Below are 115,343 nucleotides of genomic sequence, written 5' to 3' on the forward strand. Positions count from 1 at the left end.
GATTACAAGGGATTTTTTACCCTAATGAATGGTGTAGTAGCAAATTATGAATATTCTGATCCAGACAGTAATATATTTTACCAAATTTTAAAAGCATCCTCTGAAGAAATAATAGAAGAAAAATTAAAATTAGGAGAGCAGGAGCAAGAGATAATTTTTGAAAAAAAACAAGTAGTAAGTGAAAAAAAAGAGGAGTTAGAAATAATATCTGATCAGTCCCAGAAGCTAGAATTAATAGATACTTCAGAAAAAGTAGATGTAATAGAAATTATCGAAAAGCCAAAGCAATTTTTTATCGAAGAAGAAACTAAAGAATTAGTCATCAAGCAACCAATGAAGCAAGAAGAGGTAGAGTTTGATTTTGGTGCGGTAATGGCAACCAAAGCTTTACTTCAGCAGTTAAATGGTGCAAATACTATAATGTTAGTTGAACAATTCATTAAAGAAAATCAGTTTTTAGATTTAACTTTACCAGGAGAACAGGACCGTCACGCTATCTTTGACTTGTTAAATAAAACTTTAATGCCAGAGATTGCCCAACTTATTGAAATATTAACTTCTAACCCAAATATCAAAATATATTGGGGGCTACAAGACATGTTGGGAAATTCAGCGTTAATGAAACTATATCAAAAAGCATGTGAAGCAAATACAGTAGAAGCTTTTGATAGTATAGCATATATCTTAACTATTAATGCTGATATTGCAAATCAGTTATTAAATATCCATAACAATGAAGGTAAGACTTTATTTGATATTTTAAATCAAGGACATCAAATCGCTTATAAGGAAATGTTAACGTCTGGCTTAATAACTCAAGAAGTATTTGACTCTTTCTTAATTGAACAAGATCAAATAAAGCTAAAAGATATTTCACAAAGTGGTACTGGTGCATTAAACATTGTTGATAATCGTCAGAATTTGGAAGAATTAAAGATAATGGTATTTGAGCAACCAAAGCAAGACCCAACCATTGAACTGATCAAGCAATTAAATGTTGGGACCGCAGTTATGCAACTTGAGCAGTTTATTGTACAAAACGGAGTACTAGATTTAACTTCAGTTGGAGAACAAGGAGTTTCTGTAGTTTTCGATTTATTTAATAAAATTCAGGGGCCAGAAATTGCGCAAGTCACTGATATGTTAATTACCAACCCTAATGTTAAAATACACTGGCAACAACAAGATTTACAGGGCAATACAACATTAATGCAATTATATCAGAAACTATCGCTAGTAAATCAACATGAAGCACTTGACCCCATTGCCTTAGTCTTATTTCAAAATCAAGATCATATGCAAGAGATTATTGCTCCTCACAATGATATCGGTCAGAGTTTATTAGATATGCTAACCATAGGAGGGCACCGCGATCTATATAATGAAATGTTTGTAGATATATCAGGTCAACTGAATATTATGGAACAACTCTAATAATTAAACTCTGTCATAATTACTTTCGCTAACCTCAAGTAAAACTTGAGGTTAGCTTCGCTCTTCACTCAATTCCTCTAAACTCCATCTTGCTCGCGGACAAAAGTCCTTACCGTTAGTTAGTCCGGCATTAAATCTTTCAAGCCCGGCATAAGCAATCATTGCAGCATTATCTGTGCATAATTTTATCGGTGGTGCTACTAGTGTATAATCTACTGTTGCAGCACTTTCTCGTAAAATATTGTTAATATACTGATTGGCAGCTACTCCACCAGCAATAACAATAGTTTTTGTAGGCGGTGAATTAGTTAGTTGTTGATAAAGAGTAATTGCTTTCATTAATTTAATAGATAAAATTTCACCGACAGTATATTGAAAACTTGCAGCTAAATCATTAATCGTTTGTTGATTTTGAAGATCAAGCGAAGATAACAACGTCCGGACTGCAGTTTTTAAACCTGAAAAGGACATATCACAATTATTCTGATTTATAATCGGTTTTGGAAAGGTATATTTATATGGATCACCCAATTTAGCCAATTTTTCAATTTCAGGACCGCCAGGAAATGGTAATCCCAACATCTTAGCCACTTTATCAAATGCTTCTCCAACAGCATCATCAATAGTCTGACCTAAAATTTTATAGTGCCCCAAAGCATGAACTGCTACAAATTGACAATGGCCTCCAGAAACCAGTAACAACAGATAAGGATATGGAATCCCATGACTTAGGCGTGCAGTCAACGCATGTCCTTCCAAATGATTAACCGCAATAAACGGTTTATTTAAACTTGAGGCTAAAGCTCGAGCAAACATTGAACCGACGATAACGCCACCAATTAAACCAGGACCAGAGGTGGCAGCAATAGCATCAATATTCTCAATATCTAATTTTGCCTCTGCCAATGCCGTTTGCACCGCATATTCCAAATTTTGTAGATGCTTTCTTGCCGCTATTTCTGGTACTACACCACAAAAAGGTGCATGTTCACTATTTTGTGAAATTACTATATTGGATAAAATTTGTTGTGGAGCAGCAACTACTGCGGCTCCAGTATCATCACAGCTGGATTCAATGCCAAGAATTTTTGTCAAATTTATGCTCCGAGAAATATATGTGATTGTCAGAATATAGACGAAGGTCAAAATTGCAGAAGTGCTAGGAGTATCAAATTCGAGCACCGCAGCATACTTTAGTATGTGAGGAGCGCAGATATTTAGATACGACAACGCAATTCTCAATTTTCACTGAGTATAAATATTTGTTACCTCAAATGACCAACACTAGCAGCAAGACTCGCCGCTACAAACTTTTCCAAATCACCGTCAAGTACAGCTTGAGTATTAGAAGTCTCATAATTTGTTCGTAGATCTTTAACCATCTGGTAAGGTTGCAAAACATATGATCTAATCTGATGCCCCCACCCTATTTCAGTTTTGCTGGCATTGGTTGCATTTACTGCAACTGCTCTTTTTTGCAATTCTAACTCGTATAATTTAGCTCTAAGCATTTTAAAGGCTTCTGCTTTATTCTTATGCTGTGATCGATCACTTTGGCACTGCACGGCTATATTAGTTGGTAAATGAGTAATTCGTACTGCAGAATCGGTAGTATTAACATGCTGCCCACCAGCTCCAGAGGAACGATAAGTATCAATCCTTAAATCCTTCTCATCGATAGTAATTAAGATATCATCATCTAACTCCGGATAGACCCAGCATGAAGCAAAACTAGTCATTCTTTTTCCAGCGGCATTAAATGGTGATATACGTACTAACCTATGCACTCCTGATTCAGTCTTAAACCAACCATAAGCCTGATGACCATTAATTTTGATGGTACATGACTTGATGCCGGCTTCTTCCCCAGCAATTAAGTTAATAATATCTGTCTTAAAACCCAGGCGCTCTGCAAAACGCAAATACATTCTCATCATTATAGAAGCCCAATCATGACTTTCAGTACCGCCTGCACCGGCATTAATATCTAAAAAACAATTATTAGCATCAGCTTCTCCAGAAAATAGACAGGCTGTTTCAAGTTTTTCAGCGACAATGCTTAATTGCTCCAACTCTCGTTGTACCTGATCTAATACCGACTCATCATTTTCTTCAGTAGCCAATTGTGCTAATTCCAGATTATTGGTTAAATCCGCCTGTAATCCCTCAACAGCACCTAGTTTATCTTGCAGCTCACTTTTTTCTTTGAGAATTTTCTGCGCCTGTTCGGGAGCTTCCCATAAATTCTGATCCTCAGACAATGTTTGTAATTCAGCAAGTCTTAACTTAGCATTATCAAAGTCAAAGTGACCTCCGTAGTAAAGCTAAAGATTGCTCTATTTTATGGCAATAATTATCAATTTCTGCTCTCATTATTTACTCCACTAACTGAAAAGTAATTAGTATAAATCGGTGTTCCTTAAAACTCTACTTTTATTTTTTCTACTCTAACTGTATGATCATCATATTTAAATTAATAATCACGATGACTAATCAGAATTATATTAGAAATTTTTCAATTATTGCCCATATTGATCATGGCAAGTCAACCTTAGCTGACAGATTAATTGAGTATTGCGGCGGTTTATCACAAAGAGAAATGAGTCAACAAGTACTCGACTCTATGGATATTGAAAAAGAACGCGGCATTACTATTAAAGCTCAAACCGTACGCCTACATTATAAAGCTAAAGATGGCAATATTTATTATCTTAACCTCATGGATACTCCTGGTCATGTTGATTTTGCGTATGAAGTTAGCAGGTCTCTAGCAGCTTGTGAAGGTTCACTATTAGTAGTTGATGCTAGTCAAGGTGTAGAAGCACAAACTCTTGCCAATGTTTATCAAGCTATCGATAATAACCATGAAATTATTCCAGTACTTAATAAAATTGATTTGCCGGCAGCTGAACCAGATCAAGTAAAACAACAAATAGAAGATGTAATTGGCATTGATGCTAGTAATGCTCTAATGATTTCTGCAAAAAGTGGTATTGGTATTGTTGAAGTACTTGAAGCCATTGTTAACAGATTACCGGCGCCTAAAGGTAATTCTGCTGGAAGTTTAAAAGCATTGCTAGTTGATAGCTGGTATGACCCCTATCTTGGAGTAGTGATTCTAGTTCGAATTGTCGATGGTGTACTACGTAAGGGTAGCCGAATTATAATGATGTCTACTAATGCAGTCTATAATCTTGAAAATGTCGGCTATTTTACTCCTAAGAAACATTTATCTGATATACTTCATGCTGGAGAAATAGGTTTTTTCACCGCTTCAATAAAAACTGTCGCTGACTGTAAGGTAGGCGACACTATTACTGATGAAAAAAATCCTTGTACTAGCGCTCTTCCTGGCTTTAAACCTAACTTGCCGGTAGTCTTTTGTGGATTATACCCAACTGATAGTTCACAATTTGAGTATCTTAAAGATTCTTTAAATAAACTACGGCTTAATGATGCAAGTTTTGAATTTGAACCAGAGACTTCTACTGCCCTTGGTTTTGGTTTTAGATGTGGTTTCTTAGGATTATTACATCTGGAAATTATCCAAGAAAGATTAGAGCGTGAATTTGATCTTGATATGATTACTACTGCTCCAAGCGTAGTATATAAAGTACATCTTCGTGATGGTAATATATTAGAGATTCATAACCCAGCTGATTTACCGCCAGTACAAAATATTGAGACTATTGAGGAACCATGGATTAAAGCAACAATTATGGTTCCTGATAGTTTTTTAGGAGCAGTCTTAGCTTTATGCACTGATAAAAGAGGTATACAGGTAGAATTAACCTATGTTGCCGCGAGAGCAATGCTCGTATATAGGCTACCATTAAATGAAATAGTATATGATTTTTATGATCGCCTAAAAAGCTGTTCCAAAGGTTACGCTAGCTTTGACTGGCATCTAGATGGTTATGCAGAGAGTGATTTGATAAAATTATCAATTTTAGTCAATAGTGAACCGGTTGATGCTCTAGCTATTATTGTTCACCGTTCACGTGCTGAGAGTCGTGGTCGTGAATTATGCAAGCGCCTTAGGGATTTAATCCCACAACAACTATTTCAGATTGCCATTCAAGCAGCAATCGGCAGCAGAATTATTGCTCGTGAGACAGTCAAAGCACTACGTAAAGATGTCTTAGCAAAATGTTATGGTGGTGATATTAGCCGTAAACGAAAATTACTTGATAAGCAAAAAGCTGGTAAAAAACGGATGCGCAATATTGGTAATATTGAAATCCCTCAGTCAGCTTTTATTGCGGCATTAAAAATTGGTGATGAATGATCAATCTCAAAAATTTTTAATAGAATTATATAAATAACAGATATATAAGTTTAATCTTGATTATTACAGCTATTTTGCTATTTTATAAACCATGGTACCTCAAAAACACCTTAAGCCAAAACTGGTTTTTCCGAACCATTGTTACGGACTCCTTAGTCGGGAGTCCTACTATTATATAATAGTGCCTTTGGCATAAAGATAGTAGGGGCGTGTGTTTTGGCATGGTTTTTGAGCTCCCGGCATCAATTCATAGATTTTAAAAAGGAGCCCGAATTATGGAACATGACTTTATTAACAATTGTATCACCATTTTTGCTAATTGCGCTGACTGGATTAAAGCTGTTATTATCATCAGTATTGGAATAACTTTCATTAGCATCTCTTATTTAATAAAACAAACTATTATTGAATCAATTAAGCTTATTAAAATCACCAGAATCAATGAATGATAAATACAAGCAATAAATTATGACATCATCAGAGAGGCAAAAAAGTATCTCTGTTTGTATTATTGGCAAACCTAACGCTGGTAAATCATCATTGCTGAATAAGATTATTGGTCATAAAATTTCTATAGTCACTCCAAAAGTTCAAACTACCCGTTCAATGATTACTGGTATTGTCACTATCAAAGATACTCAACTTATTCTGTTTGATACTCCTGGTATCTTTGAACCATCAAGACAACTTGAGCGAGCAATGGTAAGATGTGCTTGGTCTAGCCTTCACGGTGCTGATCTAGTATTGTTGATTATCGATAATTTAGCTGTATTTGATCAAAGGATGTTTGAAATCTTTGAAAAATTACGCTCACTAAACATCAAACCGATTTTTCTTCTAAATAAAATAGATGTAAAAGAGAAACAAAAATCTCAAAATGAAGATTATTTAAAAGAACATTTTGATAATCCTGAAATTTTTAAGATATCAGCTTTATCTGGAACCGGAGTACAGGAACTAATAGACCATTTATGTATGATAGCTTCCCCTTCCCCATGGTTGTACGAACAAGATGATATTACTACTCAACCTATGCGTTTCCTGGCCTCAGAAATTACTCGAGAGCAATTATTTTTAACCTTACGTGAGGAGTTGCCATATAATCTCACCGTTCAAACTGAAAGCTGGAATGAAGACAATAATACCATCACTATCCGACAAATCATCGTCGTATCACGTGAAAATTATAAAATTATGATTCTTGGAAAAAATGGTGCAAAAATTAAAGAAATTGGCACTTTAGCACGTTTAGAAATGGAAAAATCTTTTGAGACTAAAGTACATTTATTCCTATTCGTAAAAGTTAGAGAATTATGGGAAAATATGCCAGAATTTTATAATTATATGGGGCTTAAGCTTACCAAAGATAAAAAGTAATATGCGAACACTTTCTTTTAATCTTCTCGCACTACCAATACCGAAACGCTAGCATGTCTTACTATTTTAGAAGCATTGGGTCCAAGCATATAATCTCTAAGTTGAGGTCTAACTGCAGACACGATAATTAAATCAGCTTTAATTTCATTAGCATATTGAATTACTTCATCATAAACCGCTCCACGATCAACACGAAAATTTACTTTCATATCATGTGGAAGATATTGCTGGATTAATGCTTGAATTTGCTCCTCGTACTTCTTCTTTTGATCTTTACTCCAATTTTTAGGCAAATAATCTTCGATAACTTTCATGCCAAAATCTGGAATAATATGAACAAAATTTAATGTTGCATTAAAAGCTTGTACAAAATTAATTGCCACTGGCAATATAGCTTTAACCGATTGTTTATCTGCTAGATCTATAGGTATTACAATATTCCTGAACATGTATCCTCTGGTTTATGAGAAATATTTTTGTTTATCTAAAGTACCCTCACTATGATCAACAATTAAGGTAATGGTAGCATCACCGGTAATATTAATCGTAGTACGTAACATATCCAGTATTCTATCAATTCCTGCTAAAATAGCTACACCTTCTATTGGTAAATTTACTGAAGATAATACCATAGGTAACATAATCAACGATGCTCCTGGAATACCGGCTCCGCCTATAGAACCTAGCGTTGCCGTAATCACAATCACCACATAATCATGTGGCGCTAAAGCAACACCCATCATTTGAGCAAAGAATATAGTACATAAACCAAGGTTAATTGCAAACCCGTCCATATTAATCGAAGCTCCAAGTGGTAATACAAAAGATGTACTCGATTCAGACACACCCATACGCTCTCTACATACTTGCATTGTTGTTGGTAGTGTTGCTTTACTACTTGAAGTTGAAAAAGCGATAGCTTGATATTCTAGACTCTTTTTATAAAAAGGTAATGGTGAAATTCGACAACAAACATATATCAGTACCCCAAATATCAAATATTGACATACCATGGCCATACTTACAGCCATTACTAATTTTGATAGACTAATCATTACCCCTATACCTTGAGTACCGACTACCCAGGCCGTAAGTGCAAAGGCACCATATGGAGATAATAACATGATGCATGAAATCATCTTTAATACTATTTTACAAATACTGTGGCACAAATCCTTAACTTTTACAACACCAGCATTAGCCCCCATAATATTCATGGTAAAACCAGTAAATATCGCAAAAAATACTATTTGTAATGTACTACCTTCTGCAAAAGATTTAATAACATTATTAGGTACCATATTTACAAACATTTCCAGCATATTAAAGGGTTTTGCTTCTGCATTACCCACTACTCCTCCAAAATCAATATGTACCCCATCGCCAGGCTTAATCACTAAAGCTACAGTAATGCCAAATAACACTGCAAAAAAAGTTGTACTTAAGAACGCTACTACCGCTTTCATCCCTATTCTACCGAGAGAACTTGAGTCACTCATGCTGGTAATACCAGAGATCAGACTAAAAAAAATCAACGGCGCAATCACCATCGAAATCATTCGCAAAAAAATATCCCCCATTGGCTTAACGTACGAAACGTATCCAGGAGCAATCAACCCAAATACTATACCAACAATCATCCCTAAGATTACTTTATGCCAAAGCTTTAATGTCATATTAGATCTCTTTTTTAAATGCACCAGTCATCCAGTCTAAATAAGGTTGAAAACCATCAGTAATATTAAATTTTATAATTTGTGGTAATTGATAATTATGTATTGCAATAATAGCTTGTTCTATTTGTTGATAATTGCTTGCCTTGGCTTTAATCATTAATCGAAATTCTTGTTCATTATCTATCTTACCATCCCACTTAAAAACACTCTTTACTTCATCAATTTGTACGCAAGCAGCTAAATCACTAAGCACTAATTCTTGAGCTATTTGCTCAGCTATCTCCTTTAAATTAGTAGTAGTTAGAATTACACATACCTGTTCCATTTCATACCTCCACAAAACAATTTGGAGTTTCAAATAGCTTTAACTTAACTATTTGAAAACTACTATCAGTAAACAATTTAGGCATCACCTCCATTTTTAAATGCAAGGCAATATTTTCTGCTGTCGGGTTATTTGCTAAATAATAAATTTTCTGACCGGTATATTCAGCAATGGCTTGACCAAGAATTTTATCCTTACTAGATAAAATCACATTATGATCAAAATTATCATCAATCCAACCTTTGACTATATTTTTTATTAAGCTAAAATCTACCACCATCCCTAGATCATTTAACATTTCTGCCTGAGCAGTTACCTCCAATACATAACGATGACCATGCAAAAATTTACATTTACTATGATGATCCACAACTCGATGCCCAGCATCAAATTCTATCTTGCGAGTACAACTTATCATATCGTATAATATTATTAATGTTTTAGCAATAAAAATTAATCAATAATTGTTGATTTATCGATTCTCAAATACTGAAAAGCACTTAAGGTAATTACTCTACCTCTTGATGTGCGTTGCAATAGACCTATTTGCATCAAATAAGGTTCTATAGTTTCTTCAATAGCATCTCGATGTTCAGATAATGCAGCAGCAATGGTTTCAATACCTACCGGTCCGCCATCATAGTGCATAGCAATAAATTTTAAATAACGATAATCATTACTATCCAACCCAGCTTTATCTACCTCCAAACGATTTAATGCTGAATCCGCAAGTATGGCATTAACCTCAGTAACACCATCTACTATTGCAAAATCACAAATTCGTTTCAATAGTCTTAGTGCAATTCTAGGTGTTCCTCGTGCACGTTTAGCAATCTCAGTAGCTCCATCATCAACTAAATTAATATTCAATAGTGAACCACCTCTAACTACAATCTGTTTTAATTCGTTTAATTCGTAAAAATTTAACCGCAAAGGGATTCCAAATCGATCACGTAAAGGGCTACTAAGTAAACCAAGTCTTGTAGTTGCTCCCACTAAAGTAAAACGTGGCAAGTTAATTCTTACTGACCTTGCCGTTGGCCCCTCACCAATAATTATATCTAAAGCAAAATCCTCCATTGCGGAATATAATATTTCTTCGACATTAGTATTTAAGCGATGAATTTCATCAATAAACAAGACATCATTTTCTTGTAAATTAGTTAATATTGCCGCTAAATCAGCAGCTTTTGATAAAGCAGGACCAGAAACTGATTTTAAATTAACCCCCATTTCTTTAGCAATAATAGTCGCCAGCGTAGTTTTACCAAGACCTGGAGGACCATAAAATAAAGTATGATCCAATGATTCTCCACGGCTCCTGGCTGCTTGAATAAATATTGATAAATTCTCTTTAATTTTTTGTTGTCCAACAAATTCATTTAAATAACTAGGTCTTAAAGATAATTCTTGATCATTTAACTGCTTTTCTTTTGATAAAATAATATTATTAGACACTAATATGTTACTCCGTAATTCATAACAAATTTTAGTTGATATAGACCAAAATCAAAATCCGCTAATTCGGTGAGTTTAACTAGTATATTGCGCTTTAAAAGCTAATCTGATTAACTCATCTATCGAAACATCAGGCTGTGAAACTAAAACTGTACTTACTATATTTTGAGCTTCGGTTTTGTTAATTCCTAAATTTACTAAAGCTGATATCGCATCCATCGCAATATTATTTTTACCATTGTCACTTATATTCTCAAATGGTAATGGCATAGCCGGTAATTTATTCTTTAATTCAATAATAATTCTTTCGGCCATTTTTGCCCCTACTCCTGTAACGGCCTTAAATATATCTTTATCTCGCGCACTAATTGAGATACTAATTTGATAAGGAGTAAGGTGGGATAGAATAGCTAAAGCTATTCTTGGCCCTATGCCATTAACTGACAATAGCATATTAAAAGTATGTTTTTCATCTATCGATAAAAATCCGTAAAGGTTTATATGATCTTCCCTAACATGAGTCTCAATAAAAAATTGATAATATTCATTTTCAGTTAAATTAGATAAATTTTTTGTTGAACAATATACTAAATACCCTACTCCGCCTACATCTACTATTACATGATCATCAGCACATGATACTTTACCGCGCAGTCTGCCTATCATAAGTTAACTAGAAAAACTATAATTGTTATTAATGAATATATCCAGCTAATGATAATAGCAACCAATCTTACTTAAAGCAACTAAACATACAACTTTTTAAATTATATTAAAATATAAAATATACTAGCTAGCTACGTTGTAGCTTCTCAGTTAAGCTAATAGATTGCTGTATATCTATTTTATAAGTAGAGAAAATGGTAAACTAAATTCCTCAAGAATTATCAAAATCCAATTTATATAAAAATATTTGTATAATAGGAATTTATGTATTATAATATTAAATTAAAACGATTAGATTAATTATATAATAAATAGGGTTGATTATGTCTAAAGATTTAACAGATATGCTTCTTGCTATTACAAGAAATGACAGCTTAATTAAAGGAACTATAACATCACCATCCGATATATCTATCCTTATTAGAGCATTTAAAGAACAAATGTGTCGTAAAGGTATTAGTTTACCGACAGAAAGCGAAGAACAGAAACTAGATATACATTTTGAACCAGGAGCTTACGAATATACAGATATAGCGCGGTTAACAATGGTACTCGCTAGTACAAAAATCACCAAACTCAGTGTTCATTTTACAGGTACAGAACATGGTAATAAAGAAAAAGAAGTGCTAGGGACACTTATTCATTGGTTGCCAGCAACTAATATTCACACTTTAGAGTTAATAGGTACTCCATACGGCAATTCTTGTGTCAAAACTCTATCGGAATCTAAGAAAAATAGTAATATTACTAATCTTATTTTCACTTATACTGGCTTAAGTTATCCCGGTCTAAAAGCAATAAAAGATGCTCCACAAATATTCTTTAATAACCTAACTCATTTTAGCTTAGATGAACAACAACATTGCACGTTCAATGAAAACAGCGTAGCTACATTAGCTGAGTTATTGCAGCGTTCAAACATCACTCATTTAAAATTTGGTACTTGTCATTTAGATAAAGTTCATATCTTATTTGAAATTCTACCATATACAAAGATTATTGAACTTGAGTTGAGTTGTAATGAATTAGGTTCGAATATATCGGATATAGAAGCGTTGGCTAGAGCTCTACAATCTACAACAAATATCACCAAGCTTAATGTCTCAGTTAATCATCTTGGAAATCCAGGGACAGAAGCTTTAGCGAGCGCTTTACAGTTAACCAAAATAACCGACCTTGATTTGCATATGAATGGTATAAAGGATGAAGGAGCACAAGCATTAGCAGCAGTTCTGCCATCCACAAATATCACCAAACTTAATATCTCGGACAATAGATTTGGAACTCCAGGGATAGTAGCATTAGCTAATGCTTTAGCTTTACCGTCAACTCAAATAACTGATCTTGATTTGCATGCGAATTATATAATGGATGAGGGAGCACAAGCATTAGCAGCAGTTCTGTCATCTACAAATATCACCAAACTTAATATCTCGGACAATAGATTTGGAACTCCAGGGACAGAAGCATTAGCTAATGCTTTAGCTTTACCGTCAACTCAAATAACCGATCTTGATTTGAGTATGAACTATATAAAGGATCAAGGAGCAATTGCATTAGCAGCAGTTTTGCTATCCACAAATATCACTAAGCTTAATGTATCGAATAATCAACTTGGAACTCCAGGGATAGTAGCTTTAGCGGGGGTGTTACCACAAACAAAGATCACCGAGCTTATTTTGTACAATGGGGTTGAGGAAAATGATGAGTATAAGGATTTTAATATAGCAGAAGATCTCAGCATAGAAGCATTAACAGAAGCTTTGTTAAATCCAAATACTAAGCTCACCAAACTTACACTGGTTGCAAATGCTGAATCAATTAACATGGATGTAATGTCAGAGCTTTATCAGGGGATCAAAAGAAGCAATATTACAGAATTTGACTGTAAAGTACTGACACCTACGGATAATAACAATAAAGCGTCAGAATTTATTGACCAGTTAAATAAATTTATTATTAATAACAATATTACAATTAAGATCTCTATAGATGGTAGGGAAGACAATTCTAGCTCAGAGTTCATAAAGTTTAATAAATTATTGCAAGAACAAGGGATGGAAGATCACATTAAATCGTTTGGGCTTGATATTTGTCGGCGTAAAATTGATTTTAGCAAATTTACCAGTAATTATGAGTGGTTCGAAGTTTTTGTAGGACATAATATTGCTTTGTTCTCTCAATTATATGATGAGTTGGTATCATACATTGATGCTGAGTTACCGTACTCAAACGCTGCTAATAGTTCATATAATAGAGAAGAGTTGGTTGCAATGCTGAACAGGATGATTGTGGATCATCAGCATTCATCATCTGAAATTCATCATGATAATGTAGAGAATGTAGAAAACATTATGCAACTATCACCATTAGGTCAACATGATGATCTTAATGAAGATATAGCATAATGTGAAGATGCTCTAATAACAGTTATAAATTAATTAATGTCATTATGTAAAGGTCCACTAATTAGTTGTGAGCGTTCAGGGGTTTTTAAAAAAGTCGTCATTGCGAGGGCTTTGCCCGAAGCAATCCAGTTCTTTGTACTAGATTTTCTGGATTGCTTCAGAGCTAAAGCTCTTCGCAATGACGTTGGTCACCAGCTTTTTAAGTAGTATATTGATGTTTAATTTTAAAAACCGTGAATGCTCACAATTAGTTGACTTTTACATAAATTTCGTGCTACAATTTCACTGATTCATCATATAGACCTTCAATGATTAAAGAGTAATGTATTCTATATTAAGTCTTTACATATTCCTATTAATCCTCAGTATTCTATACTTTCTATACAAGCCAGAAAATCTTTATAAAAAAATTTATATTGCTATTGTAGTAAAAATAAACTTAATAACTTTATTATATTTTCTTTTCTTTTTTGGACATGATAAATATAAAAAAGAGCAGTTACATCATCATTTATTAAGCGAATCAATCAACTTTAACTTAAAAGCAGATAATGGAACATATAGTTGATCTTTCTCGGTTACAATTTGCGATAACCGCAATTTATCATTTTTTATTTGTACCACTTACCCTAGGCTTGGCTTTGCTACTTGCGGTCATGGAAAGTGTTTATGTGATGTCAGGACATCACATATGGAGAAGCATGACCAAATTCTGGGGGAAGCTTTTTGCCATTAACTTTGCCATGGGAGTAGCTACTGGCATTACCATGGAGTTTCAGTTCGGTACAAACTGGGCTTATTTCTCTCATTATGTTGGCGATATTTTTGGTGTTCCTTTAGCCATCGAGGGATTAATGGCATTTTTCCTAGAAAGTACTTTCGTCGGTTTATTTTTATTCGGCTGGGACAAAATGAGTAAGTTAGGGCATTTATTATGCACTTGGCTTATGGCTATTGGCGCTAATTTTTCAGCATTATGGATTCTTATTGCTAATGGCTGGATGCAGAATCCGGTAGGAGCTGTATTTAATCCTGAATCTATGCGCATGGAAATTGAATCCATTACTGCTGTAATCTTTAATCCTGTTGCTCAAGCTAAATTTGTGCATACCGTAAGTGCAGGTTATGTTACCGGAGCTATGTTTGTGCTTTCAATCAGCTGCTATTACCTATTAGCAGGTAAGTTCACTGAATTTGCAAAAAGATCTATCATAATTTCAAGTAGTTTTGGTTTACTATCCGCTCTATCAGTAGTAGTCTTAGGTGATGAAAGCGGTTATTTGACTGGTTTTAATCAGAAAATGAAAATGGCAGCCATAGAAGCAATATGGGAAACCGAAAAGGCTCCCGCTCCCTTCACGTTATTTGGAATTCCTAATCAGGAAAAATTATCAACTGATTATACCATAAAAATACCTTACTTAATGGGAATTATTGGCACCAGATCTTTAGACCAAGAAATCTTAGGAATTAAGGAGTTAGTTGAAATATCTAAATCTAAAATTATCGCAGGATTAGTTGAATATGAAGTGCTGTTAAGGTTAAAAAACAAAGAAAGTCAAAATAAATTAGCCGATATTCAATTTCTACGTGAAAATTACTCAAACATTGGCTACGCTTTATTACTCAAGAAATATAGAGTGGATATCTTAAACTCTACCCAAGAAGAAATAGATAAGGCAGCATGGTCTAACGTCCCTAAAGTACTACCGTTATTTTTTTCTTTCAGGATAATGGTGGCTTGTGGGGTTTATTTTATTGTCTTATTTACTCTTACTTTCTATTGGATGAACATATGTAGGAACTTTGAAAAAAAATGGTTATTAAAATTATCACTATTAAGCTTGCCCTTACCATGGCTTGCTGCTGAACTCGGATGGATTGTTGCTGAACTTGGCAGGCAACCATGGGCTATTCATGGCATTTTGCCTACATTTTTAGGAGTATCTCCGGTTAGTAATATTGAAATCATCAGCAGTATTATTGGTTTCGTAGTTCTTTACACTTTGCTATTAGTTATAGATATATTTCTCATGGTTAAGACAGCCAGAACCGGACCGGAACATTTCTTACAAGATTTAAAGAATTAATGGTGATTTTTTATGTTAGATTTTGAAACTCTAAGGATAATTTGGTGGCTTCTTCTTGGCGTACTATTGATAGGATTTGCTATTCTCGGTGGTATTGATCTCGGAGTAGCAACTCTACTACCTTATGTTTCTAAACAAGATATTGAACGAAGAATAGTTTTAAATACTATTGCTCCAACTTGGGAAGGTAACCAGGTTTGGTTTATACTAGGAGGTGGAGCAATTTTTGCCGCTTGGCCAACTGTATATGCTGTTACTTTTTCTAATTTTTACTTTGCTTTACTTTTAATTCTTATAGCTTTAATTTTAAGACCTGTAGGCTTGGATTTTCGTAGCAAAATCGAATGTCCGATTTGGCGTAAATTATGGGATATAGCCATAAATATTAGCGGCATAGTACCAAGCTTGGTTTTTGGAGTAGCGGTTGGAAACGTGCTTCAAGGTATCGATTTTGACTTGGATGAATTTATGTTCATAAAAAATTCTACAGGATTTTGGGCCTTATTTTCACCATTTACTTTATTATGCGGAGTCACCAGCCTATCAATGATAGTTTCACAGGGAGCGGCCTTTTTAGTATTAAAAACTGAAGCAGATATCCAAGATCGCGCTAAAACAATACTGAAAATAACTCCTATTTTAACTTTATTATTATTTATTATTGGTGGGTGGTGTATATCTAAAATGAATGGATTTTCAATTATTGGAGATCTAGCTCATGACGCATCGAGTGATCCTCACGGCAAATTAGTTAAAATGTGTCCTGGTGCCTGGCTAGAAAATTATAGTAAAACACCTTGGTTTCTGACTGCTCCGATATTAGGAGCAAGCGGCGCAATAATGACCTGGATATTGGCTCTCTTAAGAAAATATAGCCTAGTGATTATCACTAATTCATTATCAATTCTAGGAATTATTTCCACTGTCGGTTTATCGATGTTTCCTTTTATTCTACCGTCAAAAATTAATTATACAGCAAGTTTAACCGTATGGGATGCTTCCAGCAGTCAAACCTCACTATTTATAATGTTGCTTGCAGTTATTATATTCATGCCTATAATATTATTCTACACATCTTGGGCTTATAAAATAATGTTTGGCAAGGTAACAGAAAAACATGTTAAATCTAAACCTCACGAGGTATATTAATGTGGTATTTTTCTTGGATTCTAGGTATAGGTTTAGCTTGTACTTTTAGTATTTTAAATGCTCTTTGGTTTGAATTAAATTCTTTCACTGAAGCTGATAAATCTGAGGATGCTCAATAAAGTACTTAGGCATTGCATACAAAATTTTAATGAGCTTATTTAAGTATTTTTTGTCTGCAAAATAACAAAGATTCTTTGAAATAGATAAACTATTCCTGCAAAATCTTTGTTATTTTTCAACTAAAAACCATTATAAATAATCTGAAGTAAAATTTTGTTCACAGAGCCTAATTAATGAAAATTTCTGCACTTATTATTGCTTTTCTGGCAACTCTTATTCAATGTTATGATTACGCACTTTTTGGCCTTTCTGCAGCACAACTTGCCAAAAACTTTATGCCTCATCATCATGAAACTGAACAATTACTACATTTCTTCACAATATTTAGTATAGCAGTAATAGCTCGCCCACTAGGATCAATAATCTTTGGTATGATTGGAGATAATTATGGCCGAGTTAATTCAGTCAAAATAGCAGCTGGCATCGCTGCTATTTCTACTGGTTGCATTGGTCTTATGCCAGGTTTTGAAATTATTGGCTGGTGCGCCACTATTTTGCTTACTATCTGTCGAATGACTTTCTTAATGAGCCTTGCTGGAGAAATTGATGCAACCAGGATTTATGTTGCAGAAAAAATAGGAGTTAAACATCGTAATCTTGCCAATGGCATTGTCTCTTTCTATAGCCAGATAGGAGCTCTACTTGCAGCTACCAGCTACCATATGACAGCTAACGCTGAAATAACAGATTTATGGCGAATCAATTTCATTATTGGTGGAGTAGCCGGAGCTCTTATTATCTTGATGAGACGCTATTTTCAAGAAAGCGATGAATTCTTAAACTTTAAGGCTAAAACACAAGACCATAGAGGTCTGGATTCAGAAATTATTACTCTAATTAAGGCTCACAAACTACAATTTTTCTTAAGCATCCTTATTAATGGTTGTAATGGTGGTATCTATCATTTTTTAATAATTTTCTTTGCTACTTTTGCTTCAAAAATAGCATATATAATAAATAGCACCCAAGCACAATTTGCTAATATTTGCTTTATTGCTACTTATGCTATTGCTTCAGTACTATCTGGATTTATCGCCGATAAATTCAGTGCTAAAAAACAAATTATTACTGCTTTAACTGTTTCTATAATCATTATCACCATTATCATTATATTGTCTGGCTTTGGAATAACTGACTCTACCTTATATATAATAATGCTATTAGTAGGCTTATTGCCTTTTTATGTAGTGCCACTGCAAATTATCATTCAATCAATGTTTAGTATCGGGATCAAGATGCGCATGTGCAGTCTTTCACATTCTATAGGCAGTATGTTATTATCAAGTACTACGCCATTTTTTTGTATGTTATTATGGAAATATACCGGCTCTATAACTATTATATTTAGTTTTTTATTAACATTGATTGCTATTCTATTAGGCGCTGTAACTTTCTGCTACTCAACTGCATTAATTGCCGCTAACAAGTCACCATAAAATACAAGTGATGGCAACATGATTCCTTGCGGCACTTTTGGTCCGTATACTTTATTAAAAGGTATACCATAAGACTGGTTGCTTGATAAATAATCCTGAATATTCTGATCAAAATTAGTATAGTCAGCACGCATAGCAATAATCTTTTTAGTCCTAAATAGCTTAACTGTTTTATCGCGATCCCAAACAATTAATTTATTAAATTTACAAGTACCACACCAGGCTGCAGTAATATCTATTACTACTATTCTCCCTTGATCGACTAATTTAGTAATTTCTTTCTGATCAAATGGCTGCCAAACACTATTTACCGCAATATTATGCTGTAAATCCTCGTTATAAGCCATATTAGGCAGATATAGGGCACAAGCCACTATCATAATAGCTATCGGTAATTTTGCTATAGGTCTTGCAATTTGACCTTTATTATTTTCAAGCACAAATTTTAATAACAGCAATAATAATGCTAAACCTATTACCGCTCGCAAATCCATTTGTTCATATAATATATTACATAACCATACTAAAGTAGCGATTAGTAAGATTGCGATAATTTTTTTAATTAAAACCATCCATTTACCAGGCTTAGGTAGCCAAATTATCAATTTTGGACAGAATATTAATAACCAATACGGAGTACCGAAACCAAAACCGGCAACCATAAATATTATAATAACCGATATATTATTATTGCAACTCAAAGCAAAAGCCATTGCCGTTCCTAAAAAAGGTGCAGTACATGGGGTAGATAATATACTAGCAACTATTCCACCAAAAAAATCACCGAAATAATTATTCTTAATGTGATATTTACTAAGCATATTTCTTAATCCTGACGGTAGATCAATATTTACTCGATCCAGGCAAGAACTAATAAATATTGTAAGGATTATAGTCAAAAATATAATGAACACTGGACTCTGAAAATGTATACCCAGACCAAATTGCTTGCCAGAAGCCTTCAATGCAATAGTAATTAAAGCTAACGAAAAGAAGCTGCAAAGAATTCCTAATAAAGATAAAGCCAATGATCTTTTTTTGTTAGCAGAACTTCTAGTAAAAGATAATAATTTTAACGATAGTACTGGTAGTACACAAGGCATAAAATTTAAAATCAAACCACCAATAAAAGCACTAAATAACGCTATCCAAAAATTTAAGTCAAATAATAACATCGTTTTAATCCCTGGTATTATAATGTTGGTAGCAAGATCAGTTTTATTTGAGTATACTTCAAACTTCTGACCTTCGATATTATTATACTGTTTATGGTCAATAAAAAACCTTACTAAAAAATCACGATCAGTTTTTTTAACTACCTTGGTATGTTTAATAAAATTGAGATCTAATTGATTGACCACAAAATCTGGAATATCATCTATTGGTTCAGAAAAACTGGCAACAAAGCTCATATTCTGACCATTATTCGACACTTCACTAATGCTAAAAGTCTTTAACTCTGAAAAATCAGAATTAATATTTATCAACTGTTCTAATTTCTCCGTAATCGGTATACACTGGTCTTTGCATAACAAATAGCTGATAGTTGCTTTCAATAAAATCGGTGAATTCTTATCAATTGCTCTTACATATACCGGTATTGATACTTTCCCAGTGTAATAATAATCTTCTATACTACCAGAATTCACTGATATATTAGGAAATGGCCAGATAATTTTATATTGTAACAAATTATGTGATTCAGAAAAATCAATGTTGGTCGGCAAACCATTTACGCCAGCATATAACCAGTAAATCTTACTATTATCCAAGTTTATGTGGAATAAAACTTTACCAACTCCTTTTTCCATTTTAAAATGCAAAGTAGTAGCATTAACTTGTAATGCAGTTATTAATACTATGATAAAATAATAAATTTTTTTTGCCATCAGCTTAGTAAGTGCCATTGAATGTTAATCAATATATTATTATATTTCTGGCTATAGCAATTTGTATCTACATATTGAGCAGATTTTTTTAATTTTTTAAAATAAAATTTATGGAAGACCAAACCTTTAACAATTTATCTGGCAAAGTGCTTATTGCTAGTCCATATACACTTTACAGTGATGTATTTCATAAATCATTAATTTATATATTATCTCATACTCCTGACGGTGGTGCATCAGGACTTATTGTTAACCATTTAATGAGCCGCATGCCTTTAAAATCACTGTTTCATTCGGTAAATGACACTGATCCTAATATAAACAACATGATTTTGTCCATCTATCTCGGTGGACCAATAGAACTTGAGAAAGGTTTTTTTCTGCATTCTGACGAGTATGATAAAAATCTATTATTTAAATCACAAAATAACATCGCTATAAGTTCGAATACCGATATTCTTAAAGATATTGCAGCAGGTGTCGGCCCTAAACATAGTTTATTTATTGTTGGTTATACTGCCTGGAAAGCAGGACAATTAGAGCTTGAACTTGAAAATAATTTCTGGATCGTATCAGAGTGTAACCCAGAATTAATTTTTTCAGAAGCTAATGATCAAAAATGGCATGTAGCTCTAAAAAACCTTGGCATCGATGATGCACATTTTTCTGCGAAATTAGGTCATTGTTAGAATTGCTTTGATTTCTGACGAGAAATTTCCTAGTGTTAAGGGTTTTCTGCGATTAACCCAGTAATCTGTGACTGCCATAATTTTTTATATAGCTCACCTTGATCTAAGAGTTCTTTATGAGTCCCTTCTTCAACGATAATACCGTCATTAAATACTAAAATCTTATCCATGTGTAACAAAGTTGCTAATCGATGAGCGATAATAATCACAGTTTTATTATGCATCAAATATTTTAAAGAATCCTGAATCAGGTTTTCAGTGGCACTATCTAAACTACTAGTAGCTTCATCAAGAATTAGTATTGGGGCATTCTTTAAAATTGCTCGAGCAATTATCACTCTCTGTCTTTGTCCACCCGATAAATTATTGCCTCGTTCTCCACATAATGTATTATATCCATCAGGCAATTTCGCAATAAATTCATGAATATAAGCAGCTCTGGCCGCTTCAATTACTTCTTCATCAGTTGCATTTCTTTTGCCATAACGAATATTTTCCATAATAGTACGATGAAATAAAATTGGTTCTTGCGGAATAATACTTACACTTGCTCGTAATGAATCTTGAGTTACATCTTTAATATTTTGTCCGTCAATAAGAATAGAACCATCTTTTATATCATATAATCTAGTGATTAAATTAACAAAAGTTGTTTTACCAGAACCAGAAAACCCCACTAAACCAACTTTCTGTTTAGCACTAATGAGCATTGACTTGTTACTAAATATTTTATTATTCTGATAGTAGAAAGTAACATTTCTAAACTCAATTTCCCCTTTTAAAGCTTGTAATATTTTAGCTTGCTCGCTATCTATAACAATATAAGGCTGAATTAAAGTCATGCTTTGATGGAAAGCACCGAATTCTTCAAATAAATCTCCTACTTCCTCAGTTAGCTCCCAAATATCATCAGCCACTGCCATACATAAAGTTAAAACCAATACACAATCACCAATAGTTATAATCAATTGACCTCTAAGTATTGATATACGGTAGATAATTGTAAAAATCATTATTGAGCATGATAACCCTAATACATAACGTAGTTTTAACATAAACCACTGCATTACTTGATCACTCTTCACTGCCTCATTAATATAATGATTTAAATAACGACGTTCAAATTTATGAGAAGTAAACATTCTAATTGCACTGATATTGGCTACGGCGTCAACAATTTTACCGGCTACTTGTGATTTATGTTTGGCGTAATTAGTAGAATATCTATTGATTATTCGAGAGAAACCTATACTTAGACCAATAAATACACAAACCCAGATAAAAAAAATCGTTGCTATTTGATAATGCACACTATACATCGCAATTAGTGCAAAAATAATCACCGCAAATTTACGAATAAGTTTTTCACTTAATATGGCAAATACCATTTCTAAGGATCTTGATCCCTCTGTTATTCTATTAGTAATATGACCAGCTAAATTATCTTGGAAAAATTTATGGTGATAATATTGAGTATAATTATATAACTCATCTACTATCTTTCCTTTGACTATTGGCATAGTTTTTAACCATAAATAATCATAGACACGCCCCATTAAATTTATGCTTTCCCACCACACTCCATACATAATAGCCCAAAAAAGCATTAAAGTAGGAAGCGCAGCAGCTTCAAGATCACCAGCTTCCTCTATCAAATCTGTGATATTTTTAAGTAATATGCTATCAATTGCTGGAATAATGCCAAATAATACACATAATAACATTATGCATATTACTGGTATCTTGCTTAGACCAAGAAAAAAAATACTTAACTTAATCGAAGAATTTGATAAAGATGTTCTCAGCAACATAAATCTACAACTACATGACAAAAGGGTCATTATAACAGATGTTACATTGTATGGATAGATACTTGCTTATTAATTTCATAAATTTACCATTACTTGGTCTTGCTACATATGATAACTTTTCACTTCTTTATTACTACCCAACCGTAAGAGATATTAAGATTAATAATAGCATTAAACTAAAATTCTCAGTATAGATGAGTTTTTAACTTTTTAATATCATCATTATTTTTCAATAATAATCATGACCTATAACAGTTATCTATTGCTAAATTTAACGATCTATAGTTAAATAATTAAATAAACTACCTTGATTATGGTAAGTAAAAATGATACAAATTGGATCAAATCCTAGATCTTAATAAATATACATGTTTGGCACTTATGCAAAAAGGAAAAGATATTATCAAAATCAAAGACGATATATTACAATCTACAGTTCAAAATAATAATGAAGAACAATGGGTATTTTCTGATCTCAAATATATTTGTAGTTCTACTGGACTTATTACAGAATCTTTACAAAAAGGTTTTGATATTGCACAACTACCAAATGGAGATGTTATTGTAACAGAGGTTAAAACAGTAAATATACGCTATAGTTGGGATAAGAAAAAACAAAAAATGATTAAGATAAATCAAGAGTAGCTATATTCTCTTATACTTAATTTATAACTACTTATAGAAATATTTATAGAACTTACATTCTAATAAACTCTAGAAACGGTCCAAGGATAACCAATGGTAAGAATGCTATTGCTCCAACTAGCAATACAATAATTATCAGAAAAATACTTAGCTCACCACCAAACTGGCTTTCTTCTTGTCGCAGATTAACAATCTTTTTTTTGTTAGCAAAAGATCCACTTAATGCTAAAGAATAATATATTACTGGATAACGTCCAATTAACATCGCTATTGTCGTAGTATAATTAAAATAATCATTGGTAATATTAATGCCAGTCAGTACAGAACCGTTATTAGTAAAAGTAGAAGCAAAATTATAAGTAATATCTGTTACTGCTTGCGAAGCAGGGTAGGTAATTAAAGCTTTACTTATAGGTAACAATAATGTGATACCAGTAAAAAATAATATACCGACCGGAACTAATAAGAATACGACTACCACATAATTTATTTCACGAATACTAATTTTCTTGCCAAAAAAATTAGCGGTATTACCGGTAATTAATCCGCGTAAAAATATTGCCACTACTAAATAAGCAAGCATTGCAAAAAAACCAGAACCCACTCCTTCCAAAACAAATTTACTCAATACCAGGCTAGCAAACATTACTAATGTACTTAATGGAGAATAATTCTCCAAACAAGCATTAGCTGATCCTGAAGAACTGGTAGTAATTGATAATATCCACATTAAAGACGGAAATTTGTCATAGATTAATTCTTTACCAGTATAATTAAAAGTATCTTGCAAACTTTCATTTGATAAAACTAGTGGTACACCATATTCATTTTCTCCAAGATTAATTAGCCATAAAGAAATACCCATGATAAATAGTACTACTGCATATAATGACCAACTTAACTTAGGTTCTTTTAAAAGATAACCATAGGTAAATATTAAAGCTACAGGCAACCATAACACTAAAAATAGAGAGAATATGACCACCACTCGATTTGGCGCTTCAAAAGGATGTGCTGAGGCACTGGCAAACAAAGAACCGCCATTAGCAACCAAATTTTTAATGGCAACCTGTCCAGCTACCGGTCCAATAAATAACTGCTGCTGATTACCAGTTAAATCTGTATAATTTAACTGACCTACAAAATCAAAAGGGACTGACTGACTAACTAAAAATAACGATATTACTAAAGAGATTGGTAATAATATTAAAAATATTGATTTAAAAAAATCTTCATAAAAATTTCCAAGTAATGGGTTGTTATTATTAATAATTCCTCTGGTAAAAGCTATAAACACAGCAATACCAGTGCCACCTGATAAAAAATTCTGTAAGGTCAACGCAAATAATTGGCTAAACATACTTAACTGAGTTTCAGGATTATGGCTTTGCCAAAAGGTTCCGCTAGTAAATGAAACTGCTGCATTTAAACTTGCAGCTAACCCTAATCCTTCTTGTAAATTACTATTTAATGGTAGATATTCTTGAAAATAGATGATGATAAAAGTAACCACAATACATATGATATTAAAACACATTAAACTTCTAAAATACTGATCCCAAGTTTGTGGCTCTATGTTAAATAGTGGAATTTTTAAATTATTAATTAGAGAATTAGCTTTATCTCTATAAACATAAGCCACATATTTACCTAGCAGAATAGCCAACCCTGTTAATATAATAAAAAAAATTATAGCGGCCATTAACATTCACATTTCCTTGTAAACTTTATCAATTAATGTACAAGCTAAACCTTCAACAGATCTACTGGCTATATTTGGGACTTCCAGAGGTTTTTTGATACCGCATCCACAAATTATAAAACCTAGTAACCATATCAATAATTTTTGCTGCATATGTATCAATTTATTTATTAACAATCACAATTTGTCATTATATTCTATAATTATGCCAGGCTTTGTTGTTTTAATATAGATTATCTTATATAAAAAAGCCCTTGTGTAAAACAAACTAATTTATAATATATAGATTTGCAATCATTGCTTTATAGTCGTTAAATTATGCTCAATCAATACCTTATCAAATTCTTACTAATCTTGCTGCTACTATCTGCTGAATCAAGTTTTGCTGCGAAAATCACCGAAATCGAAAGATTAAACGCCCCAGATGATGTTGCATTTTTTGATGAAAATGGCCAACAGCATTTTATTACTGAATTTGACGGTAAAACATTATTACTTACTTTTTGGGCTACCTGGTGCGCTGCATGTACTAAAGAAATGCCTGATCTTGATATGTTACAAAAAGATTTTCGTAAATTACCGTTCGCAATAATAGCCGTATCTCAAGATTTTCAAGGGATACCAGTTATCAAAAAATATTTTGAAAAAAATGAAATAAGATATTTAAATATTTACCATGATTACCGCAATCAACTTTTTAATGCCTATGCTGTTGTTGGATTACCTACCAGCTTCTTAATAAATCAAGAAGGTAAAATAGTACTGAGCTTTGCCGGAACCATAGATTGGTATAGTGATGAGATAAGGCAGATGATACTATCTCATATTCCAGGTGATCATCCAGAACCCAAAAATAGTTATAAAGCTCCTAGCCTGAATCAAGTAATAAAACCTAACATTTCTACTCACAAAGATACGCAGCCTTTACCTCAGCCAACTGCTGCTGAACAAACAAATAATTCGGTAGATACGCTACCTGATACAAATATCCCACAACAAAATACAAAGGACAATAATGCAAAAAATTAACAATAATAGGAACCTCATTACAGTTGCTGATGACAGCATAGTCAAAACTGAACGTCAAATAGGTAAATTTGAACAAATACTTTCAATGCTGCCGTTTAAGTTTCAAAGTCAGAAACCAGTAATTGCAGTATTGTCATTAAACGGTATTATTGGCAAAGTCAGTAATTTAAAATCAGGTCTTTGTTTACATAGTCTTAATGAATTAATTGAAAAGGCTTTTGCCATCTCTAAATTACGAGCTATCTGCCTTAGTATTAATTCTCCCGGTGGTTCGCCGGTACAATCAGAGTTAATTGCAAAACGCATCACCTCGCTTGCTAAAAGCAAAAAAATCCCTGTCTATAGTTTTGTCGAAGATGTGGCAGCTTCAGGCGGATACTGGCTAGCTTGTGCTGGTGATGAAATATATGCTTCCAAGAGCTCAATAATTGGTAGTATCGGAGTTATTTCCAGTAGCTTTGGATTTCATGAAGCTATTAACAAACTTGGCGTTGAACGTCGGGTCTATACTGAAGGTCAAAATAAAGCTATTCTTGATCCATTTCAACCGGTTAAAGCAGCCGATATAAAAATTATTAAACAACTACAACAACAAATCCATCAACATTTTATTGATTATGTAAAAGAACGTAGAGCCGGAAAATTAACTCAAAGTGATGATATATTATTTAATGGCGAGTTCTGGGCTGGTGAATCAGCACATGATTTCGGTTTAATCGACGGTATTGCTGATATGCATAGCTTTATTAACAATAAATTTGGTGACGATATCAAAATTGAATATATTGCCAGCAAACAATCCTGGCTCAAGAAAAAACTTGGAATGGCTAACAATAATAATCTGCACGAAATAGCAGATTATTTTCTAGATGCTATTGAACATAAAGTATTATATAAAAAATTTGATTTATATTAGCTATGATGAGTTGGACAAACAGGCTTTGCAATCTATTTACAACTACAAAAGTAGAGTTTGTGAAAAAGGCTAATTGAATCAAAAGAAAAGAGTCATTTAATGCAATATACTAATTCCTGGTTAGGAGCTTCATTCCAGGCGATTTATATCAACTTTGTTAAGCAATTAGATTTTGACAGAATTTTTAGAAAAAATACAAATACCAAATCTACTTTTTGAACAACAATGGCCTAAAGCAATCATAGCCGGAGTAGATGAGGCTGGAAGAGGAGCACTTGCAGGACCTGTAGTTGCTGCCGCTGTAATTATACAACAAAATCATCTTATTGCAGGAATCAATGATTCCAAGAAGCTCTCACGTACTACTAGAGAAAGCTTGTATAATCAAATCATTCATCATTACAACTGGGCTGTAGGTATGGTTTCAGCTGCAGAAATAGATCAAACGAATATTCTTATCGCCACTAAAAAAGCTTGTGCATTGGCTATTGCTAATTTAAGCATCGTAGCTGATATTGTACTGATTGATGGTAATATGAAATTTACCGATCCCAGATATCATAGTATTATCAACGGTGATAATTTATCAATCTCAATTGCTGCCGCCTCGATTATTGCCAAAGTTACCAGGGATCATTTAATGTTTGAATTAGATCAACAGCTTCCACAATATTCATGGTATCAAAATGTTGGATATGGCACTAAACAACATGTAAGTGCAATTAAACTATACGGATTATCTTCATATCACCGAAAAAGCTTTAAATTAAAAAATAGGATCTAATTATATTGTGGATGATAATGAATTAAATAATATTTTTGCTAGAATTAAAAAATTCAAACATAATAAAAGTTCTACTAACACACCGGACACAAAATCAATAAATCCTTGGATAATTGCCATAGAGTTGGTATCAGGTGCTATTGTTGGAATAATAATTGGACATTTTTTTGATAAAATATTTGATTCCAAACCATTACTTCTTATAATCTGCTTATTACTTGGGCTCGTAGCAAGCTTTAAAACTATTTGGCAAAAGATTAATGACCGAAATCACTCATAACCCTTTATCCCAGTTTAGCATTAAAAAATTTATTAACCTTAATTTATTCGGAGTTGATATTAGCTTTACTAATTCTGCTTGTCTGATGAGTATAGCTGGAATAGTTGCTTTATCTTATTTAACTATCGCATTACGTCCAAAACAGTTAATTCCTTCAAAATTACAATTGAGTGCTGAACTATTATACAATTTAATAGCTTCAATGTTGGAACAAAATGTTGGAACTCAAGGTCGAAAATTTATACCGTTGATCTTTTCGTTATTTATGTTTATTCTACTTTGTAATTTACTGGGCATGATACCATATAGTTTTACTGTGACTAGTCATATCTCTATTACTTTTGCTTTGGCAATGATGGTCTTCTTGACTATAGTAATCATTGGTTTTGCTAATCATGGATTGAAATTTATGAAGATATTTCTGCCTCATGGTACACCGTGGTGGCTAGCACCGCTAATGATTATCATTGAATTATTTGCTTTTCTTGCACGTCCGGTAAGTCTATCTTTAAGACTTGCCGCTAACATGATCGCTGGTCATGTTTTATTAAAAGTGATAGCTGGGTTTGTTATATCTTTAGGAATATTGTTAAAGATTTTACCAATTCCATTTATTGTAGCTTTGATTGGCTTCGAGGTTTTTGTGGCAATTTTACAAGCCTATATATTTACCATTTTAACGTGTGTATATTTAAACGATGCTATTAATCTACATTGATTATATAAATGTTTTCGAAAATTTTAATTTGAAGGGAGTAACATATTTATGGAAATGATGTCTATCAAGTTTATTGGCGTAGGGTTAATGGCTTTTGGAATGCTAGGAGCTGCTATTGGTGTTGGTAATATTTTTTCTTCATTACTTAACGCAATCGCACGTAATCCTTCTGCGGCTGATCAACTACAACGCCTTGCTCTTATAGGAGCAGGTTTAGCAGAAGCTATGGGCTTATTTTCCTTTGTTATTGCGATGTTATTAATTTTTTCTTAATAAACAATATCATATGAAACTATAATTAGCTACTGAGCTAATATGACCATACCCATGCATTATCTCGAACCACATGGTCATCTGAAGACATAATGTTGTTACGGAGGGAGAGACCCACAGCTGTCGAAAGTTGATGTAAAGCTTTTAGGAATCTCATTGCGAAGAGCTTTAGCTCCGTGGCAATCCAGCCTTTTTAGCCCTGTGGATTGATTTTGGATTTCTACGCTCGCCTATGGCTCGCTCTGAATGGCGAATTGTATGCGGTTTACATCAACTTTCGACAGCTGTAAGGGATGACTTCGTATGCTCGAAATAACCGTAGCTCCGATTAGTTCAAAATGATAACCAATAACAGATTTGACAAAAGCGTGATTGATTTATTTTATGCCTCAGTTTGATATTTCTACCTATTCTTCACAAATCTTCTGGTTAGCAATCATATTTAGTTGCTTGTATCTAGTGATATCAAAAATTATTGCACCAACTTCAGAAAAGATTTTAGCAAACAGACAGCAGATTCTTGACGAATATGCCAATAGTGCTTTGACGGATGCAGAAAATGTAAAAAGAATTCAAAAGAATTACGATAATAGTTTTAAACAAATTCTACTTGCTACAGAAAACATTAAACAGGAAACTCTATCAGCTATAGATCAATTAATGATTGCACAACGCGCAACTATTGATCAAGATTTAGCTAAACAAACAGCATTAGCTAAAGATGAAATGGATCAAATAATTGCATCATTTGAATCAACTAAACATGATGCAATTATAGAATTGGCCGGCTCTATACTACAAAAAATTACCCAACAACCACCAAACTCACAATTACTACAAGAATGTTATAAAAAGATTAAATGATGTCCTTCTTTAATGAAAGCTTTTGCTTGGCTATCTGTTTTCTTATTTTTCTATATTTTGCTTATAGGCCAATAAAAGCTTCTATTGTCAAAGCATTAAATGATAGAATTGAGCTAATTAAAGCACAATTATTAGAAGCTCAATCATTAAAAAATGATGCAGAATTATTGCTAAATAAGGCTGAACAACAACTAAATCAACTTCCATCGATACGTGAAAAAATGATGCTTGAAGCAAAAGCTTCTGCAGATTTTTTATTTGATAAACAAAACCAGGAAATTGAGGCGTTACTTGAATATAAAAAATCTGAGACTATAAATGCACTTAATAATCAAAAGCTCCAAGCTTACGATCAATTAAGAACTGAATTAATTACTGATGTAAGAAAGCTAGTGACTGCATATTTCAAGGCTTCAAATAACGTATCCTTGTCTGATATAGAAATAGCAAAAAATCTTCATGGAAAAGATTGACCTCTCACGTAATGTAACTTGATTCATTCAATAACGAAGAATTTACTACATATCTTGGTCTTGCTGCAGCTATTGCTAATCACCAATAACGACCTACTATTCACGATGATTTGATTGTTGATAGCCTTAATAATTGGATCAAGCTCTGAGTGTTCAAGCATCGCACAGCTCACTAGGATTAGTAGCCACAAATTTCGTTAGAATCTTAATCCAGTAATTACTAGATTCTTGGGTAATCTTGGATAAATGCTATATGTGTATAATTTAAAAACTTTGTGACTGCAGCAAATAAAGTATTTTGCAGCGCTCTGACATGAGACAGAGCGTTGGTGTTACAAAATCGAAGAACTCTTTAGTAAAAATCTTAAAGCGCACCGCGTCATCGTTTAACATATGTTTGCTCTCCACTGGCACAAATCCTTGATTCTCGCCATCGATAGTATATATCAAAGATGCATCATGCACGCTCTCATAAACCTAGCACTTATCTTGCAGACATAAGTCTTGGAATAAACACCTTCTAAGCTGAGTTAAAACTGGGAACAACATTAAAAGATAAATCAGAATAATTATATGATCCCTTCTGCCTCTGCCGCTGTAACTATACTATCCCTAACCCCACGTACTGCATCAATTAGTTTTTGAGTATCTTCAATTATATCATCTGCTATATTTAATCTTTCCATTTCCATAGAAGCTGAAAACAAAAATCGATCAAAATATCTCATAGTTTCGTTACCATCTTCTACATCAATTCCTGTACGCACTATATCAAAAATATCCGCAGCTTTTCTCAAACTCTTATATTTTTCTCCAATATCATTTTCTTGAGCTGACTTCTTTGCTTGATATAATTTTTTTATTACTTCATCAAAAATTAAAACAACTTGCTGAGTCTTATTAACATATTTTATGGCAACAGACTTATACTGAGCATATGGATCCATAAATATTTCCTTCGTTTAATTTTTATCTATTATCTAGCAATCCTTCAAGAAAATCATTAAAAAACTCCGCTTCAATTTCTAGCATCCTTAATTGAAACACCTCTGCTGCTATTTTTTTCTGTTGATCATCTAAAGCAGTTTGAGCTTTATCTTTTTCTACGTTATATCTTTTAAGATCTTCATTCGCTTTTTGTAACGCCCTATCAACAACTCCAGTCGCCGTAGTATTTACCAATCCATTTAAACCTATAGACAACTTATCACAAACACCTTGTACCACATTCACCGTATATTCTTCTGTTCCATTCACTGCAATATTGGCTGGATTCTGAAAAAATAATCTCATTCCTGCTAGAGCTGTGTTTTCAAAAGTAATAAAACCGTTATTATAAGCTGCAGCAACAAAATTCACACCATTATCTAATGAAAACCGAACCGCAGTAACTGCTCCACCTCCATCAACATCCACTCGAATTTGAATATCCTCACCCATAATATTAGCTGGTAACACTCTGCTACTATCAAGATATATAAGAGTTGAACCAGCATTTGCTGTTGGAGTAATGACTGTATTATTTCTAAATAATTTATCCACCCCATCCAAATTATTAGTTATTGCATTAGTAAAACGTTCTTGATCTACTACAGTTAATTGTGGTATTGCAGGAGTGTTGTTTCCATCAGCTGGGATCATCTGTGACCCTATACCAATACTACCAAGACCAGTAATGTCTCCCTGGAGCCCAGGAACAATGCTGACCATATTTTTTATAATATTATCTGCAGTTTGAATTGCTCTGTTATTTGCTTTTCCTAAAACTGCATCTTTAGCATAATCTTCTCCTGTCCAATTTTGTTGAATGGCCGAGAATTTTATATAATCATTATAAGCTTTAAGTAGATCTCCAATTTGTTCTGCCGCTTGCTTAACATCATCTATAACACTTATTGTTTGCTTCTGACCAAGAGTATTAATTTTTCTTAGATTTAAATCAACACCAGGTAAAACTCCTGTTAATTTATTGGAAGAGCTAGTTATTACTACCCCATCTACTACAGCACTAGCATTTGCGCCAGGTGCCTCAACAACTGCTATACCTGCCCCAGCTGCCCCACCATTTCCAAATTCAGCACCAAAGTCAGCAGTATTACTGACAGTAATCGTTCTAAGTCCCGTCACAGTACTTCTAAGTACTAAAGCTTGCTGATTAGTAGATGCTTGCTTTACTAATATTGCTTCTACATTCTGAGCGTTTAACTGAGCATTTAATTTATTGCAAACAACTTGCAAAGTATCATTTTGTAGAACATTAACAGTAATAGGAGCTACACCAACCCCATTATTAGTAATATCTACTTGGATTGCTCTATTTGCAGTCATTGCATTATATCCTGCTACAAACAAACCTGTCCTCACACTAGCAGTAGTAGCAAGCGCAGTAACTGTTACATCTATATCTCCTTTAGCTGCGTTTTTAGAATCAATAGTGGCAGTTACATAATCTCCAGCATTACCCACATCATTAGTAATTGCATCAGTGGTTTTTTGAGAAAATGCCTGACTTCTGGAATTTAATATACCTGCCTTAAACTTACTGGAAGCAATCTGCAAAGCACTTATTGATTGTTGTAGCTTATAAACAGCTTCAATTTCTGTATTACTAAACTCAATTTTATCATCTATTTGCTTGAGTGCGTCTTGATAAAGCTTAGTCCTTCTTTCCTTCATAGCTTCCATGTCAAATATAGAGCTAAAACTTATTGGTCCGTTATTTGTTACCTTTGACATTTTAATGTACTCCTAACTTTAAATTTTATTGTAGTTATAATAACAAATTAATGCATTCATTTTCAATGAAATTAACATAATTATCTATTAATTTATCTTAATAGCAATAATCATGCCAAAATCTTAAGATAAAATAAATTGGTTAAACAATTTTCTGCAGTTTTATCGTCAATAATTGATCATGTAATTCTGCACTACTACTATACTCTGCTGATAAATCCACTGCAAATTCACTCAGAGTTTGTGTATTTATAAATTCTCCATGTATTTGCAACATCAAAGTTAAATCAACTTCACTTATAATTTCTAAATATACTCGGTCTGAAATCTCAAAACCTGCTTCTTTACGTGCTTGTTGGATAATTCGAATCAAATCCCGTGCCGTACCTTCTGCCTGTAGCTCTTCAGAAATTTCCAAATCTAAGATTACCATTCCGGAATTATCAGCTAAAGCCTTAGCACCGAAAGCAGCTTTAGGAACTAATATAATAGCAAATTCCTCTGAGTTCAACAACTCTCCTGCAACCTCGAGCTGTTTCCCCTTCACTATCCAAGCATTTGACTTACTTGCTGTAATAATATCTTTCATTTTATGCGGCAAACGCTTTCCTAACATTGGAAAATTTATCGATAATTTCTTAGTGGCATATTGATCTAGATCTTGTCTGTAAATTATTGTTTTCACATTAATTTCATCTTTAATCAACTCATCAAATTCTGTTAATGATTCCATACCATCAGTAATTATCGTTACTGATTTCAGAGGCTGTCTGGTTCTAATATTTTCTAAATTTCGAATAAATAAAGCGCTGCTGCAAATATCCTGCACTTTATCCATCTGTATCATTAAATTCTTATCAACAATTAACTGATCTAATTGTGGAAAATCAGTTAAATGAACACTCTCCCCTTTTGCTCCTCCTCCAGTTAAGCCTAAATAAATTTCTTCAGCAATCAAAGGTAATAACGATGATATTGCTCGACACATTACTTCCAAACAAGTAAACAGCGTATTATAAGCATTAATCTTATCCTGATCACACTCACTTTTCCAAAAACGATGTCGACTACGTCGAATATACCAGTTATTCAATACCTCAAAAAATTTAGCAATCACAGCATAAGCTGATTGTGTATCAAAATTATTAAGACTCTGCTCAATTGCATTTACCGCTATTTTTAATTTTGTAAAAATATAACGGTCTAATAAGTCACTGGAACTAAAATCTGATTCAGCTTTAATACGGTCAGCATTAGCATATAAAATAAAAAAATGATAAGCATTCCAGATCGGTTTAATAAACAGTCGTAAAACCTCATAAACCATCTTACCGTCTTTATCAATTAGTAACTCCTGCCCTTTTACTACCGCAGAAGATAACATTGTCACTCGCAACGCATCCGAGCCATATTTATCAAATAATTCCAGCGGATCAGCATAATTATTCAGTCGCTTTGATAATTTCTGACCACTACTATCTAAAATTACTCCATGACAAATACAGTTTAAAAATGGCGGTCGATCAAAAAGCGCTGTTGATAACACCATTAATGTATAAAACCAGCCACGAGTTTGAGCTGAATATTCAACAATAAAATCAGCGGGGAAATGAGTTTCAAACCATTCCTTATTCTCAAACGGATAATGCACCTGCGAATACGGCATCGATCCACTTTCAAACCAACAATCAAAAACATCTTCAACGCGTCGCATCATTGATTTACCAGTCGGATCATCCGGATTCACTCTTGTTAAACTATCAATAAAGGGACGATGTAAATCCTGAATCTTTACGCCAAAATCGCGTTCCAATTCAGCAATTGAACCATACACATCAATCCGTGGATAATTTAGATCATCGGATTTCCAGATCGGAATCGGCGTACCCCAAAATCTATTACGACTAATTGACCAATCTCTAGCATTTTCTAACCATTTACCAAACAAACCATCTTTAACACTAAAAGGTATCCAGTTAATTTGTTGATTAAGTTCAACCATACGCTCTTTAAAACTTGTTACCTTCACATACCAAGATGGTACCGCTTTATAGATCAGTGGTGTATCTGTACGCCAACAATGTGGGTAATTGTGGATATATTGCTCAGTTTTAATCCAATTACCCTGATTTTTTAGCTTAATAATAATAGCATCATTAGCATCAAATACCTGCATACCTGCAAAATCTGCAACTTCATTGGTAAAAATACCGGCATTATCAACCGGACACACTAACTCAATATCATGTTTGATACATAGATTATGATCATCTTCACCAAAAGCAGGAGCTATTGATACCACACCGGTACCATCAGTATCAGTAACAAAATCACCAAGCAGAATCTTAAAGCTATTAGGATGATCACTAAAATATTCAAATAACGGTTGGTACGATAAGCCTTCTAAATCACGACCGGTGATTATGTCAAAATCCTGCTCATCATTTATTGCCAATTCTTTAGCATATTTAGCCAAAGCAGACTTAGCTAAAATATAACAAATTTTATCTTTAGGTACTAATGCATACTCAATATCAGCACCCACCGCTAAAGCAAGGTTAGGTGGAAAAGTCCAAGGCATCGTTGTCCAAGCCAGTATCCGATATTCTTGACAATTACTTTGAATATTACGTGGTTTCTCTTTTAAAATAAAACTAACAGTAACTGCTTTATCTAACTTTTCTCTGTAAGCATTATCAAGCCTGGTCTCGAAATTAGATAATGGAGTTTCACATGCCCAGGAATACGGCATCACTCTCATCGCCTCATACACCAAGCCTTTCTTGTATAATTCTTTAAACGCCCAAAGTACTGATTCCATAAAATTAATATCCATAGTCTGATAAGAATTTTCGAAATCAACCCACCGCGCTTGTCTATTTACGTATTCCTGCCACTCATTAGTGTATTTCATTACTGATTTTCGACAGTGGTCATTAAATTTATCAATACCGAATTCAGTAATTGCCAAACGCCCCGTGATGCCAAGCTCCTTTTCTACCGCCATTTCTGCCGGAAGGCCATGACAGTCCCAACCAAAAACGCGTTCACATTTTTTGCCTTTACTAGTTTGATACCTTGCGTATACGTCTTTAATAAACCCGGTTAATAAATGACCATAATGAGGCAAACCATTAGCAAATGGTGGTCCATCATAAAAGATGAACTCACTGGATCCTTCTCTATTATCTATAGATTTCTGAAAAATATTATTTTGTATCCAATAAGCTAATATTTTTCGTTCTAATTCAGGAAAATTAACGTTTGAAGCCACATCATGGTATATTTTTTCAGTCATATTATTAATAATTAAAAACTTAGCACAAATTAAAAGGATGTAGACGAAGGTCAAAATTGAAGAAGTGCTAGGAGTTCTGAAGTCGAGGAGCGCAGCGTACTTTAGTTTGTTTCGCACCGCAGATTCTTCAAGAACGACAACGCAATTCTCAATTTTCACCGAGTATACTACTATGTAAACAGTCTTAATATGGGAATACTACTCAATTCCGGTAATTTAGCAAAATTTTTTAGTTTTGCTATATTGATAATATTTTCAAGAGCATCATCAATAAACTGATCAGTATCAACAGCATTTTCTGATTCATCTGCAATATAAAATAATATTGATGATAAATATACAGAAACTAACAACCCTCTTTTGCTGTAATGGTTAAAATCAGTAGCAGTATCCCCAGCATAATACCAGATCAAATTACAACTATTCCACGCCATTTTCATCGCAAAAAATATATTTTCTGGCAAGATAAAATAGGCATTATTTCTAATATGAATCAGTTTTGGAATATTTTTAATTCTAATCTGTAGAGCAAGAGCAATTTTTTCTCTGATTCTCAATTGTACGATTTGATCCTGTTCCTGTAATTGCAACATCATTTTTTGATCTTGCCAATTTTCAAAAAATTCTACTACCTCCCTAATGCCATCAGGAAAAAGTAGATAATGATAATCTTTGTCAAAACCACAATGCTGACTAATACTCTCCAGCAAAGTTTGAGACCAGCAATTAAACAATAATAATTCTTGTGCTTCTACTATAAATCGTTGTTTTTCTGCTGTATATTTTTCTTCTAGTAATGTTGTCATAATGCTTCTCAAAACTTGACACCAAATTATTATACATGTATCATACTACTAGTTCAATAGATGAAAGGAGTATATTCTAGTGATATTAGTTAACGTTCATGCCGGCAACGGTGAGCATGCCATAAAAACATTAAAACGTAAGATGCAGAGAGAACTGATATTTCGTTCAATGAAAATGTCGCGTTTTTATGAACCACCTTCCGAAGCAAAAGTACGTAAACAACAGGAAACTGAAAGAAGAAAACGCAAAGTAGTACGTAAACAAATGATGGAAAGTTAAAGTCTTAGACTTTATATTTTGTAAGTTATTAACCAGCAATATAATTTATTTTAACGAGAAAATTATAATAAAAAACCATTATATAGATTACTTTTCTGTTTTCATAACCTCATAATATTTGGAATTGCTGTTTACTACCTTCCAAAGTTATCTTTGCTATTTGTGGTTTTACGTTCTTGTACCTTGTCATTGTTTTGCTGTCCTACATTTGGAGATACAACACTTTGGCTATGACCTGTACTGTGCAATTCTTTGTTAATTTTAAGCGCATCTAATTTTAGCTTATCTTGCTTAAGTTGCGCTATTAAATTTGCTCTATCTGTTGACGTATCTTTCTGCTCAACAGAGCTTCCAGATTTAATATCTGAATCATCCATAGTGCGAGTAATTGGTTTATCCTTCTGTTTTGCACTTACCTCTAAAGCTTCATTTTCCTTTCTAACCGCATTAGTTAAGCCTGAATGCTTATTAGTTTCGATTTCATTATTAGGATTATATTTACTATTTGGATTTAAAGCATCTTTAATAGCTTGCCAAGCTCTGGAAAAAGCACTTTCTGGTTTTGGTACTTCTGGAACATCTTTATTGATCTCTTGCTGTTTACTCTGAAATGTACTTTTTATCTGCTCAGGTTTAAGTTGATAAAAATTTTCTTCACGTAACGTTGCAACCATAGCTTTATTATCAACTTGCAACTGACGAGTTTGTTCTTTTAATTCTTGTAAACTATCATAACCGACATTACCTCTCTTACGCTCAGAATTAATCAAATCTCTTAATTCTGCTTGCAAATCTGGGGACTTTGTTATTTTCTCTTTGACTGATCATATAACCCTTTAAGGTCGTCTGTTGCTCCTACTATATCGGTTACACCAGTTACAGCATTAAATGTGTTCAATGCTACACTAGCACCATCTACAAGACCTTTACCAGCGCTTATTAATTTAGTTGGATCCATAGCTATTCCTGCTACATCCAAACCAGTATTAACTACGTTAGCAATTTTTTCTGCAATATCTAATTTAGTATTAAACTTATATTGCTCTTTTGAGCTTAATTTATCATTATTATCTGGTGTGTATAGATCTTTTTCTGTTGCTTTTAATTTGGGAGCTAAATCCAATGTTTTTTGCTTAACATATAAAGCAGTTGCATAATCAATTAACGCGTCATTTTCTTTGTCTAACGCTCGGCTTTTGCTTGCTTTATAAGCATCTATACCAGTCTTAGTCAACTTAACTGCTAAGACTGTAGCTCCTATAGCAATAGCTGCAGTGGCTTTGGGAGTAAAAGTTGTTAAAACAGGGATCGATGCAGCAAAAGCCGTGAAAACACGTACTCTTGACAAGGAAAATGATGCATTAATTGATTACGCAACTGCTTTATATGTTAAACAAAAAACATTGGATTTAGCTCCTAAATTAAAAGTAGTAGAAGATAATTTGCATAAAACAGAAAGTGATAAATTAAGTAATAAAGAACAGTTAAAGCATAATCATGCTTTAGAAGTAGCCGGAAAAATAGTTGGTGTAATTAATGCTGGACTTGATATAGCTACTGTAGCTTTAAATCCAACAAAAGGAATAGAAGCTGCTCGTAATATTAAAGATGGATTGGAAACAGCTGAGAAAATAAAGAGTGGAATTGAATTTGTAGCGACTACTTCAGAAATAGCGGGAGCTGTTGGTGGTGCCAAAGAATTCAGTGAAATGATAAAAGAAGCGTTAAAAGGGAAACCAGAGATAAGAGAACAATTAGTGAATTTAATAAATTCTGAAAGAAAGATGGGGCATGTTGGTTACAATAATATTCAAGAATTAAAAGAACAAACTCGTCAGCTGCAGGTTGATAATAAAGCTATGGTCGCAACGCTACGTGAAGAGAATTTTTATCAACTTAAACCTGAGCAGATAAAAAATACATTTCAAAGTAAACAACAACAGCTAGACAAAGATGTTCCAGCAGTACCAAAACCACAGGGTGCTTTTGCTAGGGCTTGGCAAGGTATTAAAGATGCTTTAAATCCAAATAGTAAATATAATCCTAATAATGAAATCGAAACTAATAAGCATTCAGGCTTAACTAATGCAGTTAGAAAGGAAAATGAAGCTTTAGAGATAAGTGCAAAACAGAAGGATAAACCGATTACTCGTAGCATGGATGACTTAGAAATCAAACCTAAAAGCTCTGCTGAACAGAAGAATACTCTAATAGATAGAGCGCAGTTAAAAGAACAATTCAAGCAAGATCAGCTAAAATTAGATGCGCTTAAAATTAACAAAGAATTACATAGTACAGGTCACAGCCAAAGTAATACTGCAAATAATACAAATACAGAGAAGCATAAAACTCAAGATAACAACAAAGACCATGGTAGATAACAAATTCGTGAGCAAGGGTGCAGCAATAAAAATTTAAACCCAAAATATTTAAATTTTTATTGCAAACATAGTTGATTCACGGCTTTTAAAAAAGTTGTCTTGCATTGAGATATTTCCCCACTCGAACTGATTTCGAGTCACCACGCAGAGCCTAACGGCTTCTCGTGATGACACTTTGTATGCACTATATACAAAACTTGTGAACGCTTACATTTTTAAAAATTATCTTGCCAATATTATTTGTTTATCTGTTGCCAAATAAAAAGGTTCTTTTACTGAAAAATTAATATAAATAATATTTGGCAATGTTTTTACGACTACCGGCAACATCGCTAATTTCTCTTGATTATCAGGCTGAAAACGATAAATTTCACCATCACTATTTAAAATATTTAATATTGATAGATCATCTTTTTTTGTTAAAAAAGGTGGAAATAAAAATGCTGCCTTAATTTTTTTCTTATCTTGCCCCCCTAAATCAGCCACCCATTTTATTTTACCACTGACCTGACTAACAGCAGCTACTTGTTTTGCATTATTAGTAACAAACAAACTATTTCCGAACATTGCCATAGATTGTATATCACTCGCTATAGTAGTCCAAACTATGACTCCAGTGCTAGCATTTAATTTCAGTAATTTATTGGTACTACTAGCGAGATATATATATTCACCATCTACTATTGGTGCACAGGATAAAGTTACTGCCTCAAAACCAGGCAAAGCTACTTCATTACTTTGCGATAAATTTATCCCCCATCGTTCTGCTCCTGTACTTGCATCCAAAGCAAATATTTGACCAGAGCTATAGTTAACAATAACATAACCATCATATACTACCGGACTTATGTGATTATTTGACGATAATGTTTCAAACATCCCTTCATGTTGCCAAACAATATTTGTACTTACCGTATCATACGCAAATAACTGATTACTAATAGTCTGAACCAGTATTAGGTGATTATTTAGCATTACTGGTTTAGTTCTAATAATGTCAGGGAATTTCTTTCTGACAACTTCATGACCAGTAGCGCTATCTAAAATAATTAAAAATCTTGATCCATTTGCTACATATAATTTATTTTCGTTATATATTAATCCACCACCAAGATAGTATTGATCTGATGATTTATTGGTAATATCACTAAACCATAAATGTTTTTTAGCTTTTAAATCAAATGCAAAAACTGTACCCTTAGCATCAACACCATACATAACATCATCAATAAAATATGGTTGAGAAATAAGCGAGCTCTTAGTCAAAGCTATAGCTTTATTTTGTGGTAAATTATCAATAAAGTGATCAGAGAGTGATAAATTATTACTCATTATTATAGGTTCTGCTGAATCTGCAACCAACTTAGGAGTAAGCTCTACAATATTCTTGGTTTTTTTTGATCCTAAACCGTTACACGCCATAAGAGCACAAGCAATAAATAGTAATGCAAATCGTTTGATCATATTTGTTCTACCTCTATTCAATTCTGGATAACAAAGCTTTCGCCTGCTCTTTAATTATCTGCGGAGTAGCACGAAGAGCCATAACTGCTTTTAGTACATTAAGAGCTAATTCTGGTTCTTCATTTTTTATATACCATATGGCTTTAATAATACTTGCTGTACCAAAGAATTCTTTAGTTTCATTACTAAAATATTGCAAATACTTTTGCAACTTACTTTTATCTGAAGCAACTATTTTTTTCTGATCAATCACTAATCCTAACCAAACAATTCGAGCGTAAGCTGTAGTGGTTTCATAATAATTCTCATTATCAATAATTTTCTCTAACAACACCTTAGCTGAATCATAATCTTTAACTGCTATTTTTAAATTTACCTGCTTTAATGCTGCAATCTCTCTAACTCTATTATTATTTTTTATGATCAAATTATCCAATGATTGTTGAATCAACTTACTATCAACAGACTTTTCTAAAATCAAGTTATCCATTGATTTAATCAACATATCACCCATTTGCATATTATGTTTGGCACGAGTTCCCATGTACCAACTAAAAACCAACATAGCAATTACTGATAATACGGTAACCAATATAACTATAGGCAAAGCTTTTTTAAAATAATACACCTTCTTTTCGTAGCTTTGATCACGCAAAACTTCTTCTAAAATATCAGTCATAAATCATCCAGTATGAGTGAAAAACATAGGGCAGCAAAATTTTAGTACTACTTATAGTACTACAAAGCAATTAAAATTACCATAAAAGTAAGTCATCTAGAACTAGCAGATATCATCACGAACTTGTTTTGGGATCTCATGACAATAGAAAGAGATGCTGAAATAAATTCACTATGACTTCTTTAATCTAGGTGCAACACCACAATTGTTCCGCATATGCGAGTTCAAAAAATGGCTAATTTTCACTGAGTGTAGTTTCGTCTTCCTCTAATTCTTTATGGTACAATTTATAATATTCGCCTTTTGCTGCTAACAATAATTCATGAGTACCTTGCTCTATCAACTTCCCTGATTTCATTACTATTATATTATCTACAAATGTAATGCTAGATAAGCGATGAGTTATAATGATTATTGTTTTACCTTGTCCACGTAATACTGCCAACATATTCAATATTCTTTGCTCAGAACTAGGATCAAGAGCAGATGTAGCCTCATCTAACACCAAAATAGGAGCATCTTTTAATATTGCTCTGGCAATAGCAAGTCGTTGACGTTGTCCACCAGATAAGGTAGTGCCCTGAGTACCAATAACCGCATTATATCCACCCGGTAAATTAGTAATAAACTCATCAGCATCAGCAAGCTTTGCCGCTGCTATAATTTGATCTTCACTAACATTTTCCTGACCATAAGCAATATTCTCAGCAATAGTAGCGTCAAACAATATCGTTTCTTGGGTCACTAAAGCAATTTGTTTTCTTAAACAATTGATAGTTAAACCTTTAAGATCGTGTCCTCCAATTAAAATTTGACCAACATCTGGATCATAAAATCTTACTAACAGATTAGCAAGTGAAGTTTTGCCACTACCAGAACGACCGATAATTGAGGTGATTTTCGCTTGTTCTAGCTTAAGATTGAGATGACGTAAAGCAATTTTTTTATCAAATTTAAGTTGAATATTTTTAAAAATAATATCGGTATTAGTAAAATTCACCGTTTTTGCATTTATGTCATCAGCTATAGTTGGCGAAATATCCAAAATGTGAAAAACACGCTTTGCTGCAGCAATCCCTTCTTGCAGATTGATATTCAAGGACAGTAAGCTTTTAAAAGGACGATAAGCCGATACAAAGGCAGTAATAAAGGCAAACAGGGCTCCTGGGGTCGTTTTTCCTTCAATTATCATTAAACCACCATACCAAACAATACCACCAATAGATAAGCCACTTAAGATTTCCATAATTGGTGAAGTTAAAGCATCAAATTTAGCGGTTTTTTTATAGAAATTTAAAATATTATTAGTAATTTGTTGTGCTCTACTAACCTCTATAGCTTCAGTGGCAAATGATTTGATAATTCTAATTGATTGAAAAGTTTCATCCAATCTAGCAGTATAATTACCTAATTCTTCCTGTGCTGCAGTAGAAATTTTACGAATCCTGCGCCCAAGTTGTTGTACAGGATAAACTGCAATAGGGAATGCCACAAATACTATTAATGATAAAACTGGTTCTAACCTAAACATTACTATTATCAAAAATAATACTGATAAAAAATGCTTGGCGCATCCTACAAGTAAATTAGATACGGCTCCACGCATCAATGAAATATCGTTGGTAAATCTTGAAATCAATCTTCCTGAAGATTGCGACTGAATGAACGACCAATCAGCAGCAAGTAAATGACTATACATTCTCATTTGCAAATCTGTTAGAATTCTCTGTCCAACGTATTTAATCAAATAACTTTGATAGTACTCTGCTATACCCTTTAGCGAATAAACTCCTACCATAATTAATGGTAAAATTACCAGCATAACACGATCATGAGTCAAAAACACCTTGTCAATAGCAGGCTCTACTAGTTTAACTATTATCGCTGAACAACTTGCTACAATTACCATAAAAAATATAGCACACGATAGTGGCTTACTATATGGCTTAACATGCTCTCGTAACAATCTTCGCAACACTTGTATTGCATTATATTGCGTTAGTAGATGTGAGTGCATTATGATGAACTAAATTATAATTTGTTAAATTAAGGATGTTAGATAGACCACTAATGCCAAATTAATTAGTCTATTTCACCTGGCAAATTCAAACAATAGCCACTAGAGCGCACTGTTTTAATAAAAGGTATTTCATCTTTATCTAATTTCATTAAACTCCTTAATCTATTAACATGTACATCCACAGTACGTAATTCAATGATTTTATCAGAGCCCCAGACATAATCTATAATTTGTTCACGTGAATAGATTGTTTTTGGTGCCTGAATAAATAACTGTAAAATCTTAAATTCTGTCGGACCAAGATGGATTAATTTATTACGACGAAATACTTTATAAGTTGAAAGATCCATACTGGCATCTTTATATTTTATGATTTTATCCTGAAAAATAGGCTGAGACTTTCTTAATAAGGATTTAATGGCTATCATCAATTGATTAGGAGTAAATGGTCTATGAACTATTTCTACCAAATTATTATCTGCCAATTGGTAATGTTCTGCAGATTCAGATTCGTCTATTAAAAACACTAACGGTAACTTAGATAATCTAATAATTGATCTAATATTATTAGCAACTTTTAAAGCATCGTTATTTTTAATTCTAGAACTAATTACAATAATATTAGGCATAGTTATCGTAGCAATTTTGTGAGCCTCAGTAGCATCATATACTCGCTCAACATTAAACCAATATCTTTCAATAGTATTACATACAGAGGCGCTAAGATTTTCATCAGATTCTATAACCAAAACTTTTGGCGGTAATTTATCGGACATATACTTCCTTGTGATTTTGCGGCATTTTAACTCGAAATAAAGTTACGACCAAGTAAAATATGATTAACTACTATATTTTTTTGCATTGAGCTCTATGAACACACTAATTTAGCAATGATTATTTTTATGTCAAATGCAGATTATGCTTGAATTAGATAGTTTTAATTGTTATAAGTGACCTTAAATTTTAACCTATTATTATTGTTTGGAGTTTGTGTAGATGGCTTTTTATGAATCAGTTTTTATTATACGTCAAGACATCTCTTCTTCTGATGTAGACAAGATTATTGATGATTTTACAAAAATTGCAAAAGATAATGGCAGTACTATCATAAAAACCGAATATTGGGGATTAAGAACATTAGCTTATGAGATTAATAATAACACTAAAGGACATTATGTGTTCCTTGGCTTAGAAGCTAAAGCTGCTGCAATACAAGAGATGGAAAGAAAAATGAAATTAAGTGAAAACATTATCAGATTTCTAACTATCAACGTGGAATCTATAAGCAGTGAACCATCTCCAATATTAAAAAGCAAACATATTGATAGTGAAGAAATAGTAGACGTTACAATTAGTAAAGATTAATAAAAATTGAGATAATATATGTCTGATGATACTGCTGTTACGCCATCAATGCCTAGAACAGCCGACAGAACCAACAAAAAAGTTTTCTTTAGAAAGCGCAAAGGATGTCCATTATCTGTACCTGAAGCTCCAGCTATTGATTATAAAAACCCTGATTTACTAGCAAAATTTATATCAGAAGGTGGCAGAATGCTACCTAGTCGTATTACTAACGTTTGCGCAAAAAAGCAACGACAGCTAAAAAAAGCTATCAAAGTTGCTAGAATCCTAGCTTTATTGCGTTTTGTATTTCAAGGCTAAATAAATCGTTGTTATGCATTCTAATGCCATAACAATCCAGAAAATATCCAAAAGTAGTTATTAAGTTAAGGTTTGAAATATGGAAGTAATTTTAGTAAAACACATAAAAAAACTTGGTAAAATTGGTGAGATTGTAAAAGTAAAAGATGGTTTTGGCCGTAATTACCTTTTACCTCAAAAATTAGCAATACGTGCTACAACATATAACGTTAAGTTACTCGAACAGCAGCGAGAAGAGTTTGAAGAAAAGAATGCTAAAGCTAGAACTGAAGCAGAAAGTATAGCTCAACTAGTAATTGGAAAAGAGTTAGTTTTTATCAAACAGGCCGCTGATGACGGCAAATTATTTGGCTCAGTAAATAATAAAGAAATTGCCAAAGAATTATCAAAACTTATATCGCACGATATTCCATATTCAACTATAGTCTTAGGGTCTCCAATTAAGTCTTTAGGAATATCTTCGGTTGAAGTGGCATTACATGCAGAAGTAAGCACCAATATAATTATAGTGATTGCTAGATCTGACTCAGAAGCTATAGAAGCCTTGCGCTCATATAAAATTACCAAAGAACCACAAGATACTCAAGATTTGTAATATTATTTGCACCATTCTTGCATGTCAATGATATCATCTCTGCACAGGCGGATTCAGTTTTCCTTACGTAACTTAGTTTGTAAGATGTAATCACGAGGAGCCGTTAGGCTCCATAGTGATCCCAAAATCAGCTAGGGTAAAGGGAGCGTGTTCGCAAGTTTTAAAATATAGCGTTCGTATGCCGTCTGATCTGAGAAGCCGCTAGGCTTTGAACGAATCTAGAAAATAGCGAAGCTATTTATAAAAACCCTTCTGGCTACTGGATTGCCACGCCATCTATGCTGCCTCGTGATCTGATATATTCCTCACGAATTGTAGAACTCTCATTAGAGAGAGTTCAATGAATTGTATCAGAGCTTCATACGTGACAATCCAGTAAAACGAGTTCTATAACTGGATTGCTTCGGGTCGAACAAAGCTTTCAAACAAGACGAATTTTATTAACGCAATTCACTGAACCCTCTCTAATGACTCCGCAATTCGTGAGGATATATCAGCTCAAAATGACGATTTTTTAAAACTCGTGAACACTCACCTAGTAAAGAGAGCCTTACAAAGACTGGACACTCTCTAAGAGGATAGATGTAAATAAAACGTTAGGATGATTTTTAGGATATTTTTTTATATTTCAAGGCAAAGTGGTGCTATTAGAATAAAATTTGAAAAAGAAGATAAAAAAATATCCTAAAAATCATCCTAACGTTTTATTTACATCTATCCTCTAAAGCTAGAACAAAATTTTGTGGATCTGAAAAGAAAGAGCCATAATATTTGGAGTATAATGTACATCTATAGAAGCACAATTAACTAGTGCCCAAGCTCTACATTTCATTAAATCAAGTTCTTGACCATGAACATCAACATCATAACGTGAGCATACAAAATTTATACTATAAATTAGTTCATTCTGAGTTAATAACACCTGTATAATATTTCCACAATCTTTAGCATAGAGAATAGCGCTGCAGCGATTGAATTAACAATTTTCTAAAAAACATCCCAGAAAATGTTTCATATTTTAAATTATTATCTATTATAATCAATTCTGCTTCAATATTTAATTCTGAAGTTAATATTTGGATTATATCTACTGATTCTCTTGAGTTATGAGATACTTCTTGTATGGTAAGGGTCATTACCTTCATGATCTCAGTCATCTCTTCACGATTATTCAACGAAACCTGATAAATATTTCTTAATGTATCTTTATACCAATCCTGAAATTGGTCATATAAAGGATTAGCCAGCACTATGTCTTCTATATCTTCAGTTAATATTTCAGCTTTATTATTAATCTGACTGGCTATAAAACTAAAACAACCTATTACAGCAATGAATTTCTCATTATATTGTTTATACTCTAGAGATTTTTCCTGTAATAAATGATAAATAGTATTTATCTCTTGTATTTTGGCAAATATATTTTTGCTTCCTGGAATTACTAAATTATTTTGAGAAGATATTATAGGTAACAACGGTCTTAATATATAATAATTAAATAAAATCCAAGTTATTAACAATATGGCTATTAATAGAATAAAGTACACTATAAAATATCTATAAAAGAAATTTTTTCTAATTAATGATAAATCATAAGTTAACAAGACTGTGCTATCTTTAAAAACATTATCTAAAGCTACTATATAAGTTTTATCTAAATTAAATAATATTTTTGTTAAAAAAAACTGAACTGGGTGATTATACAGCTCTTCATATGTACTAATACCCTCTTTTCTAAGTTTGTTATCAACAAGATCAATATGCTGTAAATAATATTTTGAAAAAGTTTGACTCAATTGACTTAAGTGAGTCAATGGTATACTAACAATTAGTGCGCCAATAAAATTACCGGTATTTTTATCTTGTAAGCTAATAGCCAAATCAATAATAGGTTTTCTAATCAAAATACCGGCTACGCTATTAGCAATAATAATCTCTCCAGCAGAGGTCTGTATTTGTTGTTGATAATCTTTATCAAGTAGACTACCATTAGAGTATTCTAAAGGATATAAAAATTTATTAGAATAAATAACGTTAAAATTCTTATCAGTAACTGAAATGGTTGTTATATTAGCCTGATCTAATAGTAATGTTTTGTTTGACACAAAAAAAGCAGTTAATTTTTTTTCATCTAACTCTATATTCTCAATGGCATCTTTTGTAGATCGCAAGTAGTTGGAATAACGATCACGTAACTGATCCAGGTCAAGACTAATAGCTAATTTTTGATTATTTACCTGGATTAAAAATTTACCGGCACCAACACGCGTTCCAAAAAAAATTATTGCTAATATTCCTATCAGTAAGATACATATCCATGGCGCTAATATTATTAGCCGCTCTGAAAAAGATATAGTGGTAGTGGTATTTAATTTACGAAACACTCTGTTACTTTGTGAATAATTGTTTCTTTAAAAGATTATATTACAGATTAACAATATATTCTTATGTATAACTTTTATATTAACCATTGTCAATATAATTAATTAAAACACAATTTTTGGCATTTTGCAATTATAATTATAAATCAGATGAATTATTAATTTATTAATCTATAATTAATGTTTATGCATCATAATCATAGTTGAGGAAGTATAATTTTTATCTACTTTCTCAATAACCAAATTAATGAGGAAATTATGGACCCCGTCATTACAGTTGCTTTAATAACCGGTATAATCTCATTTTTAACTTCGATAACCACATGTGTATATCATGTAGTTACTGCTCAAGCCAGAACAACACATGAAGCTGGTTTAGTGATTACTAAGGAAGTAGACGTAGAACAATGTCCAAGCGTAGAACTTGATAATAAATTAAAAAATCCCGAACACAAAGATGACCACCACAAAGGAAAAGTAATGCACGACAAAACTACTATTACTTTTAATTTTTCTGATACACAAGATTTAAAATTTCAAGATTATATGAAAAAACAAGGAGGTAACGGTGAGCAAAAAACAGCGCTTACACCAACGACAAAAGACAATACTCCTAAACAAGAGTTAGAAGCAAAACAAGGTGGTAGTGGCAATGAGTTATTGATTCCAGGAATGTTTAATCAACAAACTCACATCAAAGACTTTAGTCATGATATCACAGACCCTAGAGATGTAGTGCTAGAACTAACGAAATTAGCGCTTGATGATGGTTGTCATTATCACACTGATAATTTAAAAGTTACGGGAGATCATTCAAGCTTGAATGAAGCTTAATTTACTTAGGTTCTTTCAACTAAGCATAGTATTTATAACTATGTTGAAATGAAACCTAACTAGACGAAGGTCAAAATCAAGAAGTGCTAGTAGTCATCGAACCTTCGGTGCTCATGTTCGGTGCTCATATACTTAAGTACATGAGCACCACAGATCTCTAGTTGACGACTATAATAACAATGTTTTCAGTCCAATACTGCTTTATTCCCTGCACCACTAAGTTCAACAATCCAATTCTCATGAACTAAATTATTCCATTCAGGATGAGCCCTATATAACTCCATAGCTTGTGATTGATAACAGCCGTCTTTCATCTGCGCTAGTTCACACAACGGAGTGTTATCTGTATTAGCGACAGCAAGCCAATTTATTGCTATATGTTCATTATTAACTAATAGGTTAATTAATTCTTCTGTAGCTATTTGTAATAATTCTATTATTTGTGTTGCAGAGATTAATCTGAAATCAATGATTTTATTTTCAAATTCTGGGTGCTTTTCAAATTTTTTGACAAAGTTAGCAATTATTTTGCTACATTGTTCAGGAGTGTCCTTTAATTGCTCAAACAATCTTATATTAAGCTCTTCTTTTATATAGTGTATACTTGCTCTATTAAGATCAGTATTAAGTATTAACTGTTCTAAAAATTTGTAGGCTTTTTCTCTACCAGTCTCTTGATTTTTTTGCATTTGCACATAATGATATTGTATCATTCTTGCGCTTATAAACGTAAAATCACCATAAAGCGCGTCAGCATGGTCAAATATATCTCTAAATAAATCTTCTATGTCATCAATATTAGTAACTTCTATCTTCTCAAAGAATGCTCTCACTTTCTAGGTTATGCCTTCTTTTAATACATCATGCCATTGCTGTATAATATCTAGCTGATCTTCAATCTTCACTTTCTCTGTATTTATTAGCTTTTCAATTAATGGTCTTATAATGTAATTTCTTAATCCCAAGAAATTACTACTATCAAAGTAATCTCCTGTTGCAGCAAACACTTCATTAATTATCCCTTGGATTTTTAAAGTATATCTTGTCCAATTCTCAGGAAAATGACCTCGAGATATATCTAAAAACCATTCGGTTAATGCTGATGGCGCTTGATCTCCAAGCCTGGATTTTATTTCCTCAATCATTTTATCTAAAACAGGTAAAAAGCTTGAAAATTCTTGATGTTCATAGTTGAATTGTTTTTCTTCAATAAGTAGATTTTGTACTACAGAAAGCAGATTAACTAATTTCCCAAAAGAACACAAATATAATTCACGTAAACAAATAGCCAAACAAGTGGCACCATCCTCCTCACTATTGCTATGGCGAAGCACGTATATTATTGCAGCTAGTACTTTTTTGAAGTCCCAATGCACAGCTATGAATTGGCTCACATCCCTCATCTCTGATAATTTCTCTATTATATCTCTCAGATATAATATTTTGGTTGTATCCCATAACCTATTTATCCAAGTGCGAAACTCTTTATCTGTGCACAAATATTTATCTTTAAAATATTTTATTTGTTCATCTATCTCAGCCTCAGCTTGATCTTTATCTACAGAGAAAGGACATTTCTGGTATAATAACTGTAATATGAGATACGTATTGACCTTATTAGCTGGTGATTCAAAGCCATGTTCAGCGAGATCTAATTTATTAACTTCTCCAGTTGAAATAATATTTCTTGGCTCATCCGAACCAAAAGTACGTAAAGCTTTAATCAGCGCAATAGTACGACTATGTAATAGAACCGTATTATGATCGAGTCTCGGTAACTCACTAGTATATTCCTCCGCCACTAGGTCCATAACCGTTTCCCCTAGCCGATTTTTATAGTTAATATGCCATATTAGATGGCGTATGTCCTGCTCATGTACAAATTTAAATAATTCTCCTACCATACTCCTAATACCACATTTAACTAGAATAAACGGCAAAGTATTTTGGTCTTTATCTAACGGCTGCATCAAAGTCTCTACCGGTAATAATTCTAGTAAATAATTGTAGTTTTTGTTCATATTAACTTTGTTTTGCAGTATCTTTGCTAATAAAGATACGCCATCTTTATTAGTAGATAACCAATCATCATCTTTTATTGTTATTTCAAAGTTATGTAGTATCGGCACTAATTCTCTAAGTGGTAGTGGTATTAAGCTTATGATATGATCTTCATTAATCCCAATTTTATGGTTAAGGTCAATCTTAAATCGCTCTGTTAATACAGACATTAATTCTATTAATTCTTCAGTAGTTTTTACCTGTGATAATAACCTGCCGATTAAAGTGCTGCCGTCTTCTGCTATTTTGTATATCTCTATTTCTAAATTATAAAGGTCAACATTAAATTCTGTTAATATAGACACTAATTTTATTAATTCTTCAGTAGTTTTTATCTGTGATAATAACCTGCCGATTAAAGTGCTGCCGTCTTCTGCTATTTTGTATACCTCTATTCCTAAAGTACAAAGGTCAACATTAAATTCTGTTAATACACGTATTAATTCTTTAAATTTGTTAATAGTCTTTACCTGTGATAATAACCTACCGATTAAAGTGCTGCCATCATCTGCTACTTTACACACCTCCACTTCTAACTTATGAGGATAAACCTTATGTTCTTTTAATACAGACATTAATTCTGTTAATTCTTCGATAGTTTTTATCTGTGATAATAAGCTGCCGATTAAAGAGCCGTCATTTTTTGCAACTCTGAACATGTCTACTTTATTATCCTCTAATGAATACATCAATTCTATAAAGCTCAGGTGATGCACCTGTAACAACTCATCATTGAATAACTTATAGCCAAATTTATCCCAATTTATATTATCAAATCGGGATAATACCTCTATTATCTTAGCTAGTGACACACAAGGATCTTTGTGCACAGGTTGAAAAGGAACCATTTTAGCGGTCTCTCTAAGTTGTTCTCCAAATGCTTTAGCTTCCACATATGATATCGTTAATATCCGATCCAAAGTCTTTTGATTAAAATCTAACTGGTCAATAGTATTTTGCAATTTACTGAGAGCTGATAGTACTAATACTAGCTGAGCGCTACTTGTACAATGTTCCAGTATAATATCTAAAAATCGTTTACCTTCACCGAAATCATCTTGCCATTGGTTAAAACCCAGTTTTGCTAATTTCTGAAAATTCTCTTCTATTTCGTCAACGTTCTCATAATAACCTTTTTTATTATACTTTAATGTAGTATTACCTGTTACCACAATTTGAGCTATGCATAATATATCATCAAGCTCGAATATTTTGCTAGGAAGTGCTTTAACAGGATTAAAATCAAGCAACTTTGATACTTTGTATAAAGAAAGCTTGTGCTTGTAAGCACAGACAGCAGCCATTAATCCATCATTAACTACATGTCCTACATCTTCAATATCCTTGATGACTTCAATAATACCAGTACCTAAATCACTACTTGAATTTACTGTTACTGCACGCAACAAATTAAAGCTATTTAGATGAAGCTTTATTCCATACTCTCGAGCAATAAATTGCAATGTAGTAATAATATCCTCCTGCAGGATATTATTATGATATGATACTATCTCAAGAATATTGTTACCGTTAGTGCAAGGTAATTTTTGATTCCAGTCGATATTTTCATAAGCTTTTAAGTATTGCATTACTGTTAATAATTGATCTTTATTATTAACATATCCAAATATATGTTGTAATAATGTATTATTACCTAAATCTGGCAATGGAGTATTAAAATCCATTACTTGCTCCACATAAGTCGACAACGTCTTATAAAGTACTTCCCCGTTATCCTCAAATGCAGCACATAATGCTTCAAGACTGATGCTTGCTTCTACTATTTTATTCTTTATATCAGCTGCATCTAGTATTTTTTTGTGTTTAATAAAATTTATTAATACTCCATATTTTTTTAACTCAATTAACTTATAGCATATCTTCGCAATTTGCGTTGTTTGCTGATTTTGCTCTGATAGGTGAAAAGAGCGTATCCTTGATCCCAAAAGGCTAGTAGAATCAAGTGTAGTGCTCGAAGTTTTTTCATTAGCTGAAAGAAATACAGCTAATGATGCAAAATATCCATGCTCGATTAAACCATTACAAATGTCTTCAAGAACTTTATCCCTTGGCACCTCATCAAAATCAGCTATATCAAAATCAGCTATTTTTTTTAAAATGCTAGCATATGTTTGATTACACTGATCGTCAGTCTTGAAACGAATCGCGGCTCTAAGATTTTGTGCAGTATTAGGATTTTTTGCGGCATGTGAAATAGCTAATCTATATATTTGATCAGTTTTATCACTAAATTCTTGAAGCTCACCAGCTGCTATTGCTTTTAACAACTTCTTTTGCCTATTTATATCAATTTCATTGATATCATCTAACCGCAGACTAGTAAGTTCCGGAAGCGTTTTAGCACGTAGAATGCTAATTAATTCTTTTATCTCTTCATTAGTATGTTGATGATCGACAAAATTTAGACTCTTAATTGTTTTAGGTAAGTTAGCGATTAAAAGCTTTATCTCCCGCGACGATAGTTGTTGCGGTGATAAAGATAACTCTTCTATCTTGAGAGTCCGCAATAGATCACATAACTTTTCCGAAATTCCCGAGCTATTATCATCATACTGTAAATCTAAATGTAATTTGTCCACATGTAATTTTTCTATTATTGCTTTTCTTACCTCTCTCTTGGTGGAATAAACACCACGCAGCATGACCATCAACTGGGACAGCTCTGTCATATTGCTTATTCTATATACATTGCTTATTTTGTATACAAGTTCATCATATATGGTCTCTTTCATATTATTAGCCTTAATATTACTATATAATTTCTTAATATTACTATATAATTATATAATAATATGAATTATTAAAAGCAACAAGAACTATTATATATTCACATATAAATTGCGAGTAAATGAAAAGTTGGTAGATGAAGTTTTACTTGAAGACTCCTTCGGCACTGCAAGGCTGCTAACCGCAGGCACATAGAAGTTTGTTTCGGATTGATCTGTGCGCAGCAACGACACCAATTTTTTAAGGAAAACGAGTATACTACTCATAAATGACAAGGAGTCATGACAACTTTTCATTTACTCGCAGTATATATATGAGGACTAAGAGCCTGTCAGATCAGTAGATATAAGAGGCTCTAACTAGACGAAGGTCAAAATTGGAGAAGTGCTAGGAGTATCAAAGTCGAGGAGCGCAAGCAGTCAAATAGTACGTGAGCACCGCAGATCTTTAAGGAGACGACGCAATTCTCCAATTTTCACCGAGTATAGATGAAGTCTCTAATTTCTGGTACTATAAATTGCCTAAATTTACTACCGCTAAATACTCCATAATGACCGACTCCTTTTTGCAGATGATATTTTTTCATATCTTGTGGTATATTGGTGCATAAATTAAGCGCCGCTTTAGTTTGTCCGACTGCAGCAATATCATCCTTTTCACCTTCAATTCCAAGTAAAGAACAAGTAGTGATAGATTTTAGATCTACCTTACGACCTCTAGAAACTAGCTCACCCTTAGCTAAAGAAAATTCCTGAAATACTTCTTTTATAGTCTGTAAATAAAATTCTGCCGGCAGATCCATTACTGATAAATATTCATCATAAAATTTCTTTTGCACATCAGCTTTATCATCCTCTTCAATTAATAAGTTCTTAAACATATCAAAATGAGAATCCACGTGACGTTGTAAGTTAAGACTCATAAATCCCGCTAACTGTAAAAATCCTGGATAAACATGACGCATATATCCTGGATAATTGGGTGGAACAATAGTAATTACCATATTTTCAAACCACTCGATACTTCTGCCAGTAGCAAATACATTGACTTGGGTTGGGTTTTTTCTGGCATCAATGGGTCCACCCATTAGAATCATCGATTTTGGAACTAATGGATCCTGTTCTGCAGACATAATCGCAGTAGCAGCAAGTAGCGGAACCGTTGGCTGACATACTGCCATTACATGTAAATCGGGGCCAAGAATTTTCATAAAATCTATGATGTAATCAATAAAATCATCCATATCAAAACTACCAAGACTTAAAGGTACTTGACTAGCATCAATCCAATCGGTAATAAAGACATCACAGTATGGTAATGTATCTTGCACTGTGCCACGTAACAAAGTCGCATGATGTCCAGCCATAGGTGCAATAATTAATAATTTTGGCTGTGGCTGTTTTAAACCAAGCTTAACAAAATGTTGAAGATTGCAAAAAGCTTTACCTAATATTGTTTGTTTCTCAACTTTGTAAAGTTCATCAGTTACTTTACATTCGGTAATATCAAAATCAGGCTTCTGATATTTTCTAGTCATACGCTCCACAATTTCTAGACACGCTCTGGTAGTTCTAGCAAATTCAGTATTATATATGGGATTATGGCTATTCTCAAACCATTGTAATGACGACATCGCACCGAGTCGCATTGGAGACATTTGCATTCTTGATGCTTCAACCATATAATACAAATAATTAAAGTTATCGGAAACATACTTATGCATATATTTAGCTCTCCTTGTGAAACGTGTTAGTATGACAATTTTTGTTATAGCATAGAAAAGGTTTAATATTTATTAAATAACTATAGTTTATACAATTTTATTATATAAACTGGTAATTCATTCGCAATACCTAAACTGATCACTTATTTAAATTAGTAATATTCTGAGGAATAAACAATGAAGAAAAAAATTATTGCTTTAGTTGGCAGACCAAATGTTGGGAAATCTACCTTATTCAACCGTTTAAGCATCAATAATAAAGCAATAGTACATAACCAACCGGGAGTAACTCGTGACCGTAAATATGCTGAGGCTCGTATTGGTCCTTTTGAATTTACGGTAATCGACACACCAGGCTTAGAAGAATCTGAAGATGGCAAGCTTGAACACCGCATGATGCAGCAAACTATTGCTGCCCTTCAGGAAGCAGATATTACTTGCTTAATGTTGAGTGGTAGAGAGCAAATTACTCCCATTGATCAATTTTTTATAAATTTTGTTAGAAAATATACCGATAATTCTATATTAATAATAAATAAATGTGAGAAGCAATCTAATATTGATCCAGAATATTATACTTTAGGTTTTAGTACTCTAGTCGCAATCTCTGCCGAACATGCTATCGGCATGATGGATTTATATGACGCTATCCAACACCATATTACTATTCAAGAAACAAAGGAACCAAAAAAAAACTACTTAGAAACAGCTATAGAAGATCCTCTAAAATCTGATACCTTACAAATCGTAATAAGTGGCAGACCAAACGCAGGTAAATCAACTCTTATTAATGCAATTATAGGACAGGAACGCATGCTTACCGGTAGTGAAGCCGGTATTACCAGAGAGTCCATAGCCATTGATTGGCACTATCAAGACACCAAACTCAAACTAATTGATACAGCTGGCTTAAGAAAACGTGCTGTGATCAAAAATAACTTAGAAAAACTATCGGCTAGCGATGCTATAACCAGTATTAACTTTGCTAACACAGTTATATTAATGCTCGACGCTAGAAATCCTCTTGAACAACAGGATTTAAAAATTGCATCATATGTAATAGATCAAGGCAGAGGACTGATAATTGCAGTAAATAAATGGGATCTCATTAAAGATAAGGTACTTTTTAAAGAAGAATTACATTATCAATTAGAACAGAGTTTACCTCAAGCAAAAGGAGTGCCGACAGTATTTATTTCTGCTCTTAATAAACAGAATATTGATTTATTATTAACTGAATGTATAAAAATATATAAGCTTTGGAATAGCAAAATTTCTACTGGTAAACTTAATGTATGGTTAAATCAAGCGACTGAGAAACACCAGTTGCCATTAATAGGTAACAGACGTCTCAGATTAAAATATATGACCCAGATCAAAACTAGACCCCCTACTTTTAAAATATTTGCTAATAATCCTGAACAAATTACTGATAGTTATAAAAAATATCTAATTAATGACTTGCGTGAATATTGTTCACTTCCTGGGATACCTATTCGTTTTGTTTTTACTAAAACTAAAAATCCTTATACTTAGACAAAAAACATGTTATAGCACAAATCTCGGTAAAAGCCTAAGTAGACACGTCATTGCGAGACCTCGCCAGAGAGGTCGTGGCAATCTAGTTATTAGCTATCATTTTTTCTGGATTGCTTCGTTACACTCGCAATTGACGAATTTTGTTACAATGACGATTAATATTAACCATTTTTTCTTTTACAGCTCCATTTTACAACTATTCAATGCTATTTAATTTACCATATGTCTACTTCTCCATATAAATCAAGAGTCTTATTAACAAGAAGTGTAGATGAGAATCATAAACTAAAAGAACAACTTAAGCCATATGGTTTCAACTGTGTTTCATGTCCTTTAATTACATATAAAAATTTGCCGGTTGATTATGTTGCTATTTTTGACCATTATTCCAATATAATTATTACCAGCAAATATGCGGCTAAACTAATATATTCTGCATTAAATAATTTATCAGCCAATTATAGAAAAAATATTGAATTATGGGTTGTCGGTCACACATCTGCAACCATTTTAAAATCAATAGCTTTTATCAAGACTCAATATATCGCCAATGATGTTAGAGATTTAATTAATAATTTACCTGAAACTATATATAATGAAGCTGTTTATCTATCTGCTAACGAAATCACTAGCTTGTTACCAAGTGCAATTACAAGACAAGTAATTTATGAAGTTACCTATAAAGAGACATTAGAAGCTCAAGATTTTACTGAGATAATGGCAGGGATTGATTATATACTACTCTACTCTCAAAACTGTGCAAAAACCCTAATTAAACTATTAACTAAATATAATTTGATAAATACATTAAAAAATACGATAGTAATTACTATTAGTGCTAAAGTAGCTAATATTGTGAATATATACTTCAGCAACGTTGTGTATGTAGAACAAGCAGAGCACCAGCAAATGATCAATTTATTAATTAATTATGATAAAAACTAAATATTATCTTTGGCTTATATTATTATCAATAATCATTATTGCATTATTTGCTTTCTATAATTATCAGCAAATCACTTTAGGTTTGGGTAAAAGCACCTCTTTTTTAAAATTCAAGTCTAATAGTGAAATACCAGAAAAGAGTGGTTTTCTTACACAAGTTAGAAGTATTTTGCATATAGGCGAGGATAGGAATATAACACCAACACAAGATATCACCGCAGAAATTGAACAGTCTCCGACAGTTGCCAGTGAACCAAAGTCAATAATTTCATCAATAATCGATAATATTCCAGGATATGCAGCTGCTGCCCCTACTCCTGAGCTGAATTCAAACCCAATACTGGACTCAGCAATAAATATATCTCATTCAAAAGAGCTTAGTAATTACAGACGCCACTTAGCTGATGCTCAGTACTTGGTAATAAATTTTTTACAAGACAAATCTTATCTAAAACAATTAAATCAACTTAACATGCAAGAATTTCCACCAGAAATCAAAGCCATTATCGAAGACTTTACCGAATACGACAAAAATTATTTATTTGTCGATAACAACACTAACTATGAAAAAATCTTTCCAGTTAAACCAAATTTAGTAGAACGAGTAATTAAAATTACCAAAAAAAGCGACAAGCTTAAAAATAAAGAAGCCCTTAAAACAAAAATAATTTCTAACCTGGAGATATTTATTAATTTTATTTATTCAGAAGAGTCACAAAATATTTTAATGAATAAAGGTAAATAAACATATGATAAGACTTCTAGGATTTTGTACCATATTATTTTTATTATATTTATCTTTTATATTACTTGAACAACTAGATTCTCGTATTCTTATTACCGCTTATGACGATTATATTATTGAAACTACAATTTTTGTTAGTCTAGGACTAATAGCAATTACAGTATGCCTAATAATAATAATCTTAAAAATAATTTCGTTATTCTTTGAAATACCATACTTAATTAATAAACAGCTAGATAAAAATAATGCACAAAAGACAGTGGCTATACTAATGCAGGCTATGACTTATCTGATGCTCGGAGATAAACAAAGTAGCTTGCTAATCATTAAAAAATTACCGGCTAAAATAAAACCGGAATATCAAGAATTATATGACATTATTAATGCTGAAACTGAAAAAGATTTTGAAAAGCAAATACAGTATTTTAAACAGTTAACTTCATCAAAAAAATATAATTACTTTTCATTGAAGAGACTCGCTCAGATTTTTCATCAACGTGAATTATTTGAACAAGCAGAAAAATACGCTACTCTAGCGTTTAATTTAGTTGAGGTTGATAGTGATATATTAGAGATCTTAATTGATTGTTATGCTAATCTTGGTTTATGGAATAAATTTGTAGTTACAGTTGCTAAATTTAGCAGAGTTAATCCTATAAGATTAACAACACTCGCTAATAAAATTGCTAAACATTATTTAACAACCGCCAAATATTATTTAGAACTTGGCGAAGATAAAGAAGCCATTCATTGCTTAGAATCCGCGCTTGAACTATATCCTACATATTTAGAAGCACTAGACCTATATTTTACAATAAATGCAAGCTTATCTAAAACAACAAATCGACTTTCAATTCTAAAATCGGCATTTACAGCCGAGCCCTCTTTTGCCATAGCAGAGATTTATATAAAATTTGCTAATATGCCAGCTAATGCCATATATGAAGAATTATCAAATCAAATTGACCGTAAACTATACTGGCATTTATTAATAGCAATTGCCACTTATCTTAACTTACCAGAACAAATCCAAGCTCTTAGCGTCCAATATCATTCCGATACCCCAATGTCATCCCGTGCTAAAGCTGGGATCTAGTTAAACTTACTGAATCTCTACATATAGATGATGACATTATGGCACAAAATACTACCACTTCAGGACGTTAATCAGTATGAGTATCCAAGATTTCTTACCACCAGATTTTGATTTAGACACAGTTCAATTAACTCTTATTGACAAAATAGAAGCAATTACAAACTCTTTAACTCAGCAATCCACGTGGATACCACAATTCTTTAAACCAAAAAAATATACTAAGAGCGGAATATATTTATATGGTGGAGTTGGGCGTGGTAAAACCATGTTAATGCAAGCATTTTATAATAACCTTAAACTAACCAAAACAATGCTCCATTATCAAGATTTTATGTTATCTATCCATAAAAATCTTCATAATTTGCAAGGAACAACAACCAGCAAAATTATCGCTGACTTGGCCGCCAACTATGCCAGAGAATGGCAGATATTATGTTTAGATGAATTTGAAATCAAAGACATTACCGATGCGATGATTATTGGTAAATTATTTGTTGAATTGAATAAACGTAATGTCTTCATTTTTATCACCAGCAATACTAAGCCAGAAGAATTATATAAAGATGGTTTACAACGAGATTCTTTTTTACCTTTTATTGATTATCTACAATATCAATTTGAGATATTGCATCTTGATAACCATCATGATTACCGGTTAGATAAATTCATTACTGCAGGTGATCGTGTTTTATATCCCTTAACTCAAGATACACAGGATAAAATTCAACATATTATTACCGCTCTTACACATAATAATAGCTTAACCTCAATTACACTTGAAGTATTTGGGCGTCCAATAACATTTCAGCATGCTTATCAAAATATTTTAGTAACCAATTTTCAGGAATTATGTATGCAAGCATATGGTTATGCTGATTATGTCAATATTTGTCAGCGATTTAAAGTAGTAGTACTTAAAAACGTTATCCCAATTTCTGCTAATAATAACGATCTTATTACCAGATTCATCAATTTTATTGATAACGCTTATTTTTACAAAGTATTATTATTTATTACTTTACAAGATACACCAGGGAAAATATATCCAGAAGGTCGACGAGCTGAAGATTTTAAACGTACAATCTCAAGGTTATATGAAATGAATAGCGACTCATATCCACCATAAATAAATAATTAAACAACCAACTCTTGATAAAATTTTGGCCAAATGTAATAGCTAGGATAAAATTGACAAAGTTTAACCAATATGTTCAAAAAACAATATTTTTAAATTAGAAACTATATTATGGAATGGATAACAACTCCCACTATGTTGGCAGGATTATTTACGTTAATTATTTTAGAAATCATTCTAGGTATTGATAATCTGATCTTCATTGCTATCCTAGCGAATAAGTTGCCTCAAAAACAACAAAAATCAGCAAGAGTAATAGGACTCGGGTTTGCACTTATCCTACGCATTATTATGCTGACTGGTGTTTCCTGGATAGCTACTCTTACTGACCCATATATCCATATCCTGGAGAAAGCCTTGTCAGGACGAGATTTAATTCTACTAACTGGTGGGGTATTTTTATTATTTAAAGCTACCATGGAATTGCATGAGCGACTAGAAGGCTACCATAATGAAGATTCTAAGATTAGTGGATCTGCAAGTTTCTGGAATATTGTAGTTCAAATTATTGTTATTGACGCAGTGTTTTCTATAGATTCAGTTATTACTGCAGTTGGTATGGTTAGTGAACTATCAGTAATGATTGCTTCAGTAGTAATTTCGGTAATCTTGATGCTTATTGCTAGTACTCCACTGACAAATTTTATCAATCGACATCCTACTCTGATTATATTATGTTTAGGATTTTTACTAATGATAGGATTTAGCTTAGTAACTGAAGGATTAGGGTATCATGTACCAAAAGGATATGTCTATGCTGCTATTGCTTTCTCGGTGTTTATTGAATTATTTAATCAGTGTTCCATGTCTAAACGCAGAAAGACACTGACCAAAGCTCGCTTAAGAGCAAAAACAGCTGCAGTAATACATCGTTTGCTGGGAGGAAAAATAAATCTAAATAATGAGGATCTTATAGCAATTGCCGGAGTCAAAACCGAAGCTGTTACCTTTAACGCTGATGAACGTAACATGATTGGCGGAATCTTAAGTCTTGCTGAGCTTCCGACAAAATCCATTATGACCACATGCGATAAATTATATACTATAAGTATACAAGCTGATATTAACACTATTAAGGCAAAACTACTTGATTCTCCTTTCTCAAAGATTATAGTTGTCCAGGATACTTCCATTGAACCAATTGGTATTATAGACAAAAAAACTATTCTAAATACTTTAATTAGTAATAATGAAATATCAATATCATCAGTCCTTAAGCAATCAGCGCTTACTGTCAAAGAAAATACCCCAGTGTTAGATATGCTGAACGCTTTAAAAAAAGCAAAAACTTCTATCGCTTTTGTTACAAATGCAGCCGGTAATTTTGTTGGCATTGTAACTATAACTGATATAATAGAAACTATAGCTGGTGACATTCCAGAATAATAAGTTTAGAAAGATGCAATGATAGATTATAATAACCCAAAGTTCGTTACTTTTGAAGGCGTTGTTGGTTGTGGTAAAACTACTCAAAGTAAAATGCTTCATGAACATTTATTGAGCAAAGGTTTAGAAGCACGCAGAACCAGAGAAATCGGCGGCACAAGAGTAGCAGAACTGATACGCGATATAGTAATTTATGAACATATGTTACCATATTCAGAATTATTACTCATAATGGCCGCAAGATATGAACATATCCATAAAATTATTATTCCTGCTTTAACTTTAAATCAATGGGTGATTTGTGATCGCTTTGTAGATTCTACCGCCTGTTATCAAGGCTTATCTGATATAGGATCAGATAAAGTTTACCAATTACACGACGAGATATTTAATAATCTAATGCCGGATATTACCTTCTTTATTGATGTACCACCAACTGAAGCATTAGATAGAATATCAAATAATCTTGATTGTAATAAGTTCGAGAATGAGGGTTTAGAATTCCACAACAAAATTTACCAAGGATTTCAAGCCATAACTAAACAATTTTCAAATAGGATAGTCAGAATTGAGGCTGCACAATTAAACCCTGAGCAAGTCCATATGAAAATATTGCAAGCTTTATCCTAAAAATTGATGACTGATAAAAATACTTTATTAATTATAGATGGCTATGGTTTTGTCTTTAGAGCATACCATGTACAACCACCATTAACTGCACCAGATGGCTCTCCTGTTGGTGCGGTGTATGGGTTTACTAGCATGCTAATGAAAATTTTACATGATTTTAAACCCACCTTTGCAGTTATAGTATTTGACTCTGGTGATAAAAATTTTCGTCATCAAATTTATGATCAATATAAAGCTCATCGGCCACCAATAGCTGAAGAATTAATCACACAATTACCAATAATGCGCACTGCAGCGCGAAGTCTTAATTTTTCCGTAATTGAAAAATCAGGCTATGAAGCAGACGATGTTATCGCAACTATAGCTACTAAAGCAACAGAACAGCAACAGAATGCAGTAATTATTTCTTCAGACAAGGATTTGCTACAATTGATGAGTGATCATATTAAAATATATGACCCCATAAAGAATAAATATATATCATCAAATGATGTAGTAGAAAAATTTGGAGTTACTCCTGATCGTTTAAGAGAAGTAATGGCTTTAATTGGCGATAAATCAGATAATATACCTGGAATTCCGGGTATTGGTCCTAAAACTGCAGCTACCTTAATTCAACAATTTGGCTCATGCGCTGCAATGCTCAACTCTACTGAGCAAATTAATAATATAAAACAACGAGCGGTAATTGAAGCATCAAAAGCTAAGGCTTTAATCTCGTGGCAATTAGTTGGTTTAGATCATAATGTTGATATTGCAATTGATTCAGAGAAATTTAAATGGAGTCCACCTAATGTTAATCAGTTATCTGATTTTTTGGTAAGCTATGGTTTTAAATCATTATATAAAAGAGCTGAGGGGCTATTTCAGATTAAAATCAACGATAATAAATTAGTTGATGTAGATACAGTAGTAATCCAGGAAATTTTTACTAAAGAGGAATTAGTACCAATACTGCATTCAGCAGAAGATACTGGTTTTTTATCAATCTATGTTATAGAATACCAGAATCAGCCAGCAGCATTAGTTTTATCAATAAAATCTGATAAAAGTTATATAATTTCTTTATATCATGGTAGCAAAGCTGAAAATTTATTTGAACCGATTGCAGATAATGATTGGTTTGTACCAATAATAGCTCCCTATTTAGAAAATAAAGCAATTAAAAAAATTACAGTAAATATAAAATTATTATATAGTCTATTTACAGTAATAAATTCTTATGAAGATATAGAATTAATGCAATATGTATTATCTGCGGGCGCTGTCAAGCAAGATATATTTGAGACAGCAAAACAACATTTAAAGCTGACTGATATTATTAATGATTCAGCAAAAATAGTAACAAAATTTCATGATAATTATCAACAATTAATTAATGAATTAAGAAATAATCATATTTTACAATTATATAATAACATCGATCTACCGCTAAGTAAAATTATCTATCAAATGGAACGTAATGGCATTAAGGTAGACTTAAGTTATCTACAACAATTATCAAGTGAGTTTGCTACTGAAATCTCATCACTAGAACAAGAAATTTTTAATTTGTCTGGAGTTAAGTTTAATATTTCTTCTACTAAGCAATTAGGAACAGTTTTATTTGAGAAAATGCAGCTACCATTCAGTAAAATATCAGCTAAATCCAAAAATTACGTAACTGATGTCGAAGTACTAGAAGTTTTAAGTGAACATGGTTACGTGATCGCAGATCTACTATTAAGATGGCGGCTTTTAAGTAAACTAAAAAATACCTATACTGATGGATTGCAATCGCATATTAATCCAGTCAATCATCGAATACATACAACTTTCTTACAAACATCTACTACTACTGCTAGATTAAGCTCTCAGAATCCTAATTTGCAAAATATTCCTATTCGCTCCAAAGAAGGAAATAAAATTAGAACAGTGTTTATAGCTGAACCAGAACATAAACTGATTTCTGCTGATTATTCTCAAATTGAACTACGTATCTTAAGTCATGTTGCTAACGTAGCAAAATTAAAACAAGCTTTTATGAATGGTTTAGATATACATAGTTTAACTGCTTGTAATATTTTCAAACTTAATCAATCACAGTTAACAAGCGAACATCGACGTAAAGCTAAGGCAATTAATTTTGGTATAATTTATGGAATTAGTGCTTTTGGTCTAGCAAAACAACTTAACATTACTTCTAAAGAAGCAACCGAATATATGCATAGCTATTTTGCAGAATATACCGAAATTCAAGAATATATGGAAAATACCAAGATTTATGCAAGAAAATATGGATATGTCAAAAACTTATTTGATAGAAAATGTTTTATCCCATCAATTAATGATAAAAATAGTAATATCAGACAATTTTCTGAGAGAGCAGCGATTAATGCACCTATTCAAGGTACAAGCGCAGATATTATTAGAATTGCAATGATTAATATCAACAAAGAAATATCACGGCAGCGATTACAGGCTAAATTAATTTTACAAATTCATGATGAATTATTATTTGAGGTACCACAACATGAAGTCGCAATAGTCTTGCCAACATTGAAAAATATCATGGAACAAGCTTCACCTTTAAGTGTCCCGACAATTGTAGAAGTAAAAGCAGGAGATAATTGGATGGAAATCCATTAGAGCACTAGGCGCTGTATTGACAGGCTCTAATAAACTGGGAGCAGCTTTCTCATATACCTCACACTACATTAATGGTAAGGGCGGTCATATCAGTAAAGTGGCTGTTCACATATTTTGAAAAATAGTCATTGCGAACGAACATCGTTCGCGTGACAATCCAGATCAATTAAAGCACTTCGGACTTTTCTGGATCACCACGTTTTGCAAATGCAAAACTGTATCTATTCATGTCCCCGGCAAACCTTTACTGTATCAGGTATACAGATGGTGAGTTTGACTACAAACTGTTTACACGATGTCATTTCCAGCAACGGCGTGAATCCAGCGTAACATCTTAAGCATTTGAGGCTTTATATTCCTAGATTCCCGCCGTTCTGGGAATGACATCGAGTGCGTTAAGACTAGTGTATATATCTACATCTGCGGTTTGCCAGACCCCTGAATAGATACGCAAAACTCACTATGATGCCTTGTATATTGCATAGTCATGTTGATTTTAAAACCTGTGAACGGCCACTTAGTAAAGATAGAGTAAGGAACTATATTGGTACTATTTATAGGTTATACGATTATCAATTAGATAATTTTATTATGGTTATAAAATATACTAATATAATCATAATAACTAGTATGCATAGTACAACTAGATTTTTTTGTTTTTGCTTATTGTTTTCCGACGAAGTCATTTTAGGAATAGCATTGGTTTTTAATATCATTAAATTCTGCTTTAAAATAAGTATATTGAATTAAGAGCTGTAAAAAGTACATCTAAGATGTAATCTTACATTAAGACTTGTCTCTGCTCTTCACTTAAGTCAGTTAGGCGATGACAATTAAATTTTAAGAGAAGATCAGTACAAGCATACTTAAACTTGTTGTACAACTGAATCTTGATAAATTCGTTGACTATGCTATCATCTATCTACCTAACTGATAAAACCCTACACCCTTCATGCTGCAAGAATTAGTTTTTTTCTCTCTAAATTTTTATGTCTACTTTCAAAGACAGGCTCTAAGATGTTTTTAAAGCGAAATTATCTAGTGTTTGATATAATTTACAAATAATAATTTCAGTATTATCTAATTTTTCAGCAACCATTTTTAATATTTTTTCAGATGATTTTTCTGGCAGTTGTACTGATGAACGTAATTGTTCAGCAATTTTATTAAGAGATTCTTGAGCATCAGCAAAAGATTTCTTTAACTGATTTTTTACACAAATAGAAGAATTTTCTAATTCATTTAATTTAACATACAGATGCTCTAATAATTGATCTACCTTATTTTGTAGTACACTTGCTTGTTGTTTTCTCCATTCAATATAATACTTATTAGTTTCATTCAATTTAGCTTGAATTCTTACTTCTGGAGTACGATCTAAGTCCCATGCTAATCCAACTTTGCTCATTAAAAAAATAATCCACTTATGAACATCAAAATGATACCACTTAGCCCCATTGCGATAATCAGAAGGAAAGGCGTGATGAAAATTATGCCAATTTTCGCCTAACAAAAATAGTGCCATCCACCAAATATCACCTGCGGTGCCTTTGTAATATTCTTTAGTACCGACAAAGTGACATAAAGAATTTACACAAAAAGTTGCCTGTTGCTGTAAAGCGCGACCAATACCAATAAATAGAAAAGCAGTATAACAAGATAATAAGCTACCGCCTATGCAATAGCCTATTAACATCGGCAATATAACGTTCATAAATACTGCAATTTGCCAATAATATTTTAATTGCCACTTAAGTAAGTTATTTTTACCAAGTTTAACCATAGTAAGACGATCAATGGATTTATAACTACCTTCTCCTGAAAGCATCCACCCAATGTGAGCCCAAAGAAATCCGATAACCTGATTCCTAAATTTAAGAGGACTATGCGGATCCTCTTCCTTGTCAGTATAAGTATGGTGCTTATAATGATTTGATGCCCAAGATAACGCTGGTCCTTGCAAAGTACCAGCTGACAGCATAACTAAAATAAATTCTACAAACTTATTTATTTTGAAAGCATTATGTGACCACAAACGGTGCAATCCAACACCAACCGATATATTTGCACCATAGTAACTGACAATTATTAAAGTTATTTCTATAACGCCGACCTGATAATTGGCTGCGTAATGAATAAAAAGAGTTATAAGAATTATAGGATAAATAATTAAAGTGAAAAACGCCGGCAAATTAATATTTTTAAATATATTAAACATGGCTATACCTTATTTAAATCTACGACATGAATACCCAATAAAGTATAGCATGACTTTAATAAAAAGACGAAGCAAAACTTTATTTGTTATCAAAATTAATATATAAATCTAATTAGATAAGATTTGTATATTAAACTAAATTTACTACAAAACAATAATGGAGCGGGCGAAGGGATTCGAACCCTCGACTTCGACCTTGGCAAGGTAGCGCTCTACCCCTGAGCTACGCCCGCTTTATAGTTATAGATCATTGCTTTCTAGACAATTAACACTAGCAAAGATACATTATAGCAGCAAAAGATCAAGGATAAATTGATAAATAATACTCATAATTTAGAGAAAGATAATTATGTTAACGCAAGTTGCCAATTAAAATGTGAGCATTGTTCACGAGTTTTTAAGCTTGAACATTAGTTATAGAGAGTGTTTGCGGAAACCTACGTGTCAAGTTAAAGAAATGAAGTGAAGCCCGCCACGTCATTGCGAGGCATTACCGAAGCAATCCAGTTAAAACATGTTCAGTTCATTTTCTGGATTGCTTCGGTAATGCCTCGTAATGACGAAGAATGATGACTAGAACTGACCTCTATTTACCAATACAAAAATTACTAAATATTTCTCCTAATATTTCTTCGACAGTAATATTACCAGTAATATTACTTAAAGTACGAATAGCCATTCGAATATCTTCGGTTGCTAATACTAAATCACCTAGCGGATCACAGCTTGCCAAATGTATCAAAACTTCTTCCAGTTGATGCCGATGACGGGCTCTAGTAATTGGTGGTTCTTCAGTAAGGCCAGAAATATTGCTTGCTATTGACTCAATTTCTTTGAGTAAGTTATCTAGCCCTAAATGCTCGGTTATTGAAATAGGTATAAACTTTTGATTATTATAACTCTCATGCTCCATATCGTTGATCAGATCAATTTTATTGACTACAATTATAGTATGATTATCAATTACGTTAATCAGGATATCTGGGATATTCTGATTTCGCACTTCTATCATCAATATTTTGATGTCAGCAGTTTTAGCTGCTGCTAGTGCTCGATTCATACCTTCCTGCTCAATAACATCATCACACGATAACCTGATTCCGGCAGTATCCTGCAAGATAATTGGATATCCACCAATATCTAAGTGCGTTTCAATAATATCACGGGTGGTACCAGCAATATTGGAAACAATTGCTACTTCTCTTTGTGTCAGAAAGTTTATTAGACTTGACTTACCAACATTGGGAGCTCCAATAATAGCAAGCTTGATGCCATTACGTAGTAATTCTCCACGTCTATTATCATTGAGGTATTTTGTGATCGTATATTGCAATTTTTCTAGATTCACCTGCACTTGCTCTAATATAATTGGTGGAACTTCTTCATCAGGAAAATCAATATAAGCTTCTAACAAACTAATGATAGTTAACAAATCTTGTCGCCACTGACTAAAAAGCCGATGCAGACTACCACCCATTTGTTGGATTGCTTGCTTATGTTGTAAAATAGTTTCAGCTTCAATCAAATCAGCTAACCCCTCAGCGCTAGTTAAGTCTAGTTTATTATTAAGAAAAGCTCTGCGAGTAAATTCCCCAGGTTCGGCACAGCTTAAACCTTCTATTTTTAATAAAGCTGTATAAAGCATATTGGTAATTGCAATGCTGCCATGTGTGTGTACTTCAACTATATCTTCTCCAGTGAAACTTGCTGGAGATTTAAAATATACAACCATTGCAGTATCAATTAATTCAAGACTTATTGGATCGTAAATCTTTTGATAATACATATATCTTGGAATAATTTTGTCTATAGGATTATTATACAATAGTTGCTGTAGTGCATATAAACTCTGGGTTCCAGAAATTCTAAATACTGCAACACCTGCCTTACCAGGTTTTGAGCTTTGTGCAAAAATGGTTGGTCTCATTTAGGTCCTTACTTGCGTGTAATAATGATTTGAGATAGTATTTAACGCGAGTTGCCAATTAAAATTTCTAGAAGCTCCTGTTTTCACGTCTGAACCAATGGGAGCTTTGATTCAAACGTGAAAACAAGTTTCTAGCAATTTTAATTGGCAACTCGCGTTATTTAGACTTCTTAATCTTAACTTAATTAGCTAAGCTCTGAAAGCCTGGATAAAGTAAAAAATTTATTTAATTATAAATAGGATCCAATGATATGTCTGTTACTTCTTCTTTAGCTCTAAGTCGTCTTACTTGTCAGATCCCCGATTATCAAGCAGAAATTCTTAAATTAATCCAAGCTAAAGGTGATGATCCACTTTATGTCGAATTTATTCGTCAGTTTTTTATATATCTACCAGTTGACTACCAAATACGAGAACAATTCGAGCTATTTACCAATTTCTCTGACAAAGCGTTTCTATTTTTTAAAAACAGAAAAATTGGCCAAAGAAAAATTACTATTACTCAATCCAACTTGCATTCCGATCCCGCAATTACTATTTTATTAATCAACGATAACAAGCCTTTTATTGTTGATTCACTAAGCTGTTTATTTACAAAGCTTGCGCTCCAACCAAGATTTATACTACACCCGGTGATTTATTGCACTAGAGATGGTAATGGCGAATTACAAAAAATAGTCAATAAGCAACACAACCAGCCAGCCGAATCTTTATTATACATAAAAATACTTGGTAATTTTGATCAAGCAATGATTTCTTTGTTGGATAAAGAAATCAATTATACCTTAGACCAAGTAGATGCTACTTATAACAGCTGGCCAGTTTTATTACAAAAAGTACAAAGTTTGGCAAAAGGAATAAAAGATAATAAAATAATTTATGAAAATATCGGTCTACACTCATACTCTGCTGAAATAGTAAGTTTTTTAGAATGGTTACAGCATAATAATTTCACTTTTTTAGGTAGTATTGATTTTGATATATCATCAAAAAACTTTATCAGTGAGCAAGGTGCTACCTCAATTTGGCAAGATAATATCGAAGAACTGCAAAATATTATTAACTTCTCAAATCAAAATATATACCAAAATACTCTACTTATACTTGGTAAAATCAACCGCTTGTCTCCTGTTCATCGCAACAACTTAGTAGATTATATTCTGGTTAAAAAGCTTGACCTACACGGCAAATATACTTCAGGCACTATAATCCTGGGGTTATATGGTTCAGCAATTTACTATCAATCTATTATTAATATTCCTATTCTTCGACAAAAATTACGTTTTGTTTTGGATAGATCAGAGTTTCCGCTAGGAGGTTATAATTCCAAAAAACTTAAAATTATTATCGAATCTTTACCCAGAGAAGCCTTAATTCAAATTGATGAAACTGATTTATATTGTATGTGCTTACATATGTTATCAGGTATGATGAGTCGCAAGCTTAAATTATTTATTCAACAGGATTGGTCTGGAGCTTTCATCAATGTGCTTATTTTTTTACCGAAAGCAAGGCTAACTCCGGAAATCCACAATAGCATTAATATATATTTAGCCGCAAAATTGAAGGGTAAAATATTATTGGATAATGTTACTGAAGTGGTGCAGAATTTTTCGCATTTGTTTGTAACTCTAGCAGTACAAGAGAATATCGAATTTAAAGTAGAAGAAATAGAAAATGACGTTGATCAATTATCCACCAGTTGGGGAGAGTCTTTTTATCATCAGTTATGTAAAAGTTTTGGTGAGTACCAAGCTAGTCTTAATTTTAAGATTTTTGAACAGACTTTTCCAGCTGATTATCGGCATAAATTTACAGCCACAATTGCCGTGCAAGATTTGATATCTTTGCAAAAAGCATCTAGCGATCGGCACGCAGTATTTAACTTGATTCCTATAAATAATATAGATTTTCAATTAAAAATTTATAGCCCAGAGAAAAAATTAATATTATCCAACATCTTACCATTTATAGAAAATTTAGGATTTAAAGCGATTGATGAACAAAGTTTTATGATTGCTGCTAGTGGTAATATTAAAGAGAGTTGGATCTATCAATTCCTTCTATCAGCAGGAGCTCCAATTTCGCGCAATCTGCAAGAGTTAGCAGTCAATGTTGAAGATGCATTAGATAAAATGGCTGGGGGCCATTTGAGTGCAGATTCTTTAAGCAAACTAGTAGTGCTATGTGGCTTTAACTGGCATCGTATTAAGCTACTTAGAGCTTTAACCAGATACTTGCATCAAACAGGTTTTGCTTATGGCAAAGGATATGTACAGTTAACTTTAATCAAGCATTATAATTTTACTGAACTGTTAATTACTTTATTTGAAGCAAAATTTAATCCATTCACTGCTAATGTAGACGTAGCAAATCAGATAACAGACCAGATAATTGCTTACTTAGATACAGTAACTAATAGTACTGAAGATAAAGTATTACGTAGCATGCTCAATTTATTGGAGGCAATGGTTAGAACTAATTATTATCAATTTATTGATGGTACTATTAAAAGTTATTTATCATTTAAATTTAGTTCTAAAAAGATCAAAGGGCTACCATTGCCATTGCCTCATGCTGAGATTTTCGTTTATTCCAATGATTTTGAAGCTATCCACTTACGCGGTGGTAAGGTAGCACGTGGCGGCATTAGATGGTCTGATCGTGGCGAAGATTATAGAATTGAAGTACTTGGATTAATGAAAGCACAAATGACTAAAAACGCTGTCATTGTTCCAGTCGGTTCAAAAGGCGGCTTTGTGGTATTTTTTAGTCAAGATGATCTTAGTTACCAAGATTATATGACCAAGATTATTGAATGTTATAAGAATTTTTTACGAGGTTTATTAGATATCACAGATAATATTATCGACAGTAAGATCATACATCCTAAAAACACAATAATTTATGACGACCAGGATCCATATTTAGTGGTTGCTGCCGATAAAGGTACAGCAACATTTTCTGATTACGCTAATGAAGTTTCTGCAGAATATGGTTTCTGGCTCAGAGATGCTTTTGCTTCAGGCGGTTCTAGTGGCTATGATCATAAAAAAATGGCGATTACCGCAAAAGGAGCTTGGATTTCCGTACAACGACATTTTCAAGAAATAGCAATTAATGTCCAAACAGATCCAATCACGGTCGTAGGTATTGGTGACATGTCCGGCGATGTTTTCGGCAATGGGCTGTTAAGCTCAAAATCAATAAAATTGGTAGCTGCCTTTAATCATCAACATATTTTTATTGACCCAGATCCTGACATGGACACAAGTTTTAAAGAAAGATTGCGATTGTTTAATTTACCAAGATCAAAATGGTCAGATTATAACGTTAAATTAATTTCAAAAGGTGGTGGCATCTTTGAACGTGCAGCAAAATCAATTGCAATATCAACTGAAATGAAGCGATTACTGGACATTCAAACTAATGCATTGTCTCCTGAGGAGCTAATCAAAGTTATTTTACAGGCAAAAGTAGATTTAATCTGGAATGGCGGTATTGGCACCTATATCAAAGCGTCATATGAAAATAATTTTGAAATAGGTGATAAAACTAATGATAATTTACGTTGTGATGCTTTAGATATCAGAGCAACGGTAATTGCAGAAGGTGGCAATCTAGGAATTTCTCAACAAGGAAGAATTGAATATAGTAAATGCGGTGGTCGTATCAACACTGATTTTATTGATAATTCTGCCGGAGTTGATTGTTCTGATCATGAAGTAAATATTAAGATTGCTTTAAATAATGCAGTAGTCAATGGTACATTGACCATAGCAGAACGTGATGCTCTATTGGTTAATATGACTACTCAAGTTGAATCATTGGTACTTAGAGATAATTACGAACAAACGCAAGCCATAACTATTTCGCAATTATCTTCTGCTCTTAATGTAGAAATGTTCAGCCAGTTAATTAACGTATTGGAAGAAGAAAAGTTATTAGATCGTACAGTCGAGTTTTTACCAGATACTGCAGAGTTAGCCAAAAGATCAATTGCTAAAGAACACTTAACCAGACCAGAACTGGCAGTATTATTATCTTATAGTAAAATGTCAGTTTGCAATGAATTGGTTAATGCCAAATTAACTGAAGATAAGTATTTTGAGACCTATTTAATTGATTATTTTCCGCAAATTATGCGTGATAAATTTAAAACTGAAATACTATCGCATCCATTGAAGAATGAAATTATCAGAACCGTAGTTACCAATAAAATCGTTAATCAGTTAAGTGGACCGATTATTAATACTATTAAACGTGAAACAGGTGGAGTAGTCTGCGATATTGTACGGGCTTATACTATTGTTTGTTGCATCTTTGATTTAGATAATTTATGGAAATCTATAGAATCACTAGGAACTAATGTCAATAATACGATAAAAATTGACATGTTTACGGAACTTGCAAAAATTATGCGTCGAGGCAGTTCATGGTTTATCCGGAATCTGGAACATCCAATTGATATATTAAAAACAATCAATGATTTTGCTGAGCCAGCAAGACACCTAAATTCAATTATTGCGTCACTATTACTAGGTGAAGCTAAACGTAAATTTGATGATCGAGTAGAAAAATATACTGCAGCAGGAGTAGAGTTGCGTATTTCTCACGCAATTGCAACAGTAGATAGTTTGGTATCAGCTTTTGATATTATATATGTTGCCAAACAAACTAACATCAGTGATGCTGAAGTGGCTAAATTTTATTTTGCTGTTGGTAATAGATTTAATATCGATTGGTTACGTAAATCATGTGAAAAACAAATTGATGATTCTTATTGGAATAGATTATCGATTCAATCATTGAAAGATGATTTATACGATAAACAAAGGCGATTGCTAGTTAAAATTATCAATCAATCACCAGTAGGCAATATTGATCTTGACCAATGGCTTAACAATTATCAAGGAATGGCTAACATATTTTTTAATTTTGTTGAAAAAATCAAACTACAAGAGGATGTAAATCTTAATATGATGATTCTTGCTAATAAAAAATTTGAAATGTTTTTACGTAAGCTTGGATAGTACTTAATATGCCATCAAAATTAAAACAAGCTAGAATAAAAATGGGGTGCTCAACATCAGAAGCAGCGCAAGCGTTACATATTAGAGAACAATACTTAATTGCTCTTGAAGAAAATGATTTTTCTGCCATTCCAGGAAAAGTATATGTGGATGGATATCTAAAATTATATTCTAGGTACCTAGGAATTGATTTAGTAGTTAATTCTGTAAATACTCCTCATAATGGTATGTTGCAAAGCAAAATAACGGTAGAGCACAAGTTTTCTAAATATCTAGTTATTGTTTCAATTTTAATGTTAATTATTACTGTCATTAGCTACAATTCTGTGTTGCGAAGTAATGTGGATATTGATGTAATGTCTATAGTAGAAAACACAGAAAAAGTTTCTGAAACAAATTATAATATTGGTATCAAATATAATGAAAAGTAGAGCGTTTTAGCTTCTGCAAACCTAATTACGAAAGTGTTCAATTGAACTGTGTCAATAAGATTCGTCATAGCACATCGAAAGCGAAGCAATTGTAAGATAGAAATATGATCCAGTCAAATGCCCGAGTATTCAATTTTGTTATTAATAGTCCTCCCCTCCCGGTCATCTGAGTGTTCCGAAAGTCATCTCGAATAAGCTATGTCATCCCGAACTTGTTTCGGGATCTTTTCAGAATTGCACCAGATCCTGAAATAAATTCAAGATAACTCAGAAGACACTCGGATGATTTTCGGGATTTACTATTTAAAATTCAGGATGACTATTCAAAATTATGTAAGCGTTCAGGGGTTTTTAAAAAAGTCGTCATTGCGAAAAGCTTTAGCTCTTCGCAATGACGTTGGTCACCAGCTTTTTAAGTCGCATATTGATGTTCAATTTTAAAATCGTGAACAACGTCCATAATTATTATAAACTAGCTTATTATTCACCACTGACTAGATCATGTTTCTATATTACAATTGCTTCGATTTTTAACAAAATCTCGCAATCATGACTTTTTCTAAAAACCGTGAACGCTCACCACTTTTAATTACAACCAAGTTTAATTTTGATATCTTTAGCTCTTTTTATAGAAGCTGCTGGTCTGCTAGGAAATTCTGCTTCAAGTTTTGCCAGTACTCCGCAAGCCTCCTGTTTTTTATTTAGCTCACCTAGTGCAATAGCGAGTTTCAACAAAGAATCAGCAGCTTTGGTGCCTTTTGGAGAATGTTTATATCCTTTAAGATAGTTTATAGTCGCTTTATCAAAGATAGCACGTCTAAAAAAAACCTCTCCATACCAAAAATAAGCATTACTTATTAACGGGCTTTGAGGATTTTTTGTTAAAAATTCAGCAAATTTTTCTTCGGCGATTTGCAACTTATTCTCTTTTAAAGCAGCCAAAGCTAAATCATATTGTTTTTTATCATCTTCAACATTATTAGCAGCAACAGAAGGCTTAACTATCAACTCTCTAGGATTGTTATCAGAACTTAATGTTGAAATATCAAATACATCATTTCGATCACTAGAATCTTGCAACGATTTAGGCTTCACTGCAGTTTGCCCTTGGCTTACATTATTTGGTAATGATGGGTTGGCAGATTTTATTTGTTGTTCTAGGACAGATATTTTATGTTCCAATAATTCTACTCTAGACAGTAGAGCTTGAATTTCTTTTTGCTGCTGTTCAATTTGATTATAATCATTCTCAACCTCCACCTTATCAAATTTAAGCTGCTGGCTTTGTATTTGGTAATCTTGGCTTGCAAGTAGATCAACTGACAAAACACATATAAAAAATAGAAATAGAGTTTTTCTGAGCATATTATTATTCAATTAAATGCAGCTGCATTATACATATAATCCATAAGAAATCAATTATTCACTAAATTTATATAGTAATGCTATCTTCATATTTAAAAGTAAGAGTAATAGTAGTTCCTACACCGATAATGCTGGTTAAGTCGAATTTACCATGCATTAGCTCTACTAGTTTCTTGGTCAAAGGCAAACCAAGACCCGTTCCTTCATATTTTCTACTTAATTTATTATCAATTTGCCCAAATGTAGATAATGCTTTTGGTATATCCTTTTCACTCATGCCAATACCAGTATCAATTACTTGTATATATACTTCACTCATGTTAGCATCTATTGTTATTTTTAAGGTAATTTTTCCATTCTCAGGAGTAAATTTAACAGAATTTGATAATAGATTTAATAAAGCCTGTTTCAATCTTTTGGGATCAGCCTTGATAACAATATGTTCTTTTGGTAAATCTTCGATTAATTGTATTTTTGCTTCATCTGCTCTGGGTTTTACAAAACGCATGCTGGAAGAAGCCAATTTATTGAGATCAAGTTCAACATGTTCAACTTTAAGCTTATCAACCGATGCTTTTGAAAAATCCAAGATGTCATTAATAATACTAAGTAAATGTTTACCAGAATTATTTATATCTTGGACATATTCTGCGTATTGTTTATTTTCTATAGCACCGTAGGTTTCAGAGATTATGATTTCAGAAAAACCAATAATTGCATTAAGTGGCGTGCGTAACTCATGACTAACATTTGCTAAAAACTCTGTTTTTGCAGAGCTTTCAGTTTCTGCACGAATTCTTGCTTCTTCAAGCCCTCGGTTAGCTTCAAATTGTTTATTAATTATACGTTGAGCATAGTTTGTATTATATGTTACTATACTAAAAAAAATCGAAAAAATAATCAGGAAAGCGGTAAATACTTTTTGTTCAAGATATGACATATTTTTCCATTGCTCGGTAACATCCGTATCAATTTCCATTACACTATCAACTATAAAATCACCTAAGTCATCATCAATAATAGGGATATAACTACTAATAAAAGATGCTGAAGTTGATTTCTTATCTTTATTTATTATTAGAGTTTCTGGCCAAAGAGCGTGAGTTGTTTTACCATGAAAAGCAGATTCTATAGTTTGATTATTCATTAAATCACGTAAGAAATATTTATCAATTTTTGCTAAAATCAATCCATAAATACTACTATCATTATGTTTAAGATGAGCTATGTTATCCGATTGCATATTGCTGATAAATTTGTTGCCATACATATCAAATAACGAAATTTGAGCATTGATATGTCTAAAAAAAGCTATAGAATCTTTTACAAAATCTATAAAATCTTGATCTTGTAATAAGTTTTGATAGCTATTTTTTTTGAATTTTTTTATAGCTATGGGATGCATATCCCATATATGCTTTTGATAAATTTCGGCAATGCGAGAATTTTCTGTTGCTACTTGTTTTACGATTATTTCTTCAATCATAAAATAACGATATAATATTATATTCGCAACAATGTTGAGAAATAACCCAATAAATGATAGTCTGATAACGTATTTATTCTGTATCATAAAAAATCACTTAACTAAAATTATATATGACAGACATCAACTTTACTAGTGCAAAAATAGCAGCCTTAGCATTAGATACGCAAGCATCTACTAATAAAACTTTAACAGATTTATTAAATGAATTGCAAACTGGTTCAATACTAAAGGGAACAGTATCTGAGATAACCAAAGATGGTCATGCTATTTTTACTACAAAAATCGGTAAATTTATCGTAGAAAATAAAAATGATCTTAAAGGTGGTGATCGTATTGCTGTCAAAGTTCTACAGTCTGATCAACCACAATTAACTTGCAAATTAGTTTCTATTAATAATGAAAATACTAATAATAGAGCTGCTAAACTAGAATTAACACTGATTACGCGCCAAACACTTAATGCTGAACCGCCTCATGTTCATACTTATGATTCTGCTCCGGTTAACATTCAAAAACCGCTATCGACTCTTAAGTCAGTACAAGCAGTGGTAGTTTATAAAAATAATTCACAACTTAATAAAGACTCTAGCTTATATGATATTTTTAAAAATTTAGAAGTTGGTAATGTTATAGAATGTGAAGTAGTGCATAACACTAACTTAAAATCTCCATCCTATCATCAAATTACTGGAACAGTAACTAATAATGATAACCTATCCAAACAATTAATAAAAACTGTTTTTGGTATCTTGTCAATAGAAGCTCCACTAACTCTATTGCCGATAGGTAAAGAACTTCATTTTGCTATAAAAACTATTAATAATATTCCTCTAAATCTAGAGCATATTCCTATTAAATCGGATGTAGCAGATTTTTTATTTAAACTTAATCATAGCTTACCGGTTTTAGAGCAGTTGAAAGAAGTAATATTAAAGTTAACTACGATAAATCCTCCTCAACCTATAAATAATAATATTGTTGATCTCAAAGCAACTCAAACAACATATAGCGAAAATAGTCTATTACTAGATACAGAAGCTAGCAGTAATCATAAACCATCTATGACTAAAGATCATAATCGTCAACCTTATAATCAGCAGTTAAATGACTTAACTGTAATTAAAGATACTCAACAGCAAAGTTTGCAAGATATCAGAGAATTGTTTAAAATAATAAATGATAAAAATCAGGTTAAAGAACTAGCAATAGACTTTGAAAAAATCAAGTCATCTTTAATCACAGAGAGGGTAGATAGCGATAATTTACCACAATGGTGTATTTTATATTTGCCAATTATTGATAATGATCAGCTTAAGAAACATAAAATATTTTTTAAGCGTACAGCACAATTAGTAAGATTTATTGTATCAGTGAATGCAGAGAATATAGGGGAATTACAATTAGACGGTTTATTAAAAATAGCTGCAAATAATAAACAAAAGGTAGAAAGTTTTGATTTAATCATCAGGTTTAAAGATCTTGTAAATAAGCAATTACAAGAAGATATAGGTCAAATATTTTTATATGGACAAGGAGTAAGCGGCATCGCTGGTAGCTTAAACTTTGAAGCAGTGGCAGAATTAACATTTCCCGATGATTTATCAGAGCCAAGGTGAATTGTCAGTAGAAGCCATAGGCCGCAGCTCTGTAAAAAATGAGAGTGTTCACAATGAACTGTTCAAATTGTCAAGCTTTGAGGACTTTGCCTGAAGCAATCCAGAAAAGCTTGTTAACCCTTTAATAAACTGGATTGTATCTTAAACAAACCAACAAAATAGTTAGAGTAAAATAAGAGGAGTGATTGCTACAGCTGAAACGTGACCTCACAATGACGATTGAATCACTATTTATCATGTAAGTCAAAGAGTTTATAGATGAAGTTTAACTTGACTTAAATCTAGTCAATGGTAGTTTATACCCTAAAAAGGAGAAGATAAATGTTGATAACAAATGCATATGCTAGTGACGATACTATAGCGATCGAAGGGGCAGAAACTTTACCAAAAGCGCCAGATCAATTCCAGTCAAGCTGGACTAGCATAGTACCAATGGTACTTATTTTTGTAGTTTTATATTTTTTCTTGATTCGTCCGCAGGAAAAACGCCGTAAGCAACAAGAAGAATTAGTAGGGGGAGTAAAGAAAGGAGAAGAGGTGATAACATCTAGTGGTATTATGGGTACGGTGACTAAAGTTAGTGATAACAATATTGTAGAAATTGAAGTGGCAAAAGATGTGCAAATTAAAATGTTAAAGAGCGCAATTGTTGATATTACTAGCCGTAAACCAGAAGTAAAAGATAAAAAAGAGCAAGGTAAGAGTGCAAAGTCTGCCTAAATCAAAGATAATTATCTCTATATTGTGTACGCTAATTGCTTTAATATATGCGATGCCAAATTTTACTGCCATAAATTCTAAATGGCTGCCAGGTAATAAAGTAAATTTAGGCTTGGATTTAAAGGGTGGTGCGCATCTATTGTTTGATGTGGATTTTCCTAGTTATGTGGATGACGTTATGGAAGTAATAGGTGATAATTTAAGAAAACTTTTACGTGAAGAGAAAGTGGGATATAAAAATTTAGTAGTAAAACATAATTTGCTGGAATTTGATTTACGCACTGAAAATGATTTTGAGCAAGTAAAAAAAATTATTCATAAGCTTGATCCAAAAATTAACATTGAATCACAGCAGCGTCATCTGCAGTTAAAATATGATGAAGCAGAGTTAAAACAATTACTTGGTAAAGTAATAGAGCAATCCATAGAAATTATTCGAATGAGAGTGGATAGTACCGGTACTACTGAGCCTATTATCCAACGACAAGGAGATAGGCATATTTTATTACAAGTGCCAGGAGAAGAAAATCCACAACAGTTAAAAAATATCTTAGGTAAGACTGCTAAACTTACTTTCCATTTAGTAGATGAAACAGCAAATTTTACAGAAGCTCTTAAAGGACATTTACCGGCAGGCTCAATTTTGATCAAAGGTGATAATGATAATACAGCAGTAGTGATTAAGAAAAAAGCTATTATTGGTGGTGATCAATTAACTAATGCTCAAGCCAGTTTTGATCAAAATTCACGACCGGTTGTAGCTTTTTCGTTTAGTAATTTTGGTGGAAAGATTTTTGCTGAAGTAACAAAAAACAATACTGGTAAGAGATTGGCGATAGTATTAGATAATAGATTATTAAGTGCACCAGTAGTGAATGAACCAATTCTTGGCGGTAATGGTTCTATCTCTGGGAATTTTACTGTTGAATCTGCTAATGAGTTAGCATTGTTACTTAGAGCCGGAGCTTTACCAGCGCCTTTGAGCATTGTTGAAGAACGAACAATAGGAGCTACTCTTGGTGCAGATTCAGTGGCTTCAGGTAGATGTGCAGCTGTTATTGGCTTTATTGCTATTGCTATCTTTATGATTTGGTCTTATGGAGTGTTGGGTATCTTTGCTAATATAGCGTTAGCGTTAGCTTTATTATATATATTAGCGTTATTATCAATATTACAAGCTACTTTAACTTTACCTGGTATTGCTGGTATAATCTTGACTATGGGGATGGCAGTAGATGCTAATGTATTGATTTATGAGCGAATAAAAGAAGAATTACATAATGGAGCTTCTAATTTGCACGCAATTAGAGTAGGCTTTAAGTCGGCTTTTGCAACAATTATGGATTCCAATATCACGACGTTAGTAGTAGCGTTTATATTATATTTGTTTGGAATAGGAGCGGTTAAGGGTTTTGCTGTAACTTTATCAATTGGAATTATCTCTTCAATGTTTGCAGCAATTATAATTACCAAGTTATTGGTAGACGTCTGGGTGAAATATTATCAACCAAAAAGTTTAGGTTTGTAGCTTTATACTATTTTTGCTATAATTAAAACAGTGTTAAAGGCTAAGAACCATCATCTTGAACACAAAGCATCCGAACACAAAAGGTTATCTCAAACACCCAATGTCATCCCGAAACAAGTTCGGGATGACATTGAGTGTTCGGGATGACATTGGGTGTTTGATGAACTCTATATCTTGGTTCATTTTTTGTACGCAATGCCTAATAAACGGTAACTCACAATGGATATTACACCTTTATTATCGCGTAACTTAAATTCTATAACAGGCTACAGTAGTAATGGTATTAAAATTAATGACAAGCTGATTAATTATGATATCATTTTATCACCACAAAACTTATTAATATGGCAAAACCAGTCAGGGATCGATGATCCAGGTAGCTATATTCAAATCATTGAAGAAATAGAGAATCAAGCCTATAATAATATAATATTGATCATAGGTACGGGGAATAGGTATATTCCTAATTTACAATTAGTACGGGCTTTGTTTAAAAAACATAACCTAGCTCCAGAAATAATGTCTACTTCGAATGCTTGTCACACCTATAATGTATTAGTAACAGAAGGAAGAGTAGTATATGCAATGTTGGTGGTACAAGCTGAACCTTCCTTTTAAATTTACTGGTAACTAATTGATAAAAAAAATCTTAAAAGCAAAATTTATATTTTTAATATTGTTTATAACTTTATTTATAAGCATGATTAATTTTTATGCAGTATATTTATTAACCCCAGGACCGTTGTTGAATCCAAAAGTTGTAATTATTCCAAAAAAATTGTCAATTCACAAGATTAGCACTCAGCTTAAGTCGTTTGATGTTATTAGATATCCTAAACTTTTTTGGCTAATATCTACCTTATACTCGCTTAAATATCCTTTAAAAAGTGGTGAATACAAATTCACTACCAAAATATCTCCATTGCAAGTGCTAAACATTTTGTCTACTGGTAAATCTATAGTACATAAACTTATAGTTCCAGAAGGAGTAATGGTTAGTGAAGTGCTAGCAAAAGTTAATGCAGAGGAACGATTATTTGGTGAGATGATTACAAAAGTTCCAGAAGGATATTTGATGCCCTCAACTTACTTTTTTTCATATGGTGATCAAAAAGAGCAAATAATTGACCAGATGCGTAAGTTAATGTCAGCACAGCTAGATATAGCAATGAGTAAATTATCCGCTGATTCACCATTAAAAACAAGAATGGAGGTATTAATTTTAGCTTCAATTGTAGAAAAAGAAACAGCCAATGACGAAGAGCGTCCGCTTGTTGCAGCAGTGTTTTTAAATCGGCTTAAGAAAGGTATGAAGCTACAAGCTGATCCCACTACTATTTATGGAATTACTGAAGGTAAATTTAAGCTTTCTAGGCTTTTGACTAGGAAAGATTTGAGCTTACAATCACCATATAACACTTATTATATTTTTAACCTTCCTCCAGGTCCTATAGCTTGCCCTGGAATAAAGTCATTGCAGGCAGTAGTAAATCCAGCCAAAACCTCAGCCTTATATTTTGTAGTAAATGGTATGGGTGGTCATAATTTTTCTAGCACTCTTGAAGATCATAACCAGCATGTAGAAAATTATAGAAAGTTACGTGATAGCAAATAATTTTTATAGAGTGTTCAATGAACTGTGTCAATTAAGTTAAAAACGTTTCTAACTTACAACACTCACCGTTCACATCATCTTTTTCCTTAACTTGACACGTATGGTTTATTGAACATTTATCGATCTATTCGATTATTAGATTGCCTATTGTACCACCTCTATAATAAATAGTTGGTATGTACATAGATTCACCATAAATTGCTGGAATCAATACATTACCTCGATTTACTGCTTTTATTTGATATTTATACTGAGCTGCTTGCGTTGAAGCAGTGCCAAACATTATAATTCTATCTTCTCTACGATCGACATAAAAAACATTCCATGGTGAGCTTATGGTTTTTTGATCAACGACATTTTGTAATTCAAAACCTCCCGGCAACAGATCAACCACAGCAATATTACTTAAATCTCGATCACTCCCAGATCTAATGGTAACCAATACATTAACAATATCACCCAATTGCACTGTTTGCACCTCTTTACCTTGCTCGTCCAAATATTGTTTTTGCAACTCAAGACCACTCATAGATTCGTCCTTACTTAGTTCACGATCAAATCCACTAGTTAATAATTGATAAAAAAATCCTGGCATGTCAGAAGATAAGGTCAATTTAGTAGCCGATTGTAAATTAGCTGCTGTCTTTATTAAGTAATTGCTTAAATTTCGAGTTTGTTGATTACCCTGTTCATCATACATTGTTACTTTAAAACTTTCTGCAGCCTTGTCATCTACTGCATTGGTGTAAGCTACGCTTGCCATAATTGCATATGAAGATGCTATGGTATTATTTGACCCAGCAATTAAATTGGCAATACCATAAACTATCTTTTTGTCGACATTCTTCAATCTTTCACCAAAATGCTGCGATAATAAATATATATATTGCGAGTACTTTATTAGTTTATTATAAAAATTATATTCTACGCTAAGCTGGTCCATTTTTGCATCCACAGTAAATTTATCCAGTAATCCATTAGCTTCAGGTATCATTTGTAACATCCGATAACTAGCTGCAATATAGACTGCCGCTAAATCATTATGCCAACTATCCTTATATTCTGATTCCAAATAATTAATAACATTGGCTAAATAATTAGTAGTAATCTCATTATTCCTGGTTAATACATACATAGCATAAGATTTTTCTCTTGCTTCATTTAAAGAATTTATCGACCTATTAGCCATATTTTTTAAATAATTCATCCCTGATTTGAATACATCATCAGGAATTGGTAAATTTCTTGCCGCAGCTTCAGTTAAAAAATGCATTGCATATACTGAGATAAAATCATCATTATCGCCAAATCTACCCCAAACGTTAAAGCTACCATCATAATTTTGTCGTTCACGCATTAACATAAATACTTCATTTAGAGTTTTATCTAACTCTTTACGAGCATCATTGCTAATCGCTACCAAATTACTTTGGTCATATAGTAAAACATTGGGAAAATTCTTGCTAATTATCTGCTCAGTACAACCGTAAGGATAATTTGATAAATATGCCTGCAAGCCATTAATAATCCCTATAGGCAGTGACGATACAGATAAATCAACTTGACTAAATTCAGGATATATTTTTCGTGATATTGGAATATCAGCCTGTTTATCATTAACATAAGCAGTATCAACAATGGTCATTTTTGGTGATGCTGGACGTACGCTAGTACTCGTAGTAATGATAGCGCGTTTATCATTTAAGATTGCGGTAATTTGTATTGAAGCTGCTCCCAATTTATCTTTTGCTCTAACCTTAACCTTAACTGTATTATCTTTGCCTTCGTTGATCAATAGATCCGCAGGTTTTTCGATAATTTCCAGATGTTCACTAGCTTCAATCATCAGCTTAACTTTAGCGTTGCCAGAACCTGTAATATTATTGGCTATGGTTATCGGCATAATAAATTCATCTTTTGGTGCAACAAATAATGGAATATTGGGATTAATAACAAAATCCCCCTGCACGATAGAAGTAGCTTCAGTACTACCAACAGCATCATTTGCTACCGCTACTGCCATTACTCGCAAAGTGCCGTTAAAATAATCGGGAATATTAAATTTGAGCTTTTGTGGAGTCATCGATGAATCAATTATTCCAGACCAGAATACTACTGGCGGCTGATCTTTACGCTTAAACGGATTAAGATTTTTACCATCATTGATGAAACCATCACCGCCTACTGCCGCATTCATTTTTAACATTGAATATTCCGGTAGAATTAAATCTAATGTATGACTAGTATTGACTTCTAACGCTCGATTTTTGATAAAATAACTAATTGGATCTGGAGTTTTGTATTTACCAAATAATAAGATACCCTCATCTACAGCAAATACTGCTATCTTACCAGCTTTCTTGGTACTATACTCCACTATATATTCACTTCCTGGCTTAATTATTTTTGGCACATTAAGAGTGATCTTTTGCGATCTGCGATCAATATTAGCAGTAAACGGTACGCTGGCATAACTAAAAGGACTAATAAAAATCTCTTTTGATTCTAGTGAACGCATAAATTGGATATTCAAAAATCCTTTACCTTCAAAATCTTCAGGAATTTTTATTTTTTGTACACTATTAGTACTATTTGCTTTAAACCAATTAAAGCTATGAACTTTATTAGTTTCAATAGTTAATAACCCATAGCCAGTATATGGAGCGATAATGTTTACCTCTAACTCATCCCCAGCTTTATAGTCTGTTTTGTTGGTTTTAACTTTAAGAATATTATTTTTAGTTAATTTAGCAGCAACATTACCTTCTCCTACTACAGTAAAATTAGTTTGAGCTAGCTTATTTTGATCTTGATCAATAATATAGATTACATAGTCGCCAACATTACTAGTAGGTAAGTTATAACTGTACCCAGCAACCGGAATACTTATAGAATTTTGATCAACTAAACTCTCTACTAGTAATGATTGATAGGCATAGCTACCATCATTCTGTTTAGTTAAACTATTAACATAATCTATCTTTTTCAATTGCAGCATTAATTCTGCAGTAGCTATCTTTTTAGCTTCACTGTCAATCGCAATAAATTCAATTTGTCGTTTATCTTGTTGATTAATATATTCTAGATCTCCATTTGCTTTTAACCCAAGCACATATGGTAAAGACGATACCATAATCGATTTCATTGTACTTACACTACGGCCAGAATCAGTATCAAAACCTTCGGCGATAAAGTTCATCCGATAAGTTGTATCTTTATAGTTTTTTAAATCAATGACAAAATCTGCCTTCCCTTGCTCATCCGTTAAAGTGTCATTTAATTGTTGAATAAAATCCTTATCACTGCTGATGCCACTATAAAAACTGTAATCTTTAAATCCAGGGATAGTAATAGCAGTTGGAACTAAATTTATTTTGGCAGCAATTTTTTTCTTTATAGCCGGAGTACCGTACAAATTTATTAAATCTACTGTTGCTATCAAACTTTCAGGTTTCACCCATAGTTTTTGTGAATTTATAGCAAAGCTGGAAGTAATCTTCATTCGATCTGGCATAAATTCTTCCACTCGAACACTAACACTGCCTAGACAACTTCCACGATACCCATCTTTAGTAATATAAAGAAAAATATTATAATTCCCGGTCGGTGAACTATCTCGTGTTTTAAAGACATAATCAACAAAACCTTCCTGATTAAGCTTGATCTTTTGATTATCAATAATTTGTCCCCGTGGGTTTGTGACTTCTAATTCCAATGGTAATCCTGCAAAACTATTTTGTAGGTTAGCCTGCTTGATAATGATACCAATATTACCCTGCTCTCCTGGTCGATAGATTCCACGATCAGAAAATAAATAAGCTTTTAGCCCTTCTGGCGAGGTCAATATTCCTGAGACCTCAAATTTTGAATAATTAACTTCTCTATCAATTCTGCCATATGGCATAAACGACAAATCATTACCATACTTCATTACATATGCTACAGGGGCCTTTTCTTTATTAAAACCACTCAATGAAGGTAATAATAAATAGCCAGCGCTGTTGGTTTCTCCTGCTGCTATCTCTTGCCCATTTAAACCAATAACTCCTACTTTCACTCCCTTTAAAGGAGCGCCTTTACGAATAGATGAAACAAATATGTTTTGCGAACCATCTTGATTTGTTTTTGCCATAAAACCAATATCAGTAACCAGAATAAGTCTTTTATCAGATATTGTTTGTTTTGATTTAGGATCAACATAAGAAATATTGACAAAAAATAAGCCCTTATTATCAGCTGCTTTATTTTTCTCGGTTAAATATTTGCTTAGATCTAAAGTAGAATACTGAGGGAGATATTCTTCACTATTATTTAAGGTGATATCTTCTTCAAATATTTGAGCAATATTATACTCATTAAATTCCCAATTCTTAAAAACTAGATTCTCAAATTTTCCATATTTATAAGTTTGGCTAACCAAATGATTGATATTATTAGGATTGATTCTACCAATTTCTACATGTAATTTATCTATTCCTAAAGAATAAATCGATAATTTATGCTCACCAGATAATGATAATATCGAACCTTCTGACAAAATCTTAATCTCTTTAGAAAAATCTGGTAACGCTATTACCTGCTTATAATCCTTACCTAAGACAAAATCTCCATAAGAGCTCATTCCCTGTTTTAGTTTGAATAACAAGTATCGTCCTGAGATACTGGCAACTCTAAAGCTATGTACGGTAGAATACTCAGTTGCATTTGGCAAACCCTCAAACCCTACAGTTTGACTATTTTCTAAAACCTCTTTAGTAATTTCAGCGATACTCTGCCATTGATAATCTTTTTTACTAAAACCACCAACAAAAGACGCTGGCTTATCTTGCGGCAATAAAACTAATTCTAAATTCTTTTTTACTTCTGCAGATGTTGCAGGAGCATTTAATTGTATAATTAGTATTTGTTCTGGTATGTATTGATCATTTTTTATTATTTTAATCTCCGCTGCAGTAACTTTGAAATAGGAATAAATATTTGGAATCAACACTTGTTCTTTGTATAGGTAATATGGCTTACTTTCTCTAGACCAACTATATCTCTGCGCTCGCGCTTTTAATTCAGCATTAATTGCGTCATAATTAAGTGCTGTACCACCATAATTAGGTTTCAATCCTTCTTTAATCACTAAAGAAACTATTTTTTCTTCTTTTTCTAAAGCTTTTATCTCTGTTACCAAATTAACTTCAGTATTATCATTATTAAAAACCGTGGAAAATGGTAAGGTCTTTGGCCCTAAACTACTAGAAAATACTAGACTGGATTGTAAAGATTTTTGATCAATCGGATAGTTAAAGATTAATTTAGTTTGAACAAATTTTTTATTTATATCATTAGGATCCTGAAGATATTGCATTTCTGGAATCCTTGGTAATAATGGCTTGGTTTGAAAATTGATAGTATATTGGTTAAGAGATAGAAAATAAGGTAATATTCCTTTATCAATGGTAACTTTATAACTGCTACCTACCAGCCAATAATTTTTTGGTATAAAAGTAATGCCATAATTATTATCACTAAAACGCCATTCACCTTCAATTTTAGGCTCTATAGTAATACCTTTGGTGATCTTCTGACCACTTAGCTGGAGATCACGATTAGGAGTACGACAATAATTAGTAGTATTTGTTTCACACCAATTAATGTTTAAGCTATTGTTATTTTCTAGGTCAGATTCATCAATTTTAAGATATACCGGAAGCTTATCATCCAAATCAGTTGCTATAGGAGTACTGCTGGCAAAACAACAAAAGTTAATTAATAAATAAAAAATATAGATTAAGACTTGAAACATACTAATAATAATTTTCTAAAAATTTGCAGTGGTACTGAGCTGATTAAATAATTGTCCGAAAGACTCTATCATTTAAGTTGAATTAGCACTATAGTCATCCCGAACACACAACAGTTAACTCAAACGTATGTGCCACTCCAGACACATATGTCATCCCGAATACCTAACGTCATCCCTAACACACAACGTCATCCCTAACACACAACGTCATCCCGAACTTGTTTCGGGATCTCATCAGAATTTCATAAGATCCCGAAACAAGTTCGGAATGACGTTGTGTGTTAGGGATGACATTAATGTGTAAACAACTATAACCTCAATTAATTTTGCGTACATCATTATTAATATCTAAAGAAAACGCCGGAACATTAATAACAAATTCCTGTTCTGTAGCTAAGTTAACAGCAAAATATCTTCCTAACATCAAGCCTGAGCTAGAAAATAATCGTACCTGACTAGTATATTCAAATACCTCTCTTGGCTTGATTATCGGTTGTTGCCCAACCACACCAGCTCCTTTAACTTCCTCCATTTTGCCATTCGCATCAAAAATCTGCCAATGGCGCCCGACAACTTGAATAGGAATCTCACTAAGATTCTCAATTCTAATACTATATAACCAAACAAAGGAGTTCTGTTCTATTTTAGAGCCTTCAGCATAAAACTCAGGTTGCACGCTAACTCTAACATCTTCTGTACTCTCAATGAAAATCCACTGTTTCTGATTAGCACTAATACCCATCGTACTCTCTCAACTCAACTACTAAAAATAATAAATTTAAAGACTAACACCAACTAATCGGTTAAAGCACTCGAGCATACATATAATAATCTTTATGCTCACCCTCTACTACCTCGTATTTCTTAAGCAACCCTTCTCTATTAAAACCACATCTTTCTAATACTTTAATTGAACGGTCATTATCTATAATTACCGTTGCTTGCACTCTGACCAAACCTAACGCCAAATCAGCAAATCTCAAAATTGCTTTAATAGATTTTAGCATTACTCCTTTACCCCAAAAATTATAATCAAGATCGTAACTAATTTCTGCTCGCAAATTCTGAGGCGAAATAATATTAAACCCTGCCGTACCAATTAATTGGTTAGTATTTTTAAACGCAATTCCCCAATAAAAACTTCTTTTGTTACGAAATAAATTACCCCAATATCTCACTTCTTCCAAAGCTTGTTCCATAGTAGCTGGGCAATTTGCTTCAGTTAAAAAAGCCGTCATCTCTGGTCTGCTCATATAATTAAAATAATCTTTAGCATCTTCATCAGTTAATTCTCTGAGCACTATATCACCTAATTCAATTACTGGAAAAGGGCCATATAAATATTGTACAATCACAAATTACTCCGTGTTACCTATATATATTTTATTGGGTCAATCATATTATTCTCGGCAAATGCCTGTAATCTTATCAAACAAGCATGACATTCTCTACAAGATAATCCGTCAGATGTCGGCTCATAGCATGATATCGTGTTGTTATAATCTACACCTAATTTAAGACCCGCCTCTACAATTTGAGTTTTAGTCATATCAATTAATGGCGCATGAATCTTTATTTGTGACTTTTGCACTCCAATTGCCGTGGCAAAATTAGCCATTACTTCAAAACTCTTAATAAACTCTGGTCGACAATCTGGATAATTTGCATAATCAGTTGCATGCACTCCAATAAAGATATCATATCCTTTAATAATTTCAGCAAATCCCAACGCATAGCTTAAAAATATTGTATTTCTAGCTGGTACATATGTTACCGGAATATCATCAGCAAGTTCTTTAACGTCTTTATATTTTGGTACTGCAATAGTATCATCAGTTAATGCTGATCCTCCAAAGCTCCGTAAATCAATATTAATTATTTTATGTTGACTAACTTTATAGTTTTTAATTAATTTTTTTATTTTCTCAAGCTCAATATGATGGCGCTGTAAGTAATTAAAACTTAGAGCATAAATCTCATAATCCATCTGTGATACCATAGCTAATACTGTTGAAGAATCAACACCACCACTAACTAATATTACTGCTTTTTTTTTCATGTTATAACCTGTGTCTCATACTATTAATAAATTTCTTTATTTTACTAAATTTGACAACAAAATTACCTCTCAGATGAAGTAATACAAAGAAATTTATTCTATTCCCCAAATCTTGTGTAACTGCATCGACACTCTGCATCCCGTACGTAAAGCCAACTCTAAAGCCAGCTTAGTATTCTCATTATTTATTTCCAGATTCTCTTGATCTATCGGTTGGATAAAAACCGGTATATTATATTTACTTTGCCCTACTTCTGCTATGTCACTATACTCTTGAATATTTTTAGCCACCAAAAACTTAATTGCACTAATATGAGGTAATAAGTCCTCACGAATTCTAGAATATCCATTAGCTCCTGCTTTCGGTGAGCATACTATCAGCACAGATTTAGGCAATGCCCTATATAATGTGCCATTAGTTTCTATTTGCACAGTAAATCCTAAATCGATCAATTTCTGACAACATAATTCTATTGGCTGTCTTAAAGGCTCACCTCCAGTAATTACTACTAATTTAACTATAGTAGCTCCATATTCATCAACACTTAATGCCAATACCTGTTGTATAATCTGCTCTAGCTCATAGCGTTGAAAATCTTCAAAATCAGTATCACAAAATTTACAGGCAAGATTACAACCGCCAAGTCTGATAAACACCGCAGGCATACCAACAAGAGGCCCTTCTCCTTGTAAAGTTTTAAAAATACTCTTGAGCTCTAAACTACTACCATCACCAGTAACTACTGATCTCTTAGGATTTTGTCCAAACATATATGCCTCTCATAAATGAAGAGTTTGCAGACGAAGTTTTAGTTGAAGAAGAGCGAGGAGCTGTGAAATCGAGGAGCGCAGCGTAGATTATTACGAGAGCACCGCAGATCTTTGCAAGCGACAACGCCAATTCTTCAACTAAAACGAGTATACCTTATCTTAGTTTAAGCGAAGATAACCCAACAAGTGCAAATATCATCGCAACAATCCAGAATCTTACTACTATCTTTGATTCTGGCCAGCCAATTTTCTCAAAATGATGATGCAATGGTGCCATTTTAAATATTCGTTTACCGCCGGAAAACTTGAAATAATATACCTGAATTATCACCGATAACGTTTCCACGACAAATACTCCCCCTATTATCCCCAATACTATCTCATGTTTAGTAATTACCGAGATTACTCCAAGCACCCCACCAAGGCTAAGACTACCTGTATCGCCCATAAATATTTCTGCCGGTTGCGCATTAAACCATAAGAATCCTAGACTACCACCAACAATACTGGCACAAAATATACTTAATTCACTAACATTAGGAACATAAATAATTTGTAAATAATGTGCATAGAAACTATTACCAACAACATAACTGATTATTAAAAAAGAGCCGGCAGCAATCGCAATCGGCACTATAGCCAAACCATCCAATCCATCAGTAAGGTTAACGGCGTTGGAACTGCCAACAATCACAAATATCGAAAATGGTATATAAAAATATCCAAGATCAATTAACAAATTTTTAAAAAAAGGTAATGCAAGATGATGAGCATATTCTGGTTGAGATATAGTTTGGATACAAATACAAGCGATTACACTAATAGCAGTTTGCGTCAATAACTTTCCTCTACCACTAATTCCTTTATGGTTATTTTTAGTAATTTTGGCATAATCATCAATAAATCCCAACATCCCAAAACCAACAAACACCAGTAATACTACCCATATATATCGATTACTTAAATCTACCAATAACAAGGTAGAGATAATTACCGCAATAATAATCATCATTCCACCCATAGTAGGAGTACCTACTTTAGCTTGATGTGCAGCTGGTATATCTCCTCTTATTGGTTGTCCGTATTTCTGAATGGACCTTAAATATCTGATTAATATCGGCCCTACTGTAATACAGATAATTAAACTGATGAGAGCAGCCATCCCACTACGAAAAGTAATATAATGCAATAAATTAGCAATATGAAATTTACTGGCATATGGTGCAAGTAAATTATACAGCATTGCTAACTCCATCAATTAAATTATGAACTTGTTTAAAACAACTGACAATTTTTTCAAGACGCATACCACGAGACCCTTTGATTAATATTAACTCATCGCCTCCTATTAAATTAGAAAGCTCTTCACATAATAAATCAACATTATCAAAACAAACTGACTCTATAGAATCAGGTAATAAAATTTTTAACCGTTGCATAGTTGGTCCTACTAATATCACTTTTCTTACTCCAGAATCAATAAGTGCAGGAACCACGCTTTCATGTAGTTGAACAGCAGTATCTCCTAGTTCCAGCATATCACCGATTATAGCCATTTTCTTATTGCTCTCAAGCTGCTGCAAATAGCTAAAAGCAGCTTTTAATGATTCGGGATTAGCATTATAATAATCACAAAGCAATCTACATTCTTTTTCTCCAAAACGAGCTTTAATAATTTTGCCGCGCCCAACAGTAAGCTCTATTTGCGATAATTGCATGGCAGCAATGTCTAGATCAAGCTTAAGTAATGAAATTACCATAAAAGCTGCAGCAAAATTTCTAGCATAATGCTCTGGGACAAAAGGTATAGTTACTGTTACCTCAACTCCATTGACCACATATACTAGCCGCACATTTTCTCCTAATTTTTCATAGATTTTAAGTCTGGCATTGGCAGCTTGAGCTTTCCCAAAATTATAAACTGATTTTATATTTAATCGCTCAATATTTAACATCATACGACCATAATACTTGCTATCTAAATTAATTACTGCCGTTCCATTAGCAGTTAAACCCTCAAAGATCTCACATTTTGCATCAACTATATCAAGTACGGAATTAAAGAACTCCAAATGCGCTTCAGATACTGAGGTAATTACTGCAATATCTGGTTTGACTATTTTAGTAAGTTCTCGAATCTCCCCAGCATGATTCATCCCCATTTCAAAAATGGCATATTCGGCATCGTCTGGTTGTGAAGCTAAATTAATAAGTACGCCTAAATAATTATTAAAATTGCCACGACTGGCAAAAACGCATGCCATAGCCCCAAGCATGGTTTTTATCGTATCCTTAGTAGTAGTCTTGCCTACACTACCAGTTACTCCAATAAATTTAGCTTTTGAATGTTGCCGTTTATATATCGCCAATTTATAGAGCGCATCCATTGTATCATCTACCATAATAATTTTGGTTGACGACAACCCTGGTATTGTTTCACTTACGATCGCTGCCGCTGCTCCATGAGCAAAAGCATCTTCAACATAAGCATGCCCATTTCGATTACCTTTTAGCGCAATAAATAAGTCATTTTTTTGGACATCTTGCGAATTAAATTGCACCTGTCCCGTCTTAATAGAATTATCTACCATAACCCCTAAGGCCTCAGATAGCTGACTAGCTGACCAAATCATACACTCCCTCTTAAATTTGTTTTAATTGTTGCTTCTCTATTGCATGATGTTGCATTGTGATGGCTACAGTCTTTGTTCTGAAGTTTTCATATAATAAATTGATTCCTTGTTGCCCAAGCTTGATCCAATGCCCATATGTCCATAAATTGCTATCTGTGTATTCTTCCTTATGCCAACCATTTCCTCTTGCATCCAAACAGTAACCGAACATATTGTGGACAAAAGAAGAGTGTTGCCAAAATTCTAATGTTGCTCTTAAAGCTTTACGTTGAACATCATCATCCGCTTTACCAGTAGAATGAGTCGGTGTTCCACTATCTTGAGTATTAGGGTTAAAAAATACGTTCGGTTTATTAGAAGCTTTATCAATTGACGGGAAGCCAAATTCGGTGAACCATATTGGTTTCATTTCTGGTTTCCAAGAGGTTTTTTTACTTCCTACCCAATGTTCGCTACTCCACCAATGCTTTAAGTTTTTCCAAGCATTCCAAAGCTCATTCCCCCAAGAATGTTTTTGTTCATCTTCTCCAATATAATAATCATAGCCTTCTCCACTTTGCCAACCATGTTTGATCTCTTCAACGCTAATCATTGAGTTGCGTGAGTCAGTCAGGGGAAAATATGCATCGATTCCAACAAAATCTATTGCTTCGCATGCCCATAATGCATCCAGCGGACGCAAAACTCCACCAGCACTATGGTATTCAGACCAATCTGCAGCATAAGTGATCTTGACATCTGCTCCTAATATTGCTTTAACCTCACGGGCAAGTTCAATTAGTTTTTCTATAAAAGGAAATTGGTTATCCGAAGTATGAATTCTAGTAAGCCCAACTAGCTCAGAACCAATAATAAAAGCATCAACTTTACCTTGTACTAATTTAGCGTAATGGATAATAAATTTTCTATATTCTTCATAAAAAGGCTCTACATCTTCTGGAACTCCATCTACACCTATATGTCCACGCCATGGTTTACCAGGCATATCTACCATAATTGATGGATAGAACATAATCTTAAAACCATGATCTTTAGCAGTAGTTAAATAATTTACTACACTTTCATCATTAATCGACCCTCCGTAATTTACTATACTATCCCCATTATGCGAAATTTGATGAGCAGATGTGCGATCATATTCACCCACTCTCCAGTTAGGATCACCACCTTCTTCCAGCGATTTTTCTACTCCTGGACGTATGTGGCAGTTTTTTATGTTGAGAATATCTACAAACCATGCTGCGACAGGAGCAATCCACTTAGTATTAGGAAGCTCTTCTTTGATTTCGTTTAAGCTTTGTATTGCCTTACTTCGTTGTGGATCGAGGATATATTCTCCACATCCAGGAATTATTACTATACCTGGAAGTAATTTTCTAATTATCTCCTCATCTTCATTTGGCAGTCGCATAATTTTAACATTATTTGCTACATTCCCCCAAAGCTCTATATGAGGCTGATTAGTAAATATATTTAGATTCTCTACTTCTGCGCCACCAAAATACTCAATGCCTGCACAGTGCAAAGTGAGATCATTGATTTTGATTTCATGTGCTTTTTGCACAAATTTCAAACGTAACAAGTTATGTAACTTTATGATGATTTTATCAATGGTTACTGCTTGTGTATCGGCTTTTAGAAAATTTATTTCTAGATTTTCATCATTGCTACTATAAACATCAAATTCTATAGGCCCTTCTGCCACATCGATGGGTAATATAGCAACATCTCCAACACGATATTCTTCTAGATCTACAGTGAACATATATACAATATTATTATTATTTTACTTTCAGCTTTACCTTTTTGGAGACCATGAGGTTCACTACCACGTCAGGACTTCATGAGATGCTAAATAACCCTAAACACCTAAGGTATCCCGACACTCAAGGTCATCTCGAATTATCCTGAACAGATCCCGAAACAAGTTCGGGATGACTTTGGGTGTACAGGATGACCCGAGTGTACAGGATGACCTTGGCTGTCACACGATGACCTGTAATCACTGACAACCTGTGGTCACTGATGACATTTGGCTATCGGAGTGACGTTCTACAAGTCGGAATAACCACATTTTGATATAAGCTACACCTTCAATCCCAAAGCCTGTCTTGCTATTTCTACATCATCCATTGCTATTACCTGATTACCAATAATCTGATAATTCTCGTGCCCCTTACCGGCTATCAATAATATATCTTCTGCTTGCAACCATTTAACTGTATCAATTATTGCTTGTTTACGATTCGGAATCTCAATTGCTGATTTTGCCTCAGCTAAAATTTCTTGGCGAATCGCAGCAGGATCCTCGTCTCTTGGATTATCGTCAGTGATGATTACTACATCAGCAATCTCAGCTGCGATTTTTCCCATAATTGGCCGCTTTAACTGATCACGATTACCGCCACAACCAAATACTACCTTTAACTTACCGCTGCCGGTAAGTAATTTTTTTAGCTCAAGCAAAGAGTTTGCTAAAGCATCAGGAGTATGAGCATAATCAACAAATATATGGAATGAATGACTTTTATCCGTCACTCGTTCAAGCCTGCCACGCACAGCTCTTATTAGCGGCAATTTTTTGACTATATCTGCAAAAACAAAACCAGCTTGATGAACTAAAATAGCAGCAATCAGCAGATTAATTCCCTGGAAACTCCCAATGATCTCTGTATAAATATTATATATTTCACCTAAATAAGAAAATTCTATTGCTTGTCTATTAACTGTAGAATTTGCTTTAATAATTCTAACATCTCCGCTTGTTCCAACAGTAATTACTTGAATTTTTTGCTCATTTAAGTATGACTTAATAAAATCAATATTAACAATATCAGCATTAATTACCGCAATCCCATCAGGCAATAAATTTTCAGTAAATAACTTTAGCTTGGCGTTTAAATACTCATCCATAGTGAGATGATAATCCAAGTGATCTTGTGAAAAACTTGTAAAACCAGCAGCAATAACTGGAATGTCATAGATGCGTTTTTGCTGTAAACCATGACTAGATGCCTCAAATGCTACATAATTAATGTTGTTATCAGCTAGATCATTAAGGATTTTACGAAAAGTTAGCACGTCAACTGTAGTTAACCCTTTGGTATCGATGTTATTATTAATTTCTCTATTTAATTCTATTCCTAATGTGCCAATACTAGCACTACGCTGCCCAAGTAAGCCAAATAATTGGCGTATATACGCTACTACTGAAGTTTTGCCATTAGTACCAGTAACTGCAATTAAATGTTCTGGAATTTTAGGATAAAAAATACTACTAGCATAACTTAAAGCAATTCTAACATCATCAACACAGACGATTCGTTGATCCAATAATTGCTCCGGATCATCAGTAATTACTAACTGCGCTCCAGCATTAAAGGCCTGTTGAAGATAATGATTACCATTAACATGTTCTCCAACTATAGCAAAAAAAGCATCTCCAGGTTTAACGCTTCTTGAATCAAAGCTCAAGCCTATGATATTGTACTCTTTAAACAATTGTTGCAGTTTATATTTCATGGTCAATTTTATAATCTATATTTAATATATTCTGTACTTCCGAACTTTCTTCGTCAATCGCACTGAGTCCATATAAAGCCACCATCCGTTCAAAAATTTTATTCACTAACGGCGCAGCATTCCAGCCGGCGGTAGTATGTCCGGAGGTCTGTTTATTGCCCTTTGGATCATCAAGCATCACATAAACAACATATTGCGGATCTGATGCCGGCAACACCCCAAAAAATGATGAGATTCTGCTATTTTGTACATAACGCCCAGCAACAGACTTATTAGCCGTACCAGTTTTGCCGCCAACTAAATAACCTTTGACATCTGCTCTTTTTCCGGTCCCCTCTTTTACTACTAAACGTAACAATTTTCGCATTTGCCTGGAAGTTTCTTCACTAAATACCCTTTTCCCATTAATCTGATCATTTTGTTTTTTAATTAAAGTTAATGGATATAAATAACCACCATTTACCACCGGTAACATTGCTTGTACAAAATGTAGCGGACTAATAGAAATTCCATAACCATAAGACATAGTTACCAAGCTTAAATCAGTCCAACGACTATCAGCAGGAAAAAGTGGCGTCCCGCGTTCCGGCAATTCAATAGTTAATTGCTCTAGCAGACCTAAATTCTTAAGATATTTCTTAAAATTATTCTTACCAATCTCAAGAATTATCTGACTAGTACCAATATTGGAAGAGTGTAGAAAAATTTCGGCAACACTATGCCAACCGCTTCTGGGATGATAATCTTTAACCTCAAAGCGCCCTACTCGCATATAACTAATATTATAGGCATCATTGACAGTTATTGCCTCAGTATCTAGTCCAATGGCAATCGTTATAGACTTAAAACCTGAACCAATTTCATAAATTCCATGACTTGCTGTATTAAATAGTTGAGCATTAGTTGCTTTCTGTGGATGATGAGGATCAAAATCTGGTTTAGATACCATTGCCAGAATTTCTCCATTATGAGGGTTTGCAACAATTGCTGCACCGCCAACCGCATTAAATTGCTGTATAGTAGACTCCAATTCCTCGCTTAAGATCGTCTGTAACCTGACATCTACAGATAATTCTAATGCTGCATTAGCATTATTAGCACCATTTACCTGTTCAACATTTCGTAAGAATTGATCATATTTCTTTTCTAATCCTGCAAGTCCAATTAAATCCCTACCTACATAACCAATAATATGAGAAAGTACTCGACCAAACAAATAAACTCGTTTTTGTTCACGCTCAAAACCAAATCCCGGTAACCCAAGATTAGTAATCTCAGTTTGTATTGCTGGACTAAGATCACGCGCTATCCAAATGAAATTTTTATTACTAGATAATTCAAGCAATAAATTTTCTATATTTAGATTTGGAATGATTTTAGACAATTTATTTAATGACTGTCGTGGATCAGTTACCTTAGCAGGATATGCAAATAATGATGATGAAGGTACGCTTATCGTTAGTACCTTACCGTAACGATCTACTATCTCCTTTCTAAAATTAGTTTTAACCGAATATTCATTAGATTTGACATAGTTACTATTGGTTACAATTATTAAACGATAAATTAAACCGATAAAACACAGAGCAAAAACAGCAATAATTATTATAATTCTGAATCTGGCACTATTATCATATAAATCCCACGCAAAGATAATCTGATATATGCTTTTCTGGTTTGTGTCGTTTCTAAAACCTTGATTGTCATTCCAGCACTCTCTACCATTCCTGCACAAGCAAGTTTTGATCTGTAACCAATATTGATATAGCTTATTGAATACGTCCATAATTATCAATTTTGGTTGCAACAACGCGTTGTATATACTTGCTTGGAGCCTTCTTATAACGCCACTTAATATGATGCTTTGTACTTAAATTTGCTACCGCATATTGTTTCTTTGTTTTAGTATCAACTGTCTGTAGCAATGGATCTGTGATCATCTGGTGACTATGCACGTTATCTAAACCAAGATAACTAGATAGCTGACGCAGTCTATCTGGCGATGTTAAATAAGCCATTTCTGCTTTTAACATATGAGCTTTATCTCTCTCTTCTGATATTTGCTTACTTAGCTCATCAATCTGATAACAAAAACTCCTAACTTGACTCTTGATGATAAACAACCCATAAACGGTAGCACAACATATAGCAAAAACTACACAATTAAATACTCGTATGATCATTACCCGCTCCTATCCTTATTGCTGCTCTGAGTTTTGCTGATCTAGATCTTGGATTAATTAAAACTTCATCTCTTAGCGGTGAAATCGGTTTTTTAGTCAAAATTCTTAAAAATTCTGAATCTTGAGCTTCATTTATCATTAGTTTAGCATATTTTGACCTAGCTATAATTTTCACTGAATTGCTTCTCAAAAAATCTTTAACTATACGATCTTCCAAAGAATGGAATGATACAATTACTAATCTGCCGTTAGGAGCTAGCAGCTTTAACGACTGTTCCAATAAAATTTTTAATTGTTTAAGTTCATCATTGACATAAATCCTAATCGCTTGGAAAGTTTTAGTTGCCGTATCAATCTTACCTTTTTTGAAACCTACGCTACTACGCACTATCTTAGCTAATCTCGCTGTATTGGTTATTGGGTCAATCTTACGTTCATTAATAATTGACCTTGCTATCTTTCGAGCATAAGGCTCATCACCATATTGATAAATCACATCAGCAATATCAGCTTCACTGGCGTTATTAATAAAAACAGCCGCGTCTTCTCCTTTGCTACTCATTCTCATATCTAACGGCCCATCATTAGCAAATGAGAAGCCACGTGCACTCATATCAAGTTGCATACTTGATACGCCAAGATCTGCAACTATGCCATCAAACTTAACGCCAGTAAAAATACTGCCTATTTCAGCAAAACTACTATTGATAAATTTAAAACGATCTTTATATTCACGATAACAATTATCAGCATATTCCTGCACGGCAGGATCTCGATCAATAGCCGTCAACTTACATTCACAGCTATTCAAAATCGCTGTGCTGTAACCTCCGGCACCAAACGTACAATCTAAAAAATTCTCACCGACTCTTGGAGCAAGATACTTGATCATTTCGTTTAATAACACTGGTGTATGAGCTAACATATTTTATTACACATCAGACCTCTACCTCATCTGCATTTTGTCTAAAAATCTCCATTTTTAGCTTATGCAACAGGTCTATCCTTTAATGTTAAACGATTATTTTGTGCAATTTGTCTTGCAGCCACCAAATAAGCATCAAAATTTTGTGGTTGCCACATTTCAAAAACCACTCCTTTTCCAACAAAACATACCTGCTCTTCCATTTCAGCATGCTCAAGCAATGATTTCGGTAATACCACTCGCCCTTCTCCATCAAAAGCTAACTGTACCGCTTCACCAAGAATTATAGTTTCAAAAGCATCTCGCTCTTCAGAATATGGATCAAGATTTTGAATAACCTGACTAAGAGCTTCAAGTCTGGCAACACTACAAGCTTCTATGCATTTATTTCTGAATGATGGATACGCAATAATTCCATTGAAATTTTGCCCGGATAACACAAGCCTATAACTCGCAGGCACCGAGACCCTGCTCTTTTTATCAAGGTTATTAATATATTTTGATAAAAAAATATTCATTTTTTAACTATGGTCATTAGTTTTACAGAATCATACAAATTGTAGTATTTTTACACTTATCTTAATTATTTCATAAATTCTTAATCATATAATTACATAATATCCCAAAGCTGGAAGCTGGAATAACAAGGTAGAGTGTTCAAAGAACCATACGCGTCAAGTTTAAGAAAAGAGATGATATAAACCGTCATTGCGAAAGCTTTCCGAAGCAATCCAGGAAATAAGAATATTAACTGGATTGCTGCGACCACTAACGTGGTCTCAGCTCAGACACAAAGAACGGTCTCAAAGGCAGTTCATATTGTCTCTTTATCTTAAACTCAACACGTGTTGTTCATTAAACTAAACAACTTCAAAATCATTATTATCCGCATTCAAAATTGGGTATATTTGGGATTTAATGGTACTACATGGAGAATGTAATATATCTCACATTTAGTCAAGTAATTTCTTCAAGAAAATATTAAAGAATACAGCTAGTTTATTAATGTTTTACATGATATTTATGATAGTATCTTAAAATCTTGTGTAATTATTACTACAACTTCAGACTAATTTTAGTCTTGCTAAAGAGTTTGGCACGATTTATGCTGATCTTTTAGTTATAATGGCTTTTTAAGAAGCTGATGATATCACCGTTAGTTATATTGATTTAAGGAGGAGTATGTATGTCAAAATCGGATAATTATTTAAAGTTGCTAATGGACGCCAGTAAAACAGGAACCAGAAATATCCAAAACAACAGAGTTAACGCCGCCAAAGAAGATACCACTTCATTTACTCGATTTGTTACCGGAAAAGCTTCTATAGTAACTGCAAACAATAGAAGTACTATAAATGTACAAGGTGCTATAGTTAACACTGGTATTGCCACTGATATCTCAGTTCAGGGCAAAGGTATGTTAGTGGTCAAAGAGAGCGCTACATCTAATGCCAATTTATATACACGCGATGGTTCATTCAGATTAAACAATAAAGGCTACTGGCTTAATCCTAGCGGTTGTGTAATGCTTGGATGGAAATTGGATGCAACAGGAAATCTACCTACCGATAGTTCGTTATTGGAATCTTTAGAGCAAATCAATGTTAGTGGCAGCAGCTCACAGGCCACTGCTAGTGATAAGATAACAGTTGGCGCAAATTTAAATGCAAACAAAACCGTGCTAGAAGGAGCTGGAGAAATTTTTAAAGTCAATAAAAACGGCATCAATGCTTCAATCAAAATTGATGAGATTTTAATGCCTGAAATTCTTGGCACTGGTAGTCTTACTATGGGTGATAAATTTACTCTTACTGCCGACCCAAATGCTAGCAAGACTTTTGTATATGGTGGAATATCCATATCTAAAAAAATATCTGAAACTAATTTTTATGGAACTAACACTGTTGGTGGTCAATTTAGAATAGTACCAGGTGTTCCTGCTAATGCTAATGAGTTGCAGGTGGATACAGGCATTAGAGTGAGAGTGGGCGGTGGAGATTGGATTAATTTTAAAGCTATTCGTAATAATGCTAATACTGGTCAGAATGAATTTAATAGTTTGCAGTCTCTTGGAGAAAAGTTAAAATCCCTTGATCTAATTACTACAATTAAGGACGACCGACTAGTTATTGCACCAAAAGATGGAAATTCAGCTGTTGAATTTCAAAATTTTGGCAGCAACATGGTTGAAACTTTAGGTTTAGTTAATATAGCTGGAGTTGCTAACCCGGCATTAGATGGCGAAAGATTTTCAACTCTTCAAATGCTGCGCGATAAAGTTAATGCTACTAAAGACACATTTGGGCTTTTTGCTGAACTTAATTCAACATCAGGCTCAGTTAATATACATTCATTACTTGCAACCTCATCATTTGCAATTAAAGGTGAGTCATTAGGAGTAAGATCTTTTTCTAGAGCAGTTATAGGTGCTCCTTTAGCTATTGGTGGATTAGCTATTCCAGAAGAACAAAGACGAGCAACTGTAATAATTGATTCTCCTAAACATGATTTGAGAGAAGGTGACTTTGTAAAAATTATGGGATTAGGCAATCCTCAAACCCCAGACGGAATATATATGGTTACTGGCAGATCTAGCGATCAATTTACGATTAACTTAATCGATGCTGTTCCTGGAAATTTTGTAGTACAACCAGCAAATGGAACTATATTAAACGCACCACCAGGTGGCTATACTTGGCAAAAAGTAGCTGGTAGCAGTTATCCACTTAGCAATGCTGCAACAGCAAACTCTGGTGGTGGTGGTGTTGGAGATGTGACTATTACTATGCCTCCAGGCTTTGTTGGAGCTGCTGGTGGTGCTCTAATTAACGCAGGAGACATAGTCTATATCTCTGGAATTGGACTTAAGGCTACAGCAGCTGGCGATGATATTACTGTACCAGATGGCTATTATGTAGTAAATGCCATTGGAGCAAACACTTTTGATATCACTCCAACTGCGATAATAGCTGCTGCCGGTGCTGCACCTGCTGGTCCAGTAACCGTACGTAAAGTTGGTGATGGCGCTGGTTTTCCTGTAGGAGGAATCAACTTTAATACCAACGTTATGGTAACTACTGGAGGAGCTGGCTCAAATCGAATAAAACTCTTTATGCCAAGCCATAATTACACTATTGGTGACTCTATCCGTCTTACTGGTTTAGCAGCGCCATTAGCAATTGATGGCATTACTGTACGAAATAATATGATATATAAAATAGTTGATGTACCAAATGCAGCAGCTTTAGCAGGTGGCGCACCTAATTTTGTTACCTTTGAAGTAGTAGATGCTGGTGCTGGTGTTGCTACTACGGGTGATGAAATAGTGGGCATGGCAACTTACGGCGCTCTTGGTACAGACGTTGGTCAAAATTTCCGTGTTGATCATTACAGCCGTACTTTTGAATATTTAAGTTTAAATCAAGAAAAAGAGCTATTTGCTGCTACTTATAGTGCTAGTGATTCTAAATTAGGTCTATCTAGTGGAAATCATTCAGCAGATCGCATCTTTTCACATTCATTTGTAGTATTTGATAGTTTGGGTGGGCAACATACACTCCTCGCCAAATTTGCTCGACTTGGTGAAAATCGTTGGACAGTAGAGATAAGTGCTATCAAAAGTGAGGATGGTACTTTTGAAGTTAAAACGACTAGACCAGATGGCGTTCTCCAATCTGGAACTTTAACGTTTGAACCTAATGGCGCACTGCAGTCTATAGGAGATTTAGCATCTCCTTTTCTAGCGGAATGGACAAATGGCAGCGCCCCAGGTAGTATTACTATAGATTGGGGAAGTACAGGAAGCGTTGTTGGAACTGGATCTCGAGAAGGCATTAGACAAGTCGTAGCTGCTGATAATGTATTAATGTTTGATGCAAATGGTAATACCGCTGGAACTTTAGTAGATGTCAACATTGATGAAAATGGTAATTTCATTGCTATTTACGATAATGGTACTAGTCAAAAACTATATAGAATTCCAATTGCCACTCAAATTGATCTGGATAATGGCATGGAAGCTTATGCTTCTGGTTATCGTAACAAATCTCCTGTCATTCTTAAAGAGCCTGGTGTTGCCGGTACAGCAACTATTGTCTCAAAGAGCGTAGAAGGATCAAATGGTGATACTACTACATCATTGATAGAACTTCAAGGGCTCTCCAATGATGTTTTAGCAACCTCCAAAACATTAGGCATAGAAAATAATAATCTTAAAACCATTGTTAATGCAATTGAGGTTCGTTAAGCTATATGACTATTTTTACTGCTATTTTAGCATTCAGCTTATAGTAATAACTGGTTGTATATTTTTATTATGAACGTTCACAAATTTTTAAGTTTGAACGTTAGTATACTACACAAGGTGTCATCTACAAGGAGCTGTTAGGCTCCTTGGTGATAGCCCTAGTAGAAAGAATTATACCTTATAAAGATGGATCAGCTACGATTTGATAAAAATTTAAATATCTTGGTTTAAATTTTTATTAAAGTTGAGACCATTACGTTGCCGTGGCAATCCAGAAATAAACGTTTAACTAAATTGCTTCGCCCGTTTTGGCTTGCGACGACGTTCATATCGCTTATTTTTCTTTAAACTTGATACAGTTCATTGAACATTCTCTATTTTTCGACTAAAAACCACTATAAATAATCTCCATAAAATTTTATTCACAGAGCCTAAACTCATCATAAAAAATTTCAATAAATTATTTACAGAACCTATAGTTAATGTAATTTCACAACATTCTCGATGCCATTAACTTGAAAAAGCAAGAATCCAGCTTTGAACCGGAAGGATATCGAAGGTATTTTCAAGAACCAGAACGATCACAAACAGTATCAAAAAAGCCATTACCTATCGACTTAACCTATACCGACAACTTTCTAGCAGCTCGTATTACTAAGATAAAAAGAGCACTAGTTACAATTTTGCGTACTATTTATTAACTTATTAATTAAATAACAACTAAATCTTTACTTTAAATGCTATGATGTTACCATTTTATAAATAGCATTAACTAATTATTATTTAATGCTCTTATATAACTTAAGGCTATTATTATTATGTCAAAAAATATTGTTCCTGTAACTAGCGACCAACATAATACATTTAATACAAGCAACACAAATCATCAAAATACTTTAGCTCTACCTCAACACAGTTTTCCAGAAGTTAATAAATATCTATCAAAATATAAAATAATAAAACAACAAATTGTAAATTTTTTACATACTGAAGGAAACCATGAGGTTAATGACCGTATAGTTAAAACAGCTATTAATTCCAAAGGATTGATTTTTTACAAAGGAGAACAAAGAATAATTGGGATTGAAATATTAGAACAAAACCTTAATCTTACTAATATAATTTTATACGCTCCTGAAATAGCTCCATTACTGATAAAAAAAGGTGCCGATATAAATGTTTCAATTAAAAGCGAACAACCATTGCTTGGTTATGCAATTGAGCATAACCAGCGAGCTATTATAGATGCTTTATTAGAAAGAGATGATTTAGATTGTAACCAAGTAGTTGTAACACCATTAAGTAAGAATTGTTCTATTTATACTCCATTACTTATCTATGCAATAGAGTATAGAGACTTTACAACTGCGCTAGAGTTATTAACTAAGCCTAAATTAAGTGTCCTGACTTCAAAATTGACTATAAGCAACGGTATAAATTATTACCAAAATATAATTGAAATTGCAATAAACTCTAAAGATATGGAATTTATTGACATTTTATTACAAAACCAAGTTTTTACCTCTGAAATATTAAAGCACAATATTGATCTCGGACAAGTAATTACAACCTTTCCGCAAGCAGCATTATTACTTATAAATAAAGGAGCTAATGTAAATACTGAAGTGCAAATATCGTCTGATAAAACACAATCTTTATTGGAATATGCGCTAATGTCTGACAATCAAGCTTTAATAACTGCTATATTAAAAAATCAAAGCTTAGACTTTGCTCAAGGTAATGAAACTAATAATCCCGGCACATTGCTATATAAATACTTAGGAGAAAAACTATTTTTGGAGATAGTTAAAGAATATGACTTAACAACTAGATTGTTGCATGCTCATGCAAAAATGTGGTGGGATACTTCTCTGAAATATTTTATAGAAGGCATACATATAGATAATCCATTTTCAATAAATTGTACCGATGATAATGGTAATGGTTTAGCGGAATATTTTATTTATTATCCTGAAATGTTAAAATGGCTATTTCAACAGAGATACATGTTGCATGGACAAGACTCATTAATTTTACATAAGCTTGCTGACATAGCTCAAAGTGACCAAAATTATCAACGATGGGATTTAATTATTGAATTAGCAAGACTACATAATACTGAGGGATTGCTCTTATTTAATGTCAATTTCAAAGATTCTAGTGGTCAAAGGCTGATTGATAAGGCAAAACATTTATATGATAACGCATATTACAACGCAGATAATATCCTCAAAGAGTTACGTAATCTTGGCTCAGTTGAACCAGCAAATCTGATTTCAACTGCACTAGCAGATAAACTAGACTTAAGTAATGAACGTTTAGATGGTTATGAACCTAATAAAATTAATGCGTTAAAGATTTTACAATTGCTATATGAAAAATTTCCTCTATCTGAAGAACAGATAACTGAAGAAATAAATACTTTTAAAACTAAGGATTTTAGTGGGTGGAGTAATAATAAGTGGTATGTGTCTACCTCATTGACTATCCAGCAGGTAGTAGATCTATTATCTGGGATGCGTAATGTACATGATCGTTTGTCAGAAAACTGGGATTTTAAGCAAGTACTTGCCTCTGTAATTTATATATCTCGTACTTGCGGTGATGAAATGATCTATAATTCATTAATTCATTGTTTAAGTGAATTATATTTATGTGATTTAGGCAAATTAATTAATATACTTTACGTAGCGCAAGACAAAATCTTGGAGAAACAGCAAATTAACTACGCTGCACAAAATTTTACAGAATTTTATCCTATACTAGACGAAGCAATGAACCAAATAAACAATACATTTAAAGAAGAAGCTTCATTGGCAATAACTGAATGGTTTTACGATATTTATGGAAATATCAAGTCTGAAGAATGGGGAAAATATACTCTGAAAGTTCAAGGTATAATAACTCAGATCTTTACCGAACTAGGAGACAAAAAAATAGAGAGTTATCACTTTAATGATGGTTTAAAAGCACAGATTATAATGCCGTTAATTGAGAAAATAAAACTCAATACTGTTCCTGATGAAGCGCTGATAAGCTGGCAAGAAGCATTATATAAAGGAAAAATTAATATAATAACTTCTTTCTTTGAACAAATAGCAACAGCCAATAGCGAAAAAATGGTAAATTTATTTAATGATGTAACTTATAAAGCAGAGAAATTATATGGAGATTTTACTATTATAGGTTCTAAGCTGGTAAATAATCACTATCAGCATATGTTGACATATGATCAAGCAAAAGCTATAAAATTTTTAAGTCTACTGAAGGATAATTGTACTATTAACCAAGAAGTAATAAATTTTATAGATAAAGAATCTTTCAACTGGAAGTTTGTACAGCAAAAAAATCAACTTCATACCTCTTATTTACAAGCACCATCATTTGAGATTATAAGCAAGGAAGTAGATCTAGAGGGGGTACTAGAACGTTTCAATGAAGATACCATGATAGGCTAAAGAAACGCCAGTTGCCAATTAATTGAGGTTTTGTTGCATAAATCAGACTTTGAACTAGCGGAGTTAAATTGTTTAGTATTACGAATTTGACTATAATAAAATATAAATCTTGTTGAATTTTAATACTACTCAAGTATAACTAACTATTCAGTACTATATATTACCTTAAAATTTAATATCTTAAAATTTAAGGTAATTTAATTTGGTTAAATTAACGATGAATCAAACCACATTACAAAGTCAAGATATATTGGATGAAAAACGAAATATTGCCAGGCAAGGTGGAGGAATCAAGCGTATTTCTATCCAGCATGCAAAAGGGAAACTAACCGCCAGAGAACGAATTGAAGTTCTTTTGGATCCAGACAGTTTTGAAGAAACTGCAATGTTCGTTGAACATCGATGCGACAATTTCGGAATGCGTGATAAAATCTTTCCTGGAGATGGAGTAGTAACTGGTCACGGTACTATCAACGGTAGGCTAGTCTTTGTTTATAGTCAGGATTTTACGGTGCATGGCGGCTCTCTGGGTGAATATCATGCTAAAAAAATCTGTAATATTATGGATTCTGCTCTAAAGGTAGGCGCACCTGTCATCGGAATTAATGATTCCGGTGGAGCCAGAATTCAGGAAGGAGTCGATGCTCTCGGTGGCTACGGTGAATTATTTAATCGTAACGTCTTAGCCTCCGGAGTCATTCCACAAATAACTTTAATTATGGGTCCTTGTGCCGGTGGCGCAGTATACTCCCCTGCTCTTACCGATTTTATTTTCATGGTACAGGATTCTTCTTACATGTTCGTAACCGGACCGGAAGTAGTAAAAACGGTAACTGGCGAAGAAGTGAGTCAGGAAAAGCTAGGTGGTGCCAGGATGCATACCACTAAAAGCGGTGTTGCCGACCTAGCTTTTAAAAATGATGTTGAAGCATTATTAGAAACTAGAAGATTTTTTAATTTTTTACCACTATCCAATACTGCTCCACTACCAATTAGGGATACTAAAGACCCTGCTGATCGAGTTGATATGTCTCTTAGTACCTTAGTGCCATCAAACCCGAATAAACCTTACGATATGACTGAATTGTTAGAGCGTATAGTTGATGAAGGAGAATTTTTTGAGCTGCAACCGCATTTTGCCAAAAATATTATTATTGGTTTTGGTTATATGGAAGGAAGGCCGGTCGGTTTTATTGCCAATCAACCACTACATTTAGCAGGGTGTCTAGATATTAACGCTTCAAGAAAAGCCGCACGATTTATACGTTTCTGCGATGCTTTTAACATACCATTAGTAACGCTAGTTGATGTTCCAGGGTTCTTGCCTGGTACAGATCAAGAATATAATGGTATTATCAAGCATGGGGCCAAATTGCTATATGCTTATGCAGAAGCAACTGTACCAAAGATTACTGTAATTACTAGAAAAGCATATGGTGGTGCCTACATAGTTATGAATTCAAAGCATCTACACGGGGATATAAATTATGCCTGGGTTAATTCTGAGATTGCAGTCATAGGTGCTGAAGGGGCTGCAGAGATAATATTTAGAGAAGAGTGTAAGGACTTGGATTTAAAAAAACAAAAAATTGCAGAATATAGAGAAACCGTTACTTCACCTTTTATTGCTGCTTCCAGAGGCTATCTGGATGATATAATTAAACCTCAAAACACCAGGTGGCGTATATGTAAGGCACTTAATTTTTTACAAAATAAAAAAGTGCATATGCCATGGAAAAAACATGATAATTTACCGTTATAATCAATGAGCAAACCATTATTTGATAAAGTCTTAATTGCTAACAGAGGTGAAATCGCTCTTAGAATTATGCGTTCACTAAAAAAAATGGGCATAAAATCTGTTGCAGTTTATTCTGAAGCTGATACCAATGCTATGCATGTGCAATATGCCGATGAAGCCTATTATGTCGGGAATTCTCCAGCTACTGAAAGCTATTTATCTATTAAAAACATTATCAATGCCATCAGAGCAAGCGGAGCAAACGCTGTTCATCCAGGATACGGGTTCTTAGCAGAAAATGCAAATTTCGCTAATATTTTAAAAAGAGAGGGAGTAACTTTAATTGGTCCTAGTGCGCAGGCAATTAAACAAATGGGTGATAAGATAGCTGCTAAAAAAATTGCAATTGAAGCTGGAGTAACTACAATCCCAGGCTATATGGGCACTATTAATACAGTAAGCCAAGCAATAAGCATAGCGGAAGATATTGGATTCCCGGTAATAGTAAAAGCTGCTGCTGGTGGCGGTGGTAGAGGAATGCGAGTAGTCAAAAACTCACAAGAAATGACTGCTGCTTTTTCATCAGCCAGATTAGAAGCCGCCAGTAGTTTTAGTGACGGTAGAGTATTTATTGAGAAACTGATCTCATCACCACGACACATCGAAATACAATTACTAGCTGATCAACATGGAAATGCCGTATGTCTTGGTGAACGAGAATGTTCAATTCAACGATATCATCAAAAAGTTATTGAAGAAGCTCCAAGCCCATTCTTAAGCGAAGATACTAGACGAAAAATGTATGCTGAAGTGATATCATTATCTCGTAAGGTAGGATATTACTCTGCTGGTACTGTTGAGTTTATGGTAACTGCTGACAGTAAGTTTTACTTTCTTGAGATGAATACCAGATTACAAGTTGAGCATCCAGTAACTGAATTGGTTACTGGAATCGACATTGTTGAAGAAATGATTAAAATTGCTGCCGGAGAAAAATTAACTTTCTCACAACAGGATATAGTTTTAAAAGGCTGGGCTATTGAATCACGAATCTGTGCAGAAGATCCATCAAGAGGATTTTTGCCTTCTAGCGGTAGAATTACTGAATATTCAGAACCGCCAAAAAGTTCTAATATTAGAATAGATAATGGCATTGGCTCCGGCGGTGAAGTAAGCATGTTTTATGATTCGATGATTGCTAAATTATGTACTTATCATGAGACTCGCGAACAGGCTATCGAAGTTATGCGTTCTGCTTTAAGCTCTTATATTATTAAGGGTATTGCTCACAATATAAGTTTTTTAGAAGCAGTAATGTCGCATCCACGATTTATTAGCGGCGATATTAACACTGGCTTTATTGCAGAAGAATATCCTGACGGCTTTTCTGGAGCTGCCTTAACTTCAGAGATCACCGAAGTATTCCTGTCGACTGCGATATATATATATATCGCAGAACAAAAAAGAGCCGCATCAATCTTCGGACAAATTATCGACCAGACTAACAATATCGGTACTCGTTGGGTAGTGTCGATCGATGATAAATTGTTTCCAATATTAATCAAACCGGTTGCAGACGGGTATAATATCAGACAAGGATCAAATAGAATCTATATCCGCAGTAACTGGAATTTAGGAAGTCATTTATTCAGTGGTTTAGTTAATGGCAATAAAGTAAATGTCAAAATTGAAAGAATTCGCACTGGTTATATGTTAACGCACTCAGGGCTTAGTGTTAATGCTTTTGTACGCTCTCCTAGAATGTCGGAGCTGGAAGCACTAATGATTTCCAAACCGCATGTTGATATTTTAACAACCTTACAGGCTCCTCTAGCCGGACAAATAGCCGCAATTAAAGTTCAAGTCGGTGAACAAGTAGTTCCTGGGCAAGATATTATGATTTTGACAGCAATGAAGATGGAGAATGTAATTACGGCAGAACGCCCCTCAACTATCGCCAAAATATTAGTCAATGAAAAAGATCAAGTATTTGCCAATCAAGTTCTGATTGAATTTGAAGAAAGTGCTTAATACACTTTTTTGTTGTAAATTTAATTAAAATTTATGATATAATGTGAGATTTAAGCATTGCATACAAAATCTTGTTAATTTGATTCTTTCCTAACATAAATAATAAATATAATTATTAAGCTTATAGCTAAAATAAACCAGGTAAATGCATATTCCAGATGATCATTTTTAATTTTGGTAAGATTATCAGCAGGGATAGGCTTAACAAAATCTGGTAAGTTATCTGGCTCTAGTTGTAGTAAATAAAATTCAGGCAATTCTAATTTTAAAAATTGTGCTATCTGATTTAAATCTAGAATAAACCAGATATTATTTTTTAAATCGTTACCGGGAATAAAGAATTGTTTCTGTTCGCCAGTAAGTACTATCCCACTTATTTGTTCCTGCTTAGACGAAAAACCCTTGGATATATCAGGCTTATATATTGATTTGAACCAACCTCTAGCAACTAAAATGAGCTGGTTATTATTTGTCTGAAATGGTGATAGTAAATAATAACCATCTTGTCCATGTTGACTAGCTATACGTCGATAAAGGTGGATATCATGATTAGTCAAGAATTTACCATGAATATTAATTTTAGAATATATGTTTGCTTGATTCATTACTTGGATATCAAGTGGTTTATTATTTAAATTATAATTAATATTCTTAATAAGTAAATTTTTGTCTTGCAACCGCTGAAGTTGCCAAAACCCTAATGATAGCAAGATGCTCACTGCTATTACGGTAAATAACAAAGGTAGTAATTTTATAGATTTTTGTAATTTCATTTAATTCTTTAGTCAGATATTGGTTTTATTTTGTGCATCCTAGTTTATCTATTTTGCTAATACAATAAATTTATGACTAAACTAGGCTCTGTGAATAATTAATGATTGTAAATTGTGGATGGTTTTTATACAAAACTATGATTGAATTATAGAAGTAATTATGATAAATTTTAGAGGGTATATACAACAAAACTTTAAGATAATTTTGCCATTTAAAGTTAGCTGTGTTCTTCAAATTTTTAAAACTCATATTACATTAACGTGGTGATTTATAAATATTGGTTTACTATCGTTATTTATACTACTTTATTAGCAATAATACCCATGAAAACTATAGCTTTTAGTGGAGATATTATTGTAGTTTTGAATGAAGGTAAGATTGGAGATCAGAATCAACTATACGGTATAACGGATGCAGTTATCGCTAAGTTACCAAAGCAATCAATACAGTATATACATAGTACTCAAGTAATGTCTTTAAAGCATATTCTTGATAGCGAATGCAAACAAAATAATAACACTATTTTGTTAACTTCTGGCTTAGATGGAGCTAATATAATTAATGATGTTTATCGCCAATCATGTCCTAATATATTTATTGTTAATACTACTCACTTGATATTTGATGAGCACAATCAAATATTAGGCAAAGCCAATTTAATAGCTTTACCGACATCTAGCATCGACCCAAATTTTTTGCAAGCAGCAGAACAAAAAGGTAGTAAAATTATCCAAACCATAGGAGTAGCTCATAATTCAACGCCAGCTATTTTAGAGCAAGATTATCAAAAACACCAAAAAGATTTTAGTTGGTTAGCTCAAAAACCTAAAATAGCGATGATAATTTTGGGTGGTGATGCGCCGGCAAAAGATAATAAAATTGCAATATATACTGCTGCTGAAGCTAAAAAAGCAGCAAAATATATTGGTGAGTTTTGTAAAAATGGGCAGTACTCTTTAATGATCTTTAACGGTGCAAGAACTGGACTG

88 protein-coding genes and 1 tRNA gene (2 of these 89 only partly in view) are annotated in these 115,343 nt (G+C 33.2%); 45 read left to right on the forward strand and 44 right to left on the reverse strand.

Features of this window, described 5'->3' with window-relative positions:
* A protein-coding gene (locus Trichorick_RS00795; protein WP_323738377.1) for a hypothetical protein crosses the window boundary here: on the forward strand, positions 1-1,434 show its 3' portion. 1,323 nt of this gene lie to the left of the window's left edge; only the last 1,434 of its 2,757 coding nucleotides appear in the window; its start codon lies off the left edge, out of view; its stop codon occupies positions 1,432-1,434.
* Between the two features lie 51 nt (positions 1,435-1,485).
* Here the strand turns inward: Trichorick_RS00795 and tsaD are convergent, their stop codons facing one another.
* Together tsaD and prfB are read right to left on the reverse strand one after the other, a co-directional pair.
* Positions 1,486-2,529 carry a tRNA (adenosine(37)-N6)-threonylcarbamoyltransferase complex transferase subunit TsaD gene (tsaD, locus tag Trichorick_RS00800; protein ID WP_323738378.1) on the reverse strand — a complete coding sequence of 348 codons (1,044 nt, stop codon included), beginning with the start codon at positions 2,527-2,529 and terminating at the stop codon, positions 1,486-1,488.
* Positions 2,530-2,699: 170 nt separating this feature from the next.
* A protein-coding gene (gene prfB, locus Trichorick_RS00805; RefSeq protein ID WP_323738379.1) for a peptide chain release factor 2 occupies positions 2,700-3,807 on the reverse strand; the annotation gives its coding sequence in 2 pieces (ribosomal slippage) (positions 2,700-3,737 and positions 3,739-3,807; 1,107 coding nt in all).
* Between the two features lie 112 nt (positions 3,808-3,919).
* On the opposite strand from prfB, the gene lepA reads away from it, so the two are divergent.
* The 3 genes from lepA to era all read left to right on the forward strand — a co-directional run bounded on the left by lepA (position 3,920) and on the right by era (position 7,099).
* Positions 3,920-5,722, forward strand: coding sequence for a translation elongation factor 4 (gene lepA, locus Trichorick_RS00810; protein ID WP_323738380.1), 1,803 nt, complete (start codon positions 3,920-3,922; stop codon positions 5,720-5,722).
* Between the two features lie 275 nt (positions 5,723-5,997).
* Complete coding sequence (locus Trichorick_RS00815; protein ID WP_323738381.1) at positions 5,998-6,171, forward strand: hypothetical protein; 174 nt, start codon at positions 5,998-6,000, stop codon at positions 6,169-6,171.
* Positions 6,172-6,190: 19 nt separating this feature from the next.
* Positions 6,191-7,099, forward strand: a complete 909-nt coding sequence (gene era, locus Trichorick_RS00820; RefSeq protein WP_323738382.1) for a GTPase Era — start codon at positions 6,191-6,193, stop codon at positions 7,097-7,099.
* A gap of 17 nt (positions 7,100-7,116) precedes the next feature.
* Here the strand turns inward: era and Trichorick_RS00825 are convergent, their stop codons facing one another.
* From Trichorick_RS00825 to ruvA, 6 genes are all read right to left on the reverse strand, one after another.
* Positions 7,117-7,548: a universal stress protein gene (locus tag Trichorick_RS00825; protein ID WP_323738383.1), complete on the reverse strand. Its 432-nt coding sequence runs from the start codon at positions 7,546-7,548 to the stop codon at positions 7,117-7,119.
* Between the two features lie 12 nt (positions 7,549-7,560).
* Positions 7,561-8,775, reverse strand: coding sequence for a dicarboxylate/amino acid:cation symporter (locus tag Trichorick_RS00830; RefSeq protein WP_323738384.1), 1,215 nt, complete (start codon positions 8,773-8,775; stop codon positions 7,561-7,563).
* A 1-nt stretch (position 8,776) separates the two neighbouring features.
* Positions 8,777-9,100 carry a divalent-cation tolerance protein CutA gene (gene cutA, locus Trichorick_RS00835; RefSeq protein WP_323738385.1) on the reverse strand — a complete coding sequence of 108 codons (324 nt, stop codon included), beginning with the start codon at positions 9,098-9,100 and terminating at the stop codon, positions 8,777-8,779.
* Between the two features lies 1 nt (position 9,101).
* Positions 9,102-9,518 carry a 6-pyruvoyl trahydropterin synthase family protein gene (locus Trichorick_RS00840; protein WP_323738386.1) on the reverse strand — a complete coding sequence of 139 codons (417 nt, stop codon included), beginning with the start codon at positions 9,516-9,518 and terminating at the stop codon, positions 9,102-9,104.
* A gap of 35 nt (positions 9,519-9,553) precedes the next feature.
* Complete coding sequence (ruvB, locus tag Trichorick_RS00845) at positions 9,554-10,558, reverse strand: Holliday junction branch migration DNA helicase RuvB (protein WP_323738387.1); 1,005 nt, start codon at positions 10,556-10,558, stop codon at positions 9,554-9,556.
* A gap of 75 nt (positions 10,559-10,633) precedes the next feature.
* Positions 10,634-11,224, reverse strand: coding sequence for a Holliday junction branch migration protein RuvA (gene ruvA, locus Trichorick_RS00850; RefSeq protein ID WP_323738388.1), 591 nt, complete (start codon positions 11,222-11,224; stop codon positions 10,634-10,636).
* A gap of 323 nt (positions 11,225-11,547) precedes the next feature.
* Here ruvA and Trichorick_RS00855 point away from each other — a divergent pair, with 323 nt between their 5' ends.
* The 5 genes from Trichorick_RS00855 (at position 11,548) to Trichorick_RS00875 (ending at position 18,427) form a co-directional block, all read left to right on the forward strand.
* On the forward strand, positions 11,548-13,632 hold the full coding sequence (locus Trichorick_RS00855) for a leucine-rich repeat domain-containing protein (RefSeq protein ID WP_323738389.1): 2,085 nt from the start codon (positions 11,548-11,550) through the stop codon (positions 13,630-13,632).
* 551 nt (positions 13,633-14,183) lie between these two features.
* Positions 14,184-15,722: a cytochrome ubiquinol oxidase subunit I gene (locus tag Trichorick_RS00860; protein WP_323738390.1), complete on the forward strand. Its 1,539-nt coding sequence runs from the start codon at positions 14,184-14,186 to the stop codon at positions 15,720-15,722.
* A gap of 12 nt (positions 15,723-15,734) precedes the next feature.
* On the forward strand, positions 15,735-16,871 hold the full coding sequence (cydB, locus tag Trichorick_RS00865; RefSeq protein WP_323738391.1) for a cytochrome d ubiquinol oxidase subunit II: 1,137 nt from the start codon (positions 15,735-15,737) through the stop codon (positions 16,869-16,871).
* Positions 16,871-16,990 (forward strand): cytochrome bd-I oxidase subunit CydX, encoded by a 120-nt coding sequence (gene cydX, locus Trichorick_RS00870; protein ID WP_316353318.1) that lies wholly within the window; start codon positions 16,871-16,873, stop codon positions 16,988-16,990. The genes cydB and cydX overlap by 1 nt, the downstream gene beginning before the upstream one ends.
* 174 nt (positions 16,991-17,164) lie before the next feature.
* Positions 17,165-18,427 carry an MFS transporter gene (locus Trichorick_RS00875; RefSeq protein ID WP_323738392.1) on the forward strand — a complete coding sequence of 421 codons (1,263 nt, stop codon included), beginning with the start codon at positions 17,165-17,167 and terminating at the stop codon, positions 18,425-18,427.
* Here the strand turns inward: Trichorick_RS00875 and Trichorick_RS00880 are convergent.
* The gene (locus Trichorick_RS00880) at positions 18,388-20,316 is read right to left on the reverse strand and encodes a cytochrome c biogenesis protein CcdA (protein ID WP_323738393.1); all 1,929 of its coding nucleotides are present in this window, start codon (positions 20,314-20,316) and stop codon (positions 18,388-18,390) included. The two genes, Trichorick_RS00875 and Trichorick_RS00880, sit on opposite strands and share 40 nt — an antisense overlap.
* Before the next feature lie 110 nt (positions 20,317-20,426).
* On the opposite strand from Trichorick_RS00880, the gene Trichorick_RS00885 reads away from it, so the two are divergent.
* Positions 20,427-21,005, forward strand: coding sequence for a YqgE/AlgH family protein (locus Trichorick_RS00885; RefSeq protein ID WP_323738394.1), 579 nt, complete (start codon positions 20,427-20,429; stop codon positions 21,003-21,005).
* Positions 21,006-21,040: 35 nt separating this feature from the next.
* Here the strand turns inward: Trichorick_RS00885 and Trichorick_RS00890 are convergent, their stop codons facing one another.
* Positions 21,041-22,816, reverse strand: a complete 1,776-nt coding sequence (locus tag Trichorick_RS00890; protein WP_323738395.1) for an ABC transporter ATP-binding protein — start codon at positions 22,814-22,816, stop codon at positions 21,041-21,043.
* A gap of 381 nt (positions 22,817-23,197) precedes the next feature.
* Here Trichorick_RS00890 and Trichorick_RS00895 point away from each other — a divergent pair, with 381 nt between their 5' ends.
* Positions 23,198-23,461, forward strand: coding sequence for a DUF2671 domain-containing protein (locus Trichorick_RS00895; RefSeq protein WP_323738396.1), 264 nt, complete (start codon positions 23,198-23,200; stop codon positions 23,459-23,461).
* 52 nt (positions 23,462-23,513) lie between these two features.
* Here the strand turns inward: Trichorick_RS00895 and Trichorick_RS00900 are convergent, their stop codons facing one another.
* Positions 23,514-25,163 (reverse strand): potassium-transporting ATPase subunit KdpA, encoded by a 1,650-nt coding sequence (locus Trichorick_RS00900; protein WP_323738397.1) that lies wholly within the window; start codon positions 25,161-25,163, stop codon positions 23,514-23,516.
* A 318-nt stretch (positions 25,164-25,481) separates the two neighbouring features.
* On the opposite strand from Trichorick_RS00900, the gene Trichorick_RS00905 reads away from it, so the two are divergent.
* The 8 genes from Trichorick_RS00905 to Trichorick_RS00940 all read left to right on the forward strand — a co-directional run bounded on the left by Trichorick_RS00905 (position 25,482) and on the right by Trichorick_RS00940 (position 30,500).
* Positions 25,482-26,192, forward strand: coding sequence for a TlpA disulfide reductase family protein (locus tag Trichorick_RS00905; RefSeq protein WP_410250249.1), 711 nt, complete (start codon positions 25,482-25,484; stop codon positions 26,190-26,192).
* Positions 26,179-27,108 (forward strand): S49 family peptidase, encoded by a 930-nt coding sequence (locus Trichorick_RS00910; RefSeq protein WP_323738398.1) that lies wholly within the window; start codon positions 26,179-26,181, stop codon positions 27,106-27,108. The genes Trichorick_RS00905 and Trichorick_RS00910 overlap by 14 nt, the downstream gene beginning before the upstream one ends.
* A gap of 193 nt (positions 27,109-27,301) precedes the next feature.
* Positions 27,302-27,892, forward strand: a complete 591-nt coding sequence (locus Trichorick_RS00915; protein ID WP_323738901.1) for a ribonuclease HII — start codon at positions 27,302-27,304, stop codon at positions 27,890-27,892.
* 7 nt (positions 27,893-27,899) lie between these two features.
* Positions 27,900-28,172, forward strand: coding sequence for an AtpZ/AtpI family protein (locus Trichorick_RS00920; RefSeq protein WP_323738399.1), 273 nt, complete (start codon positions 27,900-27,902; stop codon positions 28,170-28,172).
* Positions 28,162-28,890, forward strand: a complete 729-nt coding sequence (locus Trichorick_RS00925; protein ID WP_323738902.1) for a F0F1 ATP synthase subunit A — start codon at positions 28,162-28,164, stop codon at positions 28,888-28,890. Before Trichorick_RS00920 ends, Trichorick_RS00925 begins: the two co-directional genes overlap by 11 nt.
* Positions 28,891-28,938: 48 nt before the next feature.
* Positions 28,939-29,163, forward strand: a complete 225-nt coding sequence (locus Trichorick_RS00930; RefSeq protein ID WP_316353898.1) for a F0F1 ATP synthase subunit C — start codon at positions 28,939-28,941, stop codon at positions 29,161-29,163.
* A 384-nt stretch (positions 29,164-29,547) separates the two neighbouring features.
* Positions 29,548-30,027: an ATP synthase subunit B family protein gene (locus Trichorick_RS00935; protein WP_323738400.1), complete on the forward strand. Its 480-nt coding sequence runs from the start codon at positions 29,548-29,550 to the stop codon at positions 30,025-30,027.
* 26 nt (positions 30,028-30,053) lie between these two features.
* Positions 30,054-30,500 (forward strand): F0F1 ATP synthase subunit B family protein, encoded by a 447-nt coding sequence (locus Trichorick_RS00940; protein WP_410250250.1) that lies wholly within the window; start codon positions 30,054-30,056, stop codon positions 30,498-30,500.
* A 569-nt stretch (positions 30,501-31,069) separates the two neighbouring features.
* Here Trichorick_RS00940 and Trichorick_RS00945 read toward each other — a convergent pair.
* From Trichorick_RS00945 to Trichorick_RS00960, 4 genes are all read right to left on the reverse strand, one after another.
* A complete protein-coding gene (locus Trichorick_RS00945) occupies positions 31,070-31,447 on the reverse strand; it encodes a flagellar protein FliS (RefSeq protein ID WP_323738402.1) in 378 nt (125 codons plus the stop codon).
* A 22-nt stretch (positions 31,448-31,469) separates the two neighbouring features.
* Positions 31,470-33,236 carry a flagellar filament capping protein FliD gene (fliD, locus tag Trichorick_RS00950; RefSeq protein ID WP_323738403.1) on the reverse strand — a complete coding sequence of 589 codons (1,767 nt, stop codon included), beginning with the start codon at positions 33,234-33,236 and terminating at the stop codon, positions 31,470-31,472.
* A gap of 142 nt (positions 33,237-33,378) precedes the next feature.
* Positions 33,379-36,534 carry an isoleucine--tRNA ligase gene (gene ileS / locus Trichorick_RS00955; protein ID WP_323738404.1) on the reverse strand — a complete coding sequence of 1,052 codons (3,156 nt, stop codon included), beginning with the start codon at positions 36,532-36,534 and terminating at the stop codon, positions 33,379-33,381.
* Positions 36,535-36,704: 170 nt separating this feature from the next.
* Positions 36,705-37,340, reverse strand: a complete 636-nt coding sequence (locus tag Trichorick_RS00960; RefSeq protein WP_323738405.1) for a COQ9 family protein — start codon at positions 37,338-37,340, stop codon at positions 36,705-36,707.
* 79 nt (positions 37,341-37,419) lie between these two features.
* On the opposite strand from Trichorick_RS00960, the gene rpsU reads away from it, so the two are divergent.
* Entirely contained in the window at positions 37,420-37,620 is a 201-nt protein-coding gene (gene rpsU / locus Trichorick_RS00965) for a 30S ribosomal protein S21 (RefSeq protein WP_323738406.1), read from the forward strand.
* Positions 37,621-37,754: 134 nt separating this feature from the next.
* On the opposite strand, the gene Trichorick_RS00970 is transcribed toward rpsU, so the two are convergent.
* Both Trichorick_RS00970 and Trichorick_RS00975 read right to left on the reverse strand, forming a co-directional pair.
* Positions 37,755-38,411 (reverse strand): hypothetical protein, encoded by a 657-nt coding sequence (locus Trichorick_RS00970; protein ID WP_323738407.1) that lies wholly within the window; start codon positions 38,409-38,411, stop codon positions 37,755-37,757.
* A gap of 14 nt (positions 38,412-38,425) precedes the next feature.
* Positions 38,426-38,968 carry a hypothetical protein gene (locus Trichorick_RS00975; protein WP_323738408.1) on the reverse strand — a complete coding sequence of 181 codons (543 nt, stop codon included), beginning with the start codon at positions 38,966-38,968 and terminating at the stop codon, positions 38,426-38,428.
* Here Trichorick_RS00975 and Trichorick_RS00980 point away from each other — a divergent pair.
* Positions 38,946-40,001 carry a hypothetical protein gene (locus tag Trichorick_RS00980; protein WP_323738409.1) on the forward strand — a complete coding sequence of 352 codons (1,056 nt, stop codon included), beginning with the start codon at positions 38,946-38,948 and terminating at the stop codon, positions 39,999-40,001. The genes Trichorick_RS00975 and Trichorick_RS00980 overlap by 23 nt on opposite strands.
* A gap of 222 nt (positions 40,002-40,223) precedes the next feature.
* Here Trichorick_RS00980 and Trichorick_RS00985 read toward each other — a convergent pair whose 3' ends face one another.
* The 4 genes from Trichorick_RS00985 to Trichorick_RS01000 all read right to left on the reverse strand — a co-directional run bounded on the left by Trichorick_RS00985 (position 40,224) and on the right by Trichorick_RS01000 (position 44,940).
* On the reverse strand, positions 40,224-41,465 hold the full coding sequence (locus Trichorick_RS00985; protein WP_323738410.1) for an outer membrane protein assembly factor BamB family protein: 1,242 nt from the start codon (positions 41,463-41,465) through the stop codon (positions 40,224-40,226).
* A gap of 13 nt (positions 41,466-41,478) precedes the next feature.
* Positions 41,479-42,144, reverse strand: a complete 666-nt coding sequence (locus Trichorick_RS00990) for a DUF2659 family protein (RefSeq protein WP_323738411.1) — start codon at positions 42,142-42,144, stop codon at positions 41,479-41,481.
* 235 nt (positions 42,145-42,379) lie between these two features.
* A complete protein-coding gene (locus Trichorick_RS00995; protein ID WP_323738903.1) occupies positions 42,380-44,164 on the reverse strand; it encodes an ABC transporter ATP-binding protein in 1,785 nt (594 codons plus the stop codon).
* Positions 44,165-44,226: 62 nt separating this feature from the next.
* Positions 44,227-44,940: a winged helix-turn-helix domain-containing protein gene (locus tag Trichorick_RS01000; RefSeq protein ID WP_323738412.1), complete on the reverse strand. Its 714-nt coding sequence runs from the start codon at positions 44,938-44,940 to the stop codon at positions 44,227-44,229.
* A gap of 220 nt (positions 44,941-45,160) precedes the next feature.
* Here Trichorick_RS01000 and rpsF point away from each other — a divergent pair, with 220 nt between their 5' ends.
* The 3 genes from rpsF to rplI all read left to right on the forward strand — a co-directional run bounded on the left by rpsF (position 45,161) and on the right by rplI (position 46,424).
* On the forward strand, positions 45,161-45,529 hold the full coding sequence (gene rpsF, locus Trichorick_RS01005) for a 30S ribosomal protein S6 (protein WP_323738413.1): 369 nt from the start codon (positions 45,161-45,163) through the stop codon (positions 45,527-45,529).
* 18 nt (positions 45,530-45,547) lie between these two features.
* Complete coding sequence (gene rpsR / locus Trichorick_RS01010) at positions 45,548-45,829, forward strand: 30S ribosomal protein S18 (protein ID WP_323738414.1); 282 nt, start codon at positions 45,548-45,550, stop codon at positions 45,827-45,829.
* A 79-nt stretch (positions 45,830-45,908) separates the two neighbouring features.
* Entirely contained in the window at positions 45,909-46,424 is a 516-nt protein-coding gene (gene rplI, locus Trichorick_RS01015) for a 50S ribosomal protein L9 (RefSeq protein WP_323738415.1), read from the forward strand.
* Between the two features lie 944 nt (positions 46,425-47,368).
* On the opposite strand, the gene Trichorick_RS01020 is transcribed toward rplI, so the two are convergent.
* On the reverse strand, positions 47,369-48,808 hold the full coding sequence (locus Trichorick_RS01020; protein ID WP_323738416.1) for a PDC sensor domain-containing protein: 1,440 nt from the start codon (positions 48,806-48,808) through the stop codon (positions 47,369-47,371).
* 255 nt (positions 48,809-49,063) lie between these two features.
* Between Trichorick_RS01020 and Trichorick_RS01025 the strand changes: the two genes are divergently transcribed.
* Positions 49,064-49,639 (forward strand): hypothetical protein, encoded by a 576-nt coding sequence (locus Trichorick_RS01025; protein ID WP_323738417.1) that lies wholly within the window; start codon positions 49,064-49,066, stop codon positions 49,637-49,639.
* A gap of 185 nt (positions 49,640-49,824) precedes the next feature.
* Here the strand turns inward: Trichorick_RS01025 and Trichorick_RS01030 are convergent, their stop codons facing one another.
* From Trichorick_RS01030 to Trichorick_RS01040, 3 genes are all read right to left on the reverse strand, one after another.
* On the reverse strand, positions 49,825-50,472 hold the full coding sequence (locus tag Trichorick_RS01030) for a hypothetical protein (protein WP_323738418.1): 648 nt from the start codon (positions 50,470-50,472) through the stop codon (positions 49,825-49,827).
* A gap of 3 nt (positions 50,473-50,475) precedes the next feature.
* Positions 50,476-54,390 (reverse strand): hypothetical protein, encoded by a 3,915-nt coding sequence (locus Trichorick_RS01035; protein WP_323738419.1) that lies wholly within the window; start codon positions 54,388-54,390, stop codon positions 50,476-50,478.
* A 533-nt stretch (positions 54,391-54,923) separates the two neighbouring features.
* Complete coding sequence (locus Trichorick_RS01040; RefSeq protein WP_323738420.1) at positions 54,924-56,171, reverse strand: polyhydroxyalkanoate depolymerase; 1,248 nt, start codon at positions 56,169-56,171, stop codon at positions 54,924-54,926.
* Between the two features lie 177 nt (positions 56,172-56,348).
* On the opposite strand from Trichorick_RS01040, the gene der reads away from it, so the two are divergent.
* The 8 genes from der to polA all read left to right on the forward strand — a co-directional run bounded on the left by der (position 56,349) and on the right by polA (position 66,275).
* Positions 56,349-57,707 carry a ribosome biogenesis GTPase Der gene (der, locus tag Trichorick_RS01045; RefSeq protein WP_323738421.1) on the forward strand — a complete coding sequence of 453 codons (1,359 nt, stop codon included), beginning with the start codon at positions 56,349-56,351 and terminating at the stop codon, positions 57,705-57,707.
* Positions 57,708-57,932: 225 nt separating this feature from the next.
* A complete protein-coding gene (locus Trichorick_RS01050; protein ID WP_323738422.1) occupies positions 57,933-58,655 on the forward strand; it encodes a uroporphyrinogen-III synthase in 723 nt (240 codons plus the stop codon).
* A complete protein-coding gene (locus Trichorick_RS01055; RefSeq protein ID WP_323738423.1) occupies positions 58,642-59,400 on the forward strand; it encodes a hypothetical protein in 759 nt (252 codons plus the stop codon). The genes Trichorick_RS01050 and Trichorick_RS01055 overlap by 14 nt, the downstream gene beginning before the upstream one ends.
* 4 nt (positions 59,401-59,404) lie before the next feature.
* The gene (locus tag Trichorick_RS01060; RefSeq protein WP_323738424.1) at positions 59,405-60,496 is read left to right on the forward strand and encodes a tetratricopeptide repeat protein; all 1,092 of its coding nucleotides are present in this window, start codon (positions 59,405-59,407) and stop codon (positions 60,494-60,496) included.
* A gap of 76 nt (positions 60,497-60,572) precedes the next feature.
* Positions 60,573-61,622 (forward strand): cell division protein ZapE, encoded by a 1,050-nt coding sequence (gene zapE / locus Trichorick_RS01065; RefSeq protein ID WP_323738425.1) that lies wholly within the window; start codon positions 60,573-60,575, stop codon positions 61,620-61,622.
* A gap of 120 nt (positions 61,623-61,742) precedes the next feature.
* Positions 61,743-63,017 (forward strand): TerC family protein, encoded by a 1,275-nt coding sequence (locus Trichorick_RS01070; protein ID WP_323738426.1) that lies wholly within the window; start codon positions 61,743-61,745, stop codon positions 63,015-63,017.
* Positions 63,018-63,035: 18 nt separating this feature from the next.
* Positions 63,036-63,647, forward strand: coding sequence for a dTMP kinase (gene tmk / locus Trichorick_RS01075; protein ID WP_323738427.1), 612 nt, complete (start codon positions 63,036-63,038; stop codon positions 63,645-63,647).
* 6 nt (positions 63,648-63,653) lie between these two features.
* Positions 63,654-66,275: a DNA polymerase I gene (polA, locus tag Trichorick_RS01080; protein ID WP_323738428.1), complete on the forward strand. Its 2,622-nt coding sequence runs from the start codon at positions 63,654-63,656 to the stop codon at positions 66,273-66,275.
* Between the two features lie 1,012 nt (positions 66,276-67,287).
* Here the strand turns inward: polA and Trichorick_RS01085 are convergent.
* From Trichorick_RS01085 to mnmE, 3 genes are all read right to left on the reverse strand, one after another.
* On the reverse strand, positions 67,288-68,484 hold the full coding sequence (locus tag Trichorick_RS01085) for an acyl-CoA desaturase (RefSeq protein ID WP_323738904.1): 1,197 nt from the start codon (positions 68,482-68,484) through the stop codon (positions 67,288-67,290).
* A gap of 167 nt (positions 68,485-68,651) precedes the next feature.
* Positions 68,652-68,726: transfer RNA gene (locus Trichorick_RS01090), tRNA-Gly, on the reverse strand.
* 353 nt (positions 68,727-69,079) lie between these two features.
* Entirely contained in the window at positions 69,080-70,420 is a 1,341-nt protein-coding gene (gene mnmE, locus Trichorick_RS01095) for a tRNA uridine-5-carboxymethylaminomethyl(34) synthesis GTPase MnmE (RefSeq protein ID WP_323738429.1), read from the reverse strand.
* A 251-nt stretch (positions 70,421-70,671) separates the two neighbouring features.
* Here mnmE and Trichorick_RS01100 point away from each other — a divergent pair, with 251 nt between their 5' ends.
* Both Trichorick_RS01100 and Trichorick_RS01105 read left to right on the forward strand, forming a co-directional pair.
* A complete protein-coding gene (locus Trichorick_RS01100) occupies positions 70,672-75,453 on the forward strand; it encodes an NAD-glutamate dehydrogenase (RefSeq protein ID WP_323738430.1) in 4,782 nt (1,593 codons plus the stop codon).
* Between the two features lie 8 nt (positions 75,454-75,461).
* A complete protein-coding gene (locus Trichorick_RS01105) occupies positions 75,462-75,884 on the forward strand; it encodes a helix-turn-helix domain-containing protein (protein ID WP_323738431.1) in 423 nt (140 codons plus the stop codon).
* Positions 75,885-76,469: 585 nt separating this feature from the next.
* Here Trichorick_RS01105 and ybgF read toward each other — a convergent pair.
* On the reverse strand, positions 76,470-77,249 hold the full coding sequence (ybgF, locus tag Trichorick_RS01110) for a tol-pal system protein YbgF (protein WP_323738432.1): 780 nt from the start codon (positions 77,247-77,249) through the stop codon (positions 76,470-76,472).
* A gap of 67 nt (positions 77,250-77,316) precedes the next feature.
* Positions 77,317-78,822, reverse strand: a complete 1,506-nt coding sequence (locus tag Trichorick_RS01115; RefSeq protein WP_323738433.1) for a sensor histidine kinase — start codon at positions 78,820-78,822, stop codon at positions 77,317-77,319.
* Positions 78,823-78,848: 26 nt separating this feature from the next.
* Here Trichorick_RS01115 and Trichorick_RS01120 point away from each other — a divergent pair, with 26 nt between their 5' ends.
* From Trichorick_RS01120 to mltG, 5 genes are all read left to right on the forward strand, one after another.
* Positions 78,849-80,354: a hypothetical protein gene (locus Trichorick_RS01120; RefSeq protein ID WP_323738434.1), complete on the forward strand. Its 1,506-nt coding sequence runs from the start codon at positions 78,849-78,851 to the stop codon at positions 80,352-80,354.
* 321 nt (positions 80,355-80,675) lie between these two features.
* Complete coding sequence (gene yajC / locus Trichorick_RS01125; protein ID WP_323738435.1) at positions 80,676-81,074, forward strand: preprotein translocase subunit YajC; 399 nt, start codon at positions 80,676-80,678, stop codon at positions 81,072-81,074.
* Positions 81,058-82,602 carry a protein translocase subunit SecD gene (gene secD, locus Trichorick_RS01130; RefSeq protein ID WP_323738436.1) on the forward strand — a complete coding sequence of 515 codons (1,545 nt, stop codon included), beginning with the start codon at positions 81,058-81,060 and terminating at the stop codon, positions 82,600-82,602. The genes yajC and secD overlap by 17 nt, the downstream gene beginning before the upstream one ends.
* Before the next feature lie 219 nt (positions 82,603-82,821).
* Entirely contained in the window at positions 82,822-83,220 is a 399-nt protein-coding gene (locus Trichorick_RS01135; RefSeq protein ID WP_323738437.1) for an Mth938-like domain-containing protein, read from the forward strand.
* 16 nt (positions 83,221-83,236) lie between these two features.
* Positions 83,237-84,217, forward strand: a complete 981-nt coding sequence (gene mltG / locus Trichorick_RS01140; RefSeq protein ID WP_323738438.1) for an endolytic transglycosylase MltG — start codon at positions 83,237-83,239, stop codon at positions 84,215-84,217.
* Positions 84,218-84,341: 124 nt separating this feature from the next.
* Here mltG and Trichorick_RS01145 read toward each other — a convergent pair whose 3' ends face one another.
* From Trichorick_RS01145 to Trichorick_RS01205, 13 genes are all read right to left on the reverse strand, one after another.
* Positions 84,342-90,011 (reverse strand): alpha-2-macroglobulin family protein, encoded by a 5,670-nt coding sequence (locus tag Trichorick_RS01145; protein WP_323738439.1) that lies wholly within the window; start codon positions 90,009-90,011, stop codon positions 84,342-84,344.
* A 316-nt stretch (positions 90,012-90,327) separates the two neighbouring features.
* A complete protein-coding gene (apaG, locus tag Trichorick_RS01150; RefSeq protein ID WP_323738440.1) occupies positions 90,328-90,753 on the reverse strand; it encodes a Co2+/Mg2+ efflux protein ApaG in 426 nt (141 codons plus the stop codon).
* Between the two features lie 61 nt (positions 90,754-90,814).
* Positions 90,815-91,366 carry a GNAT family N-acetyltransferase gene (locus Trichorick_RS01155; protein ID WP_323738441.1) on the reverse strand — a complete coding sequence of 184 codons (552 nt, stop codon included), beginning with the start codon at positions 91,364-91,366 and terminating at the stop codon, positions 90,815-90,817.
* A gap of 17 nt (positions 91,367-91,383) precedes the next feature.
* On the reverse strand, positions 91,384-92,070 hold the full coding sequence (queC, locus tag Trichorick_RS01160) for a 7-cyano-7-deazaguanine synthase QueC (RefSeq protein WP_323738442.1): 687 nt from the start codon (positions 92,068-92,070) through the stop codon (positions 91,384-91,386).
* Positions 92,071-92,163: 93 nt separating this feature from the next.
* A complete protein-coding gene (locus tag Trichorick_RS01165; RefSeq protein ID WP_323738443.1) occupies positions 92,164-92,841 on the reverse strand; it encodes a 7-carboxy-7-deazaguanine synthase QueE in 678 nt (225 codons plus the stop codon).
* 154 nt (positions 92,842-92,995) lie between these two features.
* Positions 92,996-94,084: a phospho-N-acetylmuramoyl-pentapeptide-transferase gene (gene mraY / locus Trichorick_RS01170; protein ID WP_323738444.1), complete on the reverse strand. Its 1,089-nt coding sequence runs from the start codon at positions 94,082-94,084 to the stop codon at positions 92,996-92,998.
* Positions 94,074-95,474: a UDP-N-acetylmuramoyl-tripeptide--D-alanyl-D-alanine ligase gene (locus Trichorick_RS01175; protein WP_323738445.1), complete on the reverse strand. Its 1,401-nt coding sequence runs from the start codon at positions 95,472-95,474 to the stop codon at positions 94,074-94,076. Before Trichorick_RS01175 ends, mraY begins: the two co-directional genes overlap by 11 nt.
* Before the next feature lie 10 nt (positions 95,475-95,484).
* On the reverse strand, positions 95,485-97,239 hold the full coding sequence (locus tag Trichorick_RS01180; protein WP_323738446.1) for a baseplate megatron protein TIM-barrel domain-containing protein: 1,755 nt from the start codon (positions 97,237-97,239) through the stop codon (positions 95,485-95,487).
* Between the two features lie 320 nt (positions 97,240-97,559).
* A complete protein-coding gene (locus Trichorick_RS01185; protein WP_323738447.1) occupies positions 97,560-98,996 on the reverse strand; it encodes a UDP-N-acetylmuramoyl-L-alanyl-D-glutamate--2,6-diaminopimelate ligase in 1,437 nt (478 codons plus the stop codon).
* On the reverse strand, positions 98,986-100,782 hold the full coding sequence (locus Trichorick_RS01190; protein WP_323738448.1) for a peptidoglycan D,D-transpeptidase FtsI family protein: 1,797 nt from the start codon (positions 100,780-100,782) through the stop codon (positions 98,986-98,988). Before Trichorick_RS01190 ends, Trichorick_RS01185 begins: the two co-directional genes overlap by 11 nt.
* Positions 100,766-101,179: a cell division protein FtsL gene (gene ftsL / locus Trichorick_RS01195; RefSeq protein ID WP_323738449.1), complete on the reverse strand. Its 414-nt coding sequence runs from the start codon at positions 101,177-101,179 to the stop codon at positions 100,766-100,768. The genes Trichorick_RS01190 and ftsL overlap by 17 nt, the downstream gene beginning before the upstream one ends.
* Positions 101,160-102,104 (reverse strand): 16S rRNA (cytosine(1402)-N(4))-methyltransferase RsmH, encoded by a 945-nt coding sequence (gene rsmH / locus Trichorick_RS01200; protein ID WP_323738450.1) that lies wholly within the window; start codon positions 102,102-102,104, stop codon positions 101,160-101,162. Before rsmH ends, ftsL begins: the two co-directional genes overlap by 20 nt.
* A 62-nt stretch (positions 102,105-102,166) precedes the next feature.
* Positions 102,167-102,622 (reverse strand): division/cell wall cluster transcriptional repressor MraZ, encoded by a 456-nt coding sequence (locus Trichorick_RS01205; RefSeq protein WP_323738451.1) that lies wholly within the window; start codon positions 102,620-102,622, stop codon positions 102,167-102,169.
* Between the two features lie 668 nt (positions 102,623-103,290).
* Here Trichorick_RS01205 and Trichorick_RS01210 point away from each other — a divergent pair.
* The 4 genes from Trichorick_RS01210 to Trichorick_RS01225 all read left to right on the forward strand — a co-directional run bounded on the left by Trichorick_RS01210 (position 103,291) and on the right by Trichorick_RS01225 (position 113,580).
* A complete protein-coding gene (locus tag Trichorick_RS01210) occupies positions 103,291-106,350 on the forward strand; it encodes a flagellar basal body FlgE domain-containing protein (protein WP_323738452.1) in 3,060 nt (1,019 codons plus the stop codon).
* 818 nt (positions 106,351-107,168) lie between these two features.
* The gene (locus Trichorick_RS01215) at positions 107,169-109,808 is read left to right on the forward strand and encodes a hypothetical protein (protein WP_323738453.1); all 2,640 of its coding nucleotides are present in this window, start codon (positions 107,169-107,171) and stop codon (positions 109,806-109,808) included.
* A gap of 217 nt (positions 109,809-110,025) precedes the next feature.
* Positions 110,026-111,570, forward strand: a complete 1,545-nt coding sequence (locus Trichorick_RS01220) for an acyl-CoA carboxylase subunit beta (RefSeq protein WP_323738454.1) — start codon at positions 110,026-110,028, stop codon at positions 111,568-111,570.
* A 3-nt stretch (positions 111,571-111,573) separates the two neighbouring features.
* Positions 111,574-113,580: an acetyl/propionyl/methylcrotonyl-CoA carboxylase subunit alpha gene (locus tag Trichorick_RS01225; protein WP_323738455.1), complete on the forward strand. Its 2,007-nt coding sequence runs from the start codon at positions 111,574-111,576 to the stop codon at positions 113,578-113,580.
* Positions 113,581-113,654: 74 nt separating this feature from the next.
* On the opposite strand, the gene Trichorick_RS01230 is transcribed toward Trichorick_RS01225, so the two are convergent.
* Complete coding sequence (locus Trichorick_RS01230; protein WP_323738456.1) at positions 113,655-114,353, reverse strand: SURF1 family protein; 699 nt, start codon at positions 114,351-114,353, stop codon at positions 113,655-113,657.
* Positions 114,354-114,677: 324 nt separating this feature from the next.
* Here Trichorick_RS01230 and Trichorick_RS01235 point away from each other — a divergent pair, with 324 nt between their 5' ends.
* Positions 114,678-115,343 carry the 5' portion of a hypothetical protein gene (locus Trichorick_RS01235; protein WP_323738457.1) on the forward strand. It continues 450 nt past the right edge of the window, so 666 of the gene's 1,116 nt are visible here — the first part of the coding sequence; the start codon lies at positions 114,678-114,680; its stop codon lies beyond the right edge, outside the window.

The sequence above is a fragment of the Candidatus Trichorickettsia mobilis genome, from assembly GCF_034366785.1.
Taxonomy (GTDB): domain Bacteria; phylum Pseudomonadota; class Alphaproteobacteria; order Rickettsiales; family Rickettsiaceae; genus Trichorickettsia; species Trichorickettsia mobilis_A.

Bases quoted from the DNA above. Each gene is read 5' to 3' on its own strand.
- Trichorick_RS01100 (WP_323738430.1), top strand. From the start codon at position 70,672: ATGTCTGTTACTTCTTCTTTAGCTCTAAGTCGTCTTACTTGTCAGATC.
- Trichorick_RS01225 (WP_323738455.1), top strand. From the start codon at position 111,574: ATGAGCAAACCATTATTTGATAAAGTCTTAATTGCTAACAGAGGTGAA.
- Trichorick_RS01210 (WP_323738452.1), top strand. From the start codon at position 103,291: ATGTCAAAATCGGATAATTATTTAAAGTTGCTAATGGACGCCAGTAAA.
- Trichorick_RS01105 (WP_323738431.1), top strand. From the start codon at position 75,462: ATGCCATCAAAATTAAAACAAGCTAGAATAAAAATGGGGTGCTCAACA.
- Trichorick_RS00900 (WP_323738397.1), bottom strand. From the start codon at position 25,163: ATGGCCGCTATAATTTTTTTTATTATATTAACAGGGTTGGCTATTCTG.
- ruvA (WP_323738388.1), bottom strand. From the start codon at position 11,224: ATGATAGGCAGACTGCGCGGTAAAGTATCATGTGCTGATGATCATGTA.
- Trichorick_RS01165 (WP_323738443.1), bottom strand. From the start codon at position 92,841: ATGTTTGGACAAAATCCTAAGAGATCAGTAGTTACTGGTGATGGTAGT.
- Trichorick_RS01145 (WP_323738439.1), bottom strand. From the start codon at position 90,011: ATGTTTCAAGTCTTAATCTATATTTTTTATTTATTAATTAACTTTTGT.
- der (WP_323738421.1), top strand. From the start codon at position 56,349: ATGAAGAAAAAAATTATTGCTTTAGTTGGCAGACCAAATGTTGGGAAA.
- Trichorick_RS01205 (WP_323738451.1), bottom strand. From the start codon at position 102,622: ATGAATATTTTTTTATCAAAATATATTAATAACCTTGATAAAAAGAGC.
- Trichorick_RS00830 (WP_323738384.1), bottom strand. From the start codon at position 8,775: ATGACATTAAAGCTTTGGCATAAAGTAATCTTAGGGATGATTGTTGGT.
- Trichorick_RS00960 (WP_323738405.1), bottom strand. From the start codon at position 37,340: ATGACAACATTACTAGAAGAAAAATATACAGCAGAAAAACAACGATTT.
- ileS (WP_323738404.1), bottom strand. From the start codon at position 36,534: ATGACTGAAAAAATATACCATGATGTGGCTTCAAACGTTAATTTTCCT.
- Trichorick_RS01060 (WP_323738424.1), top strand. From the start codon at position 59,405: ATGATAAGACTTCTAGGATTTTGTACCATATTATTTTTATTATATTTA.
- era (WP_323738382.1), top strand. From the start codon at position 6,191: ATGACATCATCAGAGAGGCAAAAAAGTATCTCTGTTTGTATTATTGGC.
- cydB (WP_323738391.1), top strand. From the start codon at position 15,735: ATGTTAGATTTTGAAACTCTAAGGATAATTTGGTGGCTTCTTCTTGGC.
- Trichorick_RS00860 (WP_323738390.1), top strand. From the start codon at position 14,184: ATGGAACATATAGTTGATCTTTCTCGGTTACAATTTGCGATAACCGCA.
- Trichorick_RS00855 (WP_323738389.1), top strand. From the start codon at position 11,548: ATGTCTAAAGATTTAACAGATATGCTTCTTGCTATTACAAGAAATGAC.
- Trichorick_RS01035 (WP_323738419.1), bottom strand. From the start codon at position 54,390: ATGACAGAGCTGTCCCAGTTGATGGTCATGCTGCGTGGTGTTTATTCC.
- Trichorick_RS01055 (WP_323738423.1), top strand. From the start codon at position 58,642: ATGATAAAAACTAAATATTATCTTTGGCTTATATTATTATCAATAATC.
- rplI (WP_323738415.1), top strand. From the start codon at position 45,909: ATGGAAGTAATTTTAGTAAAACACATAAAAAAACTTGGTAAAATTGGT.
- Trichorick_RS00945 (WP_323738402.1), bottom strand. From the start codon at position 31,447: ATGGATCCATATGCTCAGTATAAGTCTGTTGCCATAAAATATGTTAAT.
- Trichorick_RS01190 (WP_323738448.1), bottom strand. From the start codon at position 100,782: ATGGACGTATTCAATAAGCTATATCAATATTGGTTACAGATCAAAACT.
- Trichorick_RS01070 (WP_323738426.1), top strand. From the start codon at position 61,743: ATGGAATGGATAACAACTCCCACTATGTTGGCAGGATTATTTACGTTA.
- Trichorick_RS00825 (WP_323738383.1), bottom strand. From the start codon at position 7,548: ATGTTCAGGAATATTGTAATACCTATAGATCTAGCAGATAAACAATCG.
- Trichorick_RS01120 (WP_323738434.1), top strand. From the start codon at position 78,849: ATGACAGACATCAACTTTACTAGTGCAAAAATAGCAGCCTTAGCATTA.
- Trichorick_RS00885 (WP_323738394.1), top strand. From the start codon at position 20,427: ATGGAAGACCAAACCTTTAACAATTTATCTGGCAAAGTGCTTATTGCT.
- Trichorick_RS01230 (WP_323738456.1), bottom strand. From the start codon at position 114,353: ATGAAATTACAAAAATCTATAAAATTACTACCTTTGTTATTTACCGTA.
- Trichorick_RS00890 (WP_323738395.1), bottom strand. From the start codon at position 22,816: ATGTTGCTGAGAACATCTTTATCAAATTCTTCGATTAAGTTAAGTATT.
- mraY (WP_323738444.1), bottom strand. From the start codon at position 94,084: ATGCTGTATAATTTACTTGCACCATATGCCAGTAAATTTCATATTGCT.
- cutA (WP_323738385.1), bottom strand. From the start codon at position 9,100: ATGGAACAGGTATGTGTAATTCTAACTACTACTAATTTAAAGGAGATA.
- yajC (WP_323738435.1), top strand. From the start codon at position 80,676: ATGTTGATAACAAATGCATATGCTAGTGACGATACTATAGCGATCGAA.
- Trichorick_RS00985 (WP_323738410.1), bottom strand. From the start codon at position 41,465: ATGATCAAACGATTTGCATTACTATTTATTGCTTGTGCTCTTATGGCG.
- Trichorick_RS00910 (WP_323738398.1), top strand. From the start codon at position 26,179: ATGCAAAAAATTAACAATAATAGGAACCTCATTACAGTTGCTGATGAC.
- Trichorick_RS00895 (WP_323738396.1), top strand. From the start codon at position 23,198: ATGCAAAAAGGAAAAGATATTATCAAAATCAAAGACGATATATTACAA.
- lepA (WP_323738380.1), top strand. From the start codon at position 3,920: ATGACTAATCAGAATTATATTAGAAATTTTTCAATTATTGCCCATATT.
- Trichorick_RS01220 (WP_323738454.1), top strand. From the start codon at position 110,026: ATGAATCAAACCACATTACAAAGTCAAGATATATTGGATGAAAAACGA.
- Trichorick_RS01175 (WP_323738445.1), bottom strand. From the start codon at position 95,474: ATGATTTGGTCAGCTAGTCAGCTATCTGAGGCCTTAGGGGTTATGGTA.
- Trichorick_RS00990 (WP_323738411.1), bottom strand. From the start codon at position 42,144: ATGACTGATATTTTAGAAGAAGTTTTGCGTGATCAAAGCTACGAAAAG.
- Trichorick_RS01000 (WP_323738412.1), bottom strand. From the start codon at position 44,940: ATGTCCGATAAATTACCGCCAAAAGTTTTGGTTATAGAATCTGATGAA.
- Trichorick_RS00815 (WP_323738381.1), top strand. From the start codon at position 5,998: ATGGAACATGACTTTATTAACAATTGTATCACCATTTTTGCTAATTGC.
- Trichorick_RS00840 (WP_323738386.1), bottom strand. From the start codon at position 9,518: ATGATAAGTTGTACTCGCAAGATAGAATTTGATGCTGGGCATCGAGTT.
- Trichorick_RS00930 (WP_316353898.1), top strand. From the start codon at position 28,939: ATGGAAATGATGTCTATCAAGTTTATTGGCGTAGGGTTAATGGCTTTT.
- Trichorick_RS01185 (WP_323738447.1), bottom strand. From the start codon at position 98,996: ATGAAATATAAACTGCAACAATTGTTTAAAGAGTACAATATCATAGGC.
- fliD (WP_323738403.1), bottom strand. From the start codon at position 33,236: ATGTCAAAGGTAACAAATAACGGACCAATAAGTTTTAGCTCTATATTT.
- Trichorick_RS01180 (WP_323738446.1), bottom strand. From the start codon at position 97,239: ATGTTCACTGTAGATCTAGAAGAATATCGTGTTGGAGATGTTGCTATA.
- Trichorick_RS01115 (WP_323738433.1), bottom strand. From the start codon at position 78,822: ATGATACAGAATAAATACGTTATCAGACTATCATTTATTGGGTTATTT.
- Trichorick_RS01135 (WP_323738437.1), top strand. From the start codon at position 82,822: ATGGATATTACACCTTTATTATCGCGTAACTTAAATTCTATAACAGGC.
- Trichorick_RS01050 (WP_323738422.1), top strand. From the start codon at position 57,933: ATGTCTACTTCTCCATATAAATCAAGAGTCTTATTAACAAGAAGTGTA.
- mnmE (WP_323738429.1), bottom strand. From the start codon at position 70,420: ATGAGACCAACCATTTTTGCACAAAGCTCAAAACCTGGTAAGGCAGGT.
- apaG (WP_323738440.1), bottom strand. From the start codon at position 90,753: ATGGGTATTAGTGCTAATCAGAAACAGTGGATTTTCATTGAGAGTACA.
- rsmH (WP_323738450.1), bottom strand. From the start codon at position 102,104: ATGTTAGCTCATACACCAGTGTTATTAAACGAAATGATCAAGTATCTT.
- Trichorick_RS00875 (WP_323738392.1), top strand. From the start codon at position 17,165: ATGAAAATTTCTGCACTTATTATTGCTTTTCTGGCAACTCTTATTCAA.
- queC (WP_323738442.1), bottom strand. From the start codon at position 92,070: ATGAAAAAAAAAGCAGTAATATTAGTTAGTGGTGGTGTTGATTCTTCA.
- Trichorick_RS00905 (WP_410250249.1), top strand. From the start codon at position 25,482: ATGCTCAATCAATACCTTATCAAATTCTTACTAATCTTGCTGCTACTA.
- rpsF (WP_323738413.1), top strand. From the start codon at position 45,161: ATGGCTTTTTATGAATCAGTTTTTATTATACGTCAAGACATCTCTTCT.
- Trichorick_RS00880 (WP_323738393.1), bottom strand. From the start codon at position 20,316: ATGGCAAAAAAAATTTATTATTTTATCATAGTATTAATAACTGCATTA.
- Trichorick_RS01025 (WP_323738417.1), top strand. From the start codon at position 49,064: ATGGACCCCGTCATTACAGTTGCTTTAATAACCGGTATAATCTCATTT.
- Trichorick_RS00935 (WP_323738400.1), top strand. From the start codon at position 29,548: ATGCCTCAGTTTGATATTTCTACCTATTCTTCACAAATCTTCTGGTTA.
- Trichorick_RS01040 (WP_323738420.1), bottom strand. From the start codon at position 56,171: ATGCATAAGTATGTTTCCGATAACTTTAATTATTTGTATTATATGGTT.
- polA (WP_323738428.1), top strand. From the start codon at position 63,654: ATGACTGATAAAAATACTTTATTAATTATAGATGGCTATGGTTTTGTC.
- cydX (WP_316353318.1), top strand. From the start codon at position 16,871: ATGTGGTATTTTTCTTGGATTCTAGGTATAGGTTTAGCTTGTACTTTT.
- ybgF (WP_323738432.1), bottom strand. From the start codon at position 77,249: ATGCTCAGAAAAACTCTATTTCTATTTTTTATATGTGTTTTGTCAGTT.
- ftsL (WP_323738449.1), bottom strand. From the start codon at position 101,179: ATGATCATACGAGTATTTAATTGTGTAGTTTTTGCTATATGTTGTGCT.
- Trichorick_RS01215 (WP_323738453.1), top strand. From the start codon at position 107,169: ATGTCAAAAAATATTGTTCCTGTAACTAGCGACCAACATAATACATTT.
- rpsR (WP_323738414.1), top strand. From the start codon at position 45,548: ATGTCTGATGATACTGCTGTTACGCCATCAATGCCTAGAACAGCCGAC.
- tmk (WP_323738427.1), top strand. From the start codon at position 63,036: ATGATAGATTATAATAACCCAAAGTTCGTTACTTTTGAAGGCGTTGTT.
- zapE (WP_323738425.1), top strand. From the start codon at position 60,573: ATGAGTATCCAAGATTTCTTACCACCAGATTTTGATTTAGACACAGTT.